The 114755-nt window shown below is 72.8% G+C and carries 94 protein-coding genes and 2 tRNA genes (2 of these 96 only partly in view); 53 read left to right on the top strand and 43 right to left on the bottom strand.

Features of this window, described 5'->3' with window-relative positions; translation table 11 throughout:
- The 7 genes from ACFYMO_RS25075 to ACFYMO_RS25045 all read left to right on the top strand — a co-directional run.
- Positions 1-1538 carry the 3' portion of a phospholipid carrier-dependent glycosyltransferase gene (locus ACFYMO_RS25075; protein WP_366773616.1) on the top strand. Its footprint begins 259 nt before the window's first position, so 1538 of the gene's 1797 nt are visible here — the last part of the coding sequence; its start codon lies beyond the left edge, outside the window; its stop codon occupies positions 1536-1538.
- Positions 1539-1893: 355 nt separating this feature from the next.
- Positions 1894-3528, top strand: a complete 1635-nt coding sequence (locus tag ACFYMO_RS25070; RefSeq protein WP_366773615.1) for a penicillin-binding transpeptidase domain-containing protein — start codon at positions 1894-1896, stop codon at positions 3526-3528.
- Positions 3529-3740: 212 nt separating this feature from the next.
- On the top strand, positions 3741-4706 hold the full coding sequence (locus tag ACFYMO_RS25065; protein ID WP_366773614.1) for a DMT family transporter: 966 nt from the start codon (positions 3741-3743) through the stop codon (positions 4704-4706).
- A 121-nt stretch (positions 4707-4827) separates the two neighbouring features.
- Positions 4828-6687 carry an ABC-F family ATP-binding cassette domain-containing protein gene (locus ACFYMO_RS25060; protein WP_388549052.1) on the top strand — a complete coding sequence of 620 codons (1860 nt, stop codon included), beginning with the start codon at positions 4828-4830 and terminating at the stop codon, positions 6685-6687.
- 274 nt (positions 6688-6961) lie between these two features.
- Positions 6962-8368: a PQQ-binding-like beta-propeller repeat protein gene (locus ACFYMO_RS25055; RefSeq protein WP_366773612.1), complete on the top strand. Its 1407-nt coding sequence runs from the start codon at positions 6962-6964 to the stop codon at positions 8366-8368.
- A 149-nt stretch (positions 8369-8517) separates the two neighbouring features.
- Entirely contained in the window at positions 8518-10329 is a 1812-nt protein-coding gene (locus tag ACFYMO_RS25050; RefSeq protein WP_388549049.1) for a hypothetical protein, read from the top strand.
- 264 nt (positions 10330-10593) lie between these two features.
- Positions 10594-11268 carry a LuxR C-terminal-related transcriptional regulator gene (locus ACFYMO_RS25045; protein WP_019355434.1) on the top strand — a complete coding sequence of 225 codons (675 nt, stop codon included), beginning with the start codon at positions 10594-10596 and terminating at the stop codon, positions 11266-11268.
- A 111-nt stretch (positions 11269-11379) separates the two neighbouring features.
- Here ACFYMO_RS25045 and ACFYMO_RS25040 read toward each other — a convergent pair whose 3' ends face one another.
- Together ACFYMO_RS25040 and ACFYMO_RS25035 are read right to left on the bottom strand one after the other, a co-directional pair.
- Positions 11380-11691 (bottom strand): hypothetical protein, encoded by a 312-nt coding sequence (locus ACFYMO_RS25040; RefSeq protein WP_366773610.1) that lies wholly within the window; start codon positions 11689-11691, stop codon positions 11380-11382.
- Between the two features lie 28 nt (positions 11692-11719).
- Positions 11720-13390 (bottom strand): sodium:solute symporter family protein, encoded by a 1671-nt coding sequence (locus ACFYMO_RS25035; RefSeq protein ID WP_366773609.1) that lies wholly within the window; start codon positions 13388-13390, stop codon positions 11720-11722.
- A 259-nt stretch (positions 13391-13649) separates the two neighbouring features.
- Here ACFYMO_RS25035 and galT point away from each other — a divergent pair, with 259 nt between their 5' ends.
- The 5 genes from galT to ACFYMO_RS25010 all read left to right on the top strand — a co-directional run bounded on the left by galT (position 13650) and on the right by ACFYMO_RS25010 (position 18815).
- On the top strand, positions 13650-14762 hold the full coding sequence (galT, locus tag ACFYMO_RS25030) for a galactose-1-phosphate uridylyltransferase (protein WP_366773608.1): 1113 nt from the start codon (positions 13650-13652) through the stop codon (positions 14760-14762).
- 93 nt (positions 14763-14855) lie between these two features.
- Positions 14856-15854: a UDP-glucose 4-epimerase GalE gene (gene galE / locus ACFYMO_RS25025; RefSeq protein WP_366773607.1), complete on the top strand. Its 999-nt coding sequence runs from the start codon at positions 14856-14858 to the stop codon at positions 15852-15854.
- Complete coding sequence (gene galK / locus ACFYMO_RS25020; RefSeq protein WP_366773606.1) at positions 15851-17017, top strand: galactokinase; 1167 nt, start codon at positions 15851-15853, stop codon at positions 17015-17017. The genes galE and galK overlap by 4 nt, the downstream gene beginning before the upstream one ends.
- A 336-nt stretch (positions 17018-17353) precedes the next feature.
- The gene (locus tag ACFYMO_RS25015; RefSeq protein WP_366773605.1) at positions 17354-18265 is read left to right on the top strand and encodes a LuxR C-terminal-related transcriptional regulator; all 912 of its coding nucleotides are present in this window, start codon (positions 17354-17356) and stop codon (positions 18263-18265) included.
- Positions 18266-18392: 127 nt separating this feature from the next.
- On the top strand, positions 18393-18815 hold the full coding sequence (locus ACFYMO_RS25010) for a PPOX class F420-dependent oxidoreductase (RefSeq protein WP_366773604.1): 423 nt from the start codon (positions 18393-18395) through the stop codon (positions 18813-18815).
- 96 nt (positions 18816-18911) lie between these two features.
- Here the strand turns inward: ACFYMO_RS25010 and ACFYMO_RS25005 are convergent, their stop codons facing one another.
- Both ACFYMO_RS25005 and ACFYMO_RS25000 read right to left on the bottom strand, forming a co-directional pair.
- Positions 18912-19673, bottom strand: a complete 762-nt coding sequence (locus tag ACFYMO_RS25005; protein WP_366773603.1) for an SDR family NAD(P)-dependent oxidoreductase — start codon at positions 19671-19673, stop codon at positions 18912-18914.
- Between the two features lie 56 nt (positions 19674-19729).
- Positions 19730-20227 (bottom strand): MarR family transcriptional regulator, encoded by a 498-nt coding sequence (locus ACFYMO_RS25000; RefSeq protein WP_366773602.1) that lies wholly within the window; start codon positions 20225-20227, stop codon positions 19730-19732.
- A gap of 71 nt (positions 20228-20298) precedes the next feature.
- Between ACFYMO_RS25000 and ACFYMO_RS24995 the strand changes: the two genes are divergently transcribed.
- Entirely contained in the window at positions 20299-21102 is an 804-nt protein-coding gene (locus ACFYMO_RS24995; protein WP_366773601.1) for a trans-aconitate 2-methyltransferase, read from the top strand.
- Between the two features lie 16 nt (positions 21103-21118).
- Here ACFYMO_RS24995 and ACFYMO_RS24990 read toward each other — a convergent pair whose 3' ends face one another.
- From ACFYMO_RS24990 to ACFYMO_RS24980, 3 genes are all read right to left on the bottom strand, one after another.
- Positions 21119-21748: a GNAT family protein gene (locus tag ACFYMO_RS24990; protein WP_366773600.1), complete on the bottom strand. Its 630-nt coding sequence runs from the start codon at positions 21746-21748 to the stop codon at positions 21119-21121.
- A 205-nt stretch (positions 21749-21953) separates the two neighbouring features.
- The gene (locus ACFYMO_RS24985; RefSeq protein WP_019355465.1) at positions 21954-22619 is read right to left on the bottom strand and encodes a TetR family transcriptional regulator; all 666 of its coding nucleotides are present in this window, start codon (positions 22617-22619) and stop codon (positions 21954-21956) included.
- A gap of 73 nt (positions 22620-22692) precedes the next feature.
- Positions 22693-23838, bottom strand: coding sequence for an acyl-CoA desaturase (locus ACFYMO_RS24980; protein WP_388549039.1), 1146 nt, complete (start codon positions 23836-23838; stop codon positions 22693-22695).
- A 408-nt stretch (positions 23839-24246) separates the two neighbouring features.
- Here ACFYMO_RS24980 and ppc point away from each other — a divergent pair, with 408 nt between their 5' ends.
- A complete protein-coding gene (gene ppc / locus ACFYMO_RS24975) occupies positions 24247-26997 on the top strand; it encodes a phosphoenolpyruvate carboxylase (RefSeq protein WP_366773674.1) in 2751 nt (916 codons plus the stop codon).
- Positions 26998-27083: 86 nt separating this feature from the next.
- Here ppc and ACFYMO_RS24970 read toward each other — a convergent pair whose 3' ends face one another.
- A complete protein-coding gene (locus ACFYMO_RS24970) occupies positions 27084-27557 on the bottom strand; it encodes a hypothetical protein (RefSeq protein ID WP_366773673.1) in 474 nt (157 codons plus the stop codon).
- A 395-nt stretch (positions 27558-27952) separates the two neighbouring features.
- Between ACFYMO_RS24970 and ACFYMO_RS24965 the strand changes: the two genes are divergently transcribed.
- The 5 genes from ACFYMO_RS24965 to ACFYMO_RS24945 all read left to right on the top strand — a co-directional run bounded on the left by ACFYMO_RS24965 (position 27953) and on the right by ACFYMO_RS24945 (position 33084).
- Positions 27953-28456 carry a hypothetical protein gene (locus ACFYMO_RS24965; protein ID WP_366773598.1) on the top strand — a complete coding sequence of 168 codons (504 nt, stop codon included), beginning with the start codon at positions 27953-27955 and terminating at the stop codon, positions 28454-28456.
- A gap of 30 nt (positions 28457-28486) precedes the next feature.
- Complete coding sequence (locus ACFYMO_RS24960; protein ID WP_388549036.1) at positions 28487-30790, top strand: hypothetical protein; 2304 nt, start codon at positions 28487-28489, stop codon at positions 30788-30790.
- Between the two features lie 31 nt (positions 30791-30821).
- Entirely contained in the window at positions 30822-31433 is a 612-nt protein-coding gene (locus ACFYMO_RS24955) for a hypothetical protein (protein ID WP_388549033.1), read from the top strand.
- An 8-nt stretch (positions 31434-31441) separates the two neighbouring features.
- Entirely contained in the window at positions 31442-32083 is a 642-nt protein-coding gene (locus ACFYMO_RS24950) for a hypothetical protein (RefSeq protein WP_366773595.1), read from the top strand.
- Between the two features lie 353 nt (positions 32084-32436).
- Positions 32437-33084 (top strand): hypothetical protein, encoded by a 648-nt coding sequence (locus ACFYMO_RS24945; RefSeq protein WP_366773594.1) that lies wholly within the window; start codon positions 32437-32439, stop codon positions 33082-33084.
- A gap of 81 nt (positions 33085-33165) precedes the next feature.
- Here the strand turns inward: ACFYMO_RS24945 and pth are convergent, their stop codons facing one another.
- The 5 genes from pth to ACFYMO_RS24920 all read right to left on the bottom strand — a co-directional run bounded on the left by pth (position 33166) and on the right by ACFYMO_RS24920 (position 37634).
- Positions 33166-33756, bottom strand: coding sequence for an aminoacyl-tRNA hydrolase (pth, locus tag ACFYMO_RS24940; protein ID WP_388549030.1), 591 nt, complete (start codon positions 33754-33756; stop codon positions 33166-33168).
- Positions 33757-33911: 155 nt separating this feature from the next.
- Positions 33912-34514, bottom strand: coding sequence for a 50S ribosomal protein L25/general stress protein Ctc (locus ACFYMO_RS24935; protein WP_366774570.1), 603 nt, complete (start codon positions 34512-34514; stop codon positions 33912-33914).
- A 206-nt stretch (positions 34515-34720) separates the two neighbouring features.
- Positions 34721-35698 carry a ribose-phosphate diphosphokinase gene (locus ACFYMO_RS24930; protein ID WP_366774569.1) on the bottom strand — a complete coding sequence of 326 codons (978 nt, stop codon included), beginning with the start codon at positions 35696-35698 and terminating at the stop codon, positions 34721-34723.
- Between the two features lie 144 nt (positions 35699-35842).
- Positions 35843-37369: a bifunctional UDP-N-acetylglucosamine diphosphorylase/glucosamine-1-phosphate N-acetyltransferase GlmU gene (gene glmU, locus ACFYMO_RS24925; RefSeq protein WP_366774568.1), complete on the bottom strand. Its 1527-nt coding sequence runs from the start codon at positions 37367-37369 to the stop codon at positions 35843-35845.
- A gap of 193 nt (positions 37370-37562) precedes the next feature.
- Positions 37563-37634 (bottom strand) — tRNA-Gln (locus ACFYMO_RS24920).
- A 249-nt stretch (positions 37635-37883) separates the two neighbouring features.
- Between ACFYMO_RS24920 and ACFYMO_RS24915 the strand changes: the two genes are divergently transcribed.
- Positions 37884-39446 (top strand): histidine kinase, encoded by a 1563-nt coding sequence (locus ACFYMO_RS24915; protein ID WP_366774566.1) that lies wholly within the window; start codon positions 37884-37886, stop codon positions 39444-39446.
- Positions 39447-39491: 45 nt separating this feature from the next.
- On the opposite strand, the gene ACFYMO_RS24910 is transcribed toward ACFYMO_RS24915, so the two are convergent.
- Complete coding sequence (locus ACFYMO_RS24910) at positions 39492-40034, bottom strand: SUKH-3 domain-containing protein (protein ID WP_366774564.1); 543 nt, start codon at positions 40032-40034, stop codon at positions 39492-39494.
- On the bottom strand, positions 40031-40660 hold the full coding sequence (locus ACFYMO_RS24905; protein WP_388549024.1) for a YwqJ-related putative deaminase: 630 nt from the start codon (positions 40658-40660) through the stop codon (positions 40031-40033). The genes ACFYMO_RS24910 and ACFYMO_RS24905 overlap by 4 nt, the downstream gene beginning before the upstream one ends.
- A gap of 313 nt (positions 40661-40973) precedes the next feature.
- Between ACFYMO_RS24905 and ACFYMO_RS24900 the strand changes: the two genes are divergently transcribed.
- The 5 genes from ACFYMO_RS24900 (at position 40974) to mfd (ending at position 50914) form a co-directional block, all read left to right on the top strand.
- Positions 40974-41987, top strand: a complete 1014-nt coding sequence (locus ACFYMO_RS24900; RefSeq protein WP_366774563.1) for an SMI1/KNR4 family protein — start codon at positions 40974-40976, stop codon at positions 41985-41987.
- Positions 41988-41994: 7 nt separating this feature from the next.
- Positions 41995-44457 (top strand): SUKH-4 family immunity protein, encoded by a 2463-nt coding sequence (locus ACFYMO_RS24895; RefSeq protein WP_388549021.1) that lies wholly within the window; start codon positions 41995-41997, stop codon positions 44455-44457.
- A 613-nt stretch (positions 44458-45070) separates the two neighbouring features.
- The gene (locus ACFYMO_RS24890; RefSeq protein ID WP_366774561.1) at positions 45071-46093 is read left to right on the top strand and encodes an LCP family protein; all 1023 of its coding nucleotides are present in this window, start codon (positions 45071-45073) and stop codon (positions 46091-46093) included.
- 90 nt (positions 46094-46183) lie between these two features.
- Positions 46184-47104 carry a cellulose-binding protein gene (locus ACFYMO_RS24885; protein ID WP_366774560.1) on the top strand — a complete coding sequence of 307 codons (921 nt, stop codon included), beginning with the start codon at positions 46184-46186 and terminating at the stop codon, positions 47102-47104.
- A gap of 237 nt (positions 47105-47341) precedes the next feature.
- Positions 47342-50914: a transcription-repair coupling factor gene (gene mfd / locus ACFYMO_RS24880; protein WP_388549017.1), complete on the top strand. Its 3573-nt coding sequence runs from the start codon at positions 47342-47344 to the stop codon at positions 50912-50914.
- 167 nt (positions 50915-51081) lie between these two features.
- Here the strand turns inward: mfd and ACFYMO_RS24875 are convergent, their stop codons facing one another.
- On the bottom strand, positions 51082-51453 hold the full coding sequence (locus tag ACFYMO_RS24875) for a hypothetical protein (protein WP_388549014.1): 372 nt from the start codon (positions 51451-51453) through the stop codon (positions 51082-51084).
- Positions 51454-51524: 71 nt separating this feature from the next.
- Positions 51525-52133, bottom strand: coding sequence for a hypothetical protein (locus ACFYMO_RS24870; RefSeq protein ID WP_366774558.1), 609 nt, complete (start codon positions 52131-52133; stop codon positions 51525-51527).
- A 228-nt stretch (positions 52134-52361) separates the two neighbouring features.
- Between ACFYMO_RS24870 and ACFYMO_RS24865 the strand changes: the two genes are divergently transcribed.
- From ACFYMO_RS24865 to ACFYMO_RS24855, 3 genes are all read left to right on the top strand, one after another.
- Entirely contained in the window at positions 52362-54260 is a 1899-nt protein-coding gene (locus ACFYMO_RS24865) for an N-6 DNA methylase (RefSeq protein WP_388549011.1), read from the top strand.
- 229 nt (positions 54261-54489) lie between these two features.
- Positions 54490-55209, top strand: coding sequence for a hypothetical protein (locus ACFYMO_RS24860; protein WP_366774556.1), 720 nt, complete (start codon positions 54490-54492; stop codon positions 55207-55209).
- The gene (locus tag ACFYMO_RS24855; protein ID WP_366774555.1) at positions 55206-56495 is read left to right on the top strand and encodes a serine/threonine-protein kinase; all 1290 of its coding nucleotides are present in this window, start codon (positions 55206-55208) and stop codon (positions 56493-56495) included. Before ACFYMO_RS24860 ends, ACFYMO_RS24855 begins: the two co-directional genes overlap by 4 nt.
- A gap of 90 nt (positions 56496-56585) precedes the next feature.
- Here ACFYMO_RS24855 and ACFYMO_RS24850 read toward each other — a convergent pair whose 3' ends face one another.
- Positions 56586-57851: an FUSC family protein gene (locus ACFYMO_RS24850; RefSeq protein ID WP_366774554.1), complete on the bottom strand. Its 1266-nt coding sequence runs from the start codon at positions 57849-57851 to the stop codon at positions 56586-56588.
- An 80-nt stretch (positions 57852-57931) separates the two neighbouring features.
- Between ACFYMO_RS24850 and ACFYMO_RS24845 the strand changes: the two genes are divergently transcribed.
- The 4 genes from ACFYMO_RS24845 to ACFYMO_RS24830 all read left to right on the top strand — a co-directional run bounded on the left by ACFYMO_RS24845 (position 57932) and on the right by ACFYMO_RS24830 (position 62827).
- The gene (locus tag ACFYMO_RS24845; protein ID WP_388549007.1) at positions 57932-58801 is read left to right on the top strand and encodes an HNH endonuclease family protein; all 870 of its coding nucleotides are present in this window, start codon (positions 57932-57934) and stop codon (positions 58799-58801) included.
- Between the two features lie 54 nt (positions 58802-58855).
- Entirely contained in the window at positions 58856-60835 is a 1980-nt protein-coding gene (locus ACFYMO_RS24840; RefSeq protein WP_388549004.1) for a hypothetical protein, read from the top strand.
- Between the two features lie 267 nt (positions 60836-61102).
- The gene (locus ACFYMO_RS24835; RefSeq protein ID WP_366774552.1) at positions 61103-61765 is read left to right on the top strand and encodes a SurA N-terminal domain-containing protein; all 663 of its coding nucleotides are present in this window, start codon (positions 61103-61105) and stop codon (positions 61763-61765) included.
- A 75-nt stretch (positions 61766-61840) separates the two neighbouring features.
- Positions 61841-62827, top strand: coding sequence for a nucleoside triphosphate pyrophosphohydrolase (locus ACFYMO_RS24830; protein ID WP_388549000.1), 987 nt, complete (start codon positions 61841-61843; stop codon positions 62825-62827).
- Between the two features lie 100 nt (positions 62828-62927).
- Here the strand turns inward: ACFYMO_RS24830 and ACFYMO_RS24825 are convergent, their stop codons facing one another.
- The 9 genes from ACFYMO_RS24825 to ACFYMO_RS24785 all read right to left on the bottom strand — a co-directional run bounded on the left by ACFYMO_RS24825 (position 62928) and on the right by ACFYMO_RS24785 (position 71894).
- A complete protein-coding gene (locus ACFYMO_RS24825) occupies positions 62928-63413 on the bottom strand; it encodes a hypothetical protein (protein ID WP_366774550.1) in 486 nt (161 codons plus the stop codon).
- A gap of 94 nt (positions 63414-63507) precedes the next feature.
- Positions 63508-64710 (bottom strand): helix-turn-helix transcriptional regulator, encoded by a 1203-nt coding sequence (locus ACFYMO_RS24820; RefSeq protein WP_366774549.1) that lies wholly within the window; start codon positions 64708-64710, stop codon positions 63508-63510.
- 233 nt (positions 64711-64943) lie between these two features.
- Positions 64944-65918 (bottom strand): exopolyphosphatase, encoded by a 975-nt coding sequence (locus tag ACFYMO_RS24815; protein ID WP_388548996.1) that lies wholly within the window; start codon positions 65916-65918, stop codon positions 64944-64946.
- Complete coding sequence (locus ACFYMO_RS24810) at positions 65915-66463, bottom strand: DUF501 domain-containing protein (protein WP_388548993.1); 549 nt, start codon at positions 66461-66463, stop codon at positions 65915-65917. Before ACFYMO_RS24810 ends, ACFYMO_RS24815 begins: the two co-directional genes overlap by 4 nt.
- A 129-nt stretch (positions 66464-66592) precedes the next feature.
- On the bottom strand, positions 66593-67069 hold the full coding sequence (locus ACFYMO_RS24805; RefSeq protein ID WP_366774547.1) for a septum formation initiator family protein: 477 nt from the start codon (positions 67067-67069) through the stop codon (positions 66593-66595).
- Positions 67070-67184: 115 nt separating this feature from the next.
- Positions 67185-68465 (bottom strand): phosphopyruvate hydratase, encoded by a 1281-nt coding sequence (gene eno / locus ACFYMO_RS24800; protein WP_388548990.1) that lies wholly within the window; start codon positions 68463-68465, stop codon positions 67185-67187.
- Positions 68466-68645: 180 nt separating this feature from the next.
- Positions 68646-69746 carry a transglycosylase family protein gene (locus ACFYMO_RS24795; RefSeq protein WP_366774546.1) on the bottom strand — a complete coding sequence of 367 codons (1101 nt, stop codon included), beginning with the start codon at positions 69744-69746 and terminating at the stop codon, positions 68646-68648.
- Between the two features lie 152 nt (positions 69747-69898).
- On the bottom strand, positions 69899-71167 hold the full coding sequence (locus ACFYMO_RS24790) for a cytochrome P450 (RefSeq protein ID WP_366774571.1): 1269 nt from the start codon (positions 71165-71167) through the stop codon (positions 69899-69901).
- 79 nt (positions 71168-71246) lie between these two features.
- Complete coding sequence (locus tag ACFYMO_RS24785) at positions 71247-71894, bottom strand: lysoplasmalogenase family protein (protein ID WP_388548986.1); 648 nt, start codon at positions 71892-71894, stop codon at positions 71247-71249.
- Between the two features lie 484 nt (positions 71895-72378).
- Here ACFYMO_RS24785 and ACFYMO_RS24780 point away from each other — a divergent pair, with 484 nt between their 5' ends.
- Complete coding sequence (locus ACFYMO_RS24780; RefSeq protein WP_366774544.1) at positions 72379-73827, top strand: NAD(P)/FAD-dependent oxidoreductase; 1449 nt, start codon at positions 72379-72381, stop codon at positions 73825-73827.
- A gap of 232 nt (positions 73828-74059) precedes the next feature.
- Positions 74060-75421: a cyclopropane-fatty-acyl-phospholipid synthase family protein gene (locus ACFYMO_RS24775; protein WP_366774543.1), complete on the top strand. Its 1362-nt coding sequence runs from the start codon at positions 74060-74062 to the stop codon at positions 75419-75421.
- 197 nt (positions 75422-75618) lie between these two features.
- Here the strand turns inward: ACFYMO_RS24775 and ACFYMO_RS24770 are convergent, their stop codons facing one another.
- On the bottom strand, positions 75619-78153 hold the full coding sequence (locus ACFYMO_RS24770) for an ABC transporter permease (RefSeq protein WP_388548982.1): 2535 nt from the start codon (positions 78151-78153) through the stop codon (positions 75619-75621).
- A gap of 113 nt (positions 78154-78266) precedes the next feature.
- Positions 78267-79082 (bottom strand): ABC transporter ATP-binding protein, encoded by an 816-nt coding sequence (locus ACFYMO_RS24765; RefSeq protein WP_388548979.1) that lies wholly within the window; start codon positions 79080-79082, stop codon positions 78267-78269.
- Between the two features lie 464 nt (positions 79083-79546).
- On the opposite strand from ACFYMO_RS24765, the gene ACFYMO_RS24760 reads away from it, so the two are divergent.
- Both ACFYMO_RS24760 and ACFYMO_RS24755 read left to right on the top strand, forming a co-directional pair.
- Positions 79547-79633: transfer RNA gene (locus ACFYMO_RS24760), tRNA-Leu, on the top strand.
- A gap of 142 nt (positions 79634-79775) precedes the next feature.
- Positions 79776-80261 (top strand): hypothetical protein, encoded by a 486-nt coding sequence (locus ACFYMO_RS24755; protein WP_366773749.1) that lies wholly within the window; start codon positions 79776-79778, stop codon positions 80259-80261.
- Positions 80262-80461: 200 nt separating this feature from the next.
- Here the strand turns inward: ACFYMO_RS24755 and ACFYMO_RS24750 are convergent, their stop codons facing one another.
- The 3 genes from ACFYMO_RS24750 to ACFYMO_RS24740 all read right to left on the bottom strand — a co-directional run bounded on the left by ACFYMO_RS24750 (position 80462) and on the right by ACFYMO_RS24740 (position 84202).
- Positions 80462-81964, bottom strand: coding sequence for a CoA transferase (locus ACFYMO_RS24750; protein ID WP_366773751.1), 1503 nt, complete (start codon positions 81962-81964; stop codon positions 80462-80464).
- Positions 81965-82069: 105 nt separating this feature from the next.
- Entirely contained in the window at positions 82070-83074 is a 1005-nt protein-coding gene (locus tag ACFYMO_RS24745; RefSeq protein ID WP_366773752.1) for an MDR family oxidoreductase, read from the bottom strand.
- Between the two features lie 258 nt (positions 83075-83332).
- Positions 83333-84202, bottom strand: a complete 870-nt coding sequence (locus ACFYMO_RS24740; RefSeq protein ID WP_388548975.1) for a LysR family transcriptional regulator — start codon at positions 84200-84202, stop codon at positions 83333-83335.
- Positions 84203-84610: 408 nt separating this feature from the next.
- Here ACFYMO_RS24740 and ACFYMO_RS24735 point away from each other — a divergent pair, with 408 nt between their 5' ends.
- Together ACFYMO_RS24735 and ACFYMO_RS24730 are read left to right on the top strand one after the other, a co-directional pair.
- Positions 84611-85855 carry a nitronate monooxygenase gene (locus ACFYMO_RS24735; RefSeq protein WP_388548972.1) on the top strand — a complete coding sequence of 415 codons (1245 nt, stop codon included), beginning with the start codon at positions 84611-84613 and terminating at the stop codon, positions 85853-85855.
- Between the two features lie 45 nt (positions 85856-85900).
- Positions 85901-86359: an acylphosphatase gene (locus tag ACFYMO_RS24730; protein ID WP_388548969.1), complete on the top strand. Its 459-nt coding sequence runs from the start codon at positions 85901-85903 to the stop codon at positions 86357-86359.
- Positions 86360-86818: 459 nt separating this feature from the next.
- Here ACFYMO_RS24730 and ACFYMO_RS24725 read toward each other — a convergent pair whose 3' ends face one another.
- Positions 86819-87250 carry a MarR family winged helix-turn-helix transcriptional regulator gene (locus ACFYMO_RS24725; protein ID WP_388548966.1) on the bottom strand — a complete coding sequence of 144 codons (432 nt, stop codon included), beginning with the start codon at positions 87248-87250 and terminating at the stop codon, positions 86819-86821.
- A 92-nt stretch (positions 87251-87342) separates the two neighbouring features.
- On the opposite strand from ACFYMO_RS24725, the gene ACFYMO_RS24720 reads away from it, so the two are divergent.
- Positions 87343-88248 (top strand): NAD(P)-dependent oxidoreductase, encoded by a 906-nt coding sequence (locus ACFYMO_RS24720; protein WP_366773756.1) that lies wholly within the window; start codon positions 87343-87345, stop codon positions 88246-88248.
- Positions 88249-88928: 680 nt separating this feature from the next.
- On the opposite strand, the gene ACFYMO_RS24715 is transcribed toward ACFYMO_RS24720, so the two are convergent.
- Positions 88929-89288: a hypothetical protein gene (locus ACFYMO_RS24715; RefSeq protein WP_366773757.1), complete on the bottom strand. Its 360-nt coding sequence runs from the start codon at positions 89286-89288 to the stop codon at positions 88929-88931.
- 191 nt (positions 89289-89479) lie between these two features.
- On the opposite strand from ACFYMO_RS24715, the gene ACFYMO_RS24710 reads away from it, so the two are divergent.
- The 3 genes from ACFYMO_RS24710 to ACFYMO_RS24700 all read left to right on the top strand — a co-directional run bounded on the left by ACFYMO_RS24710 (position 89480) and on the right by ACFYMO_RS24700 (position 92568).
- A complete protein-coding gene (locus ACFYMO_RS24710; protein WP_366773758.1) occupies positions 89480-89917 on the top strand; it encodes a VOC family protein in 438 nt (145 codons plus the stop codon).
- 100 nt (positions 89918-90017) lie between these two features.
- Positions 90018-91244, top strand: coding sequence for a PLP-dependent aminotransferase family protein (locus tag ACFYMO_RS24705; RefSeq protein WP_388548962.1), 1227 nt, complete (start codon positions 90018-90020; stop codon positions 91242-91244).
- A gap of 415 nt (positions 91245-91659) precedes the next feature.
- Entirely contained in the window at positions 91660-92568 is a 909-nt protein-coding gene (locus ACFYMO_RS24700) for a nitroreductase/quinone reductase family protein (protein WP_366773760.1), read from the top strand.
- Here the strand turns inward: ACFYMO_RS24700 and ACFYMO_RS24695 are convergent.
- Positions 92517-93026, bottom strand: coding sequence for a MarR family winged helix-turn-helix transcriptional regulator (locus ACFYMO_RS24695; protein ID WP_366773761.1), 510 nt, complete (start codon positions 93024-93026; stop codon positions 92517-92519). The genes ACFYMO_RS24700 and ACFYMO_RS24695 overlap by 52 nt on opposite strands.
- Before the next feature lie 121 nt (positions 93027-93147).
- On the opposite strand from ACFYMO_RS24695, the gene ACFYMO_RS24690 reads away from it, so the two are divergent.
- Together ACFYMO_RS24690 and ACFYMO_RS24685 are read left to right on the top strand one after the other, a co-directional pair.
- Positions 93148-93747, top strand: a complete 600-nt coding sequence (locus tag ACFYMO_RS24690) for a DoxX family protein (protein WP_366773762.1) — start codon at positions 93148-93150, stop codon at positions 93745-93747.
- A 188-nt stretch (positions 93748-93935) separates the two neighbouring features.
- The gene (locus ACFYMO_RS24685) at positions 93936-94784 is read left to right on the top strand and encodes a Bax inhibitor-1/YccA family protein (RefSeq protein ID WP_360686350.1); all 849 of its coding nucleotides are present in this window, start codon (positions 93936-93938) and stop codon (positions 94782-94784) included.
- 164 nt (positions 94785-94948) lie between these two features.
- On the opposite strand, the gene ACFYMO_RS24680 is transcribed toward ACFYMO_RS24685, so the two are convergent.
- Positions 94949-95176, bottom strand: coding sequence for a DUF4287 domain-containing protein (locus tag ACFYMO_RS24680; RefSeq protein WP_019356940.1), 228 nt, complete (start codon positions 95174-95176; stop codon positions 94949-94951).
- A gap of 114 nt (positions 95177-95290) precedes the next feature.
- Here ACFYMO_RS24680 and ACFYMO_RS24675 point away from each other — a divergent pair, with 114 nt between their 5' ends.
- On the top strand, positions 95291-95656 hold the full coding sequence (locus tag ACFYMO_RS24675; protein ID WP_366773763.1) for a hypothetical protein: 366 nt from the start codon (positions 95291-95293) through the stop codon (positions 95654-95656).
- On the opposite strand, the gene ACFYMO_RS24670 is transcribed toward ACFYMO_RS24675, so the two are convergent.
- From ACFYMO_RS24670 to ACFYMO_RS24660, 3 genes are all read right to left on the bottom strand, one after another.
- On the bottom strand, positions 95643-96719 hold the full coding sequence (locus tag ACFYMO_RS24670) for a hypothetical protein (RefSeq protein ID WP_388548956.1): 1077 nt from the start codon (positions 96717-96719) through the stop codon (positions 95643-95645). The genes ACFYMO_RS24675 and ACFYMO_RS24670 overlap by 14 nt on opposite strands.
- A 385-nt stretch (positions 96720-97104) precedes the next feature.
- Positions 97105-98325 (bottom strand): acetyl-CoA C-acetyltransferase, encoded by a 1221-nt coding sequence (locus ACFYMO_RS24665; protein ID WP_366773765.1) that lies wholly within the window; start codon positions 98323-98325, stop codon positions 97105-97107.
- A 343-nt stretch (positions 98326-98668) separates the two neighbouring features.
- Positions 98669-99721: an SGNH/GDSL hydrolase family protein gene (locus ACFYMO_RS24660; protein WP_366773766.1), complete on the bottom strand. Its 1053-nt coding sequence runs from the start codon at positions 99719-99721 to the stop codon at positions 98669-98671.
- Between the two features lie 277 nt (positions 99722-99998).
- Between ACFYMO_RS24660 and ACFYMO_RS24655 the strand changes: the two genes are divergently transcribed.
- Positions 99999-101387: a cystathionine beta-synthase gene (locus ACFYMO_RS24655; RefSeq protein WP_366773767.1), complete on the top strand. Its 1389-nt coding sequence runs from the start codon at positions 99999-100001 to the stop codon at positions 101385-101387.
- Positions 101388-101614: 227 nt separating this feature from the next.
- On the opposite strand, the gene ACFYMO_RS24650 is transcribed toward ACFYMO_RS24655, so the two are convergent.
- Entirely contained in the window at positions 101615-102052 is a 438-nt protein-coding gene (locus tag ACFYMO_RS24650; protein WP_366773768.1) for a hypothetical protein, read from the bottom strand.
- Positions 102053-102254: 202 nt separating this feature from the next.
- Between ACFYMO_RS24650 and ACFYMO_RS24645 the strand changes: the two genes are divergently transcribed.
- Positions 102255-103106 (top strand): MurR/RpiR family transcriptional regulator, encoded by an 852-nt coding sequence (locus tag ACFYMO_RS24645; protein ID WP_366773769.1) that lies wholly within the window; start codon positions 102255-102257, stop codon positions 103104-103106.
- 138 nt (positions 103107-103244) lie between these two features.
- Here the strand turns inward: ACFYMO_RS24645 and ACFYMO_RS24640 are convergent, their stop codons facing one another.
- Complete coding sequence (locus ACFYMO_RS24640; RefSeq protein WP_366773770.1) at positions 103245-103985, bottom strand: TIGR03086 family metal-binding protein; 741 nt, start codon at positions 103983-103985, stop codon at positions 103245-103247.
- Positions 103986-104511: 526 nt separating this feature from the next.
- Here ACFYMO_RS24640 and ACFYMO_RS24635 point away from each other — a divergent pair.
- A complete protein-coding gene (locus ACFYMO_RS24635) occupies positions 104512-105711 on the top strand; it encodes a PP2C family protein-serine/threonine phosphatase (RefSeq protein WP_366773771.1) in 1200 nt (399 codons plus the stop codon).
- 339 nt (positions 105712-106050) lie between these two features.
- On the opposite strand, the gene ACFYMO_RS24630 is transcribed toward ACFYMO_RS24635, so the two are convergent.
- The gene (locus ACFYMO_RS24630) at positions 106051-106764 is read right to left on the bottom strand and encodes a type 1 glutamine amidotransferase domain-containing protein (protein WP_075002289.1); all 714 of its coding nucleotides are present in this window, start codon (positions 106762-106764) and stop codon (positions 106051-106053) included.
- A gap of 314 nt (positions 106765-107078) precedes the next feature.
- Here ACFYMO_RS24630 and hutU point away from each other — a divergent pair, with 314 nt between their 5' ends.
- The 5 genes from hutU to ACFYMO_RS24605 all read left to right on the top strand — a co-directional run bounded on the left by hutU (position 107079) and on the right by ACFYMO_RS24605 (position 114202).
- Positions 107079-108749 carry a urocanate hydratase gene (gene hutU, locus ACFYMO_RS24625; RefSeq protein ID WP_366773772.1) on the top strand — a complete coding sequence of 557 codons (1671 nt, stop codon included), beginning with the start codon at positions 107079-107081 and terminating at the stop codon, positions 108747-108749.
- Complete coding sequence (locus tag ACFYMO_RS24620) at positions 108749-110083, top strand: allantoate amidohydrolase (protein ID WP_388548948.1); 1335 nt, start codon at positions 108749-108751, stop codon at positions 110081-110083. Before hutU ends, ACFYMO_RS24620 begins: the two co-directional genes overlap by 1 nt.
- Complete coding sequence (locus ACFYMO_RS24615; RefSeq protein ID WP_388548945.1) at positions 110080-111675, top strand: formimidoylglutamate deiminase; 1596 nt, start codon at positions 110080-110082, stop codon at positions 111673-111675. The genes ACFYMO_RS24620 and ACFYMO_RS24615 overlap by 4 nt, the downstream gene beginning before the upstream one ends.
- A 59-nt stretch (positions 111676-111734) precedes the next feature.
- Complete coding sequence (gene hutI / locus ACFYMO_RS24610) at positions 111735-112931, top strand: imidazolonepropionase (protein ID WP_366773774.1); 1197 nt, start codon at positions 111735-111737, stop codon at positions 112929-112931.
- Positions 112932-113725: 794 nt separating this feature from the next.
- Positions 113726-114202: an NAD-dependent epimerase/dehydratase family protein gene (locus tag ACFYMO_RS24605; protein WP_388548942.1), complete on the top strand. Its 477-nt coding sequence runs from the start codon at positions 113726-113728 to the stop codon at positions 114200-114202.
- 134 nt (positions 114203-114336) lie between these two features.
- On the opposite strand, the gene ACFYMO_RS24600 is transcribed toward ACFYMO_RS24605, so the two are convergent.
- A protein-coding gene (locus ACFYMO_RS24600) for a serine hydrolase domain-containing protein (RefSeq protein WP_366773776.1) crosses the window boundary here: on the bottom strand, positions 114337-114755 show its end. The gene runs 790 nt beyond the window's last position; the window shows 419 of its 1209 coding nt (coding positions 791-1209); its start codon lies beyond the right edge, outside the window — the gene reads right to left on this strand; it ends in the stop codon at positions 114337-114339.

Raw genomic sequence — 114755 nt, 5'->3', positions numbered from 1 at the left:
TGGCGCGCTGGGCATCCTGGGGCGGCCCGCTGCTGGTCGCGCTCCTCGCCGGAGCCCTGCGGTTCTGGCAGCTCGGCTCGCCGCACGCCGTCATATTCGACGAGACGTACTACGCCAAGGACGCCTGGTCGCTGATCCACTTCGGGTACGAGGGGACCTGGCCGGACAACGCCAACGAGCGCATCCTGGGCGATCCGCAGCGCATCCCGCTCTCGCCGGAGGGCTCCTACGTCGTCCACCCGACCGTCGGGAAGTGGGTGATCGGGCTCGGCGAGGCCGTCTTCGGGCTCGACCCGTTCGGCTGGCGGTTCATGACGGCGCTGCTGGGCACCCTCTCGGTGCTGATGCTGTGCCGCATCGGGCGCCGGCTGTTCCGCTCCACGGCGCTGGGCTGCCTGGCGGGTGCCCTGATGGCCGTGGACGGGCTGCACTTCGTGATGAGCCGGGTCGCGCTGCTGGACCTGGTGGTGATGTTCTGGGTGCTGGCCGCGTTCGGCTGCCTGCTCGTCGACCGCGACAGATCCAGGGAACGGCTCGCGGCCCGGTTGCCGCGGGCCGGTACCGACGCGGGCGACGGCAGCGGCGCTCCGCTGCCCGACGCGACCGTGGCGGACCGGGCGCGACTGGGCTGGCGGCCGTGGCGGCTGGCGGCCGGGGTGTGCCTGGGGCTGGCCTGCGCCACCAAGTGGAACGGCCTGTACGTGCTGGCCGCGTTCGGGCTGCTGACCGTCCTGTGGGACATGGGGGCACGCCGCACCGCGGGCGCCTCCCGCCCGGTGCCGGCCATGCTCACCAGGGACGCGGTGCCCGCGTTCCTCTCCCTGCCCTGCGTCGCGGTGGCCACCTACATCGCCTCCTGGACGGGCTGGTTCGCCACCTCCGGCGGCTACTTCCGGAACTGGGCGGACGAGCAGGGCGCCGCCGGCCCGTGGGGCTGGCTGCCGGGACCGCTGCGCAGCCTGTGGCACTACGAGAGCGAGGTCTACGACTTCCACGTCAACCTCACCTCCGGGCACACCTACCAGTCGAACCCGTGGAGCTGGCTGGTCCTGGGCCGTCCCGTCTCCTACTTCTACGAGTCGCCCGAGGCGGGCTCCGACGGCTGCACCGACAAAGCCGAGGGCTGCGCCCGCGAAGTCCTGGCGCTGGGCACCCCGGTGCTGTGGTGGGCCGCCTGCGCGGCGCTCCTGTACGTCGGGTACCGCTGGCTGCTGCGCCGCGACTGGCGGGCGGGCGCGATCCTGTGCGGTGTCGCCGCCGGCTACCTGCCCTGGTTCCTCTACCAGGAGCGCACCATCTTCCTGTTCTACGCCGTGGTGTTCCTCCCTTTCCTGTGCCTCGGGCTGGCGATGGCGGCCGGGGCGCTGACCGGGCCGCCGGGTGCGGACGACAGACGGCGCACCCTGGGTGTGGTCGGGGTCGGCGTGGTGGGGCTGCTGATCGTGTGGAACTTCGTCTACTTCTGGCCCATCTACACCGGGCAGACGATTCCGCTGGGCGAGTGGCGGCACCGGATGTGGCTGGACTCCTGGATCTGACCTGAAGTGGGCGTTTTCCGACCGGAAACGACTGTCGAGTGAACTGGCAGATCACGAAAACGCTCAGCGAAGATCGCGATTCGGACACAAGCCCGTGATACGGAACCGATCGCCCCGCGCTGCTCGTCTGCCCCAGGGGCCGCGGCTGCGCGGCCCCGAGGGGCGGCGGTTCCGTTCCTCGGTCCGGACCGCCGGGAACCGGCGGAATCCGGGCCACACGGGGAAGCAGAACACCGGCAGAAGGGGCTGAACGGGCACACGGGGGCACGTTCTGTCATGGACGTGCTCTAGGGTGCCTCGCGTCAGGACTTCGGCCGGCAGACCGGGCCAAGGCGGGTGGAGGGGCAGAACGCGGATGCGCGACACACAGAAGATGGCCGTGATCGGCGGGGTCGCCGCCGCCGTCGTCGGGCTCGCCGGCGTCGGCGTCTACGCCCTCGTCGGCAGCGACGGCGAGGAGGCCCAGAGCACCGTCGCCGCGGACAGCAAGGCGGCCGAGGCCAAGAAGGGTCCGCTCAGCGCGGCCGAAGTGCGCACCGCCGCCAAGGAATTCCTGAGCGCCTGGGCCGAGGGCGACACCAAGAAGGCCGCCGCGCTGACCGACGACTCCGCAGCGGCCGCCAAGGCGCTCGGCGCCTTCCGCAGCAAGGCCCACGTCTCCAAGGTCACGGCCACCCCCGAGGCGGCCGACGGCGAGAAGGTGCCCTTCGACGTCACCGCGCGGGTCGCCTACGGCAAGAAGGACGCCGCCTGGAAGTACGACTCGGCACTGAAGATCGTCCGGGCCGCGAAGACCGGCGAGCCGGTGGTCGAGTGGCAGCCGGCCGTGCTGCACCCCAAGCTCAAGGACGGCCGGACCATCGTCACCGACGAGTCGGGCACCCCGCCCGTCACCGCCGTGGACCGGGACGGCTCGCCGCTCAGCGCCGAGGACCACCCCGCCCTCGCCGGGGTGATCCGCGACATCGGCAAGCGCTACGGCGACAAGACCGAGGGCTCCCCGGGCGTGCAGACGCGCCTCGTCGACGCCAAGGGCAAGACCGACACCGTGCTGCGCCAGCTCTCCGAGCCCACGCCCGGAAAGCTGAAGACGACCATCGACGCCGGGGCGCAGCGCGCGGCCGAGGCCGCCGTCAAGGGCAAGAAGAAGGCCTCCGTGGTCGCCGTCAAGCCCAGCACCGGCGAGATCCTGGCCATCGCCAACTCCCCCGCCAAGGGCTTCAACAGCGCCCTGCAGGGCTCGCTGGCCCCCGGCTCCACCATGAAGGTCGTCTCCAGCGCCATGCTGCTCGACAAGGGCCTCGCCTCGCCCGGCAAGACCCATCCGTGCCCCAAGTACTTCACGTACGGCGGCTGGAAGTTCCACAACGACGACAACTTCGAGATCAAGCACGGCACCTTCGCGCAGAGCTTCGCCCGGTCCTGCAACACCGCCTTCATCAGCCAGGCGCCCGAACTGAAGGACGACGACCTCACCAAGGAGGCCCGGGACGTCTTCGGCATCGGGCTCAACTGGAAGACCGGCACCACCACCTTCGACGGCCGGGTCCCGGTCCAGTCGGATGCCCAGATGGCGGCCTCGCTCATGGGCCAGGGCGGGGTGCGGATGAACCCGCTCAACATGGCGTCCGTCTCCGCCACCGTGCAGAACGGCACCTTCCGGCAGCCGTACGTGGTGCCCCCGTCGGTCGACGACCGCACCCTCGCCAAGGCGCCGCGCACCATGAAGCCCGGCGTGCACAAGGACCTCAAGTCCCTGATGAAGGTCACCGCCACCGGTGGCACCGCGGCCCAGCCGATGGCCGGGATGAGCGGGGACTTCGGAGCGAAGACCGGCTCAGCGGAGGTCGACGGACAGAAGAAGCCGAACGCCTGGTTCACCGCGTACTCGGGTGACGCCGCCGCGGCGGCCGTCGTACCCGCCTCCGGGCACGGCAACGAGAACGCCGGCCCGATCGTGCGCAAGGTGCTGGACGCCGCCCGCGGCTGAGGCCGCGCCGCCCGCCCCGGCCGGTACGGCACCGCCGTACCGGCCGGCGGGCACTCCGCCGCCCGGGCCGCTCCGGCACCGCCGCCGCCGGGCCCGTGCCGCACCGCCGCCGCCGAACCCGGGCACCCCGGTAAAGGCGCTGATCAACGCGGCGGTAGCGTCCTGTGCATGACGCATCGACTCCGTGACCGCGCCGCCTGCGGCAGCGCAGGGTGACCCCGATAGTCGTCGCCGCGGTGCTGGCCGCGGCGCTCACCCACGCCACCTGGAACGCGCTGGCGCACGGCATCCGCGACCAGTTGCTCGCCTTCACCCTGGTCGGCAGTGGCGGTGCGCTGTGCGGCGCCGCGCTGGCCTGCTTCGCCCCGCTCCCGGCCGCCGAGGCCTGGCCGCCGCTGCTGTTCTCGGCGGCGCTGCACGTCGTCTACCAGGCGCTGCTGATGCGCTCCTTCCGGATGGGCGAGTTCGGGCAGATGTACCCCATCGCCCGGGGGACGGCGCCGCTCGTGGTGACGGTGCTCGCGGCCGTCTTCGTGCACGAGATGCCGGACGGATGGCAGCTGGCCGGGGTGCTGCTGGCCTCCGCCGGGCTGGTCGGCGTGGCGCTGTGGGGACTGCGCGGTGCGGGGCGCTCCCCGGAATCGGGCTCCGGTGATGCGGCCTCCGGCCCCGGGGAAGCGGGCACCGGCTCCGGTGATGCGGCCTCCGGGCCCGGTGAGGCGGCTTCCGGTTCCGGCACGGGTGCCGGCCCGCAGTGGCCCGCGCTGACCGCCGCCGTGTGCACGGGCCTGGCCATCGCGTCGTACACCGTCGTGGACGGGGTGGGCGTGCGGGCCGCGGGCAGCCCGCTGGGCTACATCGCCTGGCTGATGCTGCTGGAGGGGCTGGCCATCCCGGTCTGGGCCCTGCTCACCCGCCGTCGCGCCCTGGTCGCTGGGCTGCGCCCGGTTGCCCTGCGCGGGCTGCTGGGCGGGGCGCTGTCGGTGCTGGCCTACGGGCTGGTGCTGTGGGCGCAGACCCGGGCACCGCTGGCACCGGTGGCGGCGCTGCGGGAGTCGTCGATCATCGCCGGGGCCGCGATCGGCGCCCTCTTCTTCAAGGAGCGTTTCGGCTGGCCCAGGACCGCCGCGAGCGTGCTGATGGTGGGCGGCATAGCGCTGATGCTGCACGGCACCTGAGCCCCGGGGTACGGCGCCCGTGCGGGCCCGTCCCCGGCGGTCCCGCCCGCGGGGACCCGGCCGCTGCTCGGCGGCGGCCGGGACGGAGCTACCCTGGTGGCTGGCCCCCAACAGGAGAGTGATGGCTGGTAACCGCGTCAACCTCGTCAACATGGAAACCGTCGACAAGGTGCACGGCACCCGCGCCCTCCTCGACACCGTCTCGCTGGGCGTCAACGAGGCGGACAAGATCGGAGTCGTGGGCCGCAACGGCGACGGCAAGACCACCCTGATCAAGGTGCTGGCCCGCGAGGAGGAACCGGACGCGGGCCGGGTCACCCACGCGGGAGGGCTGCGGGTCGGCGTGCTGACGCAGCACGACTCCCTCGACCCGCGGGCCACCGTCCGGCACGAGGTGGTCGGCGACCTGGCCGACCACGAGTGGGCGGGCGTCCCGCGGATCCGCGACGTGCTCACCGGGCTGTTCGGCGGCCTGGACCTGCCCGGCTTCCCGCAGGGCCTGGACACCGTGATCGGCCCGCTCTCCGGCGGTGAGCGCCGCCGGATCGCGCTCGCCAAGCTGCTCATCGCCGAGCAGGACCTGATCGTGCTGGACGAGCCGACCAACCACCTCGACGTGGAGGGCATCTCCTGGCTCGCCGGGCACCTGCGTGCCCGCCGCTCCGCGCTGGTGTGCGTCACCCACGACCGCTGGTTCCTCGACCAGGTCGCCACCCGCATGTGGGACGTGCAGCGCGGTGCGGTGCACGAGTACGAGGGCGGCTACTCCGACTATGTCTTCGCCCGCGCCGAGCGGGAGCGCATCGCCGCGCAGGAGGAGTCCAAGCGGCAGAACCTGATGCGCAAGGAGCTGGCCTGGCTGCGGCGCGGCGCCCCGGCCCGCACCAGCAAGCCGCGCTTCCGGATCGAGGCGGCGAACGCGCTGATCGAGGGCGAGCCGCCGCCCCGGGACAGCCAGGAACTGATGCGCTTCGCCAACTCCCGGCTGGGCAAGACGGTCTTCGACCTGGAGGGCGTCACCGTGCAGGCCGGGCCGAAGCTGTTGCTCAAACAGCTCACCTGGCAGCTGGGCCCCGGTGACCGGATCGGCCTGGTGGGCGTCAACGGCGCGGGCAAGACCTCGCTGCTGCGTGCCCTGGCCGACACCGCCGCCACCGGAGGTGAACAGCCCTCGCCGCTGGTCACCGAGGGGCGGATCAAAGTCGGCAGGACGGTGAAGCTGGCCTACCTCTCCCAGGAGGTCGCCGAACCGGACCCGGCGCTGCGGGTTCTGGAGGCGGTGGAAGCCGTCCGCTCCCGCATCGATCTGGGCAAGGGGCGGGAGATGACGGCCTCGCAGCTGTGCGAGCGGTTCGGCTTCGCCAAGGAGAAGCAGTGGACGCCGGTGGGCGACCTCTCCGGCGGCGAGCGGCGGCGGCTGCAGATCCTGCGGCTGCTGATGGACGAGCCCAACGTCCTCTTCCTGGACGAGCCGACCAACGACCTGGACATCGAGACCCTCACCCAGCTCGAGGACCTGCTGGACGGCTGGCCCGGCTCGCTGGTGGTCATCTCGCACGACCGGTACTTCGTCGAGCGCACCACCGATCGCGTCTACGCGCTGCTGGGCGACGCCACCCTGCGGATGCTGCCGCGGGGCATCGACGAGTATCTGGAGCGCCGGGCCCGGATGGAGACCGCGGCCGCCGCGTCGGCGCCCGCCGCCGCCGCGGACCGGACCGGGGGCGGGGCGGACCGGTCGACCAAGGAGCCGGCCAAGCCCGCGGCGCTCTCCCGCGCTGCGCACAAGGAGATGCAGCGGATCGAGCGCCAGTTGGAGAAGGCGGAGCAGCGCGAGGCGGCCCTGCACGCCGAGATGGCCGAGCACGCGACCGACTTCGAGCGAGTGGCGGGGCTGGACGGCGAACTGCGCGAGGTGCGCGAGAAGCGCGAGGAGTTGGAGATGCGCTGGCTGGAATTGGCCGATAGCGAAGGTGCATGACAACTCCGCCGGGGGCGGTGGTAGAAAGGGGCGCCCTGCTCCTTCCTGAGGAACCGCGATGACACAGCCGCCGCCCCCACCGCCCGGTCAGCCTCCCCAGGGTGGCTGGAATCCACCCGCGCAGCCGCCACCGCCGCAGGCACCGCCACTGCAGCACACGTCACCGCAGCAGCAACCGTCGGCACCGCAGCAGCCGCCGGTACCTCCCGCCGCACCGCCGACCGGACCGGGCTTCGGCCAGGCGCCGTACGGCGGTTACCCGTCCGCTCCGCAGATGCCACCTCCGCCGCCGGGGGCCGGCGGATCGTTCACGCCGCGCGGCCGCAGCCCCAAGGCGGTCCGTATCCTCGCGGCGGTGGTCGCCGTGGTGCTGGTCGCGGGTGGCATATGGCTGTTCTCCTCCGGCGGCGAGGACGACAAGGGCGGCGGGGGCTCCCAGGCGGGCGTCCCGGGCGGCAGCCACGCGAAGCAGCTCTTCTCGCTCGAACAGCCGAACACGCACGTCAAGGACACCCAGGGCGCCGGCGGGAGCTGGGCCACCGAGAAGATCTACGCCAAGTCCTCGATCAACGCGATCGAGGGATACCGGATGAACGGCGAACGCGCCTGGCGCATCCCGCTGGGCGGCCCGGTCTGCGCGGCGTCGCCGCACATGACCGACGACCACCGCACTGCTGTCGCCTTCGAGAAGGGGAGCGGCGGTTGCAACTCCGTCGCCGTCTTCGACGTCGACACCGGCAAGAAGCTGTGGGACCAGCCCATCCCCATCGGCAGGACCATCTTCGGCGGCGGCGACGTGAACCTGACCGTCGCCCAGGACACTGTCGCGCTCTCCTGGATCGGCGGCTTCGCCGCCTTCCCGATCGAGGGCGGTGACCCGCTGTGGAAGAGCAAGGAGACCGGGGAGACCTGCGAGCACAGCCGGTACGGCGGCGGCGCCCGGCTGCTGGTGGTCCTGGAGTGCGACGAGTCGCTGACGGTCAACCAGCTCGACCCCAAGACCGGCCACTCCACCTGGGACATGCGGCTGCCCCACAATCTGAAGGACGGGCGCGCCATTCGCATCGTGGACACCGATCCGATCGTGCTGCTGCTGGGCATCGGCGACGCATCGGAGTCGGAGGTCATGACGATCGATGACAACGGCTCGATCGCCGCCACCTTCAGTCTCGGCGACCGCTACGAACCGGGCTGCGGCATCGGCGACCTGGGCAGCGAGGCGTGCTTCAACGTCGTGGCGACCGAGGACATGGTCTACATCGCCACCAAGGAGCACTCGGGCAAGAGCGACGACTCCCTGTCCCGCACCAACGAGGTCATGGGTTTCGGCTTCCACAGCGGCGAGCCGAAGTGGAAGTCCAGCGCGGGCGAGGGCCGCACGGTGTTTCCCATCGGGACCCGGGGCGACAAGGCGATCGCATACGTGACCCCCACCTACGACAAGGGCGGCCAGGTCGTCAGCGTGTCCCCGGGGGACGGTGAGCAGCACGGGCTGCTGCGGCTGCCGGACGAAACCGCCGAGCAGCAGAGCGGCTTCCGGGTGCCGACGATGAGCCGGAGCGCCCCCGCGCTCTACGTGGGCGGCCGGCTCTTCCTGCAACGGAGCCTGCTGTACGGGAAGAACGACACCGACGCCAAGGAGGAGGCGCCACTGGCCATGGGGTTCGGTACCGGACGGTGACGGAACCGGGATCCGGGTCCCGGGAGTCCGGTGGTAGAAAGAATGTCCGCTCAGCAGTCTGCCGATGGTGGGCCATGATGTCCGATTCGCTCGGCCCTACGGGGGTTTGAGGCGCCGGGCGCGCGGTCTGCCCGTACCAAGGGAATGTCATGTCGCAGCCGCCTCCGCCACCGAGCCAGCCGCCGTCCGGGGGCTTCGGCGCACCGCAGGAGCCCCCGCGTGATCCGCAGGGGCAGCCGGCCTACGGCTATCCGCAGCAGCCCGGACAGCCGCCTCAGCAGCCGCCGCAGCCCCCGCAGTCGCCACCGCCGGGCGGCTACGGCTATCCGCAGCAGCCGGGCCCGCCCGGTCCGCCGGGACCGCCGCCGGCGCCGCCCGGCCCGCCGCCCGGCCCGCCCGGGCCCGCCGGTCCGCCGGCCGACGGCCAGCACGGCGCGCCCACCATGGCCTACGGCCAGCCGGCGGCGCCCTACGGCCAGCCCGGCCCCTACGGCCAGCAGCCGCCGCCCGGGTACCAGGGGCCAGGAGGCCCCGGCGGTCCCGGCGGTCCCGGCGGGCCCGGCGGGCCCGGGGGCGGCAAGAAGAACACCAAGCTCATCGCCCTGATCGCGGCTGCCGTCGCGGTGGTGCTGATCGCCGGTGCGGGCGTGTTCCTGTTCACTCGCGGTGACGACGAGGGCGGGAAGAAGGACGAGTCCAAGGGCAGTTCGCAGAAGTCCAAGGGCGACGGTCTGGAGACCAAGCCCAAGAGCACCAAGGGCGGCGAGCTGTTCAACATCCAGGACCCCAAGGTCAAGGACTACACCAAGGTTCCCGGAGTCTGGGCCACGGACAAGGTGTTCGCCAAGGTCTCCGTCAAGGAACTCCTGATCGTGGACCTCAAGACGGACGAGCAGAAGTCGCCGGTGTCGCTGAAGGGCGAGGTGTGCAGCGCCTCGAACGGCATGACGAAGCGCCACGAGGTGGCCATGGTCGTGCGCGAGACGATCTCCAGCAACGCCTCCTGCAACCGGATGGTCGCGGTCGACCTGGACACCGGGAAGATCGTCATGGACGAGAAGATGTCCGGCGCCAAGGACGAGTCGTCCAACGACAACGTGGCCATCAGCGGCGACACCGTGGCCACCGCGTGGATCGGCGGCTCCGCCGCCTACGACATCCCCTCGGGCAAGCAGCTGTGGAAGAGCAAGTCGAGCAACTGCCGCGACGAGGGGTACTCGGGCGGCAAGGAGCTGTACGCGGTCACCGAGTGCGGCAGCTTCTCCAAGCCGCAGATCAGCGTGCAGCGGCTCGACCCGAAGAACAAGGGGAAGGCCACCTGGAAGTTCGACGTGCCCAAGGGCGCGAAGAACGTACGGATCGCCTCCACCGATCCGCTCGTCCTGGTGGTCGGCGCCGGGAGCGAACTCACCAGCGACGTCATGACGGTCGGTGAGGACAAGAAGCTCAAGGCCCGGATCTCGATCGACGACAACTACGTCCGGCCCTGCGGCGTCGAGGTCGACAGCTGCTACAACATCGCGGTGGGCAAGGACACCGTCTACCTCGCGACGGAGGAGCACAGCGGCAAGGCCGAGTACGGCCGGACCAACGAGATCATGGCGTTCGACTTCGACAGCGGGCACACCAAGTGGAAGGCCGAGGCCGGGGAGAAGCGCAGCTTCGTGCCGATCCGGATGGACGGCCCCAACCTCCTCGCCTACAAGCTGCCGGACTACGACGCGGGCGGCGAGGTCGTCAGCATCGAGCCCGGCAAGGGGAAGCAGACGCTGCTGCTGAAGATGCCGCGGGTCGAGCAGGGCGAGGGCGAGCAGGCGTTCAACATCAGTGCGAGCAGCCTGCGGGAGCCGCTGCGCTTCCAGAACGGCAAGCTCTTCCTGAGCTCCTCGACCGTCTCCAAGCCCGACAGCAACTACGACGACCCCTTCGACAAGCTGGCGGCCGGTTTCGGTCCGCAGTGAGTCCGCCGGACCCCCGCGCGGCGGCGCAGCCGCGGTGCGGGGCCGGGGAACCGTCCCCGTCCTGACCGGCCCCCGACGGCCCGCCACGGCACACGTGGCGGGCCGTCGGCCGTTCCGGGGGCCGTGTTCAAGCCCTCCCTTGGGGATTTCAGCCCGTAAGGGGCGCGGAACGCCGAGTGAGCGTGTAGCTTCCCGGGGAACAGGAGACGGGCTGCGCTGGGGGGTGCGGGGCCATCCGTAGCGTGTGTGGGGGGAGCGAGCTTGATGAGCGTGCGGCTCATGGTGGTCGATGACCACCGCCTGCTCGCCGAGGCCCTTGCCTCGGCACTGAAGCTGCGCGGGCACCGCGTGCTCGCGGCGGCCGCGCCCAGCGGCGGCGCGGCCGAACTGGTCATCAGCAGGGCGCCGGAGGTGTGCCTGCTGGGAACGGCGACGCCCGCCGAGCCGGGCGTCTTCGATCCGGTGGTGCGGATCAAGAGAGAGAAGCCGCAGATCGCGGTGGTGGTGCTCGGCCCGGTGCCGAGCCCGCGCGGGATCGCCTCCGCCTTCGCGGCGGGGGCGTCCGGCTATGTGCGGCACGACGAGCGGATCGAGGGCGTCGAGCGGGCCATGGTCAAGGCGCGGGCCGGTGAGGCGGCCGTGGCGCCGCAGTTGCTGAGCCAGTCGTTCGCCGAGCTGCTCAACCCGGCCGCCGAGCCCGACGACGAGGGGGCCCGGCTGCTGCAGATGCTCACCCCGCGGGAGGTGGAGGTGCTGGTGCGGGTCGCCGAGGGCGAGGACACCCGGCTGATCGCGGCCGGCATGCGGATCGCCCCCAGCACGGCCCGCACTCATGTGCAGCGGGTGCTGATGAAGCTGGGGGTCGGTTCGCGTCTGGAGGCGGCCGCGCTCGCCGCCCGCACCGGACTGCTGGAGCGGGTCGGCGGTACGGGCGGCTGACCCGGCGCACGCGCCGCGCACGCCGGGTCCAGGTTCCGTCCGCGCTCCGTCGGCCGACGGCTCCGGCCCCGTCAGCGGCTCCGGTGTGCCGCTGACGGGACCGGGCGCCGCCTACTCCTCGTCCTCCGGTGCCGGTGGCGGGATCGTGGGGCTGAGGCGGAGCCACAGCAGGAAGCCCAGGCCCAGGATCAGCATGGCGAGTCCGGTCCACAGGTTGATGTTGATGTCCTGGGCCTTCTTCAGGTCCTCGTCCGAGGCGAAGACCCCCGCGAGGGTGACGAGCACGCCGTAGACCACGAACAGGCCGCCGATGATGCGCCGTACGTCGAAGAGGCGGGCCGCGGTGCTGGAGCGCCGCTCCAGCTCCTCGACGTCGGTGGCCACCTGCCGGGCGGCGGGCTTTTCGGTGCTGTTGTCGTTCATTGCGCTTCAGTGTCCTTCGCGTCGGGGCTCAGAAGGAGAAGGGGATGTAGCAGAGGGCCGCGAGGATCACCGCGCCCCAGCCCAGCAGCGCGGGCCGGCGGTACCAGGCGTCGTCGCCCTCGCCGGGCGGCTCCTCCGCGCCGGGCGACCGGGTGCCGTACACCAGCCCCGCGAGCTCCTCGACGGGCTTGGACCGGGTGAACAGCGTGACGACCACCATCACCGCGGCGCCCAGCACGAAGGCGACGATCGAGGAGACGAAGTTCGCGCCCTGGTCGCTGGGGATGTCGATGACGCCGTGCTTGTAGAACCAGAAGTAGTTCACCATCGCGCCGGCGGTGCCGCTCAGCAGGCCCCAGAATCCGGCGGCCGGCGTGGTCTTCTTCCAGAACATGCCGATGATGAACACGACGAACAGCGGCACGTTGAAGAAGGAGAACAGCGTCTGCAGGTAGTTCATGATGTTGCTGAACGAGGAGGCGATGAACGCGGTCCCCATGCCGATCAGCACGCCGACGACGGTGACCCGGCGGGCGGTCCTGACGTAGTACTCGTCCGGCTGGTCCTTCTTCAGGTACGCGGCCCAGATGTCGTTGGTGAAGACGGTGTTGAAGGAGGAGATGTTGGCCGCCATGCCGGCCATGAACGCCGCCAGCAGACCGGTGACCGCGATGCCCAGCACACCGTTGGGCAGCAGGTCGCGCATCAGCACCGGGATGGCGTCGTTGTACTGCAGCCCGTCCTCGTGCTTGCCCAGGGTCGGCTCCATCACGAGCGCGATCAGGCCGGGTATGACCACGACCGCCGGGATGAAGATCTTGGGGAAGGCGGCGATCAGCGGGGTGCGCTTGGCGGCCGAGAGGTTCTTGGCGGACAGTGCGCGCTGCACCTCGGCGAAGTTGGTCGTCCAGTAGCCGAAGCTCATCACGAAGCCCAGGCCCAGCACGATGGTCAGCCAGTTGGCGCCCAGCGGGTTGGCGGAGCCGATCCCGGTGCCGTCCCAGGCGGTCATGAAGGCGCCGCCCTTCTCGCCGGAGAGGGTGTCGCTGATGCCGCCCCAGCCGCCGACCCGCTTGAGACCCACGACGGTGAGCGGGATCAGCGCGGCGAGGATGACGAAGAACTGCAGCACCTCGGTGTAGATCGCCGAGGAGAGGCCGCCGAGCGTGATGTAGGCGAGCACGAAGAAGCCCGCCACCACGATGGAGATCCACAGCTCCCAGCCCAGCAGCGCCTTGAGCACGAGGGCGAGCGCGTAGAGGTTCACGCCCGCGATCAGCACCGAGGAGACGGCGAAGATGATCGAGCTGAGCAGGTGCGAGGAGGGGCCGAACCGGTGCAGCAGGAACTCGGGCACCGAGCGGACCTTGGAGCCGTAGTAGAACGGCATCATCACCAGGCCGAGGAAGACCATGGCCGGGATGGCGCCGATCCAGTACCAGTGCACGGTGTAGACGCCGTACTGGGCGCCGTTGGCGGCCATGCCGAGGATCTCGGTGGCGCCGAGGTTGGCCGCCACGAAGGCGAGGCCGGTGATCCACGCGGGGAGCGACCGGCCGGAGAGGAAGAAGTCGAGACTGGTCTTCACACTGCGCCGGGCGGCGAAGCCGATCCCGAGCACGACGGCGAAGTAGATGCCGAGGAGTGTGTAGTCGAGTCCGTTGGTGGGGAGCCGTAGCCCTTCGGCCAAGTGCAACATGGGTCACTCGCTTCATTGCGCGATCGGAACGCACGTGAACGTACCGCCGAGGTTTCAGTTTTTGAAAGGTCTTGTTGCGGGAGTTTGTTTGATTGTGATGAATGTCGACGGTTGACGTTGATGCTTTGTCCTGTTTCGTCCGCCCTGTTCCCGGCCATTGAGGGGCGGGGAACCGGTATCGGCCGCTGTTGAAGACTCTGTTGGCTCGTGGTTCCTTGTGTGTGATTATGTTTGAGGTCCAGGAACGAGGAGCCACCCGGTGAAGAAGACCTCAGGCCGTCTGGCCGACGGCCGCGAGATCGTTTACTACGACCTCCACGACGACGCCGTCCGCACCGCCGCCGACCGGCGCCCGATGCCCGCCATGGAAGCGCACGCGCAGGCCCGGCACGATCCGCTGCTGGACGAATGGGTGGGCGTCACCGCGCACCGCAACGCCCGCACCTACCACCCCCCGGCCGACGAGTGCCCGCTGTGCCCCTCCCGCGACGGGCGGATGAGCGAGATCCCGGAGTCCGACTACGACGTCGCCGTCTTCGAGAACCGCTTCCCCTCCTTCCACGGGGCGCCCGGCCCGCAGCGGACCGACGGCCCCGCCGGGATCTTCCGGCGGATGCCCGGCGCCGGCCGCTGCGAGGTCGTCAGCTTCACCTCCGACCACCACGCCTCCTTCGCCGACCTGGACGAGGAGCAGGCCCGCCTCGTCCTGGACGTGTGGACCGACCGCACCGCCGAGCTGTCCCACGTGCCCGGCGTCGAGCAGGTGTACTGCTTCGAGAACCGCGGAGAGGAGATCGGGGTGACCCTCTCCCACCCGCACGGCCAGATCTACGGCTACCCGTTCACCACCCCGCGGACCGCCCGGATGCTGCGCTCCCTGGCCGAACACGCCGCGGTCCCCGGCGGCAACCTCTTCGAGAGGCTGGTCGCCGCCGAACGCGCCGCCGGGGAGCGGATCGTCCTGGAGGGCGAGCACTGGATCGCCTTCGTCCCGCACGCCGCCCGCTGGCCCTACGAGGTGCACCTGCACCCCACCTCCCGGGTGCCCGACCTGCTCGGACTGAGCGAGCCGGCCCGCGCCGAGTTCCCCGGGATCTACCTGGAACTGCTGCGCCGTTTCGACCGCCTCTTCGGCGAAACCGCGGCCCGCACCCCCTACATCGCCGCCTGGCACCAGGCGCCGTTCGGCACCGACCCGGACGCGGGCCTCGCGGGTCGCGAGGAGTTCGCCCTCCACCTGGAGCTGTTCACCATCCGCCGGGCCCCGGGGAAGCTCAAGTTCCTCGCCGGCTCCGAGTCCGGGATGGACGTGTTCATCAACGACGTGCCGCCGGAGGCAGCGGCCGAACGGCTCCGCGAGGTGGCGTCGTGAAGCGCACAGCAACAGGTGGTTTCGTGTGCGGTGCACCCGGCGCACCCGGCGCCCGCGTGCGCACGGAAGCGACCCGAGCAAAGGACAGGCGCAATGGCTAAATACCTGGTGACCGGCGGGGCCGGATATGTGGGCAGCGTCGTGGCGGCCCACCTGCTGGAGGCGGGGCACACCGTCACCGTCCTGGACGACCTCGACACCGGCTTCGCGCGGGCCGTCCCCGGCGGCGCCGAGTTCGCCCGGGGCGGCCTGGGCGACGCGGCCCGGGTGCTGGACCCCTCCTACGACGGCGTCCTGCACTTCGCCGCGCACTCCCGGGTGGGCGAGTCGGTCGAGCAGCCCGAGAAGTACTGGCGCAACAACGTCGGCGGCACCGTCGAACTGCTGGCCGCCATGCGCACGGCGGGCGTGCGCACCCTCGTCTTCTCCTCCACCGCCGCCGTCTACGGCGAACCCCAGCGCACCCCGATCACCGAGACCGACCCCGCGGCACCCACCAGCCCCTACGGCGCCTCCAAGCTGGCCGTCGACCACATGATCGCCGGCGAGTGCCGGGCACACGGACTGGCCGCGGTCTCGCTGCGCTACTTCAACGTCGCCGGCGCCTACTTCGCCGCCGACGGCACCGCCTACGGCGAACGCCACGACCCCGAGTCGCATCTGATCCCGCTGGTGCTCCAGGTCGCGCAGGGGCGCCGCCCGGCGATCTCGGTGTACGGCGACGACTACCCCACCCCCGACGGCACCTGCGTGCGCGACTACATCCACGTCGCCGACCTCGCCGACGCGCATCTGCTGGCCCTCGACCGGGCCGCCCCGGGCGAGCACCTGGTCTGCAACCTCGGCAACGGCAGCGGCTTCTCCGTCCGCGAGGTCGTCCAGACCGTCCGCAAGGTCACCGGGCACGAGGTGACCGAGCAGGTCGCGCCGCGTCGCGGCGGCGACCCCGCCGTGCTGGTCGCCTCCGCCGAGCGGGCCCACCGGGAACTGGGCTGGCAGCCCCGGCGCGCCGGACTGGCGGAGATCGTGTCCGACGCCTGGCGGTTCGCACGGCACACCGAGCGGGAGCGCGCCCCGGAGGCCACGGCGTGAGCGGTGACACCGGGCAGCACACCCGGGACGTGCGGGACGGGTTCCGGGAGATCTACGGCACCGCACCCGAGGGCGCCTGGGCGGCGCCGGGCCGGGTCAATCTCATCGGCGAACACACGGACTACAACGACGGCTTCGTGCTGCCGCTCGCCCTCCCGCACACCGTGCACGCGGCCGCCGCCCGGCGCGACGACGGCGTACTGCGGCTGCACTCGGCCGATGTGCCCGGCGCCGCCCACCGGCTCCGGCTGGACGAGTTGAAGCCCGGCGCCGACGGCGGCTGGGCCGCCTACCCGGCCGGCGTGGCCTGGGCACTGCGGGAGGCGGGGCTGCCGGCCGGCGGCGCCGACGTGCACCTGACCAGCACCGTGCCGACCGGCGCCGGGCTCTCCTCGTCGGCGGCCCTGGAGGTGGTCACCGGGCTCGCGCTGAGCGAGCTGTACGGGCTGGAGCTGTCCCGGCCGCAACTGGCGCGGCTGTGCCAGCGAGCCGAGAACGACTTCGTGGGCATGCCCTGCGGGATCATGGACCAGACGGCCTCCGCCTGCTGCACCGAGGGCCATGTGCTGCACCTGGACACCCGCGGACAGCACTGGCGGCAGATACCCTTCGGCCTCGCCGCCGAGGGGCTGCGGCTGCTCGTCGTCGACACCCGGGTCAAGCACACCCTGGCCGACGGCGCCTACGCGGAACGCCGCCGGGCCTGCGAGGCGGGCGCGGCGGCCCTCGGCGTACGGGCACTGCGCGACATCCCGCACGGGGAGCTCGGCGCCGCGCTCGCCCGGCTGCCCGACCCCGGGGTGCGCTCCTGCGTCCGGCACGTCGTCACCGAGAACCGGCGGGTCGAGGAGGTGGTCGCGCTGCTGGAGCAGGGCGACCCGCGTGCGGCGGGCCCGGTGCTGACCGCCGGACACGCCTCCCTGCGGGACGACTTCCGGGTCTCCTGCGAGGAACTGGACCTGGTGGTGGACAGCGCGCTCGCGGCCGGGGCGCTCGGCGCCCGGATGACCGGCGGCGGCTTCGGCGGCTCGGCGATCGTCCTGGTCGAGGACTCCCGAGCCGGCGCCGTCGAGGAGGCCGTGACCGCCGCGTTCGAGGCGGCCGGCCATGCGGTGCCGCACTTGTTCGAGGCGGTGCCGAGCGCGGGCGCGCGCCGGCTGTGAGACGGCCGTCCTCCCCGGCCGGAAGCCGCCGCGCCCGGCGGACCTGCGGGCCGGATCCGTGTGTGCGGCACGGCCGCACGGATGCGCTCCCCACGCGCCCTGGCGCGCCCCCAGGGGGACGCGAGTACAACGACTTTTGTCAATTGCCTTCCGTTGTCACAGCTCGCCCGTACTCTGAACGTTGTGCACAGCACCGGTGGGGGCCGGTGCTGATCAGGGGGCGAGTCAGCCGGGTACGACGTCCGGGGGCGGGGTAGACAGCGAACACGGCGGCGGCCGTGTCGATGGCGCGTTTTCCCGCGCATGGGCGCCGTGCCCGCACTGCCAGGGGGTTCCATGCAACGTATTCGCGTGCTGGTGGTCGACGACCACCGCATTTTCGCCGAGTCCTTGGCCGCCGCGCTCGCGGCCGAACAGGACGTCGAAGTCGGCGCGGCGGGCAGCGGACCGGCCGCGCTGCGCCATCTGGAGCGCGGCGCCGCCGAGGGCCGCCGGTTCGACATCCTGCTCGTGGACGCCGATCTCGGCGCACCGCTGAACGGATCGGCGCAGCCCGGGAACGGCGCGCTGCCCGCTCCGGTCCCGATCCCGGCCCAGGCCGGTCCGCTCGGGCCGGGTACGGCGCGGACCAACGGCGAGAAGCCCGCCTCCGGCACCCCGCTCGGTGCCCAGGACGAAGCTCCGCCGGCCCCGGGTGGCGCCCCCGGCGGTTCCGGTGGCGCCGCGGACCCGCCGTCCCCGGCGGCCACCGTGGGCGGGTTACCCCTGGTGGCGCGCGTCCGGACCGACTACCCGGCGGTGCGCACCGTCGTCCTGGCCGAGCGCGACGACCCCCGGCACGCCGCCGCGGCGCTCCAGGCGGGCGCGGGCGGCTGGGTGGCCAAGGACTGCTCTCTCTCCCGGCTCCTGCAGGTGATCCGGGGCGTCCTCAAGGACGAGACCCACCTGCCGCCGGCCCTCCTCACCGGTGTCCTCCGGGAGTTGACGGCCAGCCGCAAGCACCGCACCGAGAGCGAACGCCTCGTGGAGTCGTTGACCCCGCGCGAGCGGGAGGTGCTGCGGTGCATGGTGGCCGGCCTGGGCCGGAAGGCCGTCGCCGAGCGGCTGTATCTCTCGCCGCACACGGTCCGCACCCATATGCAGAATGTCCTGGGCAAGCTGGGCGTCCACTCCACGCTGCAGGCGGTGGCCCTGGCCCGGCGCGCCGGGGTGGGCCCGGCCGAACTGGAGCCGGCGGGGGCGCGCTGACCCGGCCATGCGCCGCCTCGCCCCGCCGGATGTGCGAGCGGCGGGCCGCTGTCGGTGCCCCGTCCTAGGCTGACGTCCGCTCACCCGAGACCGACGGACGGCTGTGGAGGACGGAAGAATGCAGCGGATGACCGAGGCCCAGTGGCGGGACTTCGTCCTGACCGGCACCCGCACCGGCAAGCTGGCGACCACCCGCAAGGACGGCCGCCCGCATGTCACCCCGGTGTGGTTTCTGCTGGACGACGCGGGCCGGCTGCTGTTCACGGTGGACAGCGCCTCGCTCAAGTACCGCTCCCTGCGCCGGGACCCCCGCTTCTCGCTCTGCGTGGACGACCAGGAGCCGCCGTACAGCTTCGTGATGCTGGAGTGTGTGGCGGCCGAGTTCCTCGACGACCTCGAACTGATGCGCTCCTGGGCCACCCGGCTCGGCAGCCGCTACATGGGCGCCGACCGCGCGGACGAGTACGGCAGGCGCAACGCCGTCCCGGGCGAGTATCTGGTGCGGGCCCGCGTCGAGCGGGCCGTCGCCTTCGCGGGCGTCGCCGACTGAGGGGCCGCGGACGGCGCGCAAGGGCGACTACGGGGGCGCGTGCTCCGGCCCCGGTGCCGGGGTCGCCGAGCGGTGGCGCGGCGGCCGCCGCGCCGCTCATTCCGCGTTCCTGGCGGCGCTCCAGCCGCCGTCCACCACCAGTTCGGCGCCGGTCACGAAGGACGCGTCCGCCGAGAGCAGGAAGGCGATGGCGGCGGCCACCTCGTCGGGGCGTCCGTGCCGGCCGAGCACCGTCTCCCCGGCGGCCTGCCGCCGGTCCTGCTCCTCGACCCCGTCCCAGGCGGGCGTCATGACCGGGCCGGGCAGCACGGAGTTGACCCGTACCCGGGGGCCGAACTCCGCGGCGAGCTGGCGGCCGAGTCCGGTCAGCCCCGCCTTGGCAGCGGCGTACGCGGGGCGTCCGGGCAGTCCGGCGAGGGCCTGCACGGAGGAGGTCAGCACCACCGCGCCGGCCTGGCCGCGCAGGTCCGGGAGGCAGGCGCGCACCCCGAGGAAGGCTCCGGTCAGGTTCACCCCGAGCTGGGCCTCCCACACCGGGACGGAGATCCGGTCGGCGGCGCCCTCGTGCAGCAGCGACGCGTTGCACACGAGCCCGTCCACCGGGCCGAAGCCCGCGTGCGCCGTCTCCACGGCGCGCTGCCAGGCCGGTTCGTCCGTGACGTCTCCGAGGACGAACGCGGCCCGCCCGCCGGAGGCTGTGATCTCCCGTGCGGTGCGGTGCGCCCCGGCCTCCTCCTTGTCGAGGAGGACCACCGCCGCTCCCTCGTCGGACAGCCGGTGTGCCGTCGCGGCACCGATGCCGCGGCCGCCTCCGGAGATGACGACCGTACGTCCCTCGAACCGCGCGCCCATGGCCATGCGCGTGATCGTACGGGCCGGGTACCCGCCGGGGTAGGGCGCTCGGGGGAGTGCGCTCAGCCGGGGATGTTGTCGAACGGGGCCGTCAGCTGCCGCAGCAGCGCCGCGAGTTCGCCGCGCTGCAGGGGGGAGAGCTCGACGAGGATGGCGCGCTCCTGGTCGAGCAGTCCGGCCAGGGCGCTGTCGGCCCGCTCCTGCCCTTCGGCGGTGAGCCGGACCAGGACGCCGCGCCGGTCACTGGGGTCGGGCAGCCGTTCGACGAGCCCCTTCTTGGCGAGGCGGTCGATGCGGTTGGTCATCGTGCCCGAAGTGACCAGGGTCTGGGTGAGCAGTTGACCGGGGGAGAGCTGGTAGGGGGTGCCCGCACGGCGCAGCGCGGTCAGCACGTCGAACTCCCACGGCTCCAGGCCGTGCTCGGAGAAGGCGATGCGCCGGGCGCGATCCAGGTGCCGGGCCAGTCTGCTGACCCGGCTGAGCACCTCGAGCGGCTCAACGTCGAGGTCAGGGCGCTCCCGGCGCCAAGCTGCCACCAAACGGTCGACCTCGTCCTCCATGGGATCAGTGTAGAGGTTGTGTCGACGTGAAGTCTCTTGACGTCAAGAGATAGCCGGGGCACCCTGCTGCCATGTGGGACCCCGAGCAGTATCTCCGGCACGCCGGGCCGCGGCTGCGCCCCGTCCGCGATCTCCTGGCACAGGTACCCGAGCGGTTGCCGGGGCAGCCACACGTCAGAATCGCCGATCTCGGCTGCGGCCCCGGCGGCCCCAGCCTCCCGCTGGCCGAACGCTGGCCCGAGGCGCACATCACCGGGTACGACAACGCCCCCGAGATGCTACGGGAGGCCGACCGGCACACCCGCCCCGGCCACCTCGACTTCGCCTCCGCCGACCTCGCCCACTGGCGCCCCGACCCCGCCGAACACTTCGGGCTGCTCTTCTCTAACGCGGCGCTCCAGTGGGTGCCGGGACACCGGCACGCGTTCCCCGACTGGCTCGCGGCCCTGCCCCCCGGCGGCACCCTGGCCTTCCAGGTGCCCGGCAACTTCGACGCGCCCAGCCACACCCTGCTGAGCGCGCTGCGCGACTCCGCACGCTGGCGCGACCGGATCGGTGCACGGACCCGCTCCGGCTCGGTGCTCACCCCGGCCCGGTACGCGGACCTCCTCGCCCCGCTCGGCCCCCGCGGCTGCGCCGTCGACGCCTGGGAGACCACCTACCTGCACCGGCTGACCGGCACCGACCCGGTGCTCGAATGGACCAAGGGCACCGCCCTCCGCCCCGTGCTGGCCGCGCTGGCCGACGACCCCGCCGCACGGGACGACTTCCTCGCCGAGTACGCGGCGGCGCTCCGCCAGGCGTATCCGCGCGCCGCCGACGGGACCACGGCGTTCCCCTTCCGCCGCGTCTTCGTGGTCGCCGTCAAGCGCTGACGGGGACGCGGCTCCGTCAAGCGCCGACGGGGGCCGTGACCACCGGTTCCGGGCCGGTGCCGCGGTGGTCGGACCCGGCCGGCCGCCCGGCGGCCCGGGCGGCCCGCCACTCCGGGGCCAGGACCGACCAGACCTCGATGTCGGTCCGCTCGCCGCGGTACCGGAACATCTCCCGCAGCACGCCCTCCTTCGTCATGCCCAGGCGCCGGGCCACCGCGATGCTGGGCTCGTTCGCCGAGGGCACCTGCCACTCCACGCGGTGGATGCCGCGCTCCTCGACCGCCCAGTCGATCAGGACCCGCACGGCGCGGGTCACCAGTCCGCGGCCCACCGCGGCCGGCTCCAGCCAGCAGCCCGCCTCAGCGGTGCCCTGCGCCACGTCCATCGTGCGGAAGAGCACCCCGCCGACCAGCGTGCCCCCGGCCGTTCGGATGCCGAGGATCCGCCCGGTGTCGGTGGCGGCCTTCTGCGCGTACGCCGTGAGGAAGGCGCGAGCCGACTCCAGGTCCCGGTTGGCGTCCGCCAGCCCGACGTGCCGGCCGATGAACTCCCGCCCGCGCTCGATGTGGGCCAGGAACTCCTCGGTCTGCCACGGTTCGAGCGGGCCCAGCACGGTGCCGTCGTCATCCAGCGGTATTCCGAACATCGCCGTCCTCCACGTTCCCGTGTGCGCCCCTCTGGGCACACCGCGGAGGGAGCTTTGCACATTTTCCGCCGCGGCCGAACGGATTTCCGAGCGGCTCTCCGTGCCGGAGCGGCTTCCCCGCGGGGCGGCTCGGTGCACGCCCGGTGCGGCCCCCTCGGCACGGCCGCTGCCGGGCCCGGCACCGGCCGCCCGCGCCTGCCGGAGGTCAGGACCGGCGGTGGCCTATCAGGCGGGGCTTCTGCTCCAGGCCGTCGAGGCCGTGCCAGGCGAGATTGACCAGGTGCGCCGCCACCTCGGCCTTCTTCGGTTTGCGGACGTTGAGCCACCACTGCCCCGTCAGGGCCACCATGCCGACGAGGGCCTGGGCGTAGAGCGGGGAGAGCTTGGCGTCGAAGCCGCGGTTCTTGAACTCGCGGCCGAGGATGTCCTCGACCTGGGTGGCGATGTCGGAGATCAGGGAGGCGAAGGTGCCGGTGGACTGGGGGAGCGGCGAGTCCCGCACCAGGATGCGGAAGCCGTCGGTGTACTGCTCGATGTAGTCCAGCAGTGCGAACGCGGCCTGCTCGAGCAGTTCGCGGGGATGGCCCCCGGTGAGCGCCCCGGTCACCATGTCCAGCAGGCGCCGCATCTCCCGGTCGACGACGACCGCGTACAGCCCCTCCTTGCCGCCGAAGTGCTCGTAGACCACCGGCTTGGACACCCCGGCCTTGTGCGCGATCTCCTCGACGGACGTGCCCTCGAAGCCGCGATCGGCGAAGAGGGTGCGGCCGATGTCCAGCAACTGCTCGCGGCGCTCCTTGCCGGTCATCCGGCGGCGGGCGCGCTTCTTGGGGCTGCCGCTGGACGGCGGCGTCGTCTCGTCGGTCGGCACGGGAGGGGCCTTCCCTGTCGGCTGGCTGGCTGGGGCCCCATGGGCCTGACGTGGCCCCTGGGTCAGCACAGCATCATGCCGCCCTGGCCGGCTGCTCCGGACGGCGGGAGTCCGCGCCGGGGGTGCCCTCCGGCGCCGGGTCCTGCTCCGGGCCCTGCGGGGCGCTCTGCTCCGGCTTCCGGCGGCGCGGGCCGTCGTCGCCGCGCTTGGCGTCCAGCCGGTCGCGCTTCGGCCAGCGCACGTCGTACGCCCAGCCGGCCTTCTCGAACCAGCCGATGATGCGGGCGCTGGAGTCGATCTGTCCGCGCTCGACGCCGTGCCGGGCGCAGGTGGGATCGGCGTGGTGCAGATTGTGCCAGGACTCGCCGCAGGAGAGCACGGCGAGCCACCACACGTTGCCGGACCGGTCCCGGGACTTGAAGGGGCGCTTGCCCACCGCGTGGCAGATGGAGTTGATCGACCACGTGACGTGGTGCAGCAGCGCGACGCGCACCAGCGAGCCCCAGAAGAACGCGGTCACCGCGCCCTGCCACGACCAGGTGGCCAGTCCGCCGATCACCGGCGGGATCAGCAGCGAGACGGCCGTCCACAGCACGAACTGCCGGGAGACGGCGCGCAGCGCGGGGTCCTTGACCAGGTCGGGCGCGTACTTCTGCTGAGACGTCTGCTCTTCGTCGAACATCCATGCGACGTGCGCCCACCACAGGCCCTTCATCAGCGCGGGGATCGTCTCCCCGTACCGCCACGGCGAATGCGGGTCACCCTCGGCGTCGGAGAACTTGTGGTGCTTGCGGTGGTCGGCGACCCAGCGCACCAGCGGGCCCTCGACGGCGAGCGAACCCATCACGGCGAGCGCGATCCGCAGCGGCCGCTTCGCCTTGAACGAACCGTGCGTGAAGTAGCGGTGGAAGCCGATGGTGATGCCGTGGCAGCCGATGAAGTACATCGCGACCAGCAGCCCCAGATCCAGCCAGCTCACCCCCCATCCCCAGGCCAGCGGCACCGCGGCCACCAGCCCGATGAACGGAACGGTGATGAACAGCAGCAGTGCGATCTGTTCGGCCGAGCGCCGCTTCTCGCCGCCCAGCGTCGCGGACAGCGGCGCGGAAGCGGCGCCGCCTGCCTGCGGTCCGGTGGCGGGGGAGGCCGCTGCGGCCTCCGGCGAGTCGGCGGGGGCGGGCTGTGGCGAACTGTCGAGCACGTCCGGGCTTGTCGTCATAGATGTCCCTCATTGGACCTCGGCTTGGCTACGGTTCCGTAACCTACGGCGTCGTAAGTATGGCAGCCGTAAGTCACGGGACAAGGGGGTGCACGCCGGGGCGCGACGCGCCGCTGCGCCCATCCCTCGGACGGCAGTGCTGTGCCGCTCGGCGGCCGACCTATCCTGGTCCCGTCGGACAGCGCGGTCCGCCACCTGCCCGAAGCAACCCCGCAAGGGAAGCAACCCTGCAAGGGAGCCGCACCTGTGAGCAGCGCCGACAGCAACCAGCGAACCCCCGAGCCGTCCCGGAACGCGCCCGGATCGGGTGACCCCGGGACGGCGGGGAACGGCTCCGCGAGGGAGCCCTCCGGCGCGGAGACCCCGGACGGCCACAGCGCCGACACCGCCGACGGCCCGGCCGGCGCGGTGAGCCTGGACAGCACCGAGAGCGTCGAGGCAGCCGAGTCCACCTCCGCACTGCGGGCCGATATCCGCAGGCTGGGCGACCTGCTGGGCGAGACCCTCGTCCGCCAGGAGGGCGCGGAACTCCTCGACCTCGTCGAGCGGGTACGCGCCCTCACCCGGAGCAACGGCGAGGAAGCCGCCGAGCTGCTGGGCGAGACCGACCTGGAGACCGCCACCAAGCTGGTGCGCGCCTTCTCCACCTACTTCCACCTCGCCAACGTCACCGAGCAGGTGCACCGCGGCCGCGAGCTGCGCCAGCGCCGGGCCGGGGACGGCGGGATGCTCGCCCGCACCGCCGACATGCTCAAGGACGCCGACCCCGCACACCTGGCGAACACCGCGCGTCACCTCTCCGTGCGCCCCGTCTTCACCGCGCACCCCACCGAGGCGGCCCGCCGCTCGGTGCTGACCAAGCTGCGCAAGATCGCCGAGCTGCTGGAGGAGTCGGACGGGGAGCTGGGCGGGGCCGAGCGCCGCCGCACCGATCTGCGGCTGGCCGAGAACGTCGACCTGGTCTGGCAGACCGACGAGCTGCGCGTCGCCCGCCCCGAGCCCGCGGACGAGGCGCGCAACGCCATCTACTACCTGGACGAGCTGCACCGCGGCGCCGTCGGCGATGTGCTGGAGGACCTGGCGGCCGAGCTGGAGCGCGCCGGCGCACCGCTGCCGCCCGGCACCCGCCCGCTGACCTTCGGCACCTGGATCGGCGGCGACCGCGACGGCAACCCCAACGTGACGCCGCAGGTCACCTGGGACGTGCTGCTGCTCCAGCACGAGCACGGCATCAGCGACGCGCTCGCACACGTGGACGAGCTGCGCGGCGCCCTCTCCAACTCCATCCGCAACTGCGGTGCCACCCAGCCGCTGCTGGACTCGCTCGAAGGAGACCTCGCGCGGCTGCCGGAGATCAGCCCCCGCTACAAGCGGCTCAACGCGGAGGAGCCCTACCGGCTCAAGGCCACCTGCATCCGGCAGAAGCTGCTCAACACCCGCACCCGGCTGGCCGAGAAGCTCCCGCACACCGAGGGCTGGGACTACCTGGGTACCGGAGAGCTGCTGGACGACCTCGTCCTCCTCCAGGACTCGCTGCGCGAGCACCGCGGCGGCCTGGTCGCCGACGGCCGGCTGGAGCGCGCCATGCGCACCATGGCCGCCTTCGGCCTCCAACTGGCCACGATGGACGTGCGCGAGCACGCCGAGGCGCACCACCACGCACTCGGACAGCTCTTCGACCGGCTCGGCGAGGAGTCCTGGCGCTACGCGGACATGCCGCGCGACTACCGGCAGCGGCTGCTGGCCAAGGAGCTGCGCTCGCGCCGCCCGCTCTCCCCCAGCCCCGCACCGCTGGACGCGGCCGGCGCCAAGACCCTCGGCGTCTTCGAGACCGTGCGCAAGGCGCTGGAGACCTTCGGCCCCGAGGTCGTCGAGTCGTACATCATCTCCATGTGCCAGGGCGCCGACGACGTGTTCGCCGCCGCCGTCCTCGCCCGCGAGGCCGGACTGATCGACCTGCACGCCGGCTGGGCCGAGATCGGCATCGTGCCGCTGCTGGAGACCACCGACGAGCTGAAGATCGCCGACGAACTGCTCGACGCGATGCTCTCGGACCCCTCCTACCGCAAGCTGGTCTCGCTGCGCGGCGACCTCCAGGAGGTCATGCTGGGCTACAGCGACTCCTCCAAGTTCGGCGGCATCACCACCAGCCAGTGGGAGATCCACCGCGCCCAGCGCCGGCTGCGCGACGTGGCGCACCGGCACGGCGTACGGCTGCGGCTCTTCCACGGCCGCGGCGGCACCGTCGGCCGAGGCGGCGGCCCCACCCACGACGCGATCCTCGCCCAGCCCTGGGGCACCCTGGAGGGCGAGATCAAGGTCACCGAGCAGGGCGAGGTCATCTCCGACAAGTACCTGGTGCCCTCCCTCGCACGGGAGAACCTGGAGCTGACCGTCTCCGCCACCCTCCAGGCCTCGGCCCTGCACACCGCGCCCCGCCAGTCCGACGAGGCCCTCGCCCGCTGGGACGCGGCGATGGACACCGTCTCCGACGCGGCGCACCGGGCCTACCGCGACCTGGTGGAGGACCCGGACCTGCCCGCGTACTTCTTCGCCTCCACCCCCGTCGACCAGCTCGCCGAACTCCACCTGGGCTCCCGCCCCTCCCGTCGCCCCGACACCGGCGCGGGTCTGGACGGACTGCGCGCCATCCCGTGGGTGTTCGGCTGGACCCAGTCGCGGCAGATCGTGCCCGGCTGGTTCGGCGTCGGCACCGGCCTGAAGGCCGCCCGCGAGGCCGGACTCGACAGCGTGCTGGAGGAAGCCCACACGCACTGGCACTTCTTCCGCAACTTCCTGGCCAACGTCGAGATGACGCTGGCCAAGACCGATCTGCGGATCGCCCGCCACTACATCGAGACGCTCGTCCCGCAGGAGCTGCGACACGTGTTCGCGACCATCGAGGCCGAACACGCCCGCACGGTGGAGGAAGTGCTGCGCATAACAGGCGAGAGCGAGCTGCTGGAGGCCAACCCGGTCCTCCAGCAGACGCTGAAGATCCGCGACGCCTACCTCGACCCGATCTCCTACCTCCAGGTCGCCCTGCTGCACCGCCAGCGGCAGGCCACGGCCGAGGGCAAGGAGCCGGACGAGAACCTGAGCCGCGCACTGCTGCTCACCGTCAACGGCGTCGCCGCGGGCCTGCGCAACACGGGCTGACCGCCCGCGCACGACCCCGGGCCCGGAGCCCGGGTGGCCGGGCCGACTGGCCCGGCCCTACTGGCCGGGGCCCGGGTGCCGCTCCCTCAGAAGGTGAGCAGCGCCCAGGCCCCGCCCATGATCAGCGCCCCGCAGGCTCCGGCGGTCAGCGCGGTCCTGCGCATCCGCAGGCCGCCGGCGATCACCAGCGAGGCCAGCAGCAGCGCGCCGCCCAGCGGGACCCAGGCGTACAGCACTCCGGCGGGACCGGTCCGGATGACATGGTCCGTACCGGGCTGCACGGCCACCTCCAGCGTCTGACCCTTGCCTCCCGAGACGAACTCGGAGACGGTCACCTGCTCGGGCCGCGACTTCTTCTCGTTCCGGAACGTCCCGGAGCACTCGTCGTCCTCGCACGACCGGACGGTGACGGTGCCGCGTTCGTCCCCCGCCATGGCGGTGGACGCGGTGTCCCACGACGTCCACACCCCGGCGACCACCAGTATCAGTGCGACCAGCGCCAGCAACCCGGCGCGCACCAGCAGCAGCATGCCGAAGGCGCTCTCGCCGAGCCGCCGCATCCGGCCGCGCCTGCTCTTGGTCCGTGCGGAACTCCGGGCGGACGTCCGGGCAGAGGTCCGGGCAGGTGCCCGGGCGGGTCTGGAAGACATGGCCGAGATCCTTGGCCACGTGTCGGTGGCCGGTCAACCGGCGCCGGTCGGCTTGTCCGCCCTTGTGGGCCTTTCGGAACGTCATATTCCGCACCGGGGCGCGCTCCTCGTCCGGGCCTCCCCGTATCCCGGGCGCCCGCGCACCCGCGGCCCGGATCCGGGTGCATGCCGCCGCCGGACGTCACCCGGAGTGCCCGACTCCTCTCCCCATGGAGTGGCGGTTCCACTACCCTCGCCGCACACCCTGCTGCGTAACGGTAAAACCACTCGCAGTAGTAGCTGTTGCCCCGGAACCGGACGGAGTCATGGACGGGATGTCCTTCGAGCAGGAGTGGAGCGCCCTCAAGCGCGGTGCGGACGGCACCGACTCGACAGCGATGCGGCTCGACCAGGCCACTTCACCGGACACCGGCCCAGGAGGCGGTAGCCGGACGGACGGATCCGGATGGCTGCTCCTCGAAGGAGATGACCTCGGACGCGTGGGGCATGCCGCCTACACACTCTGGCGCAAGCTCCGTACGTCGGCCGACCTCTCCGGCGGTGCGGGCGGCAAGAGCGCCGGCGCGACCGAACGCGCCGCATCCCAGCTCCGGGCCCACTCGTTCCTGCTCGGGGCGGAACTCGCCCGCACGGCGAAGTTCTGGACCTCCCAGGTGAACACAGTGCTGCAAGGGTGCGCCCACATCTCCAACCACCTGGACTTCTCCAAGGAGTACCAGGGCGAGGAGGACCGGAAGATCGGCGCGCAGATCCTGGGCAAGGACGGGCAGGAACTGCCGCCCTCGCAGATCTCCCGACTGCTGCACTGAGCCGGCCGGGCCGAGACGAGAGGGCGGGGGATGAAGGAGTCTCAGCTCACCTACAGCGACCTGGTCGCGGTGAACTTCTCCAGCTTCGGAACGGCGGTCGCGGACTGGAAGCAGATCCAGCGCGAACTGAAGACACGCGCCACCGAGGCCGAGGACGACATGAACGCCAAGGCGCGGAACGCCCGATGGGCGGGGCTGAACGCGGACGCGGTACGCCCCTTCGTGCGGAAGATCGCGGAAGAAGTCGAGGACCTGCGGCGCGAAGCCGCGAGCATCTGGAACCTGATGGACGACGCGCACCGCGAACTGGCCGACATCCAGAAGGACGTGGAAGCCGAACGGGACAAGGCGCACAAACTGGATGTGCACATCGCGGACAACGGCGACGGCACGGTCAGTTGCCGCTTCCGCTACGGAACGGACGACGCCGTCACCGCCAGCGGCTACTACGTCGGCGGCACCGACGAGAAGCGCACCACGAAGGAACGCGAAGCCCGCGACGCCATCGAGTCGCGGCTCAACTACCTCATCGGCAAGGCACGCGAGATCGACACCTCAACCGCGCGATACATCGGCAAGAGCCACGGCAAGGACAAGCACGACGCCGGCCACGCCACGTACACCTCCCTGGACGACGCCCAGGCGAAAGAGGCCGCCCGGCTCGGTGAGAAGGAGCTGGAGCTGGCCGCGCACGGCAAGGAACTGAGCACCCCCGACCTGCAACGACTGCGGGACCTGACCAAGTACAACGCCAAGGACGCGGAGTTCGCCACCGGCTTCTACCGCGAACTGGGCCCCAAGAAGGCCCTCCAGCTGCACGGCCAGCTGGGCATCGACGCCTCCACGGACGGCGGCGACACCCGCCGCGCGCTCTCCCGCACCATCCAGAACTCGATGGACACCGGCCTCGCCCTGGCCACCCGCAAAGACGGCGACGGTCCCCGCCTCGACAGCACATGGGTGACGGAACTGAAGAAAGCCGGCAAGGAACCGATCCTCCTCCACGATCCGCAGAGCAACGAATGGGGCAAGAACTCCATGCCCCAGCAGAAGGTCCTCGGCTACCAGGTCCTGGGCAACATGCTCCGGCACGGCAAATACGGCAACGACTTCCTCACCTCGGTCGGCAACGACATGGTCGAGACCGAGCGCAAGAACGAGTTCGGCCCGAGAGGCTGGCCCAACCCCCACAACGCCCGCAGCGACGCCGTCCTGAACCTCGACCCCAACGGCGGCGCCGGATTCGACCCCATGGCAGGCCTGATGACCGGCCTGAGCCACGCCCCGGGAGCGGCCACCGAATTCTTCAACGCCTACACCGGCGACGAGGACGGCCATCCGAAGAGAATGGACAACTTCGACTACTTCTTCGGCGACAAGGCCGCCAAGGACCCCCAGGAACCCCGCCACTGGCCCCACGACGGCGACGACGACGATGGCACCTTCGGCAAGGACGCCCTCGGCGGCGCCCTCGAAGCGGCAACGACGGGCCGGCCCGCGGGGGACGAGGGCCCGCCGGAGAAGCACGGTGAAGAGGAGGCGGCCTTGTTCCGGCGAACCGTGGACCATTTGGGTGACAAAGACAACGCCTCCTTGGTGCAGCACGGAGGAGATCTTGAGCCGCTCCAGTCCCATATGGGAAACATGGCTGCTGATTACATGCGCGATGTTCAGCGGGGGATGGTGAAGGTCCCCGATGGCTTTATAGCGGAGCAGGGGAAAGTGGCGGAGGTAGGAGATTTGGAAGGCGATGCGCTCGCTCGCTTCATCCGCACGGCTTCCCAGGACCCGGACGGTTATGCGTCAATTACGCACGCTTCTCACGCAGTCTCGGCAGAAGTCCTTCGGAACTCAATGCGTAATTCACCGGAGGGCTACAGCGTTCAGGACGCGGCGATAAAGGGTGCGGAGCCGGGTGCGCTGGTCGCTGCTCAAGCAGCCGAAGGGCGAGTTGACGGTATCGAAGCGGCTGAGGACAAAGTGGGAGCAGCCGAACGCTACAACGAATCACTGGATAAAAAGCAGGAGTTGGTCGGGCAGGTCGTGGATATGGGGCTCGGACGTCTCACTTACGGGAGCGAAGCCGCTGGCCAGGTAGCGGGAGTGGTGCAAGAGGCAGTTTTCGATCACTACAGGAAGGACCCAGAGGAGGTGGCCCGACAAGTGGCGGAAGGGCGCAGGGATTTTCTTGCAGATGAGAGAAAGAGAGAGTCAAGCGTTATGGAGGAGATCGCAAAAACTGCAGGTGCGCGCGCAGGAGTAAAGGGTGACACTCTGAAATGGGCGGCTACTGACGTTGCCAATGCTGTGGCTGAAAACTTTCCAAAGAAATGAATGGAAGGTTCCATTGGAAGAGGCGTGTTTGGTGAACATGAAGCGAATTTCCGTGTCGTGTGGAGTGTTGCTATTATCCGTCGCGACCGCAGTTTTCTGGTGGCTTGGGCCCGAAGATGAAGAGACGCTTTCCGTCCCTGAAAGAGTGTGTGGTGGAATTTTTTCAGGAGAGAAGATTGCACCCCTTCTTCGAGGCTCTGAAGGGGAAATGGAGTCGGAGGTGATTCGCAATTTCCCTGGGAGTCGAAATAGGTCCAATACTCCTGTTTGCGAGCTGAGTGCTGAGGGGGGAAGTGCTGGGTTCCGAGTAATTTACACTGGATACCCGGACGACCCTAAGGAGTTGAAGAAGGAATACAGGTTTATTGTGGAGTTCGGCCCTTCCTATGGGGCATATAGCTACCTCAGTGGGACAATCACTCTCGACATTCCTTGTCCCACGTCCAGCGATCCCAAAGCCACGTTGTTCCTGAATATGGGTGCGAGTGCGGCGCGTGAGGGAGACGCGGAAGGCATGACCAGACTCGAAGAAGTTGGCGGGTACGCCGCCCGCACTCTCGCGCAGAAGGTCTACAAGTGCAAGGGTGCCGAGAAATTGCCGGAGGGGCCGGTCCATATCAAGAAAGGGGAAGGAACTCGGTGAGCTTATGTATGCGTGGGGCGATAGCGACGGTGGCGGTGTCCGGTCTCGTGTTGTTGAGCGCTTGCGGAGGTGGTGATGACGGGTCCGGGAAGGGGGATATCGAGGGGGCGAAGGACGGCGGGAAGTCCGCCTCGGCTTCGCCGAGTGCGAGCGCTAGTGTGTCAGTGGATCCGGACGCCCCGAAATTCGACTTTCCGAAGGGTTTCGACGTCGTCTTCGAGGGGGGCATGACAGGTGATCCGGAGAAAGATGAGGTCTTGCGGGACCATGAATACGCCACCAAAGCCATATCGCTTTCCTACGCGACCGGCGATCCGGATCTTCCTGTTGCGAACAAATATGTGCAGGACGTGGCGGGGGAGACCTTCCGTTACAACCTCAAGAAGTACCGAAAGTCGGGGAAAGTTTCCACGGGTATCACTCGCTACTATGACCGCAAGGTGGAGCTGGGCAAGAAGAAGGCGGCAGTTACTTTCTGCGAGAGTCAACGAGACGCGTTCGCCAAGATGGTGGACACGGGGAAGGTCATCAGAACAGAGCCCAGTCCGAGTGATTTTACGAGCGTGAAAGACATCTTGGAGAAGCGCGGTGGGGCATGGGTGGTCATATCCAGCAGCGCGAAGGGAAGCGATGAGAAGTGCGCTCGCTGAGGTTACGGCGGGAAGTTGCCATCGCGCTGCTCTCCGCAGTGGCACTGGGAGCTCCGATGCCTGCTGTGGCCGGCGGGGGCGGACAAAGAGCGGATTCCGCGAACAAGGCGCCGCCGCAAGGCGAAGGCAAGTCCGACGGTATTGCCTCCCGCGTGCAGTTCTCCGTCCATCGCGCGCCGTCCTCCGGTGGGGCTGCGATGCGCCCTGTTCAGGGGGCGGATTGGGAGCCGCCGGCCTGCTGGTACGAACCGCGGTACTCGCCGGAGGAGTTCTCCGCGTATGCCACCAAGGTGGATGTCCGGCACGGAGAAGGGGCGAACGGGCGGGGTGGCGTGCGGGCGCGGTACCCGGACATGCATATCGGGGACAAGGGCGAGTGGTATGTCATGCGGTACAACACCGACACCACCAGCGGCACCCCCGGGGAGTGTCTTGACCGGGACGGGTTCGTCTTCATCGGGCCCGGTCACCCGGCGCCCGTCGGCGCCCCCGTCCTCGACGCCGAAATCCTCGCCGGGCTGGCCTATCAGAAGGCCAGATTGCCCGCTCCGCCGCTGACGCTGTCCCCGAAGGCCGGGCGGCAGGTGGTGAATCTCGCCACCCATGCCCGTTTCGCCAGGACGTTGGGCCGGGTCTGGGTGACCGCCGCCCTCGATCAGGCGGGACGGGAGCTGGCGGCGACCACGGTCGCTGAGCCCGTGCGGCTACGGCTGGACGCGGGCACGCCGGACGCGGATCCGGGGTCCTGTACGTATGACCTGGTCAAGGGCGCCGGTGGGGGGTACTCGGTGAACACCGAGGATGCCGGGTGCAACATCGTCTACCGGCGGGCCACCGCCGAGGGAGCGCAGCACACCCTCAGGGCGGCTCTGACATGGCGTGTCTTCTGGACCGAGGGGTCCGGTCCGGAGGGGAGGCCGCGGCGTCCGATGCCCGCGGGGGAGTCCGTCGGGGATGTCGCCGTCACCGTCAGGGAGATCCAGGCCGTCAACCGCGACTGAGCCAGCCTCGTCCGGGGACGAGGGCGCGACAAGGCCGGGGCGCCGACAGGGCGGCCCGCGGAGTACCACGGGCCCGCGGCGTCAGGTGTTGTACGTGCTCTGGGCGCGTTCCAGGCCGTCGGTGATCAGGGTCTCGCAGGCGTCCGCGGCGCGGTCGACGAAGTAGTCGAGCTCTTTGCGCTCTGTGCTGGAGAAGTCTTTGAGGACGTAGTCGGCGACCTGCATCCGGCCCGGGGGGCGGCCGACGCCGAAGCGGACGCGGTAGTAGTCGCGGCCCAGCAGTTTGGTGAGGGACTTGAGGCCGTTGTGGCCGTTGTCGCCGCCGCCGAACTTGAGGCGGAGGGTTCCGTAGTCGATGTCGAGCTCGTCGTGGACGACGAGCAGCCGGTCGGTCCCGATGCCGTAGAAGTCCAGCAGCGCCTTGACGGGTCCGCCGGAGACGTTCATGTACGACATCGGTTTGGCGAGCACCACGCGGGTGCTGGTGGTGCCGGGGATGCCGATGCGGCCCTCGAGTACGTGGGCGCGGCCTGCCTTGTGCGACTTGAATCTGCCGCCGGTCCGTCCGGCGAGGAGGTCGGCGACCATGAAGCCCACGTTGTGGCGGTTGCCCGAGTAGTCGGGGCCCGGGTTGCCGAGTCCGGCGATGAGCCACGGGGTGGTGGCCGGCATACGTGGTCCTCCGGTCGTGGGATGTCCGCCGGGCACCGGTGGGGCCCGGGAGCCCGGTGGTGCGGGTGGGACGCGGCCCGGCAGCCGCGTCCCACCCGCACCGACCCGCTGGATGCGGGGCCCCGCGGCGTCGCGGGGCCGTGGGGAGCGGGAGCTTACTCGGCGCTCGCCGCGCCTTCCTCGCCCGCGCCTTCCTCGCCCTCGGCGGCGGGCTCCTCGGCCTGGGCGGCGAGGATCGAGATGACGGTCTCGTCGCCCTCGATGGCCAGCGTGGTGTTGCCCGGCAGCTTGATGTCCTTGGCCAGGATCTGGTCGCCGACGTCCATGCCCTCGACGGAGACGGTGACCGATTCCGGGATGTGGGTGGCCTCTGCCTCGACCGGCAGCGTGTTGTACACGTGCTCGATCAGGTTCTGGCCCGGGGCCAGCTCGCCCTCGATGTGGATCGGGACCTCGACCTGGACCTTCTCGCCCTTCTTGACGACCAGCAGGTCGACGTGGACGAGGAACTGGCGGATGGCCTCGCGCTGGACGGCCTTGGGGATGACGAGCTGCTTCTTGCCCTCGATGTCCAGGTTGATCAGGACGTTCGAGGTCTTGAGCGCCATCATCATGTCGTAGCTGGGCAGGGCCACGTGGATGGGCTCGGCGCCGTGGCCGTAGATCACGGCCGGGACCCTCTCCTCGCGGCGGAGCCGACGGGCGGCGCCCTTGCCGAACTCGCTGCGGACGGTCGCGTCGATGTTGACGTCAGCCATGCTGCGCTCCTCGTAAGCGGTGGTACGGATGTCTGCGGTGCCACTCGGTCCCGACGGACCTGCTACGAAGAGCGCGCGTCGATAACGGAGTATCCGATCCCCATGAAGCGGACCGGCCTCCCTCGCCGAGCGACTCGTGGAGTCTACGCGGTGCGGGAGGCCGGTCGGAAATCGATCAGCGGAGCGGGCCCGGGAGGGCCGGGCGGCTACGCCTGCTCGTCGAAGAGGCTGGTCACCGAGCCGTCCTCGAACACCTCGCGGACGGCGCGGGCGATCGTCGGCGCCATCGACAGCACCGTGATCTTGTCGAGTTCGAGCTCGCTCGGGGTGGGCAGGGTGTTGGTGAAGACGAACTCGCTGACCTTGGAGTTCTTGAGCCGGTCGGCGGCCGGCCCGGAGAGCACGCCGTGTGTGGCCGTGACGATGACGTCCTCGGCGCCGTTGGCGAACAGCGCGTCGGCGGCCGCGCAGATGGTGCCGCCGGTGTCGATCATGTCGTCGACCAGCACGCAGACCCGGTCCTTCACGTCGCCGACGACCTCGTGCACGGTCACCTGGTTCGCCACGTCCGGGTCGCGCCGCTTGTGGACGATGGCCAGCGGGGCGCCGAGCCGGTCGGCCCAGCGGTCGGCGACCCGGACGCGGCCCGCGTCGGGCGAGACGACCGTGAGCTTGTCGCGGTCGGTCCTGGCGGCCACGTAGTCCGCCAGCAGCGGCAGCGCGAACAGGTGGTCGACCGGCCCGTCGAAGAAGCCCTGGATCTGGTCGGTGTGCAGGTCGACGGTGAGGATGCGGTCGGCGCCCGCGGTGCGGAACATGTCCGCCATCAGCCGGGCCGAGATCGGCTCGCGTCCGCGGTGCTTCTTGTCCTGCCGGGCGTACCCGTAGAACGGGACGATCACGGTGATGCTCCGCGCCGACGCCCGCTTCAACGCGTCGATCATGATGAGCTGTTCCATGATCCACTTGTTGATCGGCGTGGTGTGGCTCTGGACCAGGAAGCAGTCGGCGCCGCGCGCCGACTCCTGGAAGCGAACGTAGATCTCGCCGTTCGCGAAGTCGAAAGCCTTGGTCGGGACCACGCCGATACCGAGCTGCTTGGCGACTTCCTCGGCGAGTTCGGGGTGGGCGCGGCCGGAGAAGAGCATGAGCTTCTTCTCGCCGGTCGTCTTGATCCCGGTCACTGCTGTTGTCTCCCTGTGTGTGCGCCGCACGGCGGCTCGGTGGGGGGCGGCGTCGGTTGGCGGGGGCGGCGTCGGTTTTCAGCCGCGTGGCCCATCAGGCCTCCATAACCGTACGCCCCCCGTCATACAACCGGATACCCGGTCTTAACCCTCTTCTGCGGGAACCTGCCCGCTCGCGCCGTTCGCGGAACGGGCGTTCCCGGCCGTCTCGGGGGCTCGCGAGGGCGGACCGGCGGGCTCCTGCGCCACCTCCTGCGCCGCTTGCGCCGAGGCGCTGCCCGGCCGTTTGCGGGCCACCCAGCCCTCGATGTTGCGCTGCTGGCCGCGCGCCACGGCCAGCGAGCCGGGCGGCACATCCTTGGTGATCACGGAGCCCGCGGCGCTGTAGGCGCCGTCCCCGATCGTGACAGGAGCCACATACATGTTGTCCGCACCCATCCGGCAGTGCGAGCCGACCGTCGTGGTGTGCTTGCTCTCACCGTCGTAGTTCACGAAGACGCTCGCCGCGCCGATGTTGCTGTGCTCCCCGATCACCGCGTCGCCCACGTAGGAGAGGTGCGGCACCTTGCTGCCCTCGCCGACCTCGGCGTTCTTCATCTCGACGTAGCTGCCCGCCTTCACCTTCGGGCCCAGCCGGGTGCCGGGCCGCAGATAGGTGTAGGGGCCGACCGCGCACCGCTCCCCGATCTCCGCGCCCTGCGCGACGGTGTTGCTGACCGTGGCCCCCGGCCCCACCCGGGTGTCGGTCAGGCGCGTGTTCGGCCCCACCTCGCTGGCGGGGCCCAGGTGTGTGCCGCCGAGCAGCTGGGTGCCGGGGTGGACCGTGGCGTCCGGTTCGTAGGTCACGTCCACGTCCATCCACGTGGTGGCCGGGTCCACGACCGTGACCCCGGCCAGCATGGCGTCCTCCAGCAGCCGGCCGTTGAGCATCCGGCGGGCCTCGGAGAGCTGCACGCGGTTGTTGATGCCCGCGATCTCCCGGTGGTCGCCCGCCACCGCGGCGCCCACCCGGTGACCGGCCTCCCGCAGGATGCCGAGCACGTCCGTCAGATACTCCTCGCCCTGGCTGTTGTCCGTGCTGACCTGCGCCAGCGCCTGCGCCAGCAGCCGGCCGTCGAACGCGAACACCCCGGAGTTGATCTCCCGGACGGCGCGCTGCTCCTCGGTCGCGTCCTTGTGCTCCACGATCGCGGTGACCGCCCCGCCGCCGCTCTCGCGCACGATGCGGCCGTAGCCGGTCGCGTCCGGGACCTCCGCGGTCAGCACGGTGACGGCGTTGCCGTCGGCGACGTGGGTGTCGGCCAGCTGTTGCAGTGTCCCGCCGGTCAGCAGCGGGGTGTCGCCGCAGGTCACCAGGACCGTTCCGGCGGGCCCCCCGTCGCCCAGCTCGGCCAGCGCCATCCGGACGGCGTGCCCGGTGCCGTTCTGCTCGTGCTGCACGGCGGTGCGGGCCTCGGCGTCCAGCCGCGACAGGTGCGCGGTGACCTGCTCGCGCGCGTGTCCGACGACCACGACCAACTGCTCCGGATCCAGCGCCCGCGCGGCGCTCACCACATGGCCGACCAGGGAGCGGCCGCAGATCTCGTGCAGGACCTTGGGGGTCGCCGACTTCATGCGGGTGCCCTCACCCGCTGCGAGAACGACGACGGCTGCCGGGCGAGTGACGCTCACGGGTGTGCCCTTCGGCTTCGGGGGTGGGTGCATCCCGCAGGATACCGGGGGGTTCGCCGTGTGCCGGGAGGGCCGGGCCCTCGGGCGGCGGAAGAGGGCCGGGCCGGGCCATGCGCGCCGTGACGTCCGGATCGGGTGTCCCGTGACGTCCGGATCGGGTGTCCCGTGGCGACCGGATCGGGTGTGCCGTGGGCTCCCCCGCAAGGATTTGAACCTTGACTACTGGATCCAAAATCCAGGGTGCTGCCCGTTACACCACGGGGGAAGGTGGCTCAGAGCGTACCTGACGCGGCCTCGTCCGTCCGGTGGGTTCACGCCCGTCCGTCCGCCGGATTCGCGGTCCGCGGAGCCGCGGCGGTCGTGATCCGCCGACCTCCGCGGGACTGCCGGTGCGGGCCGCCGGGCCGCCGCGGAGCCGTTCACGAAACCGTCCGGGCGCGGACAGATGACCGGAATGGGGTGTTCCGGGGATCGGCGGGGCAAGGCGGCGGGGGGCGGTCGTAGGGTGGTCGGTATGACCGAGACGGGGGAAAACCGTACGCGGGGCGGGCCGTGGTGGTGGGAGAAACCACGGAGTGCGGTGCTCGACATCGCCCTGGCCGCGGCCTCCGCCGCGGAGTGCGCCCTGCAAGGGCAGGGCTTCGCGGAGGAGACGGGGATCCCGGGGGCTCTCGCGGTGCTCCTGGGCGCCGTCGCGGGGGCCACGCTGGTGCTGCGCCGCCGCTGGCCGATAGCGGTCGTGCTGGTCGCCATCGCCGTCATACCGGCGGAGATGGGCACCTTCCTCGGGGTCGTCGGCCTCTACACGCTCGCCGCCACCGACGTACCGCGCCGGATCACCGGGCTGCTGGCCGGGATGGCCGCCGCCGGGATGCTGGTGATGACCGCCTTCCGGCTCGACCAGAACATCGGGCAGGACCCCGACTTCAACCCCCAGGGCTGGTTCGTCCCGCTGGTCTCGGTCCTCATGTCGATCGGGGTGACGGCACCGCCCGTGCTGCTCGGACTGTACGTCGGAGCGCGGCGGCGGCTCGTGGAGTCGCTGCGCGAGCGCGCCGACGGCCTGGAGCGCGAGCTCTCGCTGCTGGCGGACCGGGCGGAGGAGCGCGCCGAGTGGGCACGCAACGAGGAGCGCACCCGGATCGCCCGGGAGATGCACGACGTGGTCGCCCACCGGGTGAGCCTGATGGTGGTGCACGCGGCGGCGCTGCAGGCGGTGGCGCTCAAGGACCCGGACAAGGCGGCGAAGAACGCCGCACTGGTGGGTGACATGGGGCGGCAGGCCCTCGACGAGCTGCGCACCATGCTGGGTGTGCTGCGCTCCGGTGAGTCGGAGAGACCGGAGCGGACCGGGCGGTTGGAACCCGCCGAGGCCGCCGGTCCCGCTGCGTCCGACGCCGCTGCCGTCTCCGGGGCCTCGCCCGGCCCGGCTGCCGCGCAGGACGACCCCGCCGCTCCCGGGCCCGACCCGGCACCGCCGCCGGCCGGCGCTTCCGGAGCCGCTGCGGCCGAGGCACCCTCGCGGCTGGCCGAGTTCGCGTCCGCGGTCGCCGGACGGGCGGCGGGACAGCCGGCCGCCGGAAGCGCGGAGCGCGGAGCGGACGCCACCACGGCGGCGCCGCGGGGTACGGGGCAGGCCGGTGCGCCGCGCCCGGACAACGGAGCCCCGCACTCCGGACCGCCCTCGCTCGCCCATCTCGACTCGCTGGTCGGCCAGTCGCGCGCCGCCGGGATGGCCGTGGAACTCAGCGTCGAGGGCAGCCCCGACGGAGCCTGCCCGCCGCCGGTCCAGCAGACCGCGTACCGGGTGGTGCAGGAGGCGCTGACCAACGTGCACAAGCATGCGGCCGGAGCCGCGACCCGGGTGCGGGTCGCGCACCGCATGGCGGAGGTCGCGTTGCAGGTCGAGAACGACCCGGCTGCCGACGGTGCGGCCGACGCGGGGCTGCCCAGCGGCGGCAACGGCCTGGTGGGGATGCGGGAGCGGGTGACCGCGCTCGGCGGCGGTTTCGTCTCCGGGCCGACGGACGCGGGCGGCTTCCGGGTCTCGGCGATCATCCCGTACGCGGGTGCGTGAGCGACCGCCCACGCCCCGGCCCGTACGCCGTCATCCGGTACGCCGTCATCCCGTACGGGTGTCCGTGAGCCCGTCCGGCCCGGCGCTCTCCGGCGGGGGGACGACCGGTGGCGGGCCCGCGCTCAGCTTGGCCGGCACCAGCCCCATCAGCAGCGCCGAGAGGGCGGCGTCGAAGTCGGCGCCCAGATACCAGTCGCCGGTCGCGTCGATGCTGTAGACGCGGCGCTCGGCGTCGATGGCCAGCAGCGCCTCGTCCTCGCCCTCGGTGCCGATCGGACAGACCTGGGTGCCCAGCGCCCGGCCCAGGTCGTTGAGTGTGCGTGCCGCGTGCAGTCCGGGGAGCGGGTCGATGTGCACCGGGGACGGCGCGAGATGGCGGCCGGGACCGGTGGGGGTGATGCGGAGCGTGCCGAACTCGGCCCACACCTCGACGGCCGCCGGGAAGACGGCGTGCCGGTGGCCGCCGGGCGAGACATGGCCGCGCAGCGCGTCGGCCCACTGCTCGGCCTGCCGGATGTCCCACCGGCCCGGCTGCCACCCGGCGTTGCGCAGCGGATCGTCGACGGCGACGGGGAAGCGCGTGGTCACTGCGCGCTCTCCCGCGCCGGGTCGACGGCCCGCACCCCGAAGTGGGCCAGCAGTGCCCCGCAGGACCGGCAGGGAGGCGCGTAGCTGCCGTGCAGCGGGTCGCCGTCCTCGCGGATGTGGCGGGCGGTGAGCTTGGCCTGCTTGAGGGCGCGTTTGGCCTCGCCGAGGGTGAGCGGCTTGGGCGGCTTGGGCATGCGGGAGCCCTTGCCGCTGGTGCCCCTGCCGGTCCGGCTGCTCTTGGCGGGGCGGCGGCGCTTGTCCGCGCGGGCCGCCTCGGCGGCGGTCAGATAGCGCGACAGCAGGACCGCTTCGGGGCAGCGGCCGGTCTGGCGGGAGCGCCGCTCCGTGGTGAGGGTGTCGAGGAAGTCCTGCACGAGCGGATGGTGCGCGGGCGCGCGTTCTCCCTTGCTGCCGGTGCAGGTGAGGGTCTCGCCCCGGATCGACAGTGCGGCGGCGACGGCGGGCAGGATGCCGTCACGGCGCTGGAGCAGGACCGGTGCGGTGGCGCTGAGGGAGTCGACAGCGGCTATCCAGCCGATGCGCGGGTCGCCGCCGCTGTACGAGCCGTGCTGCGCCTGCGGCGCTTCCGGCTGCCGCGGTGTGTGCGCCTGTGGTGCCGTGTGCAATGGAGCTTCCTCCCAGAGTGTCCCCTCTGTGCCGGGGCTCGCCCAAGTATGCAGTGTGGCGTACGAGTCGATCATTCCGCGGCGATGTCATGGAATTGTGGCGGTGGTGGCGACGGTGTGAAGGCGGGGCGGGCGGGGCCGGGACGTGCCCGAGCGGTGTGAGGGGTGCGGCGAGGGCACGCGTCCGGTGAACGGGCCGCGGCGCAGGGCCGGTCCGCCGCCGTCCGCCGGGGCCCGCAGGGGGCGGTGTCTGCCCGGCGGCGTACCGCATAGGCTGTTCGGTACCAGTCGGAAGCAGCAGGGAGCCAACGCGATGACGACAGGTCGGCTCGGGGCGGGGGCGCCTACCGGCCCCGAGGGCCAGGGGACCGCCGCCGCACCGCCGAACCGGGCGTACGCCGGGCAGGTCGTGTACTTCCCGGATCCGGTCAGAGCGGCCCGCTACCCCCAGGGGGTGCGTGTCGACCACGACGGATTCCCGGACTTCTCCCCATACGCGCGTGCGGCGGCGGAGATCGCCGAGCCCCCGGAGGGCTTCGGCGGCGACGAACTGCGGCTGACGGACTACGTGTCGGCCAACGCCGCGCTGCACGGCGAGCAGCACGAACTCTGGGCGGACCTGCCCTCCGTCGCGACCCCGCACGGCTGGACGTGGCACCACGTACCGCACAGCCGCCGGATGGAGCTCGTCCCCGTCGAGGTCAAGGCGCTGCTGCGGCACCACGGCGGGCTGGCGACGGCCGCCGTCGACCACGCCAAGACCGGTACCCGCCCCCTCCAGGAGACCCGGCCCGCGCACTTCGCCGTCCCGCACGGCGCCGAACCGGCGGTGACCGAGCGGCAGGTCGCGGACGTCGAGGAGCGGCTGGGCTACCGGCTGCCCGGCGCCTACCGCACGTTCCTGAAGGTGGCGGGCGGCTGCGCCCCGCAGGGCGTCGCGCTCGACGCGGAACTGGGACTGCTGGTGGACCAGCCGTTCCTCACGGTGCGCGACGACGCCGCCGTCAACGACCTCGTCTACGTCAACAAATGCCTGCGCGACCACCTCACCAAGGACTACCTGGGAGTGGGGTTCGTGCAGGGCGGCCTGGTCGCGGTGAAGGCCAGGGGCGAGGCAACCGGAACGGTGTGGTTCTGCGCCTACGACGACGCCCGGGACGCCGACGGCCTACAGGTCCAGGAGCGGGTGGAGCGGCTGCTGCGGCCGTGCGGCGCGGACTTCGACGAGTTCCTGCTGCGGCTGGCGGGCAACCCGCCGGAGTTGGAGACGGTGGCCAACCTGATGGTGGACGGCGGCTTCGCCCGCGCCGTCCCTGTGGAGAGGTGAGAGCGCGATGGTGACCTTGGCGCAAGCCCAGGAGCGCGCCGAGCGCTGGGTCAACGGTGAGGTACCCGCCTACGAGCAGCGCGAGGTGCGGGTCCGCGAGTTCGACCTGGGCTTCGTCGCCTGGGCCGAGGACCGCGCGGGAGCACCGGCCTCGGACAGCGGCGACGTCCGGCTGGTCATCGCCCGCGACAGCGGGGAGACCACGCTGTGGCCCGCGCTGCCGGTGGGCGAGGTCATCCGCCGTTACGAGGAGGAGTACGGCGAGGAGCCGGCCGCCCCGGCCGCCCCGGCCGCGCCGCAGCAGCAGCGGCTCGACCTCGAGGCGACCTCGTTCCTGCTGACGCCTCCCGAATGGCTCCAGCAGGCGGCCGACAAGATGGGCATCCCCGACCGGCGCTCCGACGGCACCCCCGCCCACGCCGACAGCACCCCCGGGCAGGGGACGCCGGGACCCGCCGTGCCGCACACACCGCCCCCCGCCTTCGCCGGCGACACCTCGGGCGGCGCCCCCTCCGGGCCCAGCCCCTGGGACGGCGCCGACACCGGCGGTGCGGGCAGCGGCGAGGCGCAGGCGCCGCCGGCGACCGTGTTCGCGCCGCCGCTGACGGGCGGCGAGGAGGAGGACACTCCGCCGCCGCCGTCCGGCTCGGAGGCGCGTACCGCGCTGCTGCCGGAGGGCAGCGCACTGCCCCGGACCACGGTGTCCCCCGCGCTGGAGGACCCGTACGCTTCCCAGCCCGGCCATGGCCCGCAGCCCGGTGATGAGCCCGCCGGCCAGCACGCCGCCACGGGCGGGCCCCGGCCGGATCCGGCGCAGGCTCCGGCGGCCCCGTACCCGGACCGGGCCTCGCACGGTGGTGCGCCCGACGGCCCCGCGAACGACGCCGGTGCCGACAGCGGCACCGGCGGTGGCGGCACCGGCGGTGTGCACCATGCCGCGACCATGCTGGCCGACCCCTCCCGGGGCGGCCTGCCGATGCCGGGCGCTCCCGACGCGTCCGGAGCCGACGACATCGCGGACGCCGCCACGAGCCGTGCCCCGCAGGGCGCCGTCCCCGGCAAGCAGTCACGCGGCACGGGCCCGTCGGTGCCCCCGCCGCCGGGTGCTCCGGGTGCTCCCGGTTCCCGCTCCGGCGGCCCCGCGACTCCGCCGCCGCCCTCCCCGCCCGGCCCTCCGGGCGGCTCCGGCGGCGGCTATGTGCCCACGCAGATGGTGTCGTCCGACGCGCTGGCCGAGCAGATCAGCCAGAGCGGGCAGCAGCCGAGGGTGGACACGCCGGGCGATCCGGCGACGCCGCCGCCCGGCGGCGGACCCGGCGGTGGCGTGCACCAGGCGGCGACGATGCTCGCCGGTCCCGCCCCCGGCGGCCCCACACCGCCCGGCCCTCCCGGTGCACCGGCCCCCGGTGCGCCTCCCGGCGCACCCGCCATGGGGCCCGGCCCCGGCGGACCGCCCCCCGGTGCCCCGCAGCCCCAGCCGGGCACGCCCACGGTCGGGCCCGGCTACATGGCCGTGCTCCGCTACCGCGCGCCCGACGGCTCCGAGCAGCAGCTCATCCGCCGCTCCGCGCCGGGAACGCCGCACCCGGAGTGGCAGCTGCTGCACGAGTTGCGGGCCATGAACGTGCCCCCGCAGCAGGTCGTCGAGCTCCATACCGAACTGGAGTCCTGCGACCTGCCCGGCGGCTACTGCGCACGCATGGTCCGCGAGACCTGGCCGCAGGTGCGGATCAGCCACACCGCGTCCTACGGCACCGACCACGCCTCGCGGCAGCAGGGCATGCGGCACCTCGTCGAGCACCAGGGCGAGCTGCACCAGGTCGCCGACGGGCCCGCGCGGCCCGCTCCGCAGCGGGTACCGCTGCCGCCGCCCGGCCAGATCCCGCCCGCGCCGCCCATCCCGCCCGACGCCATCGGGCAGGAACTCATGCAGGCGTTCGGCCCCCAGGGCGTCTTCCGCTTCGACCAGCGGGCCGTCTCCCGCCAGGGCGTGCCCGACATCGTGGCGCAGACCCTGGTGTGGGCGGGCGTACCCATCGACATGGGCCCGTTCTTCTGGGGCCAGGCCCAGCCGGGCCGCCCGGTGCCGACCCTGGCCGAGCTGGCCCAGGAGCGCGGGGTGCAGCCGGCCTCCGACGCGGGCTCCTACCTGGTGATGGGGACCGACTTCGGACGGCAGCTGTGTGTGCAGTACGGCTCGGCGAACATCGTGGCCGTGCCGCTGGAGGCGGGGCCCGGCGGGCAGCCCGCGCCCCCGCAGTTCGTGAACACGGGCCTGCCGGAGTTCGTCCGGTGCATGGCCATGCTGGGGCGGATGTGGCGGCTGCGGTTCGGGTTGACGCCGGACCAGGCCGGGCGCTGGACGGTCGACTTCCAGGCCCAGCTCGCCGCCCTCGACGCCGCGGCACTCGCCTCCCCGGAGAACTGGTGGTCCGTGCTGCTGGAGCAGATGTGGGACGGCCTCTTCTGAGCGGCCGCCGCCGTGATGGTGCCCTCGCGATTCGGCTGCCGCCGGTGGGGGGTGCCGTGCGGTGGGGCACGCCCCCTTTGTTTTCCGGCTGCCGCCGAGGGGTCGTGTCGGGGGGCTCTGCCCCCCGACGGCCCCCCGCTAGTGGGCTCCGCCCCCTAGGACCCCCATCCGCACCTGCGGCACCGTCCGGCTCCGGGCACCCGGCGAGGTGCCTCCGCCCCGGGTTGCGGCCGGTGACAACCCTGCGGGTCGCGTCAGAAGGAAAGCGAGCTCGTCTCTTGTGGGATCGGCCCGCAGGGTTGTCACCGGGGGATACCAAGGGCCCGGTGCCGCACGCCGCTGACGGGAGTTGAGGACGACTCCATTTCGCGGCCGGGGGTTCTAGGGGGCGAAGCCACCTAGCGGGGGGCGTTGGGGGCGGAGCCCCCCGACACGGCCTGTCGGCGGCAGCCGAGAGCAGAGGGGGCGTGCCTCCACCACCCGGGAACCCACCACCCCACCGGCGGCAGCCGCAATCGCGCAGCCTGAACGACGGGCGCGCCCCGCGGGAGGCGCTCGCTCTGTCGGCCCAGCGCGGCGGGCACCGCCCCGCGGAGTGCGGGACGCTCGGCTCATGTACGGGGAGAGCAGCACCCTCTACCGCGCGGGTGACCCGCACGGCGGTGGCCGCGGGCGGCGCCGCTGGTGGCGGGTTGTCCTGCTGGTGCTGCTGGTGCTGGCGCTGGCCTGCGGGGCGGGGCTCGCCGGGACCTGGGTGTGGGCGGACGGCCGGGTGCGGCAGACCTCGGCGTTGGGTGATTATCCGGGCCGCCCGCCGCCCGGCCGGGGCACCAATTGGCTGATCATCGGCACCGACACGCGGGCCGACCTCACCCGCGAGCAGCGTGCGGAGCTGCATGTGGGCGGTGGCGGCCAGCGCAACACGGACACGGTGATGGTGCTGCACTACGGCGCGGCGGGCCCGTATCTGGTGAGCATTCCGCGGGATTCCTACGTGCCCGTTCCGGGCCACGGCCGCGACAAGATCAATTCGGCGTACGCGCGGGGCGGTCCGCGGCTGCTCACCCGCACCGTGGAGCAGGCGACGGGGCTGCGGCTGGACCACTATGCCGAGATCGACTTCCTCGGCTTCACGCGTGTCGTCGATGCGCTCGACGGGGTGCGGGTCTGTCTGAGGAAGCCGCTGCGCGACGAGAAGGCGGGCGCCGATCTGCCCGCCGGCTGCGGGAACCTCGACGGCAGGCAGGCGTTGGCCTATGTGCGGGCGCGCTACAGCGACCCGGAGGGGGACCTGGGACGGGTCAAGCGGCAGCGCCGGCTGCTGAGTGCGCTCGTCCGGGAGGGGACGGGGCCGGCGACGGTGGGGAACCCGTTCCGGTTCTATCCGTTCCTCGGCTCGGCGCTGGAGGCGGTCACCGTCGACGAGGGCAGCTCCGTCCTGTCACTCACACGAATGGGCTGGAAGATCAGGCGGCTGACGGAGGGCGACGGGGGGACGACGACGGTGCCGGTGGCGAACCCCGGGCTCAGCGTGCCCGGTACCGGAAGCGTGGTCGTGTGGGAGCCATCCGGGTCACGTTCTCTTTTTCATCAGTTGCGGCAGGATGTGCCGATTACGGCAACCGCGGTGAAGTAGCGCATCCTGGGCCGGGCCGGTCTCGGACGTGACTGTCGGGATCGTCGGATCGCCAGAGAGTGACGGGACAGCCGAGATAAGGGGCTCGATATGAGTGCGTCGTCGCCGCACGGCTTCACTGTTGTCCGGGGCCGCGGGTACCGGTCCGAACAGGTCGACGGCCGTGTGACCGAGCTGAACGCGGAACGCGAGGCCGCCTGGCACCGCACCGCGCAGCTCACCCAGCTCGCCCAGGAGCTGGCCGAGGAGGCGGAGCGGCTCCGTGGTGTCGCCGCCGCACTGCCCCCGCAGACCTTCGAGGCCCTGGGCGCCCGCGCCCAGGGCATCCTCGCGACCACCGAGTCGGAGGCGGCCGATCTCAGGGCGGCGGCCGACACCGCGGCGCAGCAGCTGACCGAGCGCGCCGAGGAGGAGGCCCGCTCGGTGCGGGACACCGCCCGCGAGGCGGCGGCGCGCCGCCGCGCGGACGCCGAGGCCGCCGCCGCCAGAACGCTGGACGCCGCCCAGGACCGGGCCGACGAGCTGCGCTCCGAGGCCCGGACGCAGGCCGAGAAGATCGGCCAGGACGCGTCCGAGGCGCTGCAGGAGATGTCCCGCAGGTGCGCGGCGCTCCTCACGGAGCAGGAGAAGGAGCATGCGGCCCGGGCGGACGCCTTCGACCGGGAGCTGGCCGAGAAGGAGGCCGAGTTCCAGGCGTGGGCGGCCGACCTGGAGGAACGCGGGGAGCGGGCGCTCGCCGACGCCCGGCGGGAGCACGCGGAGGCGGAGGAGGCGGCGCGGCACCGGCAGGAGGACGCGGAGGCGCGCGGTGCCGAGCTGGTCGCGGAGGCGCGGGTGCGGGCGGAGGGTGTCGAACGGGAGACCGAGCGGGTGCTGCGGGAGCACGCCGAGCGGTCCGAGGAACTGCGGGAGCACATGGCGCACGTCCGCTCCTCGCTCGCGACGCTGACCGGGCGGGCTCCGGACGACCCGGCGCTTCCGGCGCAGCAGTCGGCCCCGGCCGCCGACTGAGCGGCCGTACCCCGGTGGGGCGGGGAGCCGGGTGGTCCGGCCCCTGCCGCACCGGTGCGTGCCCGGGGGCGGCGGTGTGCGGCAGCGGCGCGACGGCGCCGGGGTGTCACCGGTGCGGCGTACGCTGGGAGTGTCCCGGTTCGCTTGCGAGCCGGGCTCTTCGTCGTGCGCGCTCCGCGGAGGGGCCGCGCACGAGGACCCCGCGCCCCCGGACGGAAAGCCGAAAGCGAAGCCCTCATGAGCCTGCACGGTCTGCTCGACGCCGTCACCAAGGACCCCGCGCTGGAGGAGGCTGTCGCTGCCGCCGCCGACGGCAACCGGCACCACGTCGACCTCGTCGGTCCGGCGGCGGCCCGCCCCTTCGCCGTCGCGGCGCTGGCCCGGTCCGCCGGGCGGCCGGTGCTGGCGGTCACGGCGACCGGCCGGGAGGCGGAGGATCTGGGGGCCGCGCTGCGTTCCCTCCTCCCGGAGGAGGGCGTGGTCGAGTACCCCTCCTGGGAGACGCTGCCGCACGAGCGGCTCAGCCCCCGGTCGGACACCGTGGGGCGGCGCCTCGCGGTGCTGCGCCGGCTGGCGCACCCAGACCCGGACGACCCGGCCACCGGGCCGGTCTCGGTCGTCGTCGCGCCGATCCGCTCGGTGCTGCAACCCCAGGTCAAGGGGCTGGGCGAGCTGGTGCCCGTGGCGCTCAAGCAGGGGCAGAGCGCCGATCTGGACGAGGTCGTGGACGCGCTGTCGGCCGCCGCGTACGGGCGCGTGGAGCTGGTGGAGAAGCGCGGCGACTTCGCGGTCCGCGGCGGCATCCTGGACGTCTTCCCGCCCACCGAGGAGCACCCGCTCCGGGTGGAGTTCTGGGGCGACGAGGTGGAGGAGGTCCGCTACTTCAAGGTCGCCGACCAGCGCTCGCTGGAGATCGCGGAGCACGGGCTGTGGGCCCCGCCGTGCCGCGAGCTGCTGCTCACCCCCGAGGTGCGGCGGCGTGCGGCCGAGCTGGCCGAGGACCATGCTGAGCTGCACGAGCTTCTCGGCCGGATCGCCGAGGGGATCGCGGTGGACGGCATGGAGTCGCTGGCGCCGGTGCTGGTGGACGAGATGGAGCTGCTGCTGGACGTGCTGCCCGCGGGCAGCATGACGCTGGTGTGCGACCCGGAGCGGGTGCGCACCCGGGCCGCCGACCTGGTGGCGACCAGCCAGGAGTTCCTGCAGGCGTCCTGGGCGGCCACCGCCGGTGCGGGGGACGGGGACGGTGCGCAGGCCCCCATCGACGTGGGGGCCGCCTCGCTGCGCGGGATCGCCGAGGTGCGGGAGCACGCCCGCGAACTGGGCATGATGTGGTGGACGGTCAGCCAGTTCGCTGCGGACACCGAGCTGACCGGCGCGGACGAGGACGACGGCGACGTGCTCCAGCTCGGCATGCACGCGCCCGAGACCTACCGCGGGGACACCGCCCGGGCGCTCGCCGACACCAAGGACTGGCTGTCGCGGGGCTGGCAGTGCGTGTACGTCACCGAGGCGCACGGCCCGGCGGCCCGCACCGTGGAGGTGCTGGGTGCGGAGGGCGTCCCGGCGCGGCTGGCGGGAGCCGAGCCGGCGCCTGCCCCGTCGGTGGTGACCGTGGCGTGCGGGTCCCTCGACAATGGCTTCGTCGCCCCGGAGCTGAAGCTGGCGGTGCTGACCGAGACGGATCTGTCCGGGCAGAAGGCCGCGGGCAAGGACGGCACCCGGATGCCGGCCCGCCGCCGCAAGCAGATCGACCCGTTGACGTTGCAGCCGGGCGACTTCATCGTGCACGAGCAGCACGGCGTGGGCCGCTACATCGAGATGGTGCAGCGCACGGTGCAGGGCGCCACCCGCGAATATCTGCTGGTGGAGTACGCGCCCGCCAAGCGCGGCCAGCCCGGCGACCGGCTGTTCGTGCCGACCGACCAGCTGGAGCAGATCACCAAGTACGTGGGCGGCGAGCAGCCCACCCTGCACCGGCTGGGCGGTGCCGACTGGACGAAGACCAAGGCGCGGGCCAAGAAGGCCGTCAAGGAGATCGCCGCCGATCTGATCAAGCTGTACAGCGCGCGGATGGCGGCGCCGGGGCACGCGTTCGGCGCGGACTCGCCGTGGCAGCGGGAGTTGGAGGACGCGTTCCCGTACGCGGAGACGCCGGATCAGCTCACCACCATCGGCGAGGTCAAGGAGGACATGGAGAAGTCGGTCCCGATGGACCGGCTGATCTGCGGCGACGTCGGGTACGGCAAAACGGAGATCGCCGTGCGGGCCGCGTTCAAGGCGGTGCAGGACGGCAAGCAGGTGGCCGTCCTGGTGCCGACGACGCTGCTGGTGCAGCAGCACTTCTCCACGTTCTCCGAACGCTACGGCCAGTTCCCGGTCAACGTGCGCGCGCTCTCCCGGTTCCAGACCGACACCGAGGCGCGGGCCACGCTGGACGGGCTGCGGGACGGCACCATCGACGTGGTCATCGGCACCCACCGGCTGTTCTCCTCGGAGACGAAGTTCAAGGAGCTGGGCCTGGTCATCGTCGACGAGGAGCAGCGGTTCGGTGTGGAGCACAAGGAGCAGCTGAAGAAGCTGCGGGCCAACGTGGACGTGCTGACGATGTCCGCGACGCCGATCCCGCGCACCCTGGAGATGGCGGTCACCGGCATCCGCGAGATGTCCACCATCACCACGCCGCCCGAGGAGCGGCACCCGGTGCTCACCTTCGTCGGCCCGTTCGAGGAGAAGCAGATCGGTGCGGCGATCCGCCGTGAGCTGCTGCGCGAGGGGCAGGTCTTCTACATCCACAACCGGGTCGAGTCCATCGACCGCGCCGCGGCCCGGCTGCGGCAGATCGTCCCGGAGGCCCGGATCGCCACCGCGCACGGGCAGATGACCGAACAGGCGCTGGAGCAGGTGGTCGTCGACTTCTGGGAGAAGAAGTTCGACGTGCTCGTCTCCACCACCATCGTGGAGAACGGCATCGACATCTCCAACGCCAACACCCTCATCGTCGAACGCGGCGACACCTTCGGACTCAGCCAGCTCCACCAGTTGCGCGGCCGGGTGGGCCGCGGGCGGGACCGCGGCTACGCCTACTTCCTCTACCCGCCGGAGAAGCCGCTGACGGAGACCGCCCACGAGCGGCTGGCCACCATCGCCCAGCACACCGAGATGGGTGCGGGCATGTACGTGGCGATGAAGGACCTGGAGATCCGCGGCGCGGGCAATCTGCTCGGCGGTGAGCAGTCCGGGCACATCGCTGGGGTCGGCTTCGATCTGTATGTGCGGATGGTCGGCGAGGCGGTCGCCGACTATCGCGCGGCGCTGGAGGCCGGGGAGGCCGGCCCGGTGGAGGAGGCGCCGCTGGAGGTCAAGATCGAGCTGCCGGTCGACGCGCACGTCCCGCACGACTACGCGCCGGGGGAGCGGCTGCGGCTGCAGGCGTACCGTGCGATCGCGTCGGCGAACACCGAGGAGGACATCGCCGCCGTCCGCGAGGAGCTGACCGACCGCTACGGGCCGCTGCCCGAGCCGGTGGAGAACCTGCTGCTCGTCGCCGGGCTGCGGATGCTGGCCCGGTCGGCGGGCGTCACCGACATCACCCTCCAGGGCGACAAGGTGCGGTTCGGCCCGGTCGAGCTGCGGGAGTCGCAGGAGCTGCGGCTCAAGCGGGTCTACCCGGGCTCGGTCATCAAGCAGGCCACCCGGCAGGTGCTGGTACCGCGCCCCAAGCCCGGCACCATCGGTGCCAAGCCCCTCGCGGGCCGGGATCTGCTGGCCTGGGCGGGCGAGTTCCTCACCACCGTGCCGGCCTCCTGACGGCCTGGGGACGCCTGGCCCGGGCCTCCTGGGTCCCGGGCCCGCTGCCCGGGTCTCCCGGGCCCGGGTCTCCGGGCCTGGCCGGGGCCCCGAAGGGCCGGGCGCCGCTCGCTCCGTGCGGCGTCCGACCCGTGCGGCTGCGCGGTCGGCATCCCGCGGGGGCGGCGTCAGCGGACCGACACCACCGCGGGCGGGGCGCCCTGGTCGAGTTCCTTGTCGATCTCGTCGGCGGCGTCGCCGAACGCGGTGACGACGGTGATCAGCCCCCAGATGCCGAGCGCGAACGCCGCGAGCGAGAGCAGCACTCCGGCCAGCGCCGTCTTCCCGTTGTCCGCCAGGCCCTTCTTGGCGCGGGAGCGACCGACCAGGCCCAGGACGAGGCCGATCAGGCCGAGGGTGCCGGAGAGCCAGAAGAGGATGGGCACCAGTCCGGAGAGTGCTCCGACCAGGCCGAGGATGAGTGCGGCGAGACCGAGGCCGTTGCGGGGCGCGGTGGCGGGCGGGGCGGGGTGGCCGGAGGCGTGGTGTGCGTGCGACATGGGTGTCCCCCCTGGGAGCGGTGGTGTCGGACGGGTTGGTGGGGCGAGGCGCGGCGGGTGCCGGTGCGCGGTCAGAGCGAGAGGCTCCACTGCGCGGGCTCGGTCTCGAAGTCGTTCACGCTGACCTCGATGTCGAGCGTCTTGGCGGTGGGTGCCGCGTCGAAGCCGTAGGTGGCGGTGGCGCGCTTGCCGGGCAGCAGTTGCCCGGTGAAGCCGTTGCCGACGGTCTCGCCGTCGAAGATCCCCGCGGTCGTCTCGCCGTCCTTGCCCTCGCGGGCGCCGACCGTGACCAGCGCGGTGTCGATCTTGGCGTCGCCGGTGTTCTCCAGCGTCACGCGCACCTTGTACGCGTGCTTTCCGGACTTGTGGCCTGCTGCGTACGCGGAGGGTGTGAACCGTGCGGGTGCCGCGACGGTCACTTCGAGGCCCTTGTCGCGGTAGACGGCGGACTCGCCCGCGGCGCGCGGACCGGCCTCGCCGCCGGAGCCGCCCGAGGTGCCCGCCTGCTTGTCCGCCCCTTTCCCGTGCTTGCTCTTCCCGGTGGCCTTGGCGGCACGGGACTTGCCGGTGGTGGGTTCCTCCAGGGAACAGGCGCCGAGCGCGCCGAGCGCGAGCACCGTCGTGGCGGTGACGGCGGCGGTGAACAGCGGGTGCCTGCGGGGCAGTGCGCGTGCGGGCATGACGCGACCTCCGGTCGAGAAGTGTGAGCGGACCGGTTCGCCGTGTTGTGAACCGGTGGACTAATCACAGCAGTGCCTGTGAATCGAGTCAACATGAAATACTTGACCTGTGAAAATTCACGCCGTGAACGGAGAGGGGCGCCGGTCCGGTGGGTATGCTCGTGCGGACCGCCACGGCCCACGGCGGCATGTGAACGGGGCGGCCGAACAGTGAACGGGAGGAATCCGGTGTCGGACGGCGCGGAAGTGACAGCAGCGGCCATCGCCCGGCTCGCCGGTGTCGGCAGAGCCGCGGTCAGCAACTGGCGGCGGCGCTACACCGACTTCCCCCGACCCGTCGGCGGCACCGAGGCCAGCCCGGCCTTCTCCCTCGCCGACGTCGAGAGCTGGCTCCGCGACCACGGAAAACTCGCCGAAGCCCCGCTGCGGGAGCAGGTGCGCCGCCGGCTGGAGAGCGCCCCGGAGGGACACGGCCCGGCCCTGGTACGCGCCGGTGAGCACCTGGCGGGACTCCGCGAACTGCTGGACACCGACCCCGTCGCCGAGGCGCGCGGCGCCCTCGACCGGATGCTGCGCGAGACCGGCCCCGCCGCCGCGTTCGAGCAGCTCCTCGCCGACTACTTCGAAGCCAACCCCCGCCAGTACAGCCTCACCCCGGCGCCGACGGCCGCGCTCATGGCCCGCCTCGCCGGGCCGGGCGAGTCGGTGCTCGACCCGGCGTGCGGCTCCGCCGAACTGCTGGCCGCAGCCGCTTCGGGTGCGGCGGACGCCTCGGGCGGCCCCGGTGCGTCCGGCGGCCCCGGCGCGCTGTACGGCCAGGAGACCGATCCGCTGCTCGCCCGGCTGGCCGCCCTCCGCCTCACCCTGCGGACGGCCGCCGCCGCGGGCCGCTGCGCCGTCGACGTCCGCACCGAGGACGCCCTGCGCACCGAACCCCCCGCCGACGCGCCGCCGGTGGCCGCCGTGCTGTGCCACCCGCCGTACAACGAGCGCAACTGGGGCCACGACGAACTGGCCTACGACCCCCGCTGGGCCTACGGGCTGCCCGCCCGCACCGAATCCGAACTGGCCTGGGTGCAGCACGCGCTGGCGCGGCTGCGCCCCGGGGGAACGGCGGTGCTGCTGTTGCCGCCCGCGGTCGCCGCCCGCCGCACGGGCCGCCGGGTGCGCGCTGCGCTGCTGCGCAAGGGTGCGCTGCGCGCGCTCCTCGCGCTGCCGCCGGGCGCCGCCGCACCGCACAGCCTGCCCCTCCACCTGTGGGTGCTGCGCAAGCCGGACGGTGCCGCGGACGCCGCTTCCCGGCTGCTGCTGATGGACGCCGCGGGGGGCCGCACGGAGGGTGCGGAGCCGCCGTCCTGGGAGCGGACGGCAGCCGACGTGCTGGCCGCGTGGCGGGCGCACGACGCCGGGGAGAGCGTCCCCGAACAGCCCGGGGTGTGCGCCACCCTGCCGGTGATCGACCTGCTGGACGAGGAGGTCGACCTCAGTCCGGCCCGCCATCTGCTGCCGAGCGGCACCGGTACGGACGCGGCGGCGCTCGCCTCCGTCCGCGCCGAGCTGGAACGCACCCTGCGCCGGACCCTCGAGCTGACCGCCGACGACGACCCGGCCCTGCCGGACCGGCGGTCCGCGGCACCCGGCTCCGCGGCGCTGCCCGAGGCCACCGTCGGCGAACTCGCCCGCACCGGAGCGCTGGAGGTCCACCTGGCGACGGCCGACCCCGTCACCACCGTGCCGGGCGACATCGTCATCCCCGTGCAGGGCCGGGGCGCCGCCTACGTCGTCGCCCAGGGGGAAGGCGGGGCCCGGCTGGGCAAGCCGCTGTGCCTGCTGCGACCCGACCCGGCGGCGCTGGACGCCTGGTTCGTCGCCGGGTTCCTGCGCTCGACGGCCAACACCCGGCAGGCCAGCAGCTACGCCTCCAGCTCCTCCCGGATCGACGTGCGCCGGCTTCGGCTGCCCCGGCTGCCGCTGGAGCGGCAGCGGGCGTACGGGGAGCACTTCCGGCTGCTCGCCGAGTTCGAGGCCGCGCTGCGGCGCGTGGGCGAGCTGGGCGAGGAGTTCGTCCAGGGCATGTTCGACGGCCTCGCCGACGGCACGGTGCCACCGGCCCGAACGCCCCGCTGAACACCGCTCCGAACTCTGCTCCGAACACCGCTCCGGTCGCCGGCCGGCAGGCCCGCCCGCGGGCCGGACCGCGGTGCGCACGCGCCTCGGCCCCGGCGCGAACGGGGGCTGCCCGCCGGGGGAGTTGACAACGATTCCGCCTACCTTGGCCGCCGCGTATCCGGGAGTCCGTACCGGTGTATACGCTCACCTCCTGCCTTGTCCGCTGCTGTCCCACGCAGGAGGAAAGATGTACGGCCCGGCCGCGTCCCAGCCACCGCAGCCGCCGCGGCAGCCCCAGCCCGGTGCGGCGCGTCCCGGGGGCACGCGTGCCCTCCTGGTGCGGATCGCCTTCGCGTCGTTCCCGCTCTGGTCGCTGGGGCTGCTGGCCTGGGTCCCGTCGCTGCGGTTCGCGATCCTGCGGCGGCGGCCGCTGGACTGGGCGGTGTTCGCGGGGGCCTGCGTGCTGACGGCGGTCTACATCCTGCTGCTCTTCGTGGTGCCGGAGACGAAGCCCGGTGAGGAGGGCAACGCGCAGCTCGGCGCCGGCGTGTACATCGTGCTGCTGATCGGCGGTGCCGTCGTGCACGCCGTACTCGCCGACCGCGCGCCGCGTGCGCCCCGATTCGGGCCCGCGCCGACCCTGTACGCGCCGACGGCGGGGCCGTACGCCGCCCCGGCGCAACCGGCGCCCGCACCTGCCACCCCGTACGGCGGTGCCGCACCGTACGCCCCCACCGTGTCCGCGCCTCCGAACCCCCACCAGGCCCCCCACCCGCACCAGAACCCGCGGCAGGACCCGCACCCCGGTTCCGTGCCGCCCGCCTCTCCGCGGATGCGGCAGGTCGCCTCCGAGCTCGACGAACTCGGCGAGCTGCTCCGCCGCAACCAGCCCGGCGCCGGTTCCGAGCACCGGCCCGGGACCCGGGACCCCCGGCAGCAGCAGTCCGGCCCCTGGGACCGGGCGTGAGGCCCGGGCGGCTGATCGCGGGCCGGTACGAGCTGTCCGAACCGCTCGGCAAGGGCGGCATGGGCCAGGTGTGGGGCGCACTCGACACCGGGCTGGGCGGCCGCTCCGTCGCGGTCAAGCTGGCGCACTCCGAGCGGATGGCCTCCCTCGTGCGCAGCGCCGACCCGGAAGAGCTGCGGCGCCGCTTCGCGCGCGAGTGCCGGGTGACCGCGCAGCTCGACCATCCGGGGCTGGTGACCGTCTACGACGCGGGTCAGGACGGCGAGGAGCTGTACCTGGTGATGCAGCGGCTGGACGGCAGCGACCTGGCCGACCACCTGGCCGAGCGCGAGCCGTACCCGTGGCAGTGGGCCGTCGCGGTCGCCGCGCAGCTGTGTTCCGCGCTCGCGGCCGTGCACGCCGTGGGCATCGTCCACCGCGATCTGAAGCCCGGCAACGTGATGGTCCGGCCGGACGGCCGCGTCGTCATCCTCGACCTGGGCATCGCCTCGGTCGGCGCCCCCGACGTCACCCGGCTGACGCGCACCGGCGCGCTGGTGGGCACCCCCGTCTACATGGCGCCCGAACAGGCCACCGGCGGGTCGGCCGTCGGCCCGGGGGCCGACCTGTACGCGCTGGGCGTGGTGCTGTACGAACTCCTCGCCCGCCGCACCCCGTTCGAGGCACCCGAGGCCGCCGGGCTGCTCTACAAGAAGCTGCACGAGGAACCGGAGGCGCTGGAGCTGCTGTGCCCGGACGTCCCCGCGCCGCTGCCCGGCCTCGTCAGCCGGCTGCTCGACCGCGACCCCGCCCGGCGGCCCGCCGACGCGCACGAGGTGCACGCCGCTCTCGCCCCGCTGCTGCCCCGTCCCGGGGAGCGCGCTCCCGGACCGCCGCTCGATCCCACCCGCCCGTTCCTGGCCCCGGCGGCGCCCTGGCCGCCGCGCCGGCCGGCGGGCCGGGGGCCCGGCCCCGAGGGGGATCTGAACGCGGTGCTGGAGGACATCCGGCGGCTGCTGGGCGCGGGCCGCTACGCGGAGGTCGCCGCGCTGCTGGGCCGCGCCCTTCCGGCGGCGGTCACCACCTACGGCGAGAGCTCGCCCATCGTCCGCACCCTGCGCAAGCAGTACGCCACCGTCCTGGTGGACACCGGGCGGTACGCGCAGGCGCTGCCCGAACTCTCCGCCCTGCTGCGCGACCTGATCGGCGAACGCGGCATGCACGACCCCGCGGTGGCCCAGCTGCTGCAGGACGAGGCGCACTGCCGCCACCAACTGGCGTCTCCGGCGGGCCGCACCCCGTACTGATCCCCCGTCTGCCGCCGCCGGGCCGCCCCGGGAGCGCCCTCCGGGACCGCCGCCTGGGAGTCGTCCGCGGAGGTCTCCCGGGGCGGCGGGTCAGCGCTCCTCCTCCCACTCCAGCTCCCGCTCCTCCTCCTGCTCGCGTTCGCGGGCGCGCTCCCGGCTGCGGAATTGGCGGATGCGGCGCAGTACGGGGTTCTTCTCGCGCTGTTCGCGGGACTGCCGGTCCAGCTCCTCCCACAGGCGCTGGGAGCGCTTCTCCACGTCCAGCTCGTCCAGCAGGCGGTCGGCCTCGGCGAGCAGGGCGCCGTGCAGCTGCCACTGGCGGGGGTGCTCGCGCACCTTGTCCAGGAGCTGGAAGGCGATGACGTCCCGGCTGGCGCGGCTGGCCTCCAGCTCGCGCACCAGCCGGTCCTCGGCCTCCTCCGCGCTGGCGCTGACCGGGGTGGTGATCAGCAGCGCGAACGCCTCGACCGCGCCCGCCATGTGCAGGTAGAGCTCCTGCATGCCCTCGGCGGTCTCCTCGCTGAACAGCGGCTCGTCCAGGCGCTTCTTGGCCAGGTCGGTCACCGTCCGCGCGGTGGTCCGCAGCACGACCGCGCAGATCTCCAGGGCGTCCAGGCCGGTGCGCAGCACGACGCGGGAGAGCAGGCCCTCCCGCACCCGTGGATTGAGGCGCAGGCTGTCCTCGGCGCGCCGCAGTTCGACGTCGACCTCCACGATGTCGTGGTCGAGCCGGCGGGCCTGGTGCAGCCGGTCGGCCGCCTGGCTGACCGGAGTGAAGCCGCGCACGTCCTCGCCGAGGCCCACCAGCAGCCGGTTCATCCGGCCGGAGAGGTCCAGGACCGCGTCCCCGGCGGGCTGCACCCATACCGGTGGGACGAACAGCACATTGAAGGCCAGTCCGACGATCGCACCGATCAGCGTCTCCAGAATCCGGTCCCAGGCCATGGCTGCGACCTGACTCTGAGTCACTCCCAGTACCAGCATGGCGCTGATCGCCGTCTCCGGGACGAACTCGCCCGCCTTCACGAACCGGCCGACGATCAGCGCGGCCAGGATCACCACGCCCAGGCTCCACCACGTCAGGCCGACCAGTGCGCTGAAGCCGCTGGAGATGAGCACTCCGGCGACCACGGCGTTGACGCGGCGCACACCGGTCCGCAGGGTCGTGTAGAGCGTCACCTGGGTGACCAGCAGCGCGGTGAGCGGCGCGGTCAGGGGCGCGGCTTCGCTGCTGAGTTGCAGAGCGACGGCGTAACTCATCACGGCGGCGACGGTCGAGCGGGCCGTCTGGGCGACGACGGGCTCACGGTGCCGCCGCACCAGATTGAGCAGGGGATCGGTGACTGCTTGACGCACCCTGCGTCCCTCCCCGCTTTCCCGCCCGTTGCCACAGGGACAGCGCCGTCGGGGTGACGGCACCGGTCTATGCTCGCCCGATGACCGCCGCGACAACTCCTCCCCGCCCTGCTTCCGCCTCCGTGCCGCGCTTCGGGTCGCATTCCGTGCGGCGTTCCGCACGGCGGGGCGCCGCCGCCGTCCTCGCCGCCACGGCCGCCACCGCACTGCTGGCCGGGTGCGACGGCCTGCCGCAGCAGGAGGACGGCGGCACCACCGGCGGCGGCTCGGACGCCTCCGCGACCCCGACCGGCACCCCGGCCTCCGGCGGCGCGGGCGAGCAGACCAGCCCGCTGAAGAACCCGGAGGGGACCGAACCCGGACTGGCTCCGCTCACCTCGGACACCGACAAGGTCCGGGCCCGGCGGCTGATCAACCAGGTGCGCACCAAGGGCCGTGGCCCGCGCACGGGCTACGAGCGGGAGAAGTTCGGCAGCGCCTGGCTGGACACCGCCGAGGGCATACCGCTGGCCCGCAACGGCTGCGACACCCGCAACGACGTGCTCAAGCGTGATGGCCGCAAGGTCACCTTCCGCTCCGGCTCGGACTGCGTGGTCGTCTCGATGACCCTGGCCGACCCCTACACCGGCAAGGACATCGCCTGGAAGAAGACGAAGGCCACCGAGGTCCAGATAGACCATGTGGTGCCGCTGTCGTACGCCTGGCAGATGGGGGCCGCGCAGTGGGACGGGGAGAAGCGCAAGCGGCTGGCCAACGACGTGCTGAACCTGCTGCCCGTCTCAGGTTCCCCCAACGCCTCGAAGGGCGACTCCGGACCAGCCTCCTGGATGCCGCCGAACAAGAGGATCCGCTGCTCCTACGCGGTGCGGTTCACGCAGGTGGCCCTGGAGTACGACCTGCCCGTCACGGCTCCTGACAAGCGCATGATGCTCCAGCAGTGCGAGGGCTGAGTGCGCCCGGGCACTGACAGCCCGTCACCCGCGTGTCGTCCGACGGCAGGGCCGTTGCCCCTGTGGGAGGGGCTGGAAGCGGTCGACTGGGCGGACCTGCGGCACAACTACGGCTCCGCCGAGGACGTGCCCGGTCTGCTGCGCCGCTGCGCGGGGCCGGACCCTGAGGACGCGGAAGAGGCCGCGTTCGAACTGCACAACCTTCTCCACCACCAGGGAGGCTGGATCTGCTCCGCCGCCCCGGCCGCGTTGCCGTTCCTGCTGCGGCTGGCCTCCGCACCCCAGGTGCGGTGCCGGCTCACGGTGCTGGACGTGGTGACGGTGCTGGCCGGCGAGGAGAGTCAGGTCGCCGAGAGGTTCCTGACTCCCGACTGGGCACCGACGTGGGAACGCCTGCTGCCCGACGTCCTCGCACTGCTGGCCGATCCCGACCCGGAGGTGAGGCGAGCCGCGACGGCTGCTGTCGGCTTCTGCGCCAGTCCCGGTGCCCTGCTGCTGCCCGCGCTGCTGCGCTGCTGGCAGGCGGAGAGCGACCTCGTGAACCGCCTCGACCTGGTCCTGGCACTCGGCCAGGCGGTCGCCCGGGAGCCGGCCGGTGACCGGGCCGACGAGGTCGACACCCTCCTCCGGACGCTGCTCGACGCCCCGGAACCCCAGCTCCGCCTCGCGGCCGTGCACGCGCTCGCGCCCGCCGTGCCGGGCCTGGCGGCGAGCCGGCTGGACGTCGTGCTGCACGCCGTCCGTGCCCCGAGCGCGGAGCTGTGGCGGCGCAGCAGCACCATGGAGACCGGGGTGGAGGGAGTCCAGCAGTGGACCGCCGGGCTGTTCACCGGCGCGTCTCCCGCCTTCGCACTGGGCCTGCTGGCCGATCATCCCGACGCGGAGCAGCGGGCCGGCGGTCTGGCGCAGGCGGGCGGGCTGCTGTCGCGGTGGCGATCGCCGCAGGAAGCCCTGCTGCCGGCCGTCGCGGCCCGGCTGGACGATCCGGACACCGAAGTGCGGTACCGGGCGGCCGGCCTGCTGGCCTGCCTCGGCCCGTCGGCCGCCGCCCATGCCGACGCGGTCGCCGCGCTGCTCGACGACACCGCCGCCCGGCGGACCAGGACGGGGCAGACGGTGGCTCAGGCAGCCCTGTGGGCACTGGCCCGGATGAACGATCCGCGCTGTGTTCCCGGACTGGCCGAGTACGTGACCGGCCACCGGTCCGGCTTCGCACCGTCCGGCTACAACAGCGTCCGCTCGGGATACGACACCGACCTCCCGGACCTCTCCGAGGTGCTGAGCGCGCTCCCGGACCACGCGGAGCCGCTGCTGCCCGGCATCTGCGACCGGCTCGTCGGCAGCACGGACCCCGGTGCGCTCAGGCAACTGTGCGAAGCGCTCGCCGCCTGGGGACCCGCCGCGAAAACGGCCGTACCCCGTCTGCTCGATCTGCTGGGCGACGACCGCAGGTGGACTGCGGCGGCGGCAGCCCTGGCCGGAATCGGCCCGGCGGGCAACGGGGGCCGGCAACTGCTGCTGGCCCGGTCGGCCGCGGCCACCGGGACGGACGCGGAACTCGCCGCTTGGGCGTACTGGCGGGTCGGCGGGGACCCCGGCCCCGCACTCGAGGTGCTGGGGCCCGCCGCCACCGAGGGCCGCTTCCCCCACCCCGCCCTGCGCAAGCTGGCCGATCTCGGCCCGCACGCCGCTCCCTTCGCGGACCGCCTCCGGACGAGGGCCGGTCCCCCCGGCGACTGGACCGGCGTCGAGGCCGCGCACGCCCTGTGGGCGGCGACCGGTGACACCGAGAACTCCGTCCCGGTCCTCCTGGAGGCGGTGCGGGGCCTGGCCGAGGGCGCCTATCAGCCCGTCATGCTCTCCGCGGTGCGTCATCTGGCCCGCATCGGTCCCGCGGCCCGGCCCGCCGCCGACCTCCTGCGCCACCTGCCGGCCTGCGACCGGCGCCTCCACTACTTCAGCGGCCGGCGCGCCTTCACCGAGGACGAGGCCATCCGCGCGGCCCTCGACGAGCTGCTCGCTGCGACGGAGTGAGCCTCCTCGAGCTGACCGCGAACGGCGACGCACCGGGCGGGTGCGCACGGCGCCGGTCCGGCACGCGTGTCATACCGCTGCCGGCAAGGGTGTCGTACCACAGCCGGTCAGGGTGTCGCACTGCTGAACGGACAGCTACCCAACTGCTCCCGAATCGTTGGTCGATTTGATGTCGAACCGGTGGTCATGGAGCCGTTCGACTCCCTACCATCGATCATCGCCAGGTCGTGCGAGGACGCGCGACCCTCGCCGCCGCCGGGAGGCCCCATGGAAAGCCGTCACCGCAGGTCCGCGCTCACCCTCTCCGCCGCAGCGGCGCTCGTCGCCGCGGCCCCGCTGCTCACCGCGTGCGGCGACGACGCGCACCCGGGCGCGGCGGCCCTGGTGAAGGGCGACCGGATCAGCATGGGGCAGCTCCAGTCCCGGGTGGGGGCCGTGCGGGACGCGCAGCGGGCCACGCCGCAGGGCGAACAGATGATCAAGCAGAGCGGCAAGCTGACCCGGGCCACCCTCGACGGCATGATCCGGGAGCGGATCGTCGCGCAGGCCGCCCGCGACGCGAAGGTGGGCGTCAGCCGCCGCGAGGTCCAGCGGGTCCGCGGGCAGCTTGAGGTGCAGGCGGGCGGCAGCAAGCAGCTCAAGGCCGTGCTGCTGCGCCAGCAGAGTGTCGCGCCGGACGAGATCGACGACCGCATCCGCATGCAGCTCCTCGTCGAGAAGATCGCCAAGGCCAAGGGCATCGACCCGACGTCGCCGGACGGGAACCAGCGGCTCACCAAGGAGCTGTCGGCGACGTCCAAGAGCATGGACATCGACGTGAACCCGCGCTACGGCAGGTGGGACACCGACCGCTCCACCCTCACCGGCGCGAAGACCCCGTGGCTGCGGGACCTGAGCGGCGAGGCGGCGCAGCGCCCGCAGCGGATGTGACACGAGGCGACGCAGGGCGTGGCACAGGGCTGACGCGGTCGTCGGCCCGGACGCCGTCCGGGTTACGTTCGTAGGGTGAACGAGATCCCCGAGACCGGCCGTGTCGTCCTGCTCACCACCACCCACCGGGTGGCGCCCGGACTGCTCTCCTGGCCCGCCTGGGAGGCTCTGCGCGGCGCCGACCGGGTGCTGTGCGCCGACCCGGCGCACCCGCAGCTCCCCTATGTGCGGGACGCCGGGGTCAAGGCCGAGGCGGGCGTCGAACCGGACGCACGGGAGCTGGTCGCCGAGTGCGCCCAGGGCGGCGGCCGGTCGGTCGTCGTCCTGGCCACCGCCGCGGGGGAGCCCGCGCTCACCGACGGCCTCGCCCGGCTGGCCGGCTCCGGCCGGCAGGCCATGCCCGATCTGGAGTTGCTGCCCGGCTCCTACGACCTGCCCGGTGCCCGGCTGCTGGACGCCGTCCAGGTGATGGACCGGATCCGGCGCGACTGCCCGTGGAGCGCACTGCGCACCCACGAGGACCTGCTCAAGTACGGCGTCGAGGAGGTCTACGAGCTGATCGACGCCATCGAACGCGGCGACCGCGCCGAGCTGCGCGAGGAACTCGGCGACGTCCTGCTCCAGGTCGTCTTCCACGCCCGTATCGCCCAGGACGATCCCGAAGAACCGTTCGGCATCGACGACGTGGCCGCCACCCTGGTGGAGAAGCTGGTGCACCGCCATCCGCACGTCTTCGGCGACGACGTCGCCGAGACAGCGGCGGAGGTCGAGGCGCACTGGCAGCGCCGCAAGGCCCTGGAGAAGGCCGAGCGGACCTCGGTCACCGAGGGCGTCCCCTTCGGCCAGCCCGCCCTCTCGCTCGCCGCCAAGCTCGCGGGCCGCGCCCGCACGGTCGGCCTGCCCGCGCCCGCGGACGGCGCCGCCGGAGGCGTGGGCTACGCCCTGCTGGCGCTGGCCGCGGAGGCCGAACGGGAGGGCGTCGACCCCGAGGCCGCACTGCGCGCCGCCGCCCGCGAGTACCGCGACCTGATCCGGCAGGCGGAGCAGCACCCCGCCGACTGACCCGGCCCGGCCCCACCACGGGTGGTCGCCGGGCCGGATCGGGGCGGCCCACAGCTCCGGCGGCCTCACGCCCATGCGGCACCCCGCGCCCGGCGCGGCGTCAGCACGGAGTGTGCGGCCGGGCCCGGTCGGCGCCCATGACGTGCAGGAAACCGCCCGCCTTCTCGACGCTCCGCGCCACCTCGTCGTACTCCTGCGCGATGGTCGAGATCATCGAGCGCCACGGTGTGAGCACCGCACCGGCCTTCCGCTCCTCGACCAGTTCCACGGCGCGGGTCAGCCCCTCGCGCCCCTCCGGAGGGAGCAGGCCGACGCGGTCCTCGACCACGTCCACGATCTGCCAGCCGAACGACCCGGCGTACGCGAGGCACTCCTCGCGCGGCCCCGCGATGTCGGAGTTCGCCGCCGCGCACAGGTAGACGACGACCCGGAAGCGGTCGGCCTTGGCCACGCGGGCGGGCACGGGGCCCTCGCCCGGCACATGACCGGCCGCGTGATCCGCGAGAGCGTGCCGCCGCCGCCTCTCACCCTCGGTGCGCCGGGCCGGAGTCGGCCTCTTCCTGAGTCCCTGCTCGCTGCTGACCATGCATCAATCGTGTCGCCTTGCTCACCCAGGGTGAAGAGATCCGACGTAGGACCAGCGCAACGAGTGCCCGGCCGACTCCTACGTCGCGTCGGCGTCACGCCACCAGGGGGACACCGATCGCCTCGCCGATGCTGCGGACCCGCGCCGTCGACACCTTCGCGATCCGCCGTCCGATGACCCCCGGCAGCGCCTGGTGCCGCACCCACTCCGGCGCGTCGAGACCGACCTCGACGAGAGTGTCGCCCGCCTGGTCGTACAGCCCCGCCGAGCACTGCGCGAGCGCGACGTCCAGCTTGTAGCGGTTGCGGGCCAGCTTGGGCATGGCGCGGGGCAGTTGGGTGCGGGCCGCCAGTTGCAGCGCCCTTCCGTGGTTGCCGAGTGCCACCGCGATACCCACGGCTTCGGTGTTCGCCATGGTGGGGCCGAAGTGCGTGCCGTACATCGCCGTGTCCGCACCGAGCCGGGCGGCCGCCGCGTGGGCCTGCGACAGATAGTCGTCCGCGGAGACGGAGTCGCCCTGCCGCGACGCGGCGACGGCCGCGGAGATCATGAGCCGCCCGTACGCGACCAACCGGGGCCGGGAGGCATTGCTGAACGAGGGTTCGATCCGGGCGGCCGCCTGCTCGGCGACGGACACCGCCCGCTGGATTCTCGCGCTGCGCAGCGAGATCCAGGACAGCGTCGAGTCCACGAGCGCGGCCTGCACCTCGTCGCCGGAGTCCGCCGCCAGGTGACGGGCGGAGGCGAGGGCGCTGAGGGCGAGGTCCCGCTGCCCGAGGAGGAGCGCGGCCGAGGAGGCGAACTGGTAGGTGGCGGCGAGCAGCGAGGCGAACTGTTCACGCTCGTGCCCCGTGGCCCGCGCGTACCCGGCCCGTCCTTCGAGCAGCACCTTGGCGGCGAGTTCGCTCAGTTCGCCGAACGAGCCCTGCCAGTAGGCGGTGCCCAGACGGTCGTGCGCGGCGGTGAGCGTGCCGAGCGTACTCGGTTCCTCGATGCCCTCCCACCCGCCGAGCGCGCTGTCGTGCACCGCCTCGGAGAGCCGCCGGACAGCGGCCCTGGTGTCCCTGCTCATGCCCCGGCGCGGGGCCTGCTGTCCGAGAACGACGGCCACGTCGGTGCGGAGCGCACGGGCGAGCTTGAGCAGGGAGCCCACGGACAGCTCCCCGCGGTCCTGTTCGGCTTTCTGCACCAAGGCGTAGGAGACGCCTGCGGCTTCGGCGAGCTCGTGCTGGGTGAGGTCGGAGCCCCGCAGGGCCTTGATGCGCTTGCCGGTCGTCAGATCAGCCCAGTTGCTCACGTGTGCACCTCAGCGGGTTCGGGCCTGGTGGCTGTCGCTTCCGATGGTAGGGCCGGCCGGGTGACCGTCTCCGGCGAACGACGAGGCCGTCCGGGCTCGCCGCAACCTGCCCTGTTCCACCGGGCCTCGTGCCCGCTGCGGACCGGCCGACACCGACCGGCCGGCACCGCCCGCACACGGCGGCGCTCCCGGCGGAAGTCCGCCGGGAGCGCCGATCGGGCCGTCGTCTCCGGTCAGGAGCGCTCCGCGGCGCAACTGTGCGCGATGCCGTCCAGGATGTCGTGTTCGCTCACCACGACCTCCTGGGCGCCGATCCGCTCCATCAGCGTCAGCAGGACGAGGGCCCCGGCGCTGATCACGTCGACCCGCCCCGGGTGCATGACGGGGATGGCGGCGCGTTCGTCGTGGGTGGCGGACAGCAGCCGGGCGGTGAGTTCGCGGACCTGCGCCAGCGAGATGCGGGAGTGGTGGATGCGGGCCGAGTCGTAGGCGTCCAGCTCCAGCGCGATGCCGCCGAGCGTGGTGACGGTGCCCGCGAGCCCCACCAGGGTGTGCGGCCGGTCCAGCGGCACCGTCCGCGCCACGTCCTCCAGTGCCGTGTGCACGTCGGCGCGGATCGCGGCGATCTGCTCGGCGGCCGGGATCTCGGTGCGGGTGCCGCCGGGTGTGAGATGGCGTTCGGTCAGCCGGACGCAGCCCACGTCGACACTGCGGGCCGCCTCGACGTGCTCGGTGCCCAGCACGAACTCCGTGGAGCCGCCGCCGATGTCCACCACCAGGTACGGCGGCGGGAAGGTGCCGGGTGCCAGCCCCTCGGTGGCGCCGGTGAAGGAGAGGTCGGCCTCCTGGTCGCCGGTGATCACCTCCGGTTCGATGCCGAGGATGTCGAGCACGCCGCGGACGAACTCGTCCCGGTTCTCCGCGTCGCGGGACGCGGAGGTGGCCACGAAGCGGGTCCGCTCGGGGGGTACACCGAACTCGGCGAGGACCTCGGCGTAGCGGCGGCAGGCGGCGAAGGTCCGCTCCAGCGCCTCGGGCGCCAGCCGCCCGGTGCGGTCCACGCCCTGCCCCAGCCGGACGATCTCCATCCGGCGGTCCAGTTCGGTGAGACCGCCCGGGGCGCCGTCGGCGGACACCGCCACGTCGGCCACCAGCAGGCGGATGGAGTTGGTGCCGCAGTCGACGGCTGCCACACGGTTCGTCGTCACGGCCGGGCCTCCTCGGATTCCGCCGTCTCCTCGGGGACCGTCACACAGGGCCCCTTGCGCCACCACTCGGGCAGCAGCGCCAGCGCCTCGTCGCCGAGCGGGTTGACGCCGGGGCCCGCGACCAGCGAGTGCGCCACCAGCACGTGCAGGCACTTGACCCGGTCGGGCATCCCGCCCGCGCTGGGGAAGCCGACCAACTCCTCGATGGCGTCGCGGCGGGCCAGATAGTCCTCGTGCGCGGCGCGGTAGGCGTCGGCCAGCTCCGCGTCCTCGGCCAGCCGCGCCGTCATCTCCTTCATCACGCCGTTCGCCTCCAGCGTCCCGATGGCGGAGGCGGCGCGCGGGCACGTCAGGTAGTACGTGGTGGGGAACGGCGTTCCGTCCTCCAGCCGGGGCGCGGTCTCCACCACGTCGGGCAGCCCGCAGGGGCAGCGGTGGGCGATGGTGTGCAGCCCGCGCGGCGGGCGGCCGAGCTGCTCCTTGAAGGCGGCGATGTCCGCGTCGGTGGGCGCGGTCGGCTCGGTGCGGGGCGGTGGAGTGTCCATGGGTGAGGTGCTCGTCGCTTCGCTTCGGTCGTCAGGGGGTTCGGTCGTCGTGCGGTCGATCGTCATGAGACAGGGCAGGGCAGGACCGGGCGGCGGCCCGTCCGGGGAAGGGGCGCGGCGGGCGGGCGTTCACCCGTCCTGGTCCGCGCGGTCCACACCGTCCCACAGGTTCTGGTACCAGGGCCGGTCCTCCGGCTCGTGCTCGCGGGGGCGGCGCACCTCTGCCGTGCCGTCCGGCATGGTGTAGCCGGTCTCGCCGGGGCGGACGAAGTGCAGGTGCTCACGGGCCTGCCGCTCCACGTAGGCGGGGTCCTGCCAGCGGGCCCGCTGCTCGCGCAGCCGCTTCACCTCCGCGCGGGCCTGCTCGGCCTGCCGGCGCTGGTCGGCGATCTGCGAACGCTGGGTGATGTACTGCCGGGTCGGGTACGCGAGCGCGACGACCAGGGAGCACACCACCAGGGCGAGGAGCGCGGCCCGGCCGGTGAGCCGGCCCTTGCGCGGGGTGCGGACCCTGCGGCCCTGGGCGCGGTACACCCGCTCGGCGGCCTGGGCGCCGAGCGCGCGCAGGCGCGTCGCGGTGGAGAAACGGTCCCGGTCCGCTCCCATACCTCTCCCCTGCGGTCCACCTGCCGAAGCTGTGCGAACGGTGTCGCCGGTGCCCTGCCCCCGAGGCCCCGGGAGGGGGCGGGGCGCAGGGCACCGGCGGCGCGGCGTACGGCGGTCAGCGCTTGTAGCGCGGGAACGCCGAACGACCGGCGTAGACCGCCGCGTCGTCCAGGATCTCCTCGATGCGCAGCAGCTGGTTGTACTTCGCGACGCGCTCCGAGCGCGCCGGGGCACCGGACTTGATCTGGCCGCAGTTGACGGCGACGGCCAGGTCGGCGATCGTCACGTCCTCGGTCTCGCCCGAGCGGTGCGACATCATGCACTTGAAGCCGTTGCGCTGGGCCAGCTCGACCGCGTCCAGCGTCTCGGTCAGCGAACCGATCTGGTTGACCTTGACGAGCAGCGCGTTGGCGACGCCCTCCTCGATACCGCGGGCCAGCCGCTCGGGGTTGGTGACGAACAGGTCGTCGCCCACGAGCTGCACCTTGTCGCCGAGCTTGTCGGTGATGGTCTTCCAGCCCGCCCAGTCGTCCTCGAACAGCGGGTCCTCGATGGAGACCAGCGGGTAGTCCGCGACGAGCTGCTCGTAGTACTCGGTCATCTCGGCGGCGGAGCGCTTCTGCCCCTCGAACGCGTAGACGCCGTCCTCGTAGAACTCGGAGGCGGCCACGTCCAGCGCCAGCGCGATGTCCTGGCCCGCGTTGTAACCGGCCTTCTGGACGGCCTCGATGATCAGGTCGAGGGCCTCGCGGTTCGAGCCCAGGTTCGGCGCGAAGCCACCCTCGTCGCCCAGCCCGGTGGCCAGGCCGCGCTCCTTGAGCACGCCCTTGAGCGCGTGGTAGACCTCGGCGCCCCAGCGCAGCGCCTCGGAGAACGACTCGGCGCCGATCGGCGCGATCATGAACTCCTGGATGTCGACGTTCGAGTCCGCGTGCGAACCGCCGTTGAGGATGTTCATCATCGGCACCGGGAGCTGATGCGCGTTCGGCCCGCCCAGGTAGCGGAACAGCGGCAGGTCGGACGCCTCGGAGGCGGCGTGCGCGACGGCCAGCGAAACGCCGAGGATGGCGTTGGCGCCCAGCGAGGACTTGTCGGCGGTGGCGTCCAGGTCGAACATCGCCTGGTCGATCAGCCGCTGCTCGGTGGCGTCGTAGCCGACCAGCTCCGGGCCGATCTGCTCGATGACCGCGAGGACGGCCTTCTCGACGCCCATCCCGCTGTAGCGCGCGGCGTCGCCGTCACGCAGTTCGAGCGCCTCGAAGGCGCCGGTCGAGGCGCCGGACGGCACGGCAGCACGACCGGTGCTGCCGTCGTCGAGGCCGACCTCGACCTCGACGGTGGGGTTGCCTCGCGAGTCGAGGATCTCGCGGGCTACGACGACGTCGATGGACGGCACGAGGTTTCTCCTTCGTCTGGGACGACTTTCCGCCCCGAGCCTAACCGTCCCGCCCGGCGCACCCGCGAGGCTGTCCCGTTTCCTGCCCGGGTGTCCCTTCCGGGGGGCTCCTCCGGCGCCGTACGACCACGGCGGACCCCGCGGGCTACGCGGACCCGCGACCCACGCGGCCTGCCCGGTCTACAGCGTCAGGTGCTGGCCCGGGCGGATGAGGTCCGGGTCGTCGCCGACCGTCTCCCGGTTCTGCGCGTACAGCTCGCTCCAGCCGCCCTCGACGTCCTGCTCCGCGGCGATCCGGGCGAGCGAGTCGCCGGCCCGTACGGTGATCCGGTGCCGGCCGCCGTTCTCGTCGGCGCGGTCGCGCTCCCCGCCCCGGGAGGGACGCTCGGCGCGCTCGTCGTGCCCGGGCCGCTCCTCGGCGGGCCGCCCCCGGTGCCTGCCTTTCGTGCCGGACCGGTCGGAGTCGGACGGGGACTTGAGCCGGTTCGGGCTCGACGGGCCCAGGTCGGACCAGCCGGAGGTGTCGCCCGCCGAGTCGGCGCCGGTGGCGGTGTCGTCGTCCGGGTCCGGTGACCCGGACTCGGACGCCCCGGAGCCGGGTGCCTCGGACGTGCTGTCGTCGGACGGCTGCTGCGGCGTGCCGGACTCCCCGCTCTCCGGCTTCCCGGAGTCCCGGCCGGAGTCCGCGCCCTTGTCCGGGTCGCCGGCGCCGTCGTCGCCGTCCTTGCCCGTGGGCGAGTCGCTCGCGTCCGGCGACGGGTCCTTCTCCGGGTGCTGCGCGCCGGGCTTGCCGGACTCGCCGGACTTCCCGGCGCCGTCGGGCCTGCCGGAGGGGTCGGACTTCCCGGCGGAGTCGGTCGGGTCCTGCGACGGCTTGCCGGACGGGTCGGCGTCCTCGTCCGACCCGGGGACCTCGAGCTTCAGACCGTCGCCGCACTGCGGGAAGGCAAGCGGGCCCTCGGCCTGGAGGATCTTCTCTCCGACGGCGATCTGCTGGCTGCGGGTGGCCAGGTCCGGCCGCTCGGCGTACATCGTGCCGCCGTAGTACTTCCAGGTGTCCAGGTCCAACTGGAGCCCGCCGTAGTACCCGTTGGAGCTGTTGGCGCTCCAGGCGCCGCCGCTCTCGCAGTCCGCGACGCGGTCCCAGGGCTGGGCGTCGGCGGCGTGTGCGCCGGTGGCGCCCAGCAGCGGAAGCGCGATTCCGGCACCCGTGACCCCGGCGGCGACGAACAGTGCGGGGGCTTGGCGGGGGCGGCGGTGCCGACCATTCCCGGAGCGCATGGTTGACCTCTCGTGGGGGACGAACGGGACGACGACCGTGGTCGATGACAGCAGTCCATGACCGAAGTCGGTGACCGAACGTAGCTGCGAAGTCCGACAGTCACAAGCCAATGTCGCCCACATCACGCCGCGGTCACATAAGTGAGGGGCCGTCACACCGGCCCCCCATGCAGGTCATCCGCCTCGGCGGGGGTGAATTCCACCGGCAGCGTCCGCAGCCCGCGCATGATGAGCCCGCCGCGCCTGTGCAGGGTGCCGGGGTCGGCGGCCAGCCGCAGATCGGGGAGCCGGTGCAGCAGGGCGGCCAGCGCGGTCCGCCCCTCCAGGCGGGCCAGTGGGGCGCCCAGGCAGTAGTGGATGCCGTGCCCGTAGCCCAGGTGCTGGTTGTCCTGCCGCGCCAGGTCCAGGGTGTCGGGTGCGGCGAACTTGGCCGGGTCCCGGTCCGCCGCCGCCAGGACGACCAGCACCGCCTCGCCCTCCCGCACCCGCTGTCCGCCCAGCAGCAGGTCGCGGGTGGCGAACCGCCAGGTCGCCAGTTCGACCGGGCCGTCGTAGCGCAGCAGTTCCTCGACGGCGCCGCCGAGCAGCTTCTCGTCCCCCTCCGCGACGGCGCGCTGCAGCGCGGCGCGCTGCTCGGGGTGGCGCAGCAGTGCGAAGGTCCCGTTCCCGATGAGGTTGACGGTCGTCTCGAACCCGGCGAACAGCAGGATGAAGGCCATCGCGGCGGCCTCGTTCTCGGTGAGGTGCTCGCCGTGGTCGGAGGCGCGGATGAGGCCGGAGATCAGGTCGCCGGCTCCCTCGGCGGTGTCCGCCTCCGTGCGCTTGCGGTGGATGAGTTCGGCCAGGTAGCCGCGCATCCGCTTGACGGCCCGGCCCACGCCGCCGCGCGGGCTGCCGGGCTGATGGATCATCATGCCCGCCCAGGTGCGGAAGTCCTCCTGGTCCTCCTGCGGGACACCGAGCATGTCGCAGATGGCGTAGATCGGCAGCGGGAACGCGTACTCGTGGATCAGGTCCGCTTCGCCGCGCGGCGCGAAGGAGTCGATGAGCCCGTCCGCGAGTTCCCGTACCCGCGGCGCGAAGGCGGCGACCCGGCGCGGGGTGAAAGCGGTGGAGACCAGGCGGCGCAGCCGGGTGTGGTCGGGCGGGTCGATGTTGAGCAGATGCGTCATCAGGTTCGCACTGCGCTCGCCCGGAATGCCGACCTTGCCCTTGCCGTGGGTGTCCTGCTCGCCGTGCCGGCGCGGGTCCTTGCTCAGCCGCGGGTCGGCGAGCGCCTCCCGGGCGTCCGCGTACCGGGTCACCAGCCACGCCTCCACCCCGCTGGGCAGCCGGGTCCGCCGGACCGGCGCGTGCTCGCGCAGCCAGGCGTACGCGGGGTAGGGGTCGAGGGCGAACTGCCGGTCGAAGAGCGGCGGCATGGGCGGCGGGGAGCCGGGGCGGTCCGGGCTGGTCGGGTCGTGCACGGCTACGACGGTATGCGCTCCCGGCGGCGCGGGCTCAGGACGGGGCGTGCTCCAGCCAGCCCTCGGTGATCAGGTACTGCCCCAGCAGATACCCGGCCATGATCAGCACTTCCTGGGAGGGGAACTCGTGCCCCGCGGCCTGGAGGCCGATCAGCGCGTCGGAGGCGAGGAAGGCCATCGCACCGGTGGCGACCTTGCCCCCGACGCCGAGCGCGGCGGCGCCCATCGCGGTGAGCGCCAGGCTGTAGCCCGCCACCGGGAGCCGCAGGCGCCGCTCCAGCGTGGGCGCGAGCACCGCGTTGGCGGCGCCCCAGGCGGCGAACGCCGCGAGCGCGCGCCGGGGCCGGGCGCGCAGTCCGCGGAGGGCGCCGAGCCGGGTCGTCATGCCCGCGGTGTAGCTGATCTGGGTGCCGAGGAAGGCGGCCATGCCGGTCAGCAGGGCGCGCTGGTGGCGGTCCCACAGCAGGGCGGTGTCGCCTGCGGTGGCGCAGGCGAGCCCGGCCAGCAGGGCGGCGGGCGGACGCGCGGGCTGCGCGGCGTCGCGGGCGTGGGCGGCGAGCGCGGGCATCAGGAAGGGCTTGGCGGCGCGCGCCGGGCCGCGCGGGGACTTCGCGGTGGCGTACAGGTCCGCGGCGGCCAGCACGGCGAACGCGGCCGTGCCCTTGCCCTTGGTGATCGCCATCCGGGCAGTGTTACCGCCCAGTACGTCACCGTCAACCCTTCGGTGGCGGGCCGTCGTGCTCCGGTGGGCGCTTCGGCGGGTCCGTCGAAGCGGGCCCAAGAGTTCTCAGTTGAGCGGGTCGGCACTCTGCTGATAGGTGTGAAGCGGCCTTCGCGGCACCCGGCGCCCGTCCGCGCGGACGAGTTTCGTGAATTGATTCACATGAGAAAGGGCCCGGTGGGCCCCGGTTTTCCCTGTGGAAGGCACGGTTCCGGATGTGTCGCCGCCGCGCCGGATGCGCGCGGTTCCACCGCTGTCCGGCGGTTCCCTTCAAGGGGCGCTGATCCCCGCAGCTCAAGAGGCGTGTCAACGGTTCACGCGGCGCAGGGGTTCCACGGACGGCCTGTGGGCTCGATCACGGGCGGCGGAGTGTAGCAGAGGGTCCACCGAACCTTGTGAAGACCCTCACGAAGTGACCCCCCGGGATGGGTGGATACTCGATTCCATGAGCACCACGGAGCGTCCCCGAATCCTCGTAGTGGGTGGCGGGTACGTCGGTCTGTACGCAGCGCGGCGCATCCTGAAGAAGATGCGCTACGGCGAGGCGACCGTCACGGTCGTCGACCCGCGGTCGTACATGACGTACCAGCCCTTCCTCCCCGAAGCCGCCGCCGGCAGCATCTCACCCCGCCACGTCGTGGTCCCCCTGCGACGCGTGCTCCCCAAGGCGGAGGTCCTCACCGGCCGGGTCACCTCGATCGACCAGGACCGCAAGGTCGCCAGTGTGTCGCCGCTGGTCGGCGACGCCTACGAGCTGCCGTTCGACTACCTGGTCATCGCGATGGGCGCCGTCTCGCGCACCTTCCCGGTGCCGGGGCTGGCCGAGAACGGCATCGGCATGAAGGGCGTGGAGGAGGCCATCGGTCTGCGCAACCACGTCCTGGAGCAGTTCGACAAGGCGGACTCCACCCAGGACGAGGACGCCCGCCGCAAGGCCCTCACCTTCGTCTTCATCGGCGGCGGGTTCGCCGGAGCCGAGACCATCGGCGAGGTCGAGGACATGGCCAGGGACGCCGCCAAGTACTACCCCAACGTCAAGCGCGAGGACATGCGGTTCGTCCTCGTCGACGCGGCCCCCGGGATCCTCCCCGAGGTCGGCCCGAAGCTGGGCGAGTGGGGCCTGGAGCACCTCAAGAAGCGCGGTGTCGAGGTCTACCTGAACACCTCGATGGAGTCCTGCGTGGACGGCCACGTGGTGCTCAAGAACGGCCTGGAGGTCGACTCCAGCACCATCGTGTGGACCGCGGGCGTCAAGCCCAACCCGGTGCTCTCCCGCTTCGGCCTGCCCCTGGGACCCAAGGGCCATGTCGACGTGGACGCGAGCATGCAGGTCAAGGGCGTGGACTACGCCTGGGCCGCGGGTGACAACGCGCAGGTCCCGGACCTGGCCGCCGGCAAGGAGGGCGCGTTCTGCCCGCCCAACGCACAGCACGCGCTGCGCCAGTCCAAGGTGCTCGGCGACAACGTCATCTCCGGCCTGCGCGGCTTCCCGCAGGGCAAGTACAAGCACGCCAACAAGGGCGCCGTCGCCGGCCTCGGCCTGCACAAGGGCGTCGCGATGATCGTCTTCGGCAAGACGCGGATCAAGCTGCGCGGCCGACTGGCCTGGTACTTCCACCGTGCCTACCACGGCATGGCGGTGCCCACCTGGAACCGCAAGATCCGGGTCTTCGCCGACTGGACGCTCGGCATGTTCCTCAAGCGCGAGGTCGTCTCGCTGGGTGCCATGGAGCACCCGCGGGGTGAGTTCTACGAGGCGGCGGCGCCGGTGACCGCGGCAGCCCTCGCCAAGGCGGAGGCCTCCGCGTCCGTCGACACCGGCAAGGCGTCCGCCGACGGCCGTGCCGACAGCCCGGTCGAGGACAGGAACGAGAAGGCGGCAGCCTCCTCCTGATCCGGGGAACCGGCCGGCCGCGCAGCGGGCCGGCCGGCACCGGCCGCGGACCCGATCCGCGACCTTCGTGCACGTCCGAGAGGGGCGTGAGCCATCCGTGGGGCTCACGCCCCTCTCGCCGTTTCCACAGCGGTCGAACCGCCGGTCCGTTGGGCACAGTGGGCATACACCCACCCTCGCGCGCGTTACATGTACGGGGAATCCACCCCTTCCTGACACGGAGGTGTGCTCTATGGCCGGTGCCGCTGAACGGATCGTCGCGCTCGCGGAGCAACTGCTCGGGGTCCCGCTCCCGGTCCGGGTGCGCGCGTGGGATCGCAGCGAGGCCGGCCCGCCCGGTGGGCCCGTTCTGGTCGTCCGCAGCCGCCGGGCGCTGCGCCGGGTGCTGTGGCGGCCGGGCGAGCTGGGACTGGCCCGGGCCTGGGTGGCAGGCGATCTCGATGTCGAGGGCGACCTCTACCAGGCGCTCGACCTGCTGGCCGGCCTCATCTGGGAGCGGGATGAGCAGGGCGCGCTCACCGCCGGAACCGGCGAGGCGCCCGCCTTCGGCACCGGCTGGGCGGGTGGCGCGCTGTCCCTGGCACGCGACCCGGCGGCCCGCCGCGCCGCCGCCGAACTGCTGCGGCTGGCCGGTCCCGGACTGCCGCCCCCGCCGCCCGCCGAGGAAGCCCGGCGCCGCACCGGCCTGCGCCACACCCTCGGCCGGGACCGCGACGCCATCAGCCACCACTACGACGTCGGCAACGACTTCTACGCGCTGGTGCTGGGGCCGAGCATGGTCTACTCCTGCGCCTACTGGCAGCCGGACGGCACCCTGGAAGAGGCCCAGCGCGACAAGATCGACCTGATCTGCCGCAAGCTCGCGCTGCGCCCGGGCGAGCGGCTGCTGGACGTCGGCGGCGGCTGGGGGTCGCTCGTCCTGCACGCCGCGCGCGAGTACGGCGTGCGTGCCGTCGCCGTCACCCTCTCCCGCGAACAGGCCGCCCACGGCCGCAAGCGGATCGCCGAGGAAGGGCTGACGGACCGGGTCGAGATCCGCGTCCAGGACTACCGCGAGATCGACGACGGCCCCTACGACGCCGTGTCGTCCGTCGGCATGGCCGAACACGTCGGCTCGGCCCGCTACCGCGAGTACGCCGACGATCTGCACGCCCTCCTGCGGCCGGGCGGACGGCTGCTCAACCACCAGATCGCCCGGCGCCCGCTCGCCGACGAAGAGGTCTACGCGGTGGACCCGTTCATCGACGCCTACGTCTTCCCCGACGGCGAGCTCGCTCCCGTCGGACGCACCGTGGGACTGCTGGAGCGGGCCGGCTTCGAAGTGCGGGACGTCGAGTCGCTGCGCGAGCACTACGCGCTGACGCTGCGCGCCTGGGTGCGGAACCTGGAGGCGGACTTCGCCCGTGCGACCCGGCTCACCACCCCCGGGCGGGCCCGGGTGTGGCGGCTCTACATGGCTGCTTCGGCCCTCGCCTTCGAGCGCAACCGCATCGGCGTCAACCAGGTGCTGGCCGTACGGACCCCGGAGTCCGGCGCCTCCGGTCTGCCGCTGCGCACCCGGCGTTGGACGGCCGACGCGGAGGCACGGGACTGACGGCTGTTCCGGGGGCGGCTCTGAAGGACTTCCCGGTACGGCGCTGACGCCGGGACCGGCGCGGGACCGCCGGTCCCGGCGGCGTCCGGGTCGCCCGCCGCCGGGACCGCCGCGGACCGCACATGCGTGCGCCCCCTCCGGATCGGAGGGGGCGCACGCATGTGCGGTCTCCCGGGCGGGCCGGGAAGCCGTTCCGGTCACTCCGTCTTGATGGCCTCCAGCATGTTGAGCCGGGCCGCGCGCCGGGCCGGCCACAGCGCGGCCAGGACGCCGACCAGCGCGGCCAGCGCGAGGAAGAGGCCCATCCGTCCCCAGGGCAGGACGAGCGAGTAGGTCTCCAGCGAACCGGAGATCAGCTCACCGGCCGCCCAGCCGAAGAACACGCCCAGTCCGATGCCGAGGACGCCGCCGAAGAGCGAGATGACGAGCGACTCCAGCCGCACCATCCGCTTGATCCCCCGCCGGTCGAGGCCGATGGCGCGCAGCATCCCGATCTCCTGGCCGCGTTCGAAGACCGACATGGCCAGGGTGTTGACCACGCCGAGGACGGCGACGATGACGGCCATCGCGAGCAGCCCGTACAGCATGTTCAGCAGGATGTTGATCATCTGCGCGATGCCCTCGGAGATGTCCTTCTTGTCCTGCACGAGGACCGCCGGGTTGTTGCCGAGCTGCTTCTCCAGCGACTCCTTGACCTCGGCCGTCGCGCCGTCCTTCGTCTTGGCGAGGACCTGCATGTCGGCGACCTTGGCCAGATGCGGGGTCACGGCCTTGTTGTCGACCATGATGCCCTTGATCATCTGGTTGCCGTGGTAGACGCCCGCGACGGAGAACCGGCCCTTCTCGCCGTCCTGGTAGGTCACCTCGAACCGGGACCCGGGCTTCCAGCCCCGCTGCTTCGCGGTGTCCTCGTCCACGACGGCCTGCTTGCCGCTGCTGACGCCGGACCAGCCGCCCGCGGTGAAGTCGATCGAGGTGAGCTGCGCGATGGTGGAGCCGTTGACGCCCGTCAGGTACTCGGTGTCGCCGTCGATCTTCGACCGCGCGTTGCGCAGCGGCGAGGTCGCGGTGACCTCGTCCGCGCGGGCCAGCTTCTTCTCCACCTCGGGGGAGAGCGGCGTGTAGTTGGCCATCGAGACCGTGTAGTCGGCCTTCAGCGAGCCGGACGCCATCTTCTCGATGGCCTGCTGCACCCCGCCGGCGATCACCGTCAGGCCCGTGATCAGCGTCAGCCCGACCATCAGCGCGGAGGCGGTGGCGGCCGTGCGCCGCGGGTTGCGCACCGCGTTCTGCCGCGCCAGCTTCCCGCTGACCTGGAAGAGCCGCAGCACCGGGGCCGCCGCCGCGATCAGCGGGCGGGACAGCAGCGGGGTGAGCACGAAGACGCCGATCAGCAGCAGTGCGGCACCGCCGCCCATCGGGGCCTTGCCGTCGTCCATCTCGGTCGCCGCCAGCACCAGGGCCGCTCCGGCGGCCGACAGCAGCGCTCCGATGGTGTTGCGGACGATCAGCGAGCGGGTCGTCGACGGGGCGTGGACACTGCCCATCGCCGCCACCGGCGGGATCTTGGCCGCGCGCCGCGCGGGCAGCCAGGCCGCCAGGACGGTGACGACGACACCGACGACCAGCGAGACGACGACCGTGGACGGCTCGACCACCAGCGGCCCGTCGGGCATGGTGCCCATCCTGCCCACCAGGGAGCGCAGCCCGGCGCCGATGCCGACTCCGGCCGCCATCCCGGCCAGCCCCGCGACCGTGCCCACGACCAGCGCCTCGATCAGCACCGAGCGGGTGACCTGGCGGCGGCTGGCACCCACCGCGCGCAGCAGCGCCAGCTCCTTGGTGCGCTGCGCGACCAGCATGGTGAAGGTGTTGGCGATGATGAAGATGCCGACGAACAGCGCGATCCCGGCGAAGGCCAGCAGGCTCGTCTTCATGCCCGACATGCCCTGCTCGATCTGCTTGGACTCCTCGTCGGCGAGCTTCTTGCCGGTGACGGCCTCGGTGCCGGACGGCAGGATGCCGGCGGCCTGCTTCTTGAGCTCCGTCTGCGAGACGCCCTGGTCGGCGCGCATCGAGATCTCGGTGTACTCACCGGGCTTGGCGAACAGCTTCTGCGCGGTGGTGTTGTCGAACAGCACCAGGGTGCCGCCCGCGGCGACGTTGCCGTCGTCGGTGGTGAAGATGCCGGTGACCTTCTCGGTGCGCACGGGGCCGTTCACCGACATCCGGACGGTGTCGCCGACCTGGTACCCGGTGCGCTCGGCGGTCTTGGCGTCCAGCGCGATCTGGCCGGGCGCGCGCGGTGCCGCGCCGTCCTTCATCGGGTAGCGCGGGTCGCTGCCCTTGCCGTCCCGGCCGCTGTAGTAGTTGGCGCCCTGGGTGGAGAAGCCGTCGCCGACGAGTTCGCCGTCCTTGTCGGAGAGCGCGGCGAAACCGGAGACCACGCCGGTGGCGGACTGGGCGCCGGGCAGGTCAGCGGCCTTGTCGAGGGTGCGCTGGTCGAGCGTGGAGAGCGAGTCCCGGCCCTCGGGCGCGTCGTTCCCGTCCTGGCGTATGGAGACGTCGACGTGCGCGTAGCCCTTCTCGGAGCTCTTGTGGAACGCGTCGGAAATGGTCGAGGTGAAGACCAGGGTGCCGGAGACGAAGGCCACGCCGAGCAGTACGGCGAGCATCGTCATCAGCAGCCGGGCCTTGTGCGCGAAGACGTTGCGCAAGGCGGTACGGAGCATGAGGAAGTCCTGGAGGGTCCTTCTGCGAGTGGGCTGGACGGGCGGTGGGAGCGCGGGACGGGAGCGCGGGGGCGGATTCGGCCCGGACCGTCACGTCCGGGCACGCGCCCGGCTCAGCTCGTCCGGGCCTTGGCGTCGAAGGACTTCATCCGCTCCAGCACGCCGTCGGCCGTCGGCTCGGCCATGTCGTCGACGATGCGGCCGTCGGCGAGGAAGACCACCCGGTCCGCGTAGGCGGCGGCCACCGGGTCGTGGGTGACCATCACGACGGTCTGGCCCAGTTCGCGCACAGAGTTGCGCAGGAAGCCGAGGACCTCGGCGCCCGCGCGGGAGTCGAGGTTCCCGGTCGGCTCGTCCCCGAAGATGATCTCCGGGCGGGAGGCGAGGGCGCGGGCGACGGCCACCCGCTGCTGCTGGCCGCCGGAGAGCTGGTTGGGCCGGTGCTTGAGCCGGTCGGTGAGCCCGACGGTCTGGATGACGCGGTCCAGCCACTCCTTGTCCGGCTTGCGGCCCGCGATGTCCATCGGCAGCGTGATGTTCTCCAGCCCGGTGAGCGTGGGCAGCAGATTGAACGCCTGGAAGATGAAGCCGATGCGGTCGCGCCGCAGCTGGGTCAGCTTCTTGTCCTTGAGCTTGGTCAGCTCGGTGTCGCCGATCCGGGCGCTGCCGCTGGAGATCGAGTCCAGTCCGGCCATGCAGTGCATGAGGGTGGACTTGCCGGAGCCCGAGGGGCCCATGATCGCGGTGAACTCGGCCTGCCGGAAGTCGACCGTTATCCGGTCGAGCGCGACGACCTGGGTCTCGCCCTGGCCGTAGACCTTGGACAGATCGGTGGCGCGCGCCGCGGCGACGCCGGAGTGCGCATGGTCGGCGGGGGCTCCGGGGTGCGGGCCACCCGCGGTGTGCTGCTGACGGGTACTGGTCGTCACGGCGCGGGGCTCCTGTCGGACGTCGAAGGTGAGCGACGGAACTTTCCGTCTGCCCCTATCGTTCCGTCCCAACCGCGCGCCGGGATCCGCCGCGGCTCTTGGTTCCGGGACAGCCTTCGGAGGTAGAACCCGGTCCGCCGGTCATCCTTGGGTATGACGGACGACCCTGAGACGGGTCCGGCGCGCGTGTCCGCAAACCCCCTTGTCATATGCCGCTGGTCGACATGGGACGTACACACCCGTGACCGACCGGCGACTTTCCGTCATTTCTGACGCCTCGGGCGCAGGGGGGAGACCGCTGCGAGGTGGCGCATGTGACACTGATGGCCCGTCAGTTGCCAATAAAATAAGACAACATCGCTCTGTCGATCCGCTGTTCAGGGGAAGACCCTGGATAGGCTCGTCCCACGCCCTGGGGAGGGGCGTCTGCGCCCGGGGGCGTACGACGCGGTCCAGGAGCCGGTGCCCGGATGGTGGAATGCAGACACGACGAGCTTAAACCTCGTTGGCCCTCGGCGGCCGTGCCGGTTCAAGTCCGGCTCCGGGCACCACCTGTTCCTGCCGCGCTGACCTGCGAAGACAGCTGATTCCGAGCGGGTCCCCGGACCGCTACGGGAACACCGGGATTGTTGTGCGCCGCATGCGGGCGTTCACCCGCGAACGAACAAGGCCGGCGAAACGGCCAGCTGCCCGGTGAAATGGCGGCTCGGCGGTGTCCGGTCGGGGCCGTGGCAGACCGAGCGGTTCGACGACGAGGACTCGGCGACGGTGTTCAAGGAGGCTGTCGACGAGGCCGGGCAGCAGTGGCCGCCCGGCTGGATCAAGGGCACGGGCCACATCGCCGCCGACGCGGCCCGGCCCGACGAGGACCGCTACCGTTTCCGTGATTTCGCGGCGAACAGCATCCAGAACCGCGCAGGTGTCGAGGAGCACTACCGCAAGGCGTGCATGCGCGATCTCGAGAAGTGGATCCTCCCGACGGTCGGCAACTGCGACGTGCGCAGCACAGAACACTCCCGCCGGGACACCGTCCGGGCATGGGTGCGGATGCTGGAGCAGACGAAGGTGATCCGGGGGCAGGCGTCCAAGAACGGACGCGAGCCCAAGTGGCGGCCCATGAGCCCGAAGACCATCCGCAACGTGCACGGCTTCTGTCCAGCATCCTGCAGGAGGCGGTGACGGCCGAGCCGCCGCTGCGTGGCCGCAACCCCTGCGCGCAGGCGAACCTGCCCCGCGCGGACGATGACGGGGGCGACGAGAGCGAGGACATCGAGTTCCTGACGCCGGCCGAGGTGGACGCGCTCATCTCGTGCATGGAGCGGCGCAGCGACCGGCTCCTGACGCTCGTCGGGTACGGGACCGGGATGCGCTGGGGGAGATCACCGCGCTCGCACCGATGTGTGTGCCGACGGTGGACACGTCTGCCCCGAAGGTGCGTGTGCGCGCGGCAGCCATTCCGGCCGCGTACTGCCCAGCCGTGGCGTCGTCCCCGACCAGCGGGGCGCCGTCTCCGACATGCGGATGACGGGGCCGAGGCTCTTCAGATCGCCGTACGGGGTGGCATCGTCGGCCACCGCGTAGCGCTCGAACTCCGTGGGCTCCAGATGGCCTGCCGCGTCGTCGAAGTCGCTGACCAGTCCCTGTCGTTGGAGAAGCATCGCGGACTGGCAGAGGGAGACGTTGACACGGTATGTACCGCCTTCGCGGGCGCGGCGCGCGAGGGCGAGCATCGCTCCGTAGCCGCCCAGGAAGCCCGTGAGGAAGTCGCAGAGGAAGACCGGCGTGAGCTGCGGGCGGCCCGCCCCCGTCGCGCGTCCCTGGATGTCGCAGACGCCGGTCACGGCCTGGGCCACTTGGTCCCAACCGGCGCGGCCCCCGAACGGGCCGCCCGAGCCGAAGCAGTTGACGCTGACGTACACCATTCCCGGCCGGATGGCCGCGAGGTCGGCCGGGCCGAAGCCGTGCGCCTCCAGTCGGTGCGGACGGTATCCCTCGATGAACACATCTGCTTCGGAGGCGAGTTCGCGCAGGTGAGCAGCCTGGTCGGGGCGGGTGAAGTCCAGGTAGGTGCTGCGCTTGCCGTGGCTGGTGTCGCGGACGAACGGCGATACCTGGGGGAGGTGCGGCGCGGTGACCATGAGGACGTCCGCCCCGTGCTCGGCCATGCTGAGGGCGGCGGTGGGCCCTGCGAGGATGCGGGTGAGATCGAGTACGCGAAGGCCGGCGAGCGGTTCGGAGCCGACGGGCAGGGGCTCCGGGGCGCTGTCACCGATCTTGGTGATCTCCACGACCGGGCGCCCGGCGAGATAGGCGCCCTGCGGGTGGTCCAGCCACTCCTCCGCGGTACGGACGACTCCGCCGCACGCGTCGGCGGCGGCGATCGCTTCTTCGAGGTCGTCCGCCTTCCGCTTGCGGACCGCGGCCTCCACCGAGGCGGGCGTGGCCTCGCAACCCAGCACGTCCAGCACGCGCTGTTCGAGGTGTGGAAGGTTGAAGTGTGGGACGAACCAGCGGTCGTCGGCGGTCCGCCAGGGCTGGGTGAGCGATGCCATATGCTCGATGTCGGGCGATACCGGGATGGGCTGATATGTGCCCTCCGCGTCGCGGACGAGAGTCATGTCCTCGCCGCCCAGGGCCGTGGCAGCCGCGGCCCGTACGTCGACCTCGAGTCGCTGCCGGCGGCCGGTCCGAATCTCCCACAGGTCGTTCGCGGCGACCGCACGGGCCGCGAGGGCGTCGGCGAGGGTCCGGCCGACGCGGAACGGTGAGGCGAACAGGGGGTCGGACCCCGTCGTGGTCACCTCGCCGGGCGCCGGCCGCTCGCCGCCCCGGAGCGCCATAAGTTCGTCGAAGGCGCGCGGGCCTTCATTTGTGGTGTCCATGACATTCTCCTTGGCGTGGTCCCTGCCTCGTCCGCTGCGCGGTACCCCGTGGTGGTGTGCGGCAGGGGCCTGGTTGCTTGAGTCGTTGGTTCCGCGCGGCCAGGGTCAGCGCGCGCGGACGTCGACGACGATGCGGCCCGTTCCCTGACCGGCGAGCATGTCCGCGGCGGCGTCCTGAACGGCCGCGAGGGGGATGGTCCGGGTCACACTGTCGAGCAGGGTCGGGTCGAGATGGTGTGCGAGGAACTGCCAGGCTGCGTCGCGACGCTCGCGTGGGGTGCGCACGGAGTCGATGCCGATCAGCCCGATGCCGCGCAGGATGAACGGCAGCACGTTCCCCGGGAATGCGGCGCTCGCGGCGAGTCCGCAGGTGGTGGCGGTGCCGGCATGCTGCAGTCCGGCGAGCGCGCCTGCCAGGACGGGGCCGCCGACCGCGTCGACCACGCCCGCCCAACGCTGCTTTGCGAGCGGCCTCCCCTTGGGGTCGAGTTCCGCGCGGTCGACGACCTGGGCCGCGCCGAGCGCGATGAGCCCGTCGTGCAGGATCTCCGGACGGCCGGTCGCGGCGATCACTTCGTAGCCGGCGTGGGCCAGCAGCGCGACGGCGATCGAGCCGACGCCGCCACCCGCCCCGGTGACCAGGACCGGTCCGTGCTCGGGGGCCAGCCCTTGCTGTTCGAGGGCGAGGAGGCTGAGCGCGCCGGTGAATCCGGCGGTGCCGACGGCCGCCGCCTGGGCCGGCGTGAAGGGGACGGGCACCGGCACGAGGTCCCCGCCGTCGACGGCCGCGAGTTCGGCGAGGCCGCCGTGCCGGTCCTCACCGAGCCCGGCGCCGTTCAGCGTGACCAGGTCACCCTGGCGCCAGCGGTGGTGCCTGCTGGTGAGGACCTCTCCGGTGACGTCGATGCCCGGCACCAGGGGATGGCGGCGGACCACGCCGGGACGGCCCTGGAGCGCGAGGGCGTCTTTGTAGTTGACGCTCGAATAGTGCACACGCAGGGTGGTGTCGCGGTCCTCCAGCATTCCGCTGTCGAGTTCTTCGAGCGTGGCGCGGTGCCCGTCCGGGAGTTCGCGGGTGATCCAGCCGGTGAATCCAGTGGATGCAGTCATGCGGCGGCTCTTTTTCTCGCGGGTGCGGCGGGTGGCGGTCGGCCCCGGCCTCGTACGAGAAGACCGGCCCGATGCAGGGCAGCCCCAGCGCAGAGCCTCTCGCAGCCTGCGCAGAGGGCCCAGCAGTCGTCAGGAGCCGGTGCCGCGCTGACCGCCAGTTGCACTCCCGACGCTAATGACAGTCCGGGCCGGGGGGAAATGCCTGCCACGACGCATCCATGCGGGGTGGGCATGGAGGCTGGTGACCGGCCGGGCACGTCACTCGGACGCACTCCGCAGGGCGGCGTCAAGGAATCGCCGGATCAGTGTCCGCTGGGCGTCGGGCAGGTGGACGAGATGCACCGGGCTCGGGGGCGCGTTGGTGAGAGGGATGAAGCGCAGGGCCGGATGCTGTGTACGGCGTTCCGCGACCTCGGGGACGATGCCGATGCCCCGACCGGCGGCCACCGTCTCCAGCCATTCGTCGTAGTTCGCCGTCTCGATGACCTGGGCCGGGCGTCGGCCGTCGGGCCACGCCCCGGGGCCGGTGGTCCCGCTGACGGTGTTGACGACCAGGGCCCAGTGCGGGACGTCGGACCATTCCAGATGGGTGAAATGGGTCAGGGCGCTGTCGCGTGAGCAGACGGCGACCCGCGGCTCGTCGTACAAGTGCACTGTCCGCATCCCCGCGGGCACCTTGGCGTCCCCTCGGACGAGACCGATGTCGACGGTGCGCTGCCGCAGCGCCTGGACCGGGTCGTCGGTGCGGCTCAGGCTGACCGAGGCGCCGGTGTCCTCCTCGAAGCGGCTGAACGTCCGCTGCGCCCAGGGGTCGGGCAGCAACCAACTGAAGCCGAGCCGGAGGACGCCGCTGTGCTGGACCACGGCCAGGGCGTCGTCCAGGGCGGCGAGGACCCTCTCGGCGTGGTCCAGGAAACGCGCACCGGTCTGGGTCAGCTCGACATGCCGGGAGGACCGGTCCAGGAGCAGGACGCTCAGCCTGTTCTCCAGTTGCGCGATCGTACGGCTGAGCGCCGGCTGCGTGATCAGGAGTTCTTCGGCGGCTCGTGAGAAGGAGCGGTAGCGGGCGACGGAGCTGAAGGCCCGCAGATGGCGCAGTTCGATGTCCATGCCCGTGGCGGCCCTCACCGCCGTCCATGCGCGTCATACATATCGGCAGCCTAACGGGCATTTCCCAGGCGTGTACGGGCTGCCTAGCGTCGAAGGCGACCCTGAACAGCACCAGGAAGGTGACCACAGCCGTGCACGCGTCAACCGCGTCCCCACCGCGTACGACATCTGCGTGGACGATCGCCGTCCACGCAGGGGCGGCGCTCGCCGCGGGCATGGGGGTCGGCAGGTTCGTCTACACCCCCATCCTGCCGCTGATGCGCGAGCGGGCCGAGCTCTCCTCGGCGTTCGGGGCGAACCTGGCCACGTGCCAACTTCACCGGCCACCTCCTCGGCGCCCTCGTCGGGATCGCCGCCCCCGCCCTCGTACGGTCGGCGGCGGCGCTGCGCGGATCGCTCCTCGTGCTGGTCGGCACGCCGGCGCTGATGCCGGCCACGCACGACGGCGTCCTGTGGTTCGCGCTGCGGCTCGTGGCGGGCGCGGCCGGCGCGCTGACCTTCGTGATCGCCAGGCCCTGCTGCTGGGAAGCGTCATGGTCGCCCTGGCCGGGGCCACTGCGGCGGCCATCTGCGTCCGCTTCCCGTACCACCTCGCCCCGGCGGCCCCGACCGCCTGACCTCACACCTCAAGGAGCGCCCATGAGCACACTGCTGACCGGGCTCGGCATCGACCGTCCGATCCTCGCCGCGCCGATGGCCGGCGGGCCGAGCACGCCCGCCCTGGTCGCCGCCGTCGCCCGCGCAGGCGGACTGGGCTTCCTGGCCGCAGGGTACAAAAGCGGGCAGGCGCTGGCCGGGCAGATCCACGCCGTCGAAGCCGAGGGAGTCCCGTTCGGCGTCAATCTCTTCGTTCCCAACCCCGTGCCCATCTCCCCCGAGGAGTACGGCCGGTACGCCCGTGAGCTGCGGGAAGAGGCCGACCGCTACGGGGTGACCCTGCCCGACGCCGCACCGACGGACGACGACGACCGCTGGTGGGAGAAGATCGAACTGCTCAAGGTCCACCCCGTCCCCTGGGTCTCCTTCACCTTCGGCATCCCCGACAGGGACGTCATCACGAGCCTGCGCCGAGTCGGAACCACGGTCCTGCAGGGCGTCACCACGGCAGACGAGGCCCGGCGGGCCGCAGATGCCGGGGCCGACGCACTGATCGTGCAGGCGCTGGCCGCCGGGGGCCACTCGTTCACGCTCACCCCCGATCGGCCACTCGCCGCCACCGCCCTGTCCGACCTGGTCGCCGAGGTACGCCGCGCCACCGCCCTGCCCACCGTCGCCACCGGCGGGATCGGCACCCCCACCGACGTGGCCGACGCCCTGCGGGCCGGTGCGGACGCCGCCATGGTCGGCACCGCGCTGCTGCGCACCGACGAGAGCGGGGCCTGCGCACCCCACAAGGCGGCACTGGCGGACCCCGCCTTCGACTCCACCGTCCTCACCCGCGCCTTCACGGGACGGCCAGCCCGTGCCCTGCGCAACCACTTCACCGACCAGTACTCCGATCGCGCCCCCGCCGGCTACCCCGGCCTCCACCACCTCACCAGCGGGCTCCGCCAGGCCGCCACCGCGGCCGGCGACACACGGCTGATCCACCTGTGGGCCGGAACCGGCTACCGAGAGGCCAGGACCGAACCCGCATCGCGCACCATCGACCGGCTGACCAGCCGCCTCTGAACAAGAACGGCCCGTACGGCCCACCCGGCCTGTCCGCCTCGCCGGGTGCGTCCTACAGGCCTGCCCCACCACCGTTCCTGCTTCGAAGGGCTCCCCGTGCTGATCCGACGAAACGTCCACGTCCGCGGCCTCGTCCAGGGCGTGTACTACCGCGACACCTGCTGCCAACTGGCCCGCGAAGCGGGCGTGAACGGATGGGTCCGCAACCTTCACAACGGCGACGTGGAAGCCGTCTTCGAAGGCTCACCGGACGGCGTGCAGCGCTTGGTGGGCTGGGCTGCCGAGGGACCGGGCGCCGCCGAGGTGACCGAGTGCGCCGTGACCACCGGGCACCCCGAAGGCGATCGCGATTTCCGCGTCCTGGACACCGCCCCAACCGCTGAGCGCGCATCGCTCGCTCAGCGGACCGGCGCCGTAAGGACGTATGGCTCCGTTCCAGCTCCTCGTCCTCGGCACGGCGGATCAGCCGATGACGTTCCGCCCAGGGGGCGAGCCGGTCCATGACCGACGCGAGGAAACCGGCGCCGCGCAGGCCGGTCGACACGGTCCGGGTGCCGGATGGCTCCCTGCATCGCGGCGTTGGCGTACAGGAGGACGGAGGAGCCCATGGCCGTCAGCTCGTCGCGCGACAGCCGAACCTGGACCGGCTCTGTACGGTGAGCGGCTCTGTCTCACATTCGGTGGTGACTGAGGGGCGTTGATGCTCCGCGGCGCGTGGAGGTCGTCGGCGTAGGCCTCGCGCCGGTCGGCGGTCCCTTTCCAGACGCCGGAGTCCAGACCTTGGCGACCGGCAGGAGAGGGGTGGTGCGCAACAGGTCCTGGGCTTCGCCGGGTACGACGACGGCGGGAACACCTCGGCGGACTGCGCCGCTCCGTCCGCGTCCGGGGAGCAGGCTCCGGCGGCCCGGGGGAACAGCGGGGTCGGTGGGAAGGTGCAGGGTCGACGCCGAGGCCTTCACCGGCTCAGGAGGCCTCCTGCCGCCGGCGGAAGTAGTTCTCGCGTACCGAACGTGTGTGTACCGGCAGGGCTGAGGTGTAGGCCCGGCATCCGGCGTCCGTGAGGTGGAGCATCATGAGGCGGCCGCGACCGGCGGCTTCGCGGTCGACCAGGTCGCGTCTGTCCATCCTGGCGATCTGATGTGACAGGCGTGTCGCAGTCCAGCCCATGAGGACGCCCAGGTCCTTCTGGGTGAGCTGATGTTCCTCGGCTTCATGAAGGCGGGCGAGGATCTGGAAGTCTGCCCCCGACAAGCCGGTGGCAGCGTACACGTCGCGCTCGACGGCAGAGATCACCTCCCCGCTGAAGCGCAGGAATGACCTCCAGGCTTCCTTCTCGTGCGCGGACAGCGCCGGCTGCGTCGTATCCCCTGCATCTGCGCCCTGCAACGACCCCATGGTTTCCCCTTTCGCTCTCGTGCCGTACGGTAAACGTCCACGATGAATTGATACATCAAATTGATACGACAACTTTGACTCCGGGAGTGAAGATGAACCAACCGGTAGCGATCCTCGGGACCGGCGACTCCGGCTCGGCCATGGCCAGGCGACTGCTCCAAACGGGCTTCCCGGTCCGCGTCTGGAACCGGACCACGTCACGGGCCCGACCGCTCGCCGACGACGGGGCTCTGATCTGCGCGACCGCAGCCGAGGCGGTGCGCTCCACCCGAGTCGTCCTGGTGACCGTCTTCGACACTCAGGCGGTACTCGACGTCCTGCGGCACATCGCTCCGGCCCTCGAGCCGGACACCGTCGTCGTGCAGAGCGCGACCGTGGGGGGCGAGATCACCGAAGTGATCGAAACGGCCTCTCGTCTCGACGTGCCGATTCTCGACGCCCCGTTCCTCGGCAACCCGGGGCCGGCCGCACGCGGGGAACTCACGCTGATGGTGGCCGGTACGCGACCGCACAAGGTCGCGGCGACACCCGTACTGGAATCCCTCGCGTCCCACGTCGTGGATGTCGACGACCGACCCGGTAGGGCCAGCCTGCTGAAGCTGGTGTGCAACGCCTGGCTCTTCGGGATGAACGCGATGGCTGCGCAGTCGGCGGTGCTGGCCGAGGCCTTCGGACTGGACCCGTCGCTGTTCATCCGCGCTGTCACCGGCACCCACGCGGACAGTGCCTACCTGCACTACCGCTCCGCTCAGCTGACCGGACGGAGCGAGGAGACTCTGAGTCCCGTCCGCGCCGCCGTCAAGGACCTGAGGCACCTCCGGGCCGCCTCGGCGTCCGCCGGAGCGCCCGACGCGTTGCTCAGCACGATCCAGGAAATCTACGAGCGGGCCGGAGCCGCAGGGCTCAGCGACCGGGACCTGGCATCGATCCGGGCCGTTCTCGCCCCGGTCGGTGAAACCCAACGGGTTCACGTAGATCCCTCGCCATCCGGCGACTGACACCCGCCCTGCACCGCCAGTGACCCGCCGAAGCGCGCGGAACCGCCGGACGTCCCACAGCTCTGCGCATTGCCTGCTTCGCCTTTCACTGCTCCCTCGTCCGCGAGCGCGGACACGACCGCCCACGCCGCCGGACTGCGGTGGCGGCAGTGCGGCGTGAACGCTTCCTGGTGGTCGTACTGGCGGCGCTGCTCGGCGCCCTCGTCTGGGGTGTTACCGGGTGAGAACGAGCACCTGACTGCCTCCATCGCCCGTAGGGCTCTGCACGTCCAGGGCTCCCGCCCCGGCCGGAGCGACACCGGCCGTGTTCCCCCGGGCGCCGGTCGGGGCGGGGGTCCGGCTCTCGCTCTGCCGAAAAGGGCGGCGGCCGCTGGCGGGCTGTGTTCCCGCGCGTGCTCCCACGGGAGCACGGAGGCGTTGAGATCCGGGGAGATGCGGGAGGATCCGGGGAGACGCGCGCCGATCGCGTAAGGTCAGAGCATCGCCGCAGGTCAGAGGGGGTTCCGGAAGCGGTTCAAGTCCGGCTCCGGGCACCACCTGCTCAACTGTCGTGACCTGCGGTGACCCACCGGGGACGGTGCGCGCCGAGCGGGTGGGGACGGTGCGTTCATACGGGGTGGCGTCCGGCCACCCGAACTCACCGTCCGCGCACCCCGGCCGCACCGGAACCGTGGGCGCCGTCAGCGGGTCTCCAGTTGGAGGCGGAGCTGTTTCTCCTGGTCGCCGGCGACCTCCAGCACCTCCACCACGCCGAACGCCTCCAGCAGTACCCGGTGCAGCCGCTCCACCGCCTGCGGGGCGCCCTGGAGTTCCGCCGTCACCTGCGCGCCGAGCGTCACCGCGTCCGGCCGTCCGCTGTCGCGTGTGACATCGAAGCGCGACAGCCACACGTTGGCCTTGCGGCCCTCGGGCTGCAGCTCCGCCCAGTCCGAGGGGTACAGCCCGCTCAGCACCCGGAAGACCGCCTCGGCGTCCTCGCAGGCGCAGCCGCTCAGCTCCAGGGACACCTCCATCTCCCCTTCGGACATCTCCGCCGTCATCGTGCGGGCCTCCCTCGCTGGTGTTCGCGCACTTTCGCTCCAGGCCCAATATCGGCCCGCGGGCCGCTGTGCGGTGTGACCGTGCCCCGACCGGCGATTCGCGGCGCCGGTGTGGCGCGCACGCCGCGGCGCCGCGGCGGGGCGCAATGGAAGGTCCGCAGCACGCACCCGGATGTATCCAGGAGGTACTCATGGCCGTCGGCCGCACGCTCGCACCGGTCACCGTCAGTCTGCCCGTCGCCGACCGGATGGCGGCCTACACCTTCTACCGCGACGGGCTGGGCCTGGCGGCGGTGGGGAAGCTCGCCGAGGACGGGGTACCCGAGCCGCTGCGGTTCGTCGTCAACGACGGGCTGCGGCTGATGCTGATCCCCGCGGACGGCTTCGACTGGATCACCGGCGACCACGCCGTCGCCGGACCCGGGCACAGCGAGTGCGTCCTCGCGGTTCCCGTCGGCGCGGAACACGAGGTGGACGAGACGCTCGCCCGCGCCTTCCGCGCCGGGGCCCGGACGGTCAGCGAGCCGGCCCACCGGCCCTGGGGGTACGCGGGCGCCTTCGCCGACCCGGACGGCCACCTCTGGCTGATCCAGGCGGAGCAGGACGAAGGAGGCGAGCGGGCCCGCTGAGGCGTGCGGAACCCGCCGGGGACGCGGGCGGAGGCGGGGCCGCTGCCCGGATACCGGAATCCGCCGGGGAGCTGCCGCGCATCCCTTCTAGGCTGCGGGGATGACTCCCAGCACGTACGCGGGCCCGGTTCCCGCCCCCGCCCCCGCGCCTCCGCTCGCCGCCCGCGCCGCCTCGGTCGGCTCCTCGCCGGTACGGGAGATCCTGGCGCTGATCGAGCGGCCCGACGTCATCTCCTTCGCCGGGGGGCTCCCGGCGCCCGAGCTGTTCGCCGCGGAGGAGATACGGGCCGCCTACGACCGGGTGCTCGCCGACGAACCGCGCCGGGTGCTGCAGTACTCGACCACCGAGGGCGACCCGGCGCTGCGTGCCGCGGTGGCGGGGCGGCTGGCGGCGCGGGGCCTGCCGACGGTGCCGGACGAACTGGTGGTGACGACCGGCTCCCAGCAGGCCCTCACGTTGCTGGCGACCGCGCTGCTGGAGCCGGGCGACACCGTCCTGGTGGAGGATCCGACCTATCTGGCGGCCTTGCAGTGCTTCGGGTTCGCCGGTGCGCGCGTGGTGCCCGTCCGCTCCGACGACGCGGGCCTCGACCCGGTGGCGCTGGCGGAGGCCGTGGAGCGCGAGCGGCCCAAGCTGCTCTACCTGATCCCCACCTTCCAGAATCCCACCGGCCGCACTCTGCCGCTGGAGCGCCGCCGCGCCGTGGCCGAGATCGCCGCGCGGTACGGGATGTGGATCGTGGAGGACGATCCGTACGGCGAACTGCGGTTCGAGGGCGAGTCCGAGCCGTGGGTCGCCGCGCTGCCGCGGGCGGCGGACCGCACGGTCCTGCTCGGCAGCTTCTCCAAGGTGCTGGCGCCCGGACTGCGGCTGGGCTGGCTGCGCGCGCCCGCCGCGCTGCGCCGCGCCTGCGTCGTCGTCAAGCAGTCGCTCGATCTGCACTGCTCGACCGTCGACCAGGCGGCGGCCGCCCGCTATCTGGCGGACAACGACCTGGACGCGCACCTGGCCCGGGTCCGGGACGCCTACCGGGTGCGCCGCGACGCGCTGCTGGACGGACTGGCCGCCGCGCTGCCGCCCGGCAGCACCTGGAACCGCCCGCAGGGCGGGATGTTCGTCTGGGCGCGGCTTCCGGAGGGCAGGGACGCCACAGAACTGCTGCACGACGCGGTCGCCCGGGATGTGGCGTACGTCCCCGGGGCGCCGTTCTTCGCGGGCCCCGCCGACCCGGCGTCGCTGCGCCTGTCGTTCACCACGCACTCCGCGGAGGAGATCCGCGAGGGGCTGCGGCGGCTGGGCGGGGCGCTGCGGGCCGGGGCGCGGTAGCAGGGCGGGACGTCGGAACTCGGCCGGTCTCGCGAGCGCCTTGCCCCGGCGGAGGGCGGGCGGTTGAATGGGCGACCGTGCCGCGTGTCGCTGCTGCCGTGTACGGCAGCGCCATGGAGGCACCCTGACGTGAGGAGTGCATCGTGGGTACACACACCGCCGGGCTCGTCTGACACGTGAGAGCTGACGGCACGCGCACAGCGCGGTTGCCGTCCCGCGCCGCCGGCTGACCGGGCGAGCGCCTCTCCGTTCCCTTCCGCACCGTCCTTCTTCCACCGGGCCCTTCCCTGCCCGGGTGCACCGGCGGCCGGGCTGCCCACAGCCGCCGGTGCACCCGCGTGCGCGGCGCGCCCGTGCGCGCGCATCTGCGCCGTACGCGTGCTCCCGGGGGCCCATCTCCCGAGGAGTTGCTTTCTTGACCCCTTCACCCAACCCGTCCACGCCGCCCCGCGTCGCGGACTTCAACCGCGCGGTCGTCGAGGAGTTCCGCGCCAACGCCGGGCAGGTCGGCGGGCCCTTCGCCGGGGGCGATCTGCTGCTGCTGACCACCACCGGCGCCCGTACCGGTACGGAGCAGACCTCGCCGCTCGGGTTCGTCCGCGACGAGGACGGTGCGCTGCTCGTCGTCGCCTCCGCGGGCGGTGCGCATCGGCACCCCGCCTGGTACCGCAATCTCCTCGCGCACCCCATGGTCCGTGTGGAGGTGGGGACCGAGACGTTCGGGGCGGTGGCGGTGCCCGCCGAGGGGTCCGAACGCGAACGGCTGTTCGCCTACGTGTCCGGTCAGCAGCCCGGATACGCCGACTACCAGGCGCGGACGGACCGGCGGCTACCGGTGGTGCGGCTGGAGCACTCGTACCCGGACGCGCCGTTCACCGGCCTCGTCGACAAGCTGCTGGAGGTGCACACCTGGCTGCGCGCCCAACTGCGCCGGATTGCGGCCGAGGCGGAGGCGTACTTCGCGGCACGCGCACCGGGTGCGGACGGCGCCGGGGCGCTCCCGCTCGGGCTCCAGCTCCGGCAGCACTGCCTGGCCTTCTGCGAGTCCCTGCACGTCCATCACACCTCCGAGGACCAGGGTGCCTTCCCGGTTCTGGAGGAGAAGTACCCGCGGCTGGCCCCGGCCCTCGCCCGCCTGCGCGCCGAGCACCGGACGGTCGAGCGGATCCGGGGAGAGCTGGAGTCGCTGCTGGCGGCGCTGCCCTCGGCCGACCCGGACCGCTTCCGGAACGAACTGGCCCGGATGACGGAGGAGCTGGAGGCACACCTCGACTACGAGGAGGAGGTGCTGATCCCGCCGCTGTCCGAGTTGCCGGCGCCCTGATCCGGGGGCCGCAGCCGCCTTCCGACCCGGCCGAGGGCGCGGGCGACGACGTCGAGCTCGTCCGGGTCCAGCACGTCGATCAAGGCGGCCCGCACGGCGGCCACATGACCGGGGGCCGCGGCGCGCAGCACGTCGCGGCCCTCCGGGGTGAGGGCGGCCAGGACGCCGCGGACGTCGGTGGGGCAGGAGTGCCGTTCGACCAGGCCGCGCTTCTCCAGTTGGCCCACCTGGTAGGTGAGGCCGCTCTTGGAGGTGAACAGTCCTTCTGCCAGGTCGGTCATCCGCACCTCGCCGTCGGGTGCCGCGGCGAGGCGGACGAGGATCTCGTAGTGCGGATGGGAGAGCCCCGCGTCCTCCTTGAGCTGCTGCTCCAGATGGCGGGAGACGCGGCTGGTGGCTTCCAGGAAGCCCTGCCAGGCCGCCATTTCCCGCTCATCGAGCCACCTGGTTCCGGCCATGGTGTCCATTCTACTCGGTTGTTCAAATTCGAACCTCCTTGTTACGGTCGGCGGTCAGTCATTCAAATCTGAACAACTCGTCGGTCCCGTCCCGGCCGGCCACCCCCAGGAGGCTCCGCTCATGCCGTCCCCCCACGCACCCGAGACCACCGAAAGTCCGTCCCCCGACCACCGGACCCCCGAGGCGCCCCGCGCCTCCACGGGCGCCGGGACCGCCGGGGCCGCTCCCGCCGAACAGTCCGGGCACGACGCCGGGCTGCTCGTGCTGCGCCTCGTGGTCGGCCTCACGATGGCGGCGCACGGCAGCCAGAAGCTGTTCGGCTGGTTCGAGGGCGGCGGACTCGACGGCACCGCACAGTTCTTCGCGTCCTCCGGCTACCCCGCCGCCCGGACCATGGCGCTGGTGGCCGGGCTCACCGAGGTGCTCGGCGGACTCGGGCTCGTGCTGGGGCTGCTGACCCCCCTCGCGGGCGCCGCCGTGTTCGGCACCCTGCTCAACGCGCTCGCCGTGAAGTGGGGCGGCGGCTTCTTCGCGCCCCAGGGGGTGGAGTACGAACTGCTGCTCACCGCGAGTGCCGCGGCGCTCGCCCTGACCGGCCCCGGCCGGCTGGCGGCCGACCGGGTGCTGCCGCTGCCCCGCCCGCACCGGCTCGTCCACGGCGCGGCGGCACTGGCGCTGGGCGCCGTCCTGGCCGCTGCGGTGCTCCTGTCGCGCTCCTGACCCGCCGGGTGTGCGCCAGCGGCGTGCCGCACCCCCGCGCGCACCCGCCCGGGTGAGGTCGGGGATCCGTAAGGGAAGTGGAACATTCGACAGCTTTCCTTCGTTCTTGACTCTGCACTAGCGTGCTGTTTTTGCTAACGCATTACGCTGGACGGCAAGGCCGCGCAGTGTGGCCATGGAGGAGTGAGATGAGGAGTAGTAACCCGGTCTTCTCGCGACGGGGGTTCAGCCGCAACAACGGCTATGCCGGTTTCGACGCTCAGCAGCAGCCGCCGCAGGCCGGGAACCCGTACGCGACGAACCCCTACGCCGGAAACCCGTACGGCCAGCAGACCCAGGCCCCCGGCCAGCCGTACGCGCCCCCGGCCGCACCGCCGTCCGCCGGACGGATGACGATCGACGACGTCGTCGCCCGGACGGGAATGACCCTCGGGCTCGTCATCGCGATGGCAGCCGTGGCCTGGATCACCGGGCTGTCGCTGCCGCTCGCCATCGGCGCCGGGCTCATCGCCATGGTGCTGTCGTTCGTGCAGGTGTTCAAGCGCAAGGCGTCGCCCGCGCTGATCCTGGCGTACGCCGCCTTCGAGGGGCTCTTCCTCGGTGCGCTGAGCAACTTCGTCAACCAGTTCGTGGACGGCGCCGCCATGCAGGCGGTGCTCGGCACACTGGCGGTCTTCACCGCCGTCCTGGTGCTCTACAAGACCCGCGTCATCCGGGTCACCCAGCGGTTCTACCGGTTCGTGATGGCCGCCGCGATCGGCTTCGTGCTGCTCATGGCCGTCAACATGCTCTTCGCCGTCTTCGGCGGCGGTGACGGGCTCGGCTTCCGCAGCGGCGGCCTGGGCATCCTCTTCGGCGTGGTCGGCGTCGTGCTCGGCGCGCTCTTCCTCGCACTGGACTTCAAGCAGGTCGAGGACGGCATCGCCTACGGCGCGCCCAAGGAGGAGGCGTGGCTCGCCGCCTTCGGGCTGACGCTGACCCTGGTGTGGATCTACCTGGAGTTCCTGCGCCTGATCGCCATCCTGCAAGGCGACTGAGCGGCATCGGCGGCAGCCGGAGCCGCACGCGCGGCAGACCCGGAGAGGGCCCGGAGGTGAACCACCTCCGGGCCCTCGGCGTGTCCGCGGTCGTCCGCGGGTTCGCGTCCTCGGTGTCCTAGGGTCTTCGCTTCGTCTGTCCAGGCCGGGGAACGAGGCCCTGCCTAGCGGTGGCGCGCGGCGCGCCGCAGGTCGTGTTCGTGGATGATCGCTTTGGCGTGCCCGTAGGCGAGGTTGTGCTCACCGCGGAGCCAGCTCACCTTCTCCTCGAAACGGAGCAGGGCAGGGCCCTCGTCGACCGCGTGGAGCCATTCGGAGACTTCACGACCGGTGCACTGGGGAATGCGGGACAGCATGTTCCGGTGGGTCTCTTCGGAGAAGACTTGGGACATCGGCGCCTCCGGACGCTTCTGCAGTGAGTCCTTGCCGACACGTTGCCTGAGCGCGCGGGCGTTGGCAACAGTGCGGAGCGCCCGGGGCGGCGCAGTGGCGCATATGCTGGGGGCGTGCCCCGGCTCGACACCCGCCCCCTGACCGACGCCGTCGAACGCTTCGCCGACCGGCTGCGCAGCCTGCCGCAGAGCGCCCTGGAGCGGGGTGCCGCCGCGGACGGGCTCGCGCTCGCGAGGGAGTTGGCCCTGCTGGCCCAGCGCCTCGAATTCCCCGAGGGCGGGATGTCGCGGGTGCTGCCGGACGCCGGTGTCTTCGCCGTCGGCGATCAACTCGCCGTCGCGGGACACGACGTGGTCGCGGCCCTGGAGACGGCGCCCGCCCACCTCGCGGAACCCGCGCTGCGGGACGCCCTCCAACTGCTGGAGGGCTCACCGCTGTCCCCGCGGAGCGGCACCGCGCGGGGTGTCAAAGGGGTGTGATGACGCGGTCCGCCAGCAGGTAGGCGGTGCTGCCGTCGGGGAAGGCGAAGGTGAGCGCGTAGGAGCCGGCGATGCCGGAGCCGCCCATCAGCACCGGGGCCTGACCGCGGCGTACGCCGTCGGCCAGCGCCTCGCTGGTGGCGCGGTGGCCCGGCGCCAGGCACACCGTCGTACCGTCCTCGAAGACGTAGACGTCCAGCGTGCCCAGTGGGCCCGGACGCACATCGGCCAGCGGGGTGCGCGCCTCGGCGAGTTCGGCCAGCCGCTCGACGGTGCGCTCGTGGTACGTGACGGTGGGGGTCGCGGGCGCCGGTGCGGGACCGGGCACGATCGGCTCGCCGTCGAGGGTGTAGTCCGGCTGGGACGGGTGGCGGCGGCGGGCCGCGGCCAGGCCCGGGTGCTCGGCCTCGCCGGCGTCGCCGTCGCGGAAGCAGATCCCCTCGGCGGCGCCGCGGTACTCCTCAGCGCCGCGCTCCTCGTCCGCGCGGGCGTAGGGGGCCACGTCCAGTTCGAGGTCCAGGTCTGCGAGGTTCAGATCCGCCTCGTCTGTGTAGTCCGAGAAATCCGAGAAGTCCGTGTCGGCCGGGTGGTCCGCGTCGCCTGCCTCCTCGGGGCCCGGCTGGCGGGGGATGAACAGGCCGCCGGTGTCGCCCTCCAGCAGCGCGTCGAGTTTCTCGGCGAGGCCGTCCGCCTCCACCTCGTACGCGTATTCCGTGCCGTGCCCGGCCAGCAGCGAGCCCGCGCCGGAGTCCGCGCCGCGCGCCTCCTGGGCGGCCCAGAAGGCGCGGGCCTCGGCGAGTTCCCGCTCGCGCTCGTCGGCCAGCGCGGCGGCGACGGCGGTACGGATCTCCTGCGAGAACCCCTCGGTCCTCGGCGAGAACGTGTCGGAGGCGGCTTCGCGGGCCCGCGGGAGCGCGGCGTCCGCCGCGGCCGGTGCTGCCTCCAGCTGGGCGCGCAGCGCGGTCAACTGGCCGCGCAGGCCGCGCGCCGTGTGCAGTGCCGCACCGCCCAGCGCGGTGGCCGTGGTCGCCGCACACAGCAGGATGAGGGATATGGCGCTCACAGACTTGACTCCCGGTTCCGGTTCGGTCCCCTGATGCGGTTCCCCCCGGTCGTTGCCCCTTGAATTCCTACTACAGCGCTGTATTCCTACAACAGCGTCGACCCGAAGGTTGTTCAAGGTTCTTCGACCGTAGTGCAAATCCCGTCGAACTGGACAGGGGGAGTCCGGAGCCGGCTTGGCGCGCACTGCCATGACCTGCGGGAACACCGCGCCCCCAGGGCATATGTCACATCCTGGGGGCGCTTCGGTCTCGCCGCCGTATACCCGGTGCCCGGCGGCCTCCGCGCGCCGGTTCGCCGGGCCCGGGGCGGTCGCCGGGCGGTGCGCCGGGGCCGCCCCCGGGACGCGCCGCCGCGGTCCCGGCGCCGGGCCCGGCGCATCCGGCTCAGGCGAGCCGCTCCAGCACCATGGCCATGCCCTGGCCGCCGCCCACGCACATGGTCTCCAGGCCGAACTGCTTGTCGTGCCACTGGAGCGAGTTGAGCAGCGTGGTGGTGATGCGGGCTCCGGTCATGCCGAACGGGTGGCCCACGGCGATGGCGCCGCCGTTGACGTTGAGCTTGTCCAGGTCGATGCCGAGGTCCTGGTAGGAGGGGATCACCTGGGCCGCGAACGCCTCGTTGATCTCCACCAGGTCGATGTCGCCGACCGACATGCCGGCGCGGGCCAGCGCCTGCTTGCTGGCCTCGACGGGGCCGTAGCCCATGATCTCGGGCGAGAGGCCGGACACTCCCGTGGAGACGATCCGGGCCAGCGGCGTCAGGCCCAGCTCGCGCGCCTTGGTGTCGGACATCACGACGAGTGCGGCGGCACCGTCGTTGAGCGGGCAGCAGTTGCCCGCGGTGATCAGGCCGTCGGGGCGGAAGACGGGCTTGAGTCCCTCGACGCCCTCCAGCGTGACGCCCGCGCGCGGCCCGTCGTCCTTGCTGACGACCGTGCCGTCCGGGGTGGTGACGGGAGTGATCTCGCGCTCCCAGAAGCCGTCCGCGAGGGCCTTCTCGGCGAGGTTCTGCGAGCGTACGCCGAACTCGTCCATCTCACGCCGGGTGATGCCCTTGTGGCGGGCCAGGTTCTCCGCGGTCTGGCCCATGGCCATGTAGACGTCCGGGACGCCGGCCTCCGCGCGCGGGTCGGTCCAGCCCTCCCCGCCCTGCTCGGCGCGGGCCGCGGTGCGGGCCTCGGCCTCGGCGAAGAGCGGGTTGTGGGTGTCGGGCATCCCGTCCGAGGAGCCCTTGACCGAGCGGGAGACCGCCTCGACGCCCGCCGAGATGAACACGTCGCCCTCGCCCGCCTTGATCGCGTGCAGCGCCATCCGCGTCGTCTGCAGGGACGAGGAGCAGTAGCGCGTGATGGTGCAGCCCGGCAGGTGGTCCATGCCCAGCTGCACGGCGACGACGCGCCCGAGGTTGTGGCCCTGCTCACCTCCGGGCAGCCCGCAGCCCAGCATCAGGTCGTCGATGTCCGTCGGGTCCAGTTCCGGGACCTTGGCCAGTGCCGTCCTGACGATCTCGGCGGTCAGGTCGTCCGGGCGGACGTCCTTGAGGGAGCCCTTGAAGGCGCGGCCGATGGGGGAGCGGGCGGCGGAGACGATCACTGCTTCGGGCATCAGGGGCTCCAGAGAGGGTCGGCGAGTGGCTACGCAGCGGAAGCTACCCGCCCGTAGGGTGCGGGTCACGGTCCCGGGGATGTGATGCGGGCCTCTTCTAAGCGTTCGCTTTTTCCGCCTCGCGGTCAAGGCGTCGCAGCCGGTCCCGTGCTCCTCGCGGCCGCCGCGGTGCCGCCGCAGTGCCCCGTGGCGTCCCGGCGTGCCCGCGGTCCGGCCGGCCCCGGTCCCCGTCGGCCTGCCCGGTCCCCCCGCTCCGGCTCCGGCGGTCCCGGTCCGCCCGGGCCCCGGTCCCCGTCGGCCCGGCCCGGCCCCCGTGCGGTCCCGGTGCGGGCCGCCGACCGGGTCAGCGGTTCTCGGCGACGTCCTCGGCGCGGTCCTCGGTGTGCCTGGGTCCCGCCTCCTCGGCGGGCGGCAGCCGGCGCCGGCGGCGGTGCTTGAGGAGCGCCCACGGGCCGCGCATCCCGGCGACCTCCGTACCGCCCTCGGCCGCCGCCTCCGCGGCGGCCCGCGCCACCGGGAGGATGCCCTCGCGCCGCCGCGCGTCCGGCCGCTCGTCCTCCGTCGGCCACAGGCCCAGCGCCGCGCACAGCGACGGCAGTACGGCCATCGCCGCCGTGGCGTACCCCTCGGCCGAGGGGTGGTAGTTGTCGGGTCCGAACAGTTCGCGCGGGTTCGCGGAGAACTCCGGGCCGAGCAGGTCGCCCAACGAGACCGTGCGGCCGCCCTCCTCGACCACGGCGATGGTCTGCGCCGCGGCGAGCTGGCGCGAGAGCCGCCGGGCGATCCAGCGCAGCGGCTGTCCGACCGGCTCGACACTGCCCAGGTCGGGGCAGGTGCCGACGACCACCTCGCAGCCCGCCGTCCGCAGCCGCGCCACCGCGTCCGACAGGTGGCGGACCGAGCGCGCCGGGGACATCCGGTGGGTCACGTCGTTGGCGCCGACCATGATGACGCACACGTCCGGGGCCTCGGCCAGGTCCCGCTCGCTCAGCAGCAGCGTGATCTGCCGCTCCAGATCGTCGGACATGGCACCGGAGAGGGCCACGTTGCGCAGTTCGACGGGGCGTTCGGCGATCGCCGCGAGCGCCGAGGCGAGCAGCGCCCCCGGCGTCTGGCGGGGCCGGTGCACGCCCTGGCCCGCCGCGGTGGAGTCGCCGAGGAAGGCGAGGCGCAGCGGCTGGCCGTCATAGAGCCTGCCGAAGGCGCTGCCGTACGATCCGTCGGCCTTGGGCGGCTCGTCGTCGGAGCCGCCGATATGATGTTTCGCCAGTTGGAGTTCGGTGAAGAGCAGCCCGACCGCCGCTCCACCGACCAGGCCGAGTCCGCCGCCTCCATAGGCGGCCGCGGTCGCGATTCGCCGGGCCACTCTCGCGCTCGACGCCTTCGACATCGGCATTGTCCTCTTCCGCCTCCCGAGTTCCCGATCATGGGCTCATGTGGTGGTGCGTCCGTTCGTGAGGGAGCGGGCGCCTGATCCTGTGCGTTCGGGGGCTGTTGTGCGCCGGTGTGCGCGCTGCTGTCCGAACGCCGGGGGTCCGCGGCCTCCAAGACTGTGTTGCCCCGTGCGGCCCGCCCTGCAACGCACCTGGGGTGTGCACGTGTTGCCCCATAAGGTGTCCGCACGGGCTCGCGACCCCGCGGCCCTGCGACCACGACTACGCGCGGAGACCACGGTGCAGTATCACGAGTCGATGATCGAGCTTGTCGGCAACACCCCGCTGCTCAAGCTCAACAGTGTCACGGACGGTATCCAGGCCACCGTCCTTGCCAAGGTCGAGTACTTCAATCCAGGCGGTTCCGTGAAGGACCGGATCGCGCTGCGCATGATCGAGGCGGCAGAGCAGTCCGGCGAGCTCCGGCCCGGCGGGGTGATCGTGGAGCCCACCTCGGGCAACACCGGTGTCGGACTGGCCATCGTGGCGCAGCAGAAGGGGTACCGGTGCCTCTTCGTCTGCCCCGACAAGGTCTCCATGGACAAGATCAATGTGCTGCGGGCCTACGGAGCCGAGGTCGTGGTCTGCCCCACGGCCGTCGATCCCGAACATCCCGACTCTTACTACAACGTTTCCGACAGGCTCGTGCGCGAAACCCCGGGCGCCTGGAAGCCCGACCAGTACAGCAACCCCAACAACCCCCGCTCGCACCACGAGACGACGGGTCCCGAGCTGTGGGAGCAGACCGACGGCCGGATCACCCACTTCGTGGCCGGCATCGGCACCGGCGGCACCATCAGCGGCACCGGCCGCTATCTGAAGGAAGTCAGCGACGGCCGGGTGCGGATCGTGGGCGCCGACCCGGAGGGCTCCGTCTACTCCGGCGGTTCGGGCCGTCCCTACCTCGTCGAGGGCGTGGGTGAGGACTTCTGGCCGGACGCCTACGACCGCGGCGTCACCGACGAGATCGTGGCCGTATCGGACAAGGACTCCTTCCAGATGACGCGGCGGCTGGCCAAGGAGGAGGGGCTGCTGGTCGGCGGGTCCTGCGGGATGGCCGTGGTCGGCGCGCTGGAGGTGGCCAAGCGGCTCGGCCCGGACGACGTGGTGGTCGTGCTGCTGCCGGACGGCGGGCGCGGCTACCTGAGCAAGATCTTCAACGACGAGTGGATGAACGACTACGGCTTCCTGGAGGAGGGCGGCAGCACCGGCGCCCGGGTCGGCGAGGTGCTGCGCTTCAAGGAGGGCCCGATCCCCTCGCTGGTGCACATGCACCCGGAGGAGAAGGTGGGCGAGGCCATCGAGGTGCTGCGCGAGTACGGCGTCTCACAGATGCCCGTGGTCAAGCGCGGCGCCGGGCACCCGGACGTGATGGCCGCCGAGGTGATCGGGTCCGTCGTCGAACGCGAGCTGCTCGACGCGCTGTTCGCGCAGCGCGCCTCCCTCGGGGACCCGCTGGAGAAGCACATGAGCGCACCCCTGCCGCACGTGGGCGCCGGGGAGAGCGTGGCCGAGCTGATGGCCGTGCTGGAGGGCGCCGACGCGGCGGTCGTCCTCGCGGAGGGCAAGCCGAGCGGCGTCGTGAGCCGTCAGGACCTGCTCGCCTTCCTCGCGCACGAGGGCCGCTGAGGACGCCGGCGCGTGCTCGTGGGGAGCTGAGGACGCCGGCGCGTGCTCGCGGGCGCCGAGCCTCCGGTGCCCGGCTGCGGTTCCGCCCGTCCGGCCGCCCCGCCCGTCCGCGACCGGGCGGGGCGGAGCCGCAGCCGTCGGCGGGAAGCTGCCGCGGGCGGCGGGGTCCCGCTGTTCGCGAAGAGCCGTCGCCCGCGGGCAGCGTCCGGCCCCGGGCCGCTGCGGGCTCAGTCGAGGTCGGAGGTCTGGGTGCTGCCGCCGCGGGAGAACCAGGAGCGGCTGGCCTGCAGGCCGTTCACCGCGACGATGCCCGCCCAGCAGGTGACCAGGCCGGTCAGGCCGGCATTGGCCACGGCGATCGCCGAGAGCGGGATCGCCAGCACCAGAGAGGCCACCGCCAGGCCCAGCCGGGCGCCGAGCCCGTCCGGGAGGCCGGAGGCGGGCCGCGGCTGCGGCGCGGCGCCGACGCCGCTGCCCCGGGCGGCGACCATCTGCTCCTCCGCCATCCGGCGCCGCACCCGCTTGTCGACCACGGTGTCGAGTCGCTGCTCCACCTTCTCGAGGAACGAGTCGAGCAGTTCGTTCTCGTACTCGGGGCCCAGTTCCCGGCGCGTCTGCAACGTCGCGTCGAGTTCTTTCCTCAGCTCATGGTCGGCTCCGCTCATGTCCGCCAGCCTACGGGCGCCGCAGGCGCCGGGCAGTGGTGCTAGCCCCCCTTCGCCGCGGGGACGCCCCGGTTCGCGAGCGGTTCCCCTCCCGCGGGTGCCCCGGCCCCTTCCGGCGCCCGCCGCGGCTGTGCCTTGCCCGGGGCGACCCTTGCTGCATAGGGTTATGCAAGGGAGGGCCGGGCTGAATGAGAGGTGCGGAATGGGCAGCGCGAGCGCGCGGTTGCTGAAGCTCTTCGAAGGGCACCGGCTGACCCCGACCCAGCGCCGTATCGCGCACTGCATGGTCCGCAGGGCGGGCGACGCCCCGTTCCTCTCCAGCGTCGAACTCGCCGAGCTGGCCGGAGTCAGCCAGCCCTCGGTCACCCGGTTCGCGGTGGCGCTCGGCTTCGACGGCTACCCGGCGCTCCGCCGCCATCTGCGCGAGAGCGAGCCGCCCGCGGAAGGCGAGCCCGCCGCGGAGGGGGAGGGGGCCACCGGCCCCAGCGAGTACCAGCAGGCCGTACACGCCGAGATCGAGAACCTGCGGCACCTGGCCGCGCTGCTGGAGGACCCGGCGCCGGTCGAGCGCGCCGGTGAGCTGCTGGCCGCCTCCCGCCCGCTGCCCGTGCTCGGACTCCGGGCCGCGGCCGCACAGGCGACCGGCTTCGCGTACTTCGCGGCCAAGGTCCACCCTGATGTCCGGCTGCTCACCGAGGGCGGCTCCATGCTCCTGGACCGGATCGACGGCTGCGTACGCGCCGGTGCCCGGACGCTGCTGTGCTTCGCGCTGCCCCGCCACCCGCGCGAGACCGTGGAGGCGCTGGAGAGCGCGCGGGAGGCGGGACTGTCGGTCGTCACCGTCGCCGACAGCGCCTTCGCGCCGGTCGCCCACCCCGAGGATCTGTTGCTGCCCGCGGCCGTCGGCACGGGTCTGGCTTTCGACACGGCGTGCGCACCCATGCTGCTGGGCCGGGTGCTGCTGGAGGCGATGTGCGACGGGCTGCCGGACGCGCAGGCACGCCTGGAGGAGTTCGACACCCGAGCCGGGGAGCGCGGCCTGTTCGCCGAGTGAGCCGGTGCCGTCCGCGGGCCCGCGGCCACGGTCCGTCGTCCGCCCGGCACGTCGGTCCAAGGGCGCCTCCGCCGGGGTGCGCCCCATCGGACCGGGGCACACCCCGCCGACGCAGGGCACGCCCCCGGGCGTCCGGGCTCACCCGGGGGCGCGCCCGAGGAGGGCCAGCAGCCGGTCCCCTGGCGGGGCCCCGGGCGCGAGGCGCACCTCCGGCCCGAACAGCGGCCGCCGGGCCTCCGCGTGCGGCACCAGATGCCGGGCCACCGGCAGCAGCCGGGCCGCCAGCGGCGCGGGAACGGGGCATGCGGTCCGGCCGGTGGCGCGGGCGATGTCCCAGCCGTGCACCGCGATCTCCACCGCGCCCGTCAGCGCCAGAGCGGTCGCCGTCAGCGGCGCGCCGGCCACCGCGACCGGCCGGTGCCGCGGGCCGTCGCGGGTCCAGACGCCCAGCAGCCGCGCGGCCCGCAGCCGGAAGGCCGCCGCGGGATCCGCCTCGCCCGGGCCGTCACCCGCCGTGCCCCGCGGATCCGCCGGGCCGCCCGTGCCGTTCCCGGGCTCCGGGTACAGCGCGACGGCGCCTTCCGTGAGGCCCTCGTGCAGCACCCGCAGCGAGTCGTCCGCGTGCGCCATCAGCCTGCCCAGGTCCCAGCGCGCGCAGGGGGTCGGCCGATCCAGCAGAGCGGGGGTCACCGGCTGCGCGGTGCCCAGCGCGTAGCCGAGGGCCCGCCGCAGCAGCTCCGCCGCCCGCGCGGCCTCCTCCGCGGACGCGCCGTCGCCGAAGCTCCCACCCGCCGCGTCCGTGCCGTCGCCCGCGTCCCTGCCGCTTGCCGCGTCCCCCGCGCCAGCCGTGTTCCGCTCGTCCCCGCGGTCGTGGAACACGGCGCTAGGGGGCGGAGCGGTCGGCGGTCCCGGCGGCCCGGCAGCCGGTCCCGGCGGTCCCGCGGGCGGCGGCGAGCCGAACGCGGCCGGGGCGGCTCCGCGGCCCGCCGTCCGGCCCGGCGGCCGGTGCGCCGCGGGGCGCGCACTCGACGCGGTGCCGCCCCCGCGGCAGCCGTTCATCGGTGCTGTGCGGCGCCGTGCCGCCCGGCCTGCTCCCGCTCGTCTCCACCATGGTTCCGCCTCTCGGTGCCGTACGCCGGCGCGTCGCCCCGGCGTTCCCGGGAAGACGGACCGGGCACGGAGCGCGAACTCATCGCCGCACCCGGCCGCCTGCCGCCCGGGGCCCACGGACCGGACACGCGAACCTCCAGCGGGGCGGCATCCGCCGCGGCGGGAATCGCGGCCGGACCCGGTCCGCATGTGTCTGCGATAGGTTCTTTCGTGGGACTCTTCCGGAACGGCTGAACCCGTGCGATCCCAGTACCAGCGGGGTCATCGTCAGCCCCGCACAGAACCAGGACCGCTCGTGGACAGATTCGCCGCCTTGCAGCAGGCGCTGCGCTCCGCACCGCCGCACGCGCTCGCCCGGGTCGTCGTCGAGGAGCTGCGCGGCCGGTACGGCGCCGGACGCGTCGAGCTCCGCATGGTCGACTACGGCATGAAGTCGCTGCAGCCGGTCGACGGCCACGCCGCCGAGGCCGGGCCGGTGTCCGTGCACGACAGCCCGCAGGGCCGGGCGTTCGGCTCCCAGGAGCCCTTCACGGTCCAGCAGCCCGACGGCGGAGCCGTCGTCCATCTGCCGGTCACCCTCCGCGGCGACCGGCTGGGCACGCTCTCGGTCGAGCTGCCGCCCTCGGCTGATCCCGGCGGGCTGCTCCCCGCGCTGCGGCAGGTGTGCGAGGCGCTCGGCCACGAGATCCTGGTCGCCGAGCGGGACACGGATGTGTTCCTGCTCGCCCGCCGGGCCTCCCGGCTGACCCTGGCGGCGGAGATGCAGTGGCAGCTGTTGCCCGGCCGCACCTGTGTCCGCGACGAGTTCGAGGTCGGCGCCCATCTGGAGCCCGCGTACGCGATCCACGGCGACAGTTTCGACTGGGAGGCGTCGGAGCGGTATCTGACCCTCGCCGTCACCAACGGCATGGGCGAGGGCATAGAGGCGGCGCTGCTGACCAACCTCGCCACCAACGCGCTGCGCAACGCGCGCCGGGCCGGTCTGGATCTGGCGGGGCAGGCGACGCTGGCCGACCAGGCGGTCTACGCGCAGTACCGGGGCGCGGCCTACGTGTCCGTGCTGCTGCTGCGGTTCGAGCTGGCGACCGGCCGGGTGGCGGTCGTGGACGCGGGCTCCCCGCGGATGTGGCGGATACGGGGCCGGGACGTGGCGGCGGTCCCCTTCGACCACCAGTTGCCGCTGGGCATGTTCGAGGACACGGTCTATGTGGAGGAGTCCTTCACGGTGCGGCCCGGCGACCGCCTGCTGATCGGCAGCGACGGCGTCTACGACACGCCCTCGGGCCCGGTGGGGGAGGCGGCGCCGGACCGGAGCGAGAAGTACGGCGAGCGCGCACTCGCCCGCTCGCTGCCGGGGCACCGGCTGCTGCCCGCCGGTCTGGTCCCCGCCGCGGTCCTCCGGGAACTGGCGGCCTACCGTGGCGAGGCGCCGCTTCAGGACGACGCGCTGGTGATGTGCGTCGACTGGCACGGCAGCCCGGGGAAGGCCGCCTGAGGGCGTCCCGCGCCGCCGCGCGCGGCGGGCAGTGCGTTCAGCAGGCGGCGGCTGATCTCACCGTGCACGGAATGGGCGCCGACGATCAGGGTCGTGGCACCGCGACCGCCGTCCCCGCCCTCCCGGGCCTCCTCGCCGTGGTCGGTCCAGCCGCGCCGGTGCCGGGTCCCGCTCTGCTCCGGCGTCGCGCAGTGCTCCCGCACACGGGCGGTTCGCCACGGGTGCCGACCTCGTCGACGAAGGTGGACGTCGCGGGGCCGCGCACCGTCGCGGCCGGTCGGCGGCGCCGCACCTCGTGCTCGACCGGAGCCGGAGCCCGGGGCTGCCGCGGGTGCGGGCTCAGCCGAGCATCTTGATCAGCTCGGCGGCCACCGGACCGGCAGACGCGGGGTTCTGGCCGGTCACCAGGTTGTGGTCGACCACCACGTGCGGGGCCCACGGTTCGCCCGCGTCGAAGTGCGCCCCGGCCTCGACGAGCCGGTCCTGGAGCAGCCACTTGGCCTTGTCGGCCAGTCCCGTCATGCGCTCCTCCGCGTTGGTGAAGCCGGTGAGCCGGTAGCCGTGCACGGCGTTGGCGCCCTCCTGGGTGTGGGCGGCCAGCAGTGCGGCGGGGCCGTGGCAGACCACGCCGAGCGGCCTGCCGGAGGCGAGGGTGCGCACCAGCAGGGTGCCGGAGTCCGAGTCGGTCGCCAGGTCCTCCATCGGGCCGTGCCCGCCCGGGTAGAAGACGGCGTCGAATCCGGCCGGGCCGCCGGCGCTGTCGATCCGCACGTCCTCGATGCTCAGCGGGTGGCCCAGCGCGGTGAAGGACTCCAGTCCGGCCGCGACCCGGTCGGCGTTGTCCTGTCCGCCGTTCGCGTCGGCGGACAGGCTGGCCTCGTCGACGGCGGGCACGACTCCGCCGGGGGTGGCGACGACGACCTCGTGGCCCACCGCGGTGAACGCCTCGTAGGGGGTGACGGCCTCGTCGGCCCAGAAGCCGGTGGGGTGCTGGGTGCCGTCGGCGAGCGTCCAGTGCCGGGCGCCGGTCAGCACGAAAAGGATCTGCGTCATGTCGTTCTCCGGGGGCTGCGGGGGAGGGCTACTGGACGACCGTAGGCCGCGCCGGGCCGCCATGGCCGCTGACGCCACCGGGCGAGCCCGTCCCGTCCCCTGGCCGCCGCAGTCCGCCGGTCCGCCGCGGTCCGCGGGCGGCCGGGGAGCGCTGCGGACTCCCGGGGTGGCCGGACGGACCGTTGACTAGAACTATTCAATGCGTATCGTTGGTGAATAGATTCGATACGCGACCACTGAGTGCGCGTACGGCCCCCGGAGTGCGCGGCACGCCCGGCGCGCGCGTACGCCGCGAGTCGAGGAGGCAGGGCCACATGACCAGCACCGCAGGACCGCGCCCGGTCAGGGCACCGCGCGGCAGCGAGCTGAGCGCGCTCGGATGGCAGCAGGAGGCCGCACTGCGGATGCTGCAGAACAACCTCGACCCCGAGGTCGCCGAGCACCCCGACGAACTCGTCGTATACGGCGGCACCGGCAAGGCCGCCCGCGACTGGACGTCCTTCGACGCGATGCTCCGCACCCTGCGCACCCTGCGCGGCGACGAGACGATGCTCGTCCAGTCCGGGCGCCCGGTCGGAGTGATGACCACCCACGAGTGGGCCCCGCGGGTGCTGATCGCCAACTCCAACCTGGTCGGCGACTGGGCCAACTGGGAGGAGTTCCGGCGGCTGGAGCAGCTCGGCCTGACCATGTACGGCCAGATGACCGCCGGTTCGTGGATCTACATCGGCACCCAGGGCATCCTCCAGGGCACCTACGAGACGTTCGCGGCGGTCGCGGCGAAGAAGTTCGGCGGCACCCTCGCCGGAACCATCACCCTGACCGCCGGGCTCGGCGGGATGGGCGGCGCCCAGCCGCTCGCCGTCACCATGAACGACGGCGTCGCGCTGGTGGTCGAGTGCGACCCCTCGCGGATCACCCGCCGTATCGAACACGGCTACCTCGACGTCCGCGCCGAGAACGCCGCGGAGGCGCTGCGGCTCGCCGTCGAGGCCCGGGACGCGCGCCGCCCGCTCTCCATCGGCCTGCTCGGCAACGCCGCCGAGGTACTGCCCCGGATGCTCGCCGACGGCGCTCCGATCGACATCGTCACCGACCAGACCTCCGCGCACGACCCGCTCGCCTATCTGCCCGCCGGTGTCGACTTCGCCGACATGGCCGCCTACGCTGCCGAGAAGCCCGCCGACTTCACCCTCCGGGCACGCGAGTCGATGGCCGCGCACGTGGCGGCGATGGTCGGCTTCCAGGACGCGGGCGCCGAGGTCTTCGACTACGGCAACTCCCTGCGCGGCGAGGCCCGGCTCGCCGGGTACGCGCGCGCGTTCGACTTCCCCGGCTTCGTCCCCGCCTACATCCGGCCCCTCTTCTGCGAGGGCAAGGGCCCCTTCCGCTGGGCCGCCCTCTCCGGCGACCCCGCCGACATCGCCGCCACCGACCGGGCCCTGCTCGATCTCTTCCCGGAGAACGCCTCGCTCGCCCGCTGGCTGAAGCTGGCCGGCGAACGCGTGCACTACCAGGGGCTCCCGGCGCGGATCTGCTGGCTCGGCTACGGCGAGCGGGCCACGGCCGGCGAGCGGTTCAACGACATGGTCGCCGCCGGGGAACTGGCGGCGCCGCTCGTCCTCGGCCGCGACCACCTGGACTGCGGCTCGGTGGCCTCGCCGTACCGCGAGACCGAGGCCATGCGGGACGGCTCCGACGCCATCGCCGACTGGCCCATGCTCAACGCCATGCTCAACGTCGCCTCCGGCGCCACCTGGGTCTCCCTGCACCACGGAGGCGGGGTCGGCATGGGCCGCTCGCTGCACGCCGGCCAGGTCACCGTCGCCGACGGCACCGCGCTCGCGGGCGAGAAGCTGCGCCGGGTGCTGACCAACGACCCCGGCACCGGCGTGATCCGGCACGTCGACGCCGGGTACCCGGAGGCGGAGGCCGTCGCCGCGGAGCGCGGCGTGCGTGTCCCGATGCGCGAGGGGGACGCCTGATGGGGGCCCACGAGGGGGCTGCCGGGTCCGCGGGAGCCGTCGGGGCCGCGCCGGGTCCGGTGCCGCACCCGGCGGGGGACGGCGGCCCGCCGCCCTCGTTCCAGCAGATGTGGCGCGAGCTGCTGCCGCTGGGGCGGTCGGCGGCGGGCGGGTACCGCCGCTTCGCGTGGACGGGGCCCGACCTGGAGTGCCGGGAGTGGTTCCGGGAGCAGGCCGCGGTCCGGGGGCTGGCCTACGAGGTCGACCGGAACGGCAACCAGTGGGCCTGGGCCGGGCCCGACACCGAGGCGGCCGGCGGCCCCGGGGCCGGGGCGGCCGCCGCAGGCTCCGCGGGTGACGCGGTGGTGACCGGCTCGCACCTGGACTCCGTCCCCGACGGCGGCGCCTTCGACGGGCCGCTGGGTGTGCTGTCGGCCCTCGCCGCACACGACGAGCTCCGGGCCCGGGGCACCGCCTTCACCCGCCCGCTGGCCATCGTCAACTTCGCCGACGAGGAAGGGGCCCGGTTCGGGCTGGCCTGCGTGGGCTCCCGCCTGGCGAGCGGCGCGCTGTCCCGGCAGGGCGCCCATGCGCTGCGGGACGCCGAGGGGGTGACGCTCGCGCAGGCCATGGAGGCCGCCGGGCAGGACCCCGGGACGCTCGGCCCCGACCCCGAGCGGCTGGCGCGGATCGGCGCGTTCGTCGAACTGCACATCGAGCAGGGCCGGGCGCTGGCCGAAACCGCGCACCCGGTGGCCGTCGCGTCGGCGATCTGGCCGCACGGCCGCTGGCGGTTCGACTTCCGGGGCGAGGCCAACCACGCGGGCACCACCCGGCTGGAGGACCGCCGGGATCCGATGCTCACCTACGCCAACACCGTGCTGGCGGCCCGCAAGAAGGCGCGGCTGGCGGGCGCGCTGGCCACCTTCGGCCGGGTGGCCGTGGAGCCGAACGGGGTGAACGCCATCCCGTCCCGGGTCAGCGGCTGGCTCGACGCGCGGGCCCCGGACGCGGGAACGCTGGAGAGCGTCGTCGCCGAGATCGAACGCGCCGCCGGGGAGCGGGGCGGGCGGGACGGCGTGCACGTCGAGGTCACCGGGGAGTCCGCGACGCCGCTGGTCGAGTTCGACCACGCGCTGCGCGACCGGGTCCGCGCCCTGCTCGGCGGCGAGGTGCCGGTGCTGCCCACCGGCGCCGGACACGACGCGGGTATTTTGTCCGCTTCGGTGCCCACGGCCATGCTGTATGTCCGCAACCCGACCGGTGTCTCGCACTCGCCCGCCGAGTTCGCGGAGGAGGACGACTGCGCGGCGGGCGTGACCGCGCTCGCCGACGTACTGGAAGGCCTGATGTGACGACCGGGACGAGGACGCCCCCGACCGGGCAGCGAACACCGCCGACCGGCGCGGTAGGCCCCGGGAACGAAGCCGCCGGGAACGGAACCGCCCGGAGGGGACCGGCCGGGCCGGGACCTGCGGCCACGGAGAAGACCGAGGCCGGGGCGACCGCCTCGCGCAGGACCGCGGCGACGCCGGCCGCGGCGGCCGGGCCGCACCCCGGGGCGACCGGCCCCGACCCCGGCGGCGCCCCCGCCGCGAAGGTCTACTGGTGCGAGAACGCCTGGCTCAACGGCACCGTCGAGCCGCACGTCGTCCTGGAGGTGACCGCACAGGGCCGGTTCGGGGCCGTCCGCACCGGCGTCCCCGCGCCGCCGCCCGGAGCCGTCGTGCTGCGCGGACTGACCCTGCCCGGACTGGCGAACGCCCACTCGCACGCGTTCCACCGCGCCCTGCGCGGCACCGTCCAGGTCGGCTCGGGCACCTTCTGGACGTGGCGCGACACCATGTACCGGACGGCGGCGCTGCTCACCCCGGACAGCTACTACACGCTGGCCCGGGCCGTGTACGCCGAGATGGCGCTGGCCGGGATCACCTGCGTGGGCGAGTTCCACTACCTGCACCACGCGCCGGGTGGTGCACGCTACGACGACCCCAACGCCATGAGCCACGCGCTGGTCGCGGCCGCGGCCGACGCGGGCATCCGCATCACCCTGCTGGACACCGCCTACCTCGCCGCCGGAATCGGCAGGGACGGCCGCGGCGAACCCCCCACCCGGCAGCAGCAGCGCTTCAGCGACGGCAGCGCGGAGGCGTGGGCCGAACGCGCCGCCGCCTTCACCCCGCAGGGCGACCACGCGCGCGTCGGCGCCGCGGTGCACTCCGTGCGTGCCGTGCCCGCCCGGGAGCTGCACACCGTCGCCGAGTGGGCCCGGCAGCGGGACGCGCCGCTGCACGTCCACCTGTCCGAGCAGGCCGCGGAGAACGAGGCGTGCCGCGGCGCCCACGGCCGCACCCCGACCGCGCTGCTCGACGCGCACGGGGTGCTGGGCGCGCGGACCACCGCCGTGCACGCCACCCATCTGACGCCGGACGACATCCGCCTGCTCGGCGGCTCCCGCACCGGCGTGTGCATGTGCCCGACCACCGAACGCGACCTCGCCGACGGCATCGGACCGGCACCCGCCCTCGAACGCGCCGGATCCGCGCTGTCGCTCGGCAGCGACAGCCACGCCGTGATCGACCTGTTCGAGGAGGCCCGCGCGCTGGAGCTCGACGAGCGGCTCGCCAGCCGCACCCGCGGCCACTGGACGGCGGGCCAACTGCTGCGGGCCGCCACCGCGGGCGGGCACACCGCCCTCGGCCGGCCGGAGGCGGGCCGCCTGGAGACGGGGGCGCCCGCCGACTTCACCACCGTCGCGCTCGACTCGGTACGCACGGCCGGGCCGGTGGCACGGCTGGCCGCCGAGACCACCGTGTTCGCCGCCACCTCCGCCGACGTCCGCCACACGGTGGTCGGCGGCCGGCAGGTGGTGCGGGACGGCGCGCACACCCTCCTCGACTCCGTACCCCAGGCCCTCGCCCGGGCCGTCGCCGCCCTCCGCCCCTGACAGCCGCGCACCGCGGCCCGATCCGTGCCCGTGCCTCCCGCGACCAAGGACCGACCCTCATGAGCCGACCGCCTGCCGCCTTCTCCCTCACCAACCTCGCCACCCTCGTCACCAACGACCCCGCACTGGGCGACGGAAGCCCGCTCGGACTGATCGAGAACGCGGCCCTGGTCGTCGAGGACGGCCGCGTCGCCTGGGTGGGACCCACCGGCGAGGCCCCCGCCGCCGACGAGACCGTGGACGCGGGCGGCCGGGCCGCCGTCCCCGGATTCGTCGACAGCCACTCCCACCTGCTCTACGCGGGCGACCGCACCCAGGAGTTCAACGCCCGGATGTCGGGCCGGCCCTACACCGCCGGAGGCATCCGCACCACCGTGCAGGCGACCCGCGAGGCATCCGACGCGGACCTGGCGGCCACCGTGGGAGCGCATCTGGCGGAGATGGCCGCCCAGGGCACGACGACCGTCGAGACGAAGTCCGGATACGGGCTGACGGCCCGGCACGAGGCCCGTGCGCTGCGGGTGGCGGCCGAGGCCGGGGTCGAGGAGGTCACCTACCTCGGCGCCCACATCGTGCCGCCGGAGTACGCCGCCGACCCCGACGGCTACACCGCGCTCGTGGCCGGGGAGATGCTCGACGCGTGCGCCCCCCACGCGCGCTGGGTGGACGTCTTCTGCGAGGAGGGCGCCTTCGACGAGGACCAGTCGCGCGCCATCCTCACCGCGGGCCGGGCCAAGGGGCTGGTGCCCCGGGTGCACGCCAACCAGCTGACGCACGGCCCCGGGGTGCGGCTCGCCGTCGAGCTGGAGGCCGCCTCCGCCGACCACTGCACCCACCTGAACAGCGCGGACATCGACGCGCTGGCCCAGGGCAGCACGGTGGCCACGCTGCTGCCGGGGTGCGAGTTCTCCACCCGCGCCGTCTACCCGGACGCGCGCCGGCTGCTGGACGCGGGCGTCACCGTCGCGCTGTCCACCGACTGCAACCCCGGCTCCTCGTACACCTCCTCGATGCCGTTCTGCATCGCGGTGGCGGTGCGGGAGATGAACATGACGCCCGACGAAGCCCTCTGGTCGGCGACGGCCGGCGGCGCTCGCGCCCTGCGCCGCACCGACGTCGGACGGCTGTCCCCCGGGGCCCGCGCCGACCTCGCCCTGCTCGACGCGCCCTCGCACGTCCACCTCTCCTACCGGCCGGGGGTCCCCCTCGTCTCCGACGTCTGGCGGCGTGGCGTGCACGTGCGCGCGAACCGGTAGGTACCCGGCGCGGGCAGCGGAGTATCCGCACTCATGCCCGCGCCCGCCCCGGCTTCCCAACCTTCCGGGCACGGGGGTACACAGCATCTTCGCCGATCGGCCCGCCGCGGCACCGGGCATGGGTATCACGGGGGCCGCACCGGGCCCTCGTCGTCACGGGGGAGCCCCCCAGCCGGGCCGTGCAGCGCGCCCCGGCCGACCTCTACGCGTCCGCCCTCCACCACCGCGGCCTGCGGCCCGGCGCCACCCTCGGCGTCGCCGTACGGCCCGGACCCCGCGCCCTGGCCGTGCTGCTGGCCGCCTGGCGGCTCGGGCTGCGCGCCGCCGTGCTCGACCCCGGCGCGGGGCCCGACGTGCCGCGCGCCCGGCTCGCCCTGGCCGGCCCGACCTGGTGCTCGCCGACGCCGCGGCGCCGGCCGCCGTCGGGTGGGCGCGCCCGCTGGCCCGCCACGCCCGGCTCGCCCTCCCCGACCTCGCCGCACTCGGCGGCCCGGTGGCGACGCCGGGGCCCCGGCTGCCGGCACCACCTCCCGCCCCCGGGCCGTCGTGCACTCCCGCGCCTCGCTCGCCGCCGGGATGGCGCACGCTCACCGTCCGGCCGGGCCCCGCGTCCTCGGCACCGCGGCGGCACATGCACCGGAACGGGGAGGGAAGCACCCACCGGAGCGGCGGGCACGGCGGGAGCCACCGCAACGGGGAGGCAGCATGACCACGATCGCCGTCACCGGCGCGAGCGGCTTCCTCGGCTCCTACGTCGCACGCGCCGCGGCCTACGGGGAGCCGAGGTGCGGTGCGTGGGGCTGCGGCCCGGCCCGGTCGGCCGCCACCTGCGCTGGGACGCGGCCTCGGGCGAGGTGAACGCCTACGGCCGGACCAAGGCCGCGGGCGAGGACCTGGCACTGGCCGCCGGAGCAGTGGTGCTGCGGCCCCGCGCGGTCTACGGCGTCGGCGACCCGCACCTGGTGCCGCGGCTGCTGGGCCGGGTGCGGCGCGGACTGCTGCTGCTCCCGGGGCGTGACGTCCAGCTCAGTCTGACCGCGGTGGAGAACCTCGCCGACGTCTGCCTGGCCGCGGCGGACGGCGGATGGCCGCCCGGCGCCTACCACATCGCCGACCCCGTGCGCACCGCCGGGACGAGGCGGTGCGCACGGTGCCGGCGGCGCACGGGGTGCACGCCCGGGTCGGGCACCTCCCGGTGCCGTTCGCCCGGGCGGCGGGCGCCGCCGCCGAACACCTGTGGCGGCTGCGCCCGCGGGCCGAGCCCCCGCTGACCCGGTACGCCGTCGACCGGCTCGCGCACAGCGTCGTGCTCGACGTCACCCGGGCCCGCCGCCGGGGCTGGACGGCTCCCCGCACCCTGGCCGACTACGTCCGCGCGGTCGCCTCGGTGGTGGAGAGCACGCCCTCAGCGCGTCCGTCGCTCCGCCGAAGCGGACGGGGGAACCGCCGAGGGGCCGAACGCGGCGGCGAGCAGCCGCTCCCCGACCGGGTTCATCGCCGGTCCCTTGGCGTCGGTCGAGCCGAGGCTGTAGACGAGGGTCCGGGACAGGTCGCGGGTGCCGACCAGCAGGGTGTTGTAGCCGGGGCGGGCCCCGCTCTTGCCCCACAGCACCAGGCCGCCGCCCGCGTCGTACCGCTGGAGTCCGGCGCTCATGGTGGCGCCGTCGATGTCCGGCACGGTGAACATCTCCCGCTCCAGCAGCGGCTGGGGCACGATCTCGCCGCGGAAGAGGGCGAACAGCAGGCGCTCCAGGTCGGCCGTGGTGGAGATCATGTCGCCGGCCGCCCAGCGGTCGGACATGTTCCACTCGGTGGCGTCCACCA

The organism is Streptomyces sp. NPDC007025, assembly GCF_042869455.1.
Taxonomy (GTDB): domain Bacteria; phylum Actinomycetota; class Actinomycetes; order Streptomycetales; family Streptomycetaceae; genus Streptomyces.
This window is presented reverse-complemented; position numbering and strand designations above follow the sequence as displayed.

Excerpts from the sequence above, each read along its gene's own strand:
- ACFYMO_RS24795 (WP_366774546.1), bottom strand. The coding sequence starts at position 69,746 with ATGCGCTCCGGGAATGGTCGGCACCGCCGCCCCCGCCAAGCCCCCGCA.
- ACFYMO_RS24965 (WP_366773598.1), top strand. The coding sequence starts at position 27,953 with ATGGACGGGATGTCCTTCGAGCAGGAGTGGAGCGCCCTCAAGCGCGGT.
- ACFYMO_RS24790 (WP_366774571.1), bottom strand. The coding sequence starts at position 71,167 with ATGCCGCCGCTCTTCGACCGGCAGTTCGCCCTCGACCCCTACCCCGCG.
- ACFYMO_RS24805 (WP_366774547.1), bottom strand. The coding sequence starts at position 67,069 with ATGGGAGCGGACCGGGACCGTTTCTCCACCGCGACGCGCCTGCGCGCG.
- ACFYMO_RS24935 (WP_366774570.1), bottom strand. The coding sequence starts at position 34,514 with ATGGCTGACGTCAACATCGACGCGACCGTCCGCAGCGAGTTCGGCAAG.
- ACFYMO_RS24995 (WP_366773601.1), top strand. The coding sequence starts at position 20,299 with ATGTGGGACCCCGAGCAGTATCTCCGGCACGCCGGGCCGCGGCTGCGC.
- ACFYMO_RS24715 (WP_366773757.1), bottom strand. The coding sequence starts at position 89,288 with ATGACGGCGGAGATGTCCGAAGGGGAGATGGAGGTGTCCCTGGAGCTG.
- ACFYMO_RS24690 (WP_366773762.1), top strand. The coding sequence starts at position 93,148 with ATGCCGTCCCCCCACGCACCCGAGACCACCGAAAGTCCGTCCCCCGAC.
- ACFYMO_RS24685 (WP_360686350.1), top strand. The coding sequence starts at position 93,936 with ATGAGGAGTAGTAACCCGGTCTTCTCGCGACGGGGGTTCAGCCGCAAC.
- ACFYMO_RS25015 (WP_366773605.1), top strand. The coding sequence starts at position 17,354 with ATGCAACGTATTCGCGTGCTGGTGGTCGACGACCACCGCATTTTCGCC.
- ACFYMO_RS25035 (WP_366773609.1), bottom strand. The coding sequence starts at position 13,390 with ATGTTGCACTTGGCCGAAGGGCTACGGCTCCCCACCAACGGACTCGAC.
- ACFYMO_RS24680 (WP_019356940.1), bottom strand. The coding sequence starts at position 95,176 with ATGTCCCAAGTCTTCTCCGAAGAGACCCACCGGAACATGCTGTCCCGC.
- ACFYMO_RS24645 (WP_366773769.1), top strand. The coding sequence starts at position 102,255 with ATGGGCAGCGCGAGCGCGCGGTTGCTGAAGCTCTTCGAAGGGCACCGG.
- ACFYMO_RS24770 (WP_388548982.1), bottom strand. The coding sequence starts at position 78,153 with ATGCTCCGTACCGCCTTGCGCAACGTCTTCGCGCACAAGGCCCGGCTG.
- ACFYMO_RS24750 (WP_366773751.1), bottom strand. The coding sequence starts at position 81,964 with ATGGACACCACAAATGAAGGCCCGCGCGCCTTCGACGAACTTATGGCG.
- ACFYMO_RS24885 (WP_366774560.1), top strand. The coding sequence starts at position 46,184 with ATGAGTGCGTCGTCGCCGCACGGCTTCACTGTTGTCCGGGGCCGCGGG.
- ACFYMO_RS24735 (WP_388548972.1), top strand. The coding sequence starts at position 84,611 with ATGCCGGCCACGCACGACGGCGTCCTGTGGTTCGCGCTGCGGCTCGTG.
- ACFYMO_RS24980 (WP_388549039.1), bottom strand. The coding sequence starts at position 23,838 with ATGACGACAAGCCCGGACGTGCTCGACAGTTCGCCACAGCCCGCCCCC.
- ACFYMO_RS24660 (WP_366773766.1), bottom strand. The coding sequence starts at position 99,721 with ATGCCGATGTCGAAGGCGTCGAGCGCGAGAGTGGCCCGGCGAATCGCG.
- ACFYMO_RS25045 (WP_019355434.1), top strand. The coding sequence starts at position 10,594 with ATGAGCGTGCGGCTCATGGTGGTCGATGACCACCGCCTGCTCGCCGAG.
- ACFYMO_RS24970 (WP_366773673.1), bottom strand. The coding sequence starts at position 27,557 with ATGCGGCGGCTCGGCGAGAGCGCCTTCGGCATGCTGCTGCTGGTGCGC.
- ACFYMO_RS24895 (WP_388549021.1), top strand. The coding sequence starts at position 41,995 with ATGGTGACCTTGGCGCAAGCCCAGGAGCGCGCCGAGCGCTGGGTCAAC.
- ACFYMO_RS25010 (WP_366773604.1), top strand. The coding sequence starts at position 18,393 with ATGACCGAGGCCCAGTGGCGGGACTTCGTCCTGACCGGCACCCGCACC.
- ACFYMO_RS24630 (WP_075002289.1), bottom strand. The coding sequence starts at position 106,764 with ATGACGCAGATCCTTTTCGTGCTGACCGGCGCCCGGCACTGGACGCTC.
- ACFYMO_RS24945 (WP_366773594.1), top strand. The coding sequence starts at position 32,437 with ATGCATATCGGGGACAAGGGCGAGTGGTATGTCATGCGGTACAACACC.
- ACFYMO_RS24890 (WP_366774561.1), top strand. The coding sequence starts at position 45,071 with ATGTACGGGGAGAGCAGCACCCTCTACCGCGCGGGTGACCCGCACGGC.
- ACFYMO_RS24960 (WP_388549036.1), top strand. The coding sequence starts at position 28,487 with ATGAAGGAGTCTCAGCTCACCTACAGCGACCTGGTCGCGGTGAACTTC.
- ACFYMO_RS24665 (WP_366773765.1), bottom strand. The coding sequence starts at position 98,325 with ATGCCCGAAGCAGTGATCGTCTCCGCCGCCCGCTCCCCCATCGGCCGC.
- ACFYMO_RS24875 (WP_388549014.1), bottom strand. The coding sequence starts at position 51,453 with ATGTCGCACGCACACCACGCCTCCGGCCACCCCGCCCCGCCCGCCACC.
- ACFYMO_RS24710 (WP_366773758.1), top strand. The coding sequence starts at position 89,480 with ATGGCCGTCGGCCGCACGCTCGCACCGGTCACCGTCAGTCTGCCCGTC.
- ACFYMO_RS24915 (WP_366774566.1), top strand. The coding sequence starts at position 37,884 with ATGACCGAGACGGGGGAAAACCGTACGCGGGGCGGGCCGTGGTGGTGG.
- ACFYMO_RS24720 (WP_366773756.1), top strand. The coding sequence starts at position 87,343 with ATGAACCAACCGGTAGCGATCCTCGGGACCGGCGACTCCGGCTCGGCC.
- ACFYMO_RS24835 (WP_366774552.1), top strand. The coding sequence starts at position 61,103 with ATGGAAAGCCGTCACCGCAGGTCCGCGCTCACCCTCTCCGCCGCAGCG.
- hutI (WP_366773774.1), top strand. The coding sequence starts at position 111,735 with ATGAGCCGACCGCCTGCCGCCTTCTCCCTCACCAACCTCGCCACCCTC.
- hutU (WP_366773772.1), top strand. The coding sequence starts at position 107,079 with ATGACCAGCACCGCAGGACCGCGCCCGGTCAGGGCACCGCGCGGCAGC.
- ACFYMO_RS25000 (WP_366773602.1), bottom strand. The coding sequence starts at position 20,227 with ATGGAGGACGAGGTCGACCGTTTGGTGGCAGCTTGGCGCCGGGAGCGC.
- ACFYMO_RS25070 (WP_366773615.1), top strand. The coding sequence starts at position 1,894 with ATGCGCGACACACAGAAGATGGCCGTGATCGGCGGGGTCGCCGCCGCC.
- ACFYMO_RS25060 (WP_388549052.1), top strand. The coding sequence starts at position 4,828 with ATGGCTGGTAACCGCGTCAACCTCGTCAACATGGAAACCGTCGACAAG.
- ACFYMO_RS25040 (WP_366773610.1), bottom strand. The coding sequence starts at position 11,691 with ATGAACGACAACAGCACCGAAAAGCCCGCCGCCCGGCAGGTGGCCACC.
- ACFYMO_RS24745 (WP_366773752.1), bottom strand. The coding sequence starts at position 83,074 with ATGACTGCATCCACTGGATTCACCGGCTGGATCACCCGCGAACTCCCG.
- ACFYMO_RS24725 (WP_388548966.1), bottom strand. The coding sequence starts at position 87,250 with ATGGGGTCGTTGCAGGGCGCAGATGCAGGGGATACGACGCAGCCGGCG.
- ACFYMO_RS24870 (WP_366774558.1), bottom strand. The coding sequence starts at position 52,133 with ATGCCCGCACGCGCACTGCCCCGCAGGCACCCGCTGTTCACCGCCGCC.
- pth (WP_388549030.1), bottom strand. The coding sequence starts at position 33,756 with ATGCCGGCCACCACCCCGTGGCTCATCGCCGGACTCGGCAACCCGGGC.
- ACFYMO_RS24845 (WP_388549007.1), top strand. The coding sequence starts at position 57,932 with ATGACCGCCGCGACAACTCCTCCCCGCCCTGCTTCCGCCTCCGTGCCG.
- ACFYMO_RS24990 (WP_366773600.1), bottom strand. The coding sequence starts at position 21,748 with ATGTTCGGAATACCGCTGGATGACGACGGCACCGTGCTGGGCCCGCTC.
- mfd (WP_388549017.1), top strand. The coding sequence starts at position 47,342 with ATGAGCCTGCACGGTCTGCTCGACGCCGTCACCAAGGACCCCGCGCTG.
- ACFYMO_RS24695 (WP_366773761.1), bottom strand. The coding sequence starts at position 93,026 with ATGGCCGGAACCAGGTGGCTCGATGAGCGGGAAATGGCGGCCTGGCAG.
- ACFYMO_RS24900 (WP_366774563.1), top strand. The coding sequence starts at position 40,974 with ATGACGACAGGTCGGCTCGGGGCGGGGGCGCCTACCGGCCCCGAGGGC.
- ACFYMO_RS24810 (WP_388548993.1), bottom strand. The coding sequence starts at position 66,463 with ATGGACACTCCACCGCCCCGCACCGAGCCGACCGCGCCCACCGACGCG.
- ACFYMO_RS24620 (WP_388548948.1), top strand. The coding sequence starts at position 108,749 with ATGGGGGCCCACGAGGGGGCTGCCGGGTCCGCGGGAGCCGTCGGGGCC.
- ACFYMO_RS24650 (WP_366773768.1), bottom strand. The coding sequence starts at position 102,052 with ATGAGCGGAGCCGACCATGAGCTGAGGAAAGAACTCGACGCGACGTTG.
- galE (WP_366773607.1), top strand. The coding sequence starts at position 14,856 with ATGGCTAAATACCTGGTGACCGGCGGGGCCGGATATGTGGGCAGCGTC.
- ACFYMO_RS25055 (WP_366773612.1), top strand. The coding sequence starts at position 6,962 with ATGCCACCTCCGCCGCCGGGGGCCGGCGGATCGTTCACGCCGCGCGGC.
- ACFYMO_RS24785 (WP_388548986.1), bottom strand. The coding sequence starts at position 71,894 with ATGGCGATCACCAAGGGCAAGGGCACGGCCGCGTTCGCCGTGCTGGCC.
- ACFYMO_RS24705 (WP_388548962.1), top strand. The coding sequence starts at position 90,018 with ATGACTCCCAGCACGTACGCGGGCCCGGTTCCCGCCCCCGCCCCCGCG.
- ACFYMO_RS24860 (WP_366774556.1), top strand. The coding sequence starts at position 54,490 with ATGTACGGCCCGGCCGCGTCCCAGCCACCGCAGCCGCCGCGGCAGCCC.
- ACFYMO_RS24950 (WP_366773595.1), top strand. The coding sequence starts at position 31,442 with ATGCGTGGGGCGATAGCGACGGTGGCGGTGTCCGGTCTCGTGTTGTTG.
- ACFYMO_RS25050 (WP_388549049.1), top strand. The coding sequence starts at position 8,518 with ATGTCGCAGCCGCCTCCGCCACCGAGCCAGCCGCCGTCCGGGGGCTTC.
- ACFYMO_RS24825 (WP_366774550.1), bottom strand. The coding sequence starts at position 63,413 with ATGGTCAGCAGCGAGCAGGGACTCAGGAAGAGGCCGACTCCGGCCCGG.
- ACFYMO_RS24775 (WP_366774543.1), top strand. The coding sequence starts at position 74,060 with ATGGCCGGTGCCGCTGAACGGATCGTCGCGCTCGCGGAGCAACTGCTC.
- ACFYMO_RS24780 (WP_366774544.1), top strand. The coding sequence starts at position 72,379 with ATGAGCACCACGGAGCGTCCCCGAATCCTCGTAGTGGGTGGCGGGTAC.
- ACFYMO_RS25005 (WP_366773603.1), bottom strand. The coding sequence starts at position 19,673 with ATGGCCATGGGCGCGCGGTTCGAGGGACGTACGGTCGTCATCTCCGGA.